This is a genomic window from Bradyrhizobium diazoefficiens (assembly GCF_016612535.1).
Taxonomy (GTDB): domain Bacteria; phylum Pseudomonadota; class Alphaproteobacteria; order Rhizobiales; family Xanthobacteraceae; genus Bradyrhizobium; species Bradyrhizobium diazoefficiens_C.
In genome coordinates this window covers 1,841,052-1,956,097 of record NZ_JAENXS010000001.1, presented here as the reverse complement: position 1 = coordinate 1,956,097, position 115,046 = coordinate 1,841,052, and the positions used below count along the sequence as shown (strand labels likewise).

At 64.0% G+C, this 115,046-nt stretch carries 98 protein-coding genes, 1 tRNA gene and 2 pseudogenes (2 of these 101 cut by a window edge); 44 read left to right on the top strand and 57 right to left on the bottom strand.

Annotated elements, in window-relative coordinates; genetic code table 11:
- Both JJE66_RS09195 and JJE66_RS09190 read right to left on the bottom strand, forming a co-directional pair.
- Positions 1 to 283: the start of an HlyD family secretion protein gene (locus JJE66_RS09195; protein WP_200513931.1), read on the bottom strand. 893 nt of this gene lie to the left of the window's left edge; only the first 283 of its 1,176 coding nucleotides appear in the window; the start codon lies at positions 281 to 283; its stop codon lies off the left edge, out of view.
- Positions 276 to 758, bottom strand: a complete 483-nt coding sequence (locus tag JJE66_RS09190; RefSeq protein ID WP_200513930.1) for a MarR family winged helix-turn-helix transcriptional regulator — start codon at positions 756 to 758, stop codon at positions 276 to 278. Before JJE66_RS09190 ends, JJE66_RS09195 begins: the two co-directional genes overlap by 8 nt.
- 156 nt (positions 759 to 914) lie before the next feature.
- Between JJE66_RS09190 and JJE66_RS09185 the strand changes: the two genes are divergently transcribed.
- The 7 genes from JJE66_RS09185 to JJE66_RS09155 all read left to right on the top strand — a co-directional run bounded on the left by JJE66_RS09185 (position 915) and on the right by JJE66_RS09155 (position 7,445).
- Positions 915 to 1,409 (top strand): Fur family transcriptional regulator, encoded by a 495-nt coding sequence (locus tag JJE66_RS09185; protein WP_200513928.1) that lies wholly within the window; start codon positions 915 to 917, stop codon positions 1,407 to 1,409.
- A 214-nt stretch (positions 1,410 to 1,623) separates the two neighbouring features.
- Complete coding sequence (locus JJE66_RS09180; protein ID WP_200513927.1) at positions 1,624 to 2,577, top strand: DMT family transporter; 954 nt, start codon at positions 1,624 to 1,626, stop codon at positions 2,575 to 2,577.
- A 12-nt stretch (positions 2,578 to 2,589) separates the two neighbouring features.
- Complete coding sequence (ispG, locus tag JJE66_RS09175) at positions 2,590 to 3,873, top strand: flavodoxin-dependent (E)-4-hydroxy-3-methylbut-2-enyl-diphosphate synthase (protein WP_200513926.1); 1,284 nt, start codon at positions 2,590 to 2,592, stop codon at positions 3,871 to 3,873.
- A 146-nt stretch (positions 3,874 to 4,019) separates the two neighbouring features.
- On the top strand, positions 4,020 to 4,916 hold the full coding sequence (locus JJE66_RS09170; protein WP_200513924.1) for a TauD/TfdA family dioxygenase: 897 nt from the start codon (positions 4,020 to 4,022) through the stop codon (positions 4,914 to 4,916).
- Entirely contained in the window at positions 4,913 to 5,227 is a 315-nt protein-coding gene (locus JJE66_RS09165; RefSeq protein ID WP_200513918.1) for an NTF2 fold immunity protein, read from the top strand. Before JJE66_RS09170 ends, JJE66_RS09165 begins: the two co-directional genes overlap by 4 nt.
- 64 nt (positions 5,228 to 5,291) lie before the next feature.
- Positions 5,292 to 6,629, top strand: coding sequence for a Rieske 2Fe-2S domain-containing protein (locus JJE66_RS09160; RefSeq protein WP_200513916.1), 1,338 nt, complete (start codon positions 5,292 to 5,294; stop codon positions 6,627 to 6,629).
- Between the two features lie 3 nt (positions 6,630 to 6,632).
- On the top strand, positions 6,633 to 7,445 hold the full coding sequence (locus JJE66_RS09155) for an N-acetylmuramoyl-L-alanine amidase (RefSeq protein WP_200513911.1): 813 nt from the start codon (positions 6,633 to 6,635) through the stop codon (positions 7,443 to 7,445).
- Positions 7,446 to 7,552: 107 nt separating this feature from the next.
- Here JJE66_RS09155 and JJE66_RS09150 read toward each other — a convergent pair whose 3' ends face one another.
- The 3 genes from JJE66_RS09150 to JJE66_RS09140 form a co-directional block, all read right to left on the bottom strand.
- Complete coding sequence (locus JJE66_RS09150) at positions 7,553 to 9,163, bottom strand: Na+/H+ antiporter (RefSeq protein ID WP_210349647.1); 1,611 nt, start codon at positions 9,161 to 9,163, stop codon at positions 7,553 to 7,555.
- A gap of 46 nt (positions 9,164 to 9,209) precedes the next feature.
- Positions 9,210 to 10,067 carry a class A beta-lactamase gene (gene bla, locus JJE66_RS09145; RefSeq protein WP_200513910.1) on the bottom strand — a complete coding sequence of 286 codons (858 nt, stop codon included), beginning with the start codon at positions 10,065 to 10,067 and terminating at the stop codon, positions 9,210 to 9,212.
- Positions 10,068 to 10,312: 245 nt separating this feature from the next.
- Positions 10,313 to 10,687 (bottom strand): nuclear transport factor 2 family protein, encoded by a 375-nt coding sequence (locus JJE66_RS09140; protein ID WP_200513909.1) that lies wholly within the window; start codon positions 10,685 to 10,687, stop codon positions 10,313 to 10,315.
- A gap of 92 nt (positions 10,688 to 10,779) precedes the next feature.
- Here JJE66_RS09140 and JJE66_RS09135 point away from each other — a divergent pair, with 92 nt between their 5' ends.
- Both JJE66_RS09135 and JJE66_RS09130 read left to right on the top strand, forming a co-directional pair.
- Positions 10,780 to 11,208 (top strand): GFA family protein, encoded by a 429-nt coding sequence (locus tag JJE66_RS09135; RefSeq protein ID WP_200513907.1) that lies wholly within the window; start codon positions 10,780 to 10,782, stop codon positions 11,206 to 11,208.
- Between the two features lie 180 nt (positions 11,209 to 11,388).
- Positions 11,389 to 13,212 (top strand): caspase family protein, encoded by a 1,824-nt coding sequence (locus JJE66_RS09130; protein ID WP_200513906.1) that lies wholly within the window; start codon positions 11,389 to 11,391, stop codon positions 13,210 to 13,212.
- A 54-nt stretch (positions 13,213 to 13,266) separates the two neighbouring features.
- Here the strand turns inward: JJE66_RS09130 and JJE66_RS09125 are convergent, their stop codons facing one another.
- Complete coding sequence (locus tag JJE66_RS09125; RefSeq protein ID WP_200513904.1) at positions 13,267 to 13,956, bottom strand: DUF1345 domain-containing protein; 690 nt, start codon at positions 13,954 to 13,956, stop codon at positions 13,267 to 13,269.
- Between the two features lie 85 nt (positions 13,957 to 14,041).
- Positions 14,042 to 14,965, bottom strand: coding sequence for a polyprenyl synthetase family protein (locus JJE66_RS09120; protein ID WP_200513903.1), 924 nt, complete (start codon positions 14,963 to 14,965; stop codon positions 14,042 to 14,044).
- Between the two features lie 161 nt (positions 14,966 to 15,126).
- On the opposite strand from JJE66_RS09120, the gene mtgA reads away from it, so the two are divergent.
- The 3 genes from mtgA to JJE66_RS09105 all read left to right on the top strand — a co-directional run bounded on the left by mtgA (position 15,127) and on the right by JJE66_RS09105 (position 16,951).
- A complete protein-coding gene (mtgA, locus tag JJE66_RS09115; RefSeq protein ID WP_200513902.1) occupies positions 15,127 to 15,801 on the top strand; it encodes a monofunctional biosynthetic peptidoglycan transglycosylase in 675 nt (224 codons plus the stop codon).
- Between the two features lie 167 nt (positions 15,802 to 15,968).
- Complete coding sequence (rpmF, locus tag JJE66_RS09110; RefSeq protein WP_007598106.1) at positions 15,969 to 16,151, top strand: 50S ribosomal protein L32; 183 nt, start codon at positions 15,969 to 15,971, stop codon at positions 16,149 to 16,151.
- A gap of 158 nt (positions 16,152 to 16,309) precedes the next feature.
- On the top strand, positions 16,310 to 16,951 hold the full coding sequence (locus tag JJE66_RS09105; RefSeq protein ID WP_200513900.1) for a hypothetical protein: 642 nt from the start codon (positions 16,310 to 16,312) through the stop codon (positions 16,949 to 16,951).
- Between the two features lie 188 nt (positions 16,952 to 17,139).
- On the opposite strand, the gene JJE66_RS09100 is transcribed toward JJE66_RS09105, so the two are convergent.
- A complete protein-coding gene (locus JJE66_RS09100; RefSeq protein WP_200515310.1) occupies positions 17,140 to 17,400 on the bottom strand; it encodes a hypothetical protein in 261 nt (86 codons plus the stop codon).
- 221 nt (positions 17,401 to 17,621) lie between these two features.
- Between JJE66_RS09100 and JJE66_RS09095 the strand changes: the two genes are divergently transcribed.
- Positions 17,622 to 19,316, top strand: a complete 1,695-nt coding sequence (locus JJE66_RS09095) for a bifunctional diguanylate cyclase/phosphodiesterase (RefSeq protein WP_200513896.1) — start codon at positions 17,622 to 17,624, stop codon at positions 19,314 to 19,316.
- Between the two features lie 105 nt (positions 19,317 to 19,421).
- On the opposite strand, the gene JJE66_RS09090 is transcribed toward JJE66_RS09095, so the two are convergent.
- The 4 genes from JJE66_RS09090 to JJE66_RS09075 all read right to left on the bottom strand — a co-directional run bounded on the left by JJE66_RS09090 (position 19,422) and on the right by JJE66_RS09075 (position 25,671).
- Complete coding sequence (locus tag JJE66_RS09090; protein WP_200513895.1) at positions 19,422 to 22,289, bottom strand: PAS-domain containing protein; 2,868 nt, start codon at positions 22,287 to 22,289, stop codon at positions 19,422 to 19,424.
- A 207-nt stretch (positions 22,290 to 22,496) separates the two neighbouring features.
- The gene (locus JJE66_RS09085) at positions 22,497 to 23,372 is read right to left on the bottom strand and encodes an acyl-CoA acyltransferase (protein WP_200513894.1); all 876 of its coding nucleotides are present in this window, start codon (positions 23,370 to 23,372) and stop codon (positions 22,497 to 22,499) included.
- 36 nt (positions 23,373 to 23,408) lie between these two features.
- On the bottom strand, positions 23,409 to 24,389 hold the full coding sequence (locus tag JJE66_RS09080; protein ID WP_200513893.1) for an amino acid--[acyl-carrier-protein] ligase: 981 nt from the start codon (positions 24,387 to 24,389) through the stop codon (positions 23,409 to 23,411).
- A 64-nt stretch (positions 24,390 to 24,453) separates the two neighbouring features.
- Positions 24,454 to 25,671, bottom strand: coding sequence for an acyl-CoA dehydrogenase family protein (locus JJE66_RS09075; protein WP_200513892.1), 1,218 nt, complete (start codon positions 25,669 to 25,671; stop codon positions 24,454 to 24,456).
- A 358-nt stretch (positions 25,672 to 26,029) separates the two neighbouring features.
- On the opposite strand from JJE66_RS09075, the gene JJE66_RS09070 reads away from it, so the two are divergent.
- The 3 genes from JJE66_RS09070 (at position 26,030) to mtnA (ending at position 28,464) form a co-directional block, all read left to right on the top strand.
- Entirely contained in the window at positions 26,030 to 26,302 is a 273-nt protein-coding gene (locus JJE66_RS09070) for a phosphopantetheine-binding protein (RefSeq protein WP_200513891.1), read from the top strand.
- A 158-nt stretch (positions 26,303 to 26,460) separates the two neighbouring features.
- On the top strand, positions 26,461 to 27,336 hold the full coding sequence (locus tag JJE66_RS09065; protein WP_200513890.1) for an S-methyl-5'-thioadenosine phosphorylase: 876 nt from the start codon (positions 26,461 to 26,463) through the stop codon (positions 27,334 to 27,336).
- Positions 27,337 to 27,354: 18 nt separating this feature from the next.
- Positions 27,355 to 28,464: an S-methyl-5-thioribose-1-phosphate isomerase gene (gene mtnA / locus JJE66_RS09060; protein WP_200513889.1), complete on the top strand. Its 1,110-nt coding sequence runs from the start codon at positions 27,355 to 27,357 to the stop codon at positions 28,462 to 28,464.
- A 6-nt stretch (positions 28,465 to 28,470) separates the two neighbouring features.
- Here mtnA and JJE66_RS09055 read toward each other — a convergent pair whose 3' ends face one another.
- A complete protein-coding gene (locus JJE66_RS09055; protein WP_200513888.1) occupies positions 28,471 to 29,106 on the bottom strand; it encodes an HAD-IA family hydrolase in 636 nt (211 codons plus the stop codon).
- A gap of 109 nt (positions 29,107 to 29,215) precedes the next feature.
- On the opposite strand from JJE66_RS09055, the gene JJE66_RS09050 reads away from it, so the two are divergent.
- Together JJE66_RS09050 and JJE66_RS09045 are read left to right on the top strand one after the other, a co-directional pair.
- Complete coding sequence (locus JJE66_RS09050) at positions 29,216 to 29,974, top strand: trypsin-like serine protease (protein ID WP_200513887.1); 759 nt, start codon at positions 29,216 to 29,218, stop codon at positions 29,972 to 29,974.
- Positions 29,975 to 30,094: 120 nt separating this feature from the next.
- On the top strand, positions 30,095 to 31,597 hold the full coding sequence (locus JJE66_RS09045) for an NAD(P)/FAD-dependent oxidoreductase (RefSeq protein WP_200513886.1): 1,503 nt from the start codon (positions 30,095 to 30,097) through the stop codon (positions 31,595 to 31,597).
- A gap of 103 nt (positions 31,598 to 31,700) precedes the next feature.
- Here the strand turns inward: JJE66_RS09045 and JJE66_RS09040 are convergent, their stop codons facing one another.
- The 5 genes from JJE66_RS09040 to JJE66_RS09020 all read right to left on the bottom strand — a co-directional run bounded on the left by JJE66_RS09040 (position 31,701) and on the right by JJE66_RS09020 (position 39,139).
- Positions 31,701 to 32,531, bottom strand: a complete 831-nt coding sequence (locus JJE66_RS09040; RefSeq protein WP_200513885.1) for an MlaD family protein — start codon at positions 32,529 to 32,531, stop codon at positions 31,701 to 31,703.
- Between the two features lie 167 nt (positions 32,532 to 32,698).
- Entirely contained in the window at positions 32,699 to 34,948 is a 2,250-nt protein-coding gene (locus tag JJE66_RS09035; RefSeq protein ID WP_200513884.1) for an acetate--CoA ligase family protein, read from the bottom strand.
- Between the two features lie 145 nt (positions 34,949 to 35,093).
- Positions 35,094 to 36,086 (bottom strand): glycosyltransferase family 2 protein, encoded by a 993-nt coding sequence (locus tag JJE66_RS09030; RefSeq protein WP_200513883.1) that lies wholly within the window; start codon positions 36,084 to 36,086, stop codon positions 35,094 to 35,096.
- 139 nt (positions 36,087 to 36,225) lie between these two features.
- Positions 36,226 to 36,795 (bottom strand): class GN sortase, encoded by a 570-nt coding sequence (locus JJE66_RS09025; protein WP_200513882.1) that lies wholly within the window; start codon positions 36,793 to 36,795, stop codon positions 36,226 to 36,228.
- Between the two features lie 88 nt (positions 36,796 to 36,883).
- The gene (locus JJE66_RS09020; protein ID WP_200513881.1) at positions 36,884 to 39,139 is read right to left on the bottom strand and encodes a marine proteobacterial sortase target protein; all 2,256 of its coding nucleotides are present in this window, start codon (positions 39,137 to 39,139) and stop codon (positions 36,884 to 36,886) included.
- A 187-nt stretch (positions 39,140 to 39,326) separates the two neighbouring features.
- Here JJE66_RS09020 and JJE66_RS09015 point away from each other — a divergent pair, with 187 nt between their 5' ends.
- Positions 39,327 to 40,097 carry a helix-turn-helix transcriptional regulator gene (locus JJE66_RS09015; protein WP_200513880.1) on the top strand — a complete coding sequence of 257 codons (771 nt, stop codon included), beginning with the start codon at positions 39,327 to 39,329 and terminating at the stop codon, positions 40,095 to 40,097.
- A gap of 75 nt (positions 40,098 to 40,172) precedes the next feature.
- On the opposite strand, the gene JJE66_RS09010 is transcribed toward JJE66_RS09015, so the two are convergent.
- On the bottom strand, positions 40,173 to 41,393 hold the full coding sequence (locus JJE66_RS09010; RefSeq protein ID WP_200513879.1) for an ABC transporter substrate-binding protein: 1,221 nt from the start codon (positions 41,391 to 41,393) through the stop codon (positions 40,173 to 40,175).
- A gap of 77 nt (positions 41,394 to 41,470) precedes the next feature.
- Positions 41,471 to 43,021 carry a long-chain fatty acid--CoA ligase gene (locus tag JJE66_RS09005; RefSeq protein WP_200513878.1) on the bottom strand — a complete coding sequence of 517 codons (1,551 nt, stop codon included), beginning with the start codon at positions 43,019 to 43,021 and terminating at the stop codon, positions 41,471 to 41,473.
- Positions 43,022 to 43,286: 265 nt separating this feature from the next.
- Here JJE66_RS09005 and JJE66_RS09000 point away from each other — a divergent pair, with 265 nt between their 5' ends.
- The 7 genes from JJE66_RS09000 to JJE66_RS08970 all read left to right on the top strand — a co-directional run bounded on the left by JJE66_RS09000 (position 43,287) and on the right by JJE66_RS08970 (position 52,103).
- A complete protein-coding gene (locus JJE66_RS09000) occupies positions 43,287 to 44,423 on the top strand; it encodes an acyl-CoA dehydrogenase family protein (protein WP_200513877.1) in 1,137 nt (378 codons plus the stop codon).
- A 134-nt stretch (positions 44,424 to 44,557) separates the two neighbouring features.
- Positions 44,558 to 45,721 (top strand): acyl-CoA dehydrogenase family protein, encoded by a 1,164-nt coding sequence (locus tag JJE66_RS08995; protein WP_200513876.1) that lies wholly within the window; start codon positions 44,558 to 44,560, stop codon positions 45,719 to 45,721.
- A complete protein-coding gene (locus JJE66_RS08990) occupies positions 45,721 to 46,377 on the top strand; it encodes a glutathione S-transferase family protein (protein ID WP_200513875.1) in 657 nt (218 codons plus the stop codon). Before JJE66_RS08995 ends, JJE66_RS08990 begins: the two co-directional genes overlap by 1 nt.
- Positions 46,378 to 46,536: 159 nt before the next feature.
- Complete coding sequence (locus JJE66_RS08985; protein WP_200513874.1) at positions 46,537 to 47,337, top strand: AraC family transcriptional regulator; 801 nt, start codon at positions 46,537 to 46,539, stop codon at positions 47,335 to 47,337.
- 194 nt (positions 47,338 to 47,531) lie between these two features.
- Positions 47,532 to 48,398 (top strand): 3-keto-5-aminohexanoate cleavage protein, encoded by an 867-nt coding sequence (locus tag JJE66_RS08980; protein ID WP_200513873.1) that lies wholly within the window; start codon positions 47,532 to 47,534, stop codon positions 48,396 to 48,398.
- A 121-nt stretch (positions 48,399 to 48,519) separates the two neighbouring features.
- On the top strand, positions 48,520 to 50,136 hold the full coding sequence (locus tag JJE66_RS08975; RefSeq protein ID WP_200513872.1) for an acyl-CoA carboxylase subunit beta: 1,617 nt from the start codon (positions 48,520 to 48,522) through the stop codon (positions 50,134 to 50,136).
- Positions 50,133 to 52,103, top strand: a complete 1,971-nt coding sequence (locus tag JJE66_RS08970; RefSeq protein WP_200513871.1) for an acetyl-CoA carboxylase biotin carboxylase subunit — start codon at positions 50,133 to 50,135, stop codon at positions 52,101 to 52,103. The genes JJE66_RS08975 and JJE66_RS08970 overlap by 4 nt, the downstream gene beginning before the upstream one ends.
- Positions 52,104 to 52,206: 103 nt before the next feature.
- On the opposite strand, the gene JJE66_RS08965 is transcribed toward JJE66_RS08970, so the two are convergent.
- From JJE66_RS08965 to JJE66_RS08935, 7 genes are all read right to left on the bottom strand, one after another.
- On the bottom strand, positions 52,207 to 53,202 hold the full coding sequence (locus tag JJE66_RS08965) for an ABC transporter ATP-binding protein (protein ID WP_200513870.1): 996 nt from the start codon (positions 53,200 to 53,202) through the stop codon (positions 52,207 to 52,209).
- Complete coding sequence (locus tag JJE66_RS08960) at positions 53,199 to 54,206, bottom strand: ABC transporter ATP-binding protein (RefSeq protein WP_200513869.1); 1,008 nt, start codon at positions 54,204 to 54,206, stop codon at positions 53,199 to 53,201. The genes JJE66_RS08965 and JJE66_RS08960 overlap by 4 nt, the downstream gene beginning before the upstream one ends.
- Positions 54,206 to 55,099: an ABC transporter permease gene (locus JJE66_RS08955; protein ID WP_200513868.1), complete on the bottom strand. Its 894-nt coding sequence runs from the start codon at positions 55,097 to 55,099 to the stop codon at positions 54,206 to 54,208. The genes JJE66_RS08960 and JJE66_RS08955 overlap by 1 nt, the downstream gene beginning before the upstream one ends.
- A gap of 9 nt (positions 55,100 to 55,108) precedes the next feature.
- A complete protein-coding gene (locus JJE66_RS08950) occupies positions 55,109 to 56,056 on the bottom strand; it encodes an ABC transporter permease (protein WP_200513867.1) in 948 nt (315 codons plus the stop codon).
- Positions 56,057 to 56,153: 97 nt separating this feature from the next.
- Complete coding sequence (locus JJE66_RS08945; RefSeq protein WP_200513866.1) at positions 56,154 to 57,752, bottom strand: ABC transporter substrate-binding protein; 1,599 nt, start codon at positions 57,750 to 57,752, stop codon at positions 56,154 to 56,156.
- Positions 57,753 to 57,924: 172 nt separating this feature from the next.
- Complete coding sequence (locus JJE66_RS08940; RefSeq protein ID WP_200513865.1) at positions 57,925 to 59,475, bottom strand: AMP-binding protein; 1,551 nt, start codon at positions 59,473 to 59,475, stop codon at positions 57,925 to 57,927.
- Positions 59,476 to 59,493: 18 nt separating this feature from the next.
- Positions 59,494 to 60,648, bottom strand: a complete 1,155-nt coding sequence (locus JJE66_RS08935; RefSeq protein ID WP_200513864.1) for an iron-containing alcohol dehydrogenase — start codon at positions 60,646 to 60,648, stop codon at positions 59,494 to 59,496.
- A 346-nt stretch (positions 60,649 to 60,994) separates the two neighbouring features.
- On the opposite strand from JJE66_RS08935, the gene JJE66_RS08930 reads away from it, so the two are divergent.
- From JJE66_RS08930 to JJE66_RS08920, 3 genes are all read left to right on the top strand, one after another.
- Positions 60,995 to 62,236 carry an efflux RND transporter periplasmic adaptor subunit gene (locus JJE66_RS08930; RefSeq protein WP_200513863.1) on the top strand — a complete coding sequence of 414 codons (1,242 nt, stop codon included), beginning with the start codon at positions 60,995 to 60,997 and terminating at the stop codon, positions 62,234 to 62,236.
- Positions 62,233 to 65,397 (top strand): efflux RND transporter permease subunit, encoded by a 3,165-nt coding sequence (locus tag JJE66_RS08925; protein ID WP_200513862.1) that lies wholly within the window; start codon positions 62,233 to 62,235, stop codon positions 65,395 to 65,397. The genes JJE66_RS08930 and JJE66_RS08925 overlap by 4 nt, the downstream gene beginning before the upstream one ends.
- 247 nt (positions 65,398 to 65,644) lie before the next feature.
- Complete coding sequence (locus JJE66_RS08920; RefSeq protein WP_200513861.1) at positions 65,645 to 66,835, top strand: ABC transporter substrate-binding protein; 1,191 nt, start codon at positions 65,645 to 65,647, stop codon at positions 66,833 to 66,835.
- Positions 66,836 to 66,915: 80 nt separating this feature from the next.
- Here the strand turns inward: JJE66_RS08920 and JJE66_RS08915 are convergent, their stop codons facing one another.
- The 4 genes from JJE66_RS08915 to JJE66_RS08900 are packed head-to-tail and all read right to left on the bottom strand — an operon-like array spanning position 66,916 to position 71,513.
- Complete coding sequence (locus JJE66_RS08915; RefSeq protein WP_200513860.1) at positions 66,916 to 67,302, bottom strand: MAPEG family protein; 387 nt, start codon at positions 67,300 to 67,302, stop codon at positions 66,916 to 66,918.
- Between the two features lie 26 nt (positions 67,303 to 67,328).
- A complete protein-coding gene (locus JJE66_RS08910) occupies positions 67,329 to 68,411 on the bottom strand; it encodes a lipocalin-like domain-containing protein (RefSeq protein ID WP_200513859.1) in 1,083 nt (360 codons plus the stop codon).
- On the bottom strand, positions 68,401 to 70,863 hold the full coding sequence (locus JJE66_RS08905; RefSeq protein WP_200513858.1) for an FtsX-like permease family protein: 2,463 nt from the start codon (positions 70,861 to 70,863) through the stop codon (positions 68,401 to 68,403). Before JJE66_RS08905 ends, JJE66_RS08910 begins: the two co-directional genes overlap by 11 nt.
- Complete coding sequence (locus tag JJE66_RS08900; protein ID WP_200513857.1) at positions 70,860 to 71,513, bottom strand: ABC transporter ATP-binding protein; 654 nt, start codon at positions 71,511 to 71,513, stop codon at positions 70,860 to 70,862. The genes JJE66_RS08905 and JJE66_RS08900 overlap by 4 nt, the downstream gene beginning before the upstream one ends.
- 143 nt (positions 71,514 to 71,656) lie before the next feature.
- On the opposite strand from JJE66_RS08900, the gene JJE66_RS08895 reads away from it, so the two are divergent.
- Complete coding sequence (locus tag JJE66_RS08895; RefSeq protein WP_200513856.1) at positions 71,657 to 72,994, top strand: MFS transporter; 1,338 nt, start codon at positions 71,657 to 71,659, stop codon at positions 72,992 to 72,994.
- 71 nt (positions 72,995 to 73,065) lie between these two features.
- Here JJE66_RS08895 and JJE66_RS08890 read toward each other — a convergent pair whose 3' ends face one another.
- The 10 genes from JJE66_RS08890 to soxX all read right to left on the bottom strand — a co-directional run bounded on the left by JJE66_RS08890 (position 73,066) and on the right by soxX (position 80,837).
- Complete coding sequence (locus JJE66_RS08890) at positions 73,066 to 74,274, bottom strand: MFS transporter (protein WP_200513855.1); 1,209 nt, start codon at positions 74,272 to 74,274, stop codon at positions 73,066 to 73,068.
- A 216-nt stretch (positions 74,275 to 74,490) separates the two neighbouring features.
- Positions 74,491 to 74,652 (bottom strand): hypothetical protein, encoded by a 162-nt coding sequence (locus tag JJE66_RS08885; protein WP_200513854.1) that lies wholly within the window; start codon positions 74,650 to 74,652, stop codon positions 74,491 to 74,493.
- A gap of 88 nt (positions 74,653 to 74,740) precedes the next feature.
- The gene (locus tag JJE66_RS08880) at positions 74,741 to 75,781 is read right to left on the bottom strand and encodes an MBL fold metallo-hydrolase (RefSeq protein ID WP_200513853.1); all 1,041 of its coding nucleotides are present in this window, start codon (positions 75,779 to 75,781) and stop codon (positions 74,741 to 74,743) included.
- Positions 75,782 to 76,109: 328 nt separating this feature from the next.
- On the bottom strand, positions 76,110 to 76,568 hold the full coding sequence (locus JJE66_RS08875; protein WP_200513852.1) for a hypothetical protein: 459 nt from the start codon (positions 76,566 to 76,568) through the stop codon (positions 76,110 to 76,112).
- A complete protein-coding gene (soxB, locus tag JJE66_RS08870; protein WP_200513851.1) occupies positions 76,565 to 78,316 on the bottom strand; it encodes a thiosulfohydrolase SoxB in 1,752 nt (583 codons plus the stop codon). Before soxB ends, JJE66_RS08875 begins: the two co-directional genes overlap by 4 nt.
- Positions 78,317 to 78,452: 136 nt before the next feature.
- Positions 78,453 to 78,758, bottom strand: a complete 306-nt coding sequence (locus JJE66_RS08865; protein ID WP_200515309.1) for a hypothetical protein — start codon at positions 78,756 to 78,758, stop codon at positions 78,453 to 78,455.
- Positions 78,759 to 78,778: 20 nt separating this feature from the next.
- Complete coding sequence (soxA, locus tag JJE66_RS08860) at positions 78,779 to 79,642, bottom strand: sulfur oxidation c-type cytochrome SoxA (RefSeq protein ID WP_200513850.1); 864 nt, start codon at positions 79,640 to 79,642, stop codon at positions 78,779 to 78,781.
- Entirely contained in the window at positions 79,642 to 79,953 is a 312-nt protein-coding gene (gene soxZ, locus JJE66_RS08855) for a thiosulfate oxidation carrier complex protein SoxZ (RefSeq protein ID WP_200513849.1), read from the bottom strand. Before soxZ ends, soxA begins: the two co-directional genes overlap by 1 nt.
- Before the next feature lie 18 nt (positions 79,954 to 79,971).
- Positions 79,972 to 80,457, bottom strand: coding sequence for a thiosulfate oxidation carrier protein SoxY (soxY, locus tag JJE66_RS08850; protein ID WP_200513848.1), 486 nt, complete (start codon positions 80,455 to 80,457; stop codon positions 79,972 to 79,974).
- A gap of 23 nt (positions 80,458 to 80,480) precedes the next feature.
- Complete coding sequence (soxX, locus tag JJE66_RS08845; RefSeq protein WP_200513847.1) at positions 80,481 to 80,837, bottom strand: sulfur oxidation c-type cytochrome SoxX; 357 nt, start codon at positions 80,835 to 80,837, stop codon at positions 80,481 to 80,483.
- Positions 80,838 to 81,061: 224 nt separating this feature from the next.
- On the opposite strand from soxX, the gene JJE66_RS08840 reads away from it, so the two are divergent.
- Positions 81,062 to 81,733: a DUF938 domain-containing protein gene (locus JJE66_RS08840; protein ID WP_200513846.1), complete on the top strand. Its 672-nt coding sequence runs from the start codon at positions 81,062 to 81,064 to the stop codon at positions 81,731 to 81,733.
- A gap of 14 nt (positions 81,734 to 81,747) precedes the next feature.
- On the opposite strand, the gene JJE66_RS08835 is transcribed toward JJE66_RS08840, so the two are convergent.
- Entirely contained in the window at positions 81,748 to 83,817 is a 2,070-nt protein-coding gene (locus tag JJE66_RS08835; RefSeq protein WP_200513845.1) for a prolyl oligopeptidase family protein, read from the bottom strand.
- Between the two features lie 202 nt (positions 83,818 to 84,019).
- On the opposite strand from JJE66_RS08835, the gene JJE66_RS08830 reads away from it, so the two are divergent.
- Together JJE66_RS08830 and JJE66_RS08825 are read left to right on the top strand one after the other, a co-directional pair.
- Positions 84,020 to 85,267, top strand: a complete 1,248-nt coding sequence (locus JJE66_RS08830; protein ID WP_200513844.1) for an MFS transporter — start codon at positions 84,020 to 84,022, stop codon at positions 85,265 to 85,267.
- 142 nt (positions 85,268 to 85,409) lie between these two features.
- Positions 85,410 to 86,648: an MFS transporter gene (locus tag JJE66_RS08825; RefSeq protein WP_200513843.1), complete on the top strand. Its 1,239-nt coding sequence runs from the start codon at positions 85,410 to 85,412 to the stop codon at positions 86,646 to 86,648.
- 104 nt (positions 86,649 to 86,752) lie between these two features.
- Here JJE66_RS08825 and JJE66_RS08820 read toward each other — a convergent pair whose 3' ends face one another.
- A complete protein-coding gene (locus JJE66_RS08820) occupies positions 86,753 to 87,247 on the bottom strand; it encodes a VOC family protein (protein ID WP_200513842.1) in 495 nt (164 codons plus the stop codon).
- 83 nt (positions 87,248 to 87,330) lie between these two features.
- Positions 87,331 to 87,876 carry a carboxymuconolactone decarboxylase family protein gene (locus tag JJE66_RS08815; protein ID WP_200513841.1) on the bottom strand — a complete coding sequence of 182 codons (546 nt, stop codon included), beginning with the start codon at positions 87,874 to 87,876 and terminating at the stop codon, positions 87,331 to 87,333.
- Between the two features lie 137 nt (positions 87,877 to 88,013).
- On the opposite strand from JJE66_RS08815, the gene JJE66_RS08810 reads away from it, so the two are divergent.
- Together JJE66_RS08810 and JJE66_RS08805 are read left to right on the top strand one after the other, a co-directional pair.
- On the top strand, positions 88,014 to 89,228 hold the full coding sequence (locus JJE66_RS08810) for an acyl-CoA dehydrogenase family protein (RefSeq protein WP_200513840.1): 1,215 nt from the start codon (positions 88,014 to 88,016) through the stop codon (positions 89,226 to 89,228).
- A 174-nt stretch (positions 89,229 to 89,402) separates the two neighbouring features.
- Positions 89,403 to 90,542 carry an acyl-CoA dehydrogenase family protein gene (locus JJE66_RS08805; RefSeq protein ID WP_200513839.1) on the top strand — a complete coding sequence of 380 codons (1,140 nt, stop codon included), beginning with the start codon at positions 89,403 to 89,405 and terminating at the stop codon, positions 90,540 to 90,542.
- A 145-nt stretch (positions 90,543 to 90,687) separates the two neighbouring features.
- On the opposite strand, the gene JJE66_RS08800 is transcribed toward JJE66_RS08805, so the two are convergent.
- The 13 genes and pseudogenes from JJE66_RS08800 to JJE66_RS08740 all read right to left on the bottom strand — a co-directional run bounded on the left by JJE66_RS08800 (position 90,688) and on the right by JJE66_RS08740 (position 104,722).
- Positions 90,688 to 91,725 (bottom strand): amino acid ABC transporter substrate-binding protein, encoded by a 1,038-nt coding sequence (locus tag JJE66_RS08800; protein WP_200515308.1) that lies wholly within the window; start codon positions 91,723 to 91,725, stop codon positions 90,688 to 90,690.
- A 131-nt stretch (positions 91,726 to 91,856) separates the two neighbouring features.
- Positions 91,857 to 92,449 (bottom strand): annotated as a pseudogene (locus JJE66_RS08795) (L,D-transpeptidase).
- Positions 92,450 to 92,812: 363 nt separating this feature from the next.
- The gene (locus tag JJE66_RS08790; protein ID WP_200513838.1) at positions 92,813 to 93,787 is read right to left on the bottom strand and encodes a hypothetical protein; all 975 of its coding nucleotides are present in this window, start codon (positions 93,785 to 93,787) and stop codon (positions 92,813 to 92,815) included.
- 159 nt (positions 93,788 to 93,946) lie between these two features.
- A complete protein-coding gene (locus JJE66_RS08785; protein WP_200513837.1) occupies positions 93,947 to 94,075 on the bottom strand; it encodes a DUF2474 domain-containing protein in 129 nt (42 codons plus the stop codon).
- Positions 94,075 to 95,085, bottom strand: coding sequence for a cytochrome d ubiquinol oxidase subunit II (cydB, locus tag JJE66_RS08780; protein WP_200513836.1), 1,011 nt, complete (start codon positions 95,083 to 95,085; stop codon positions 94,075 to 94,077). The genes JJE66_RS08785 and cydB overlap by 1 nt, the downstream gene beginning before the upstream one ends.
- On the bottom strand, positions 95,082 to 96,491 hold the full coding sequence (locus JJE66_RS08775) for a cytochrome ubiquinol oxidase subunit I (protein WP_200513835.1): 1,410 nt from the start codon (positions 96,489 to 96,491) through the stop codon (positions 95,082 to 95,084). Before JJE66_RS08775 ends, cydB begins: the two co-directional genes overlap by 4 nt.
- A 145-nt stretch (positions 96,492 to 96,636) precedes the next feature.
- Positions 96,637 to 97,194, bottom strand: a complete 558-nt coding sequence (locus JJE66_RS08770) for a thioredoxin family protein (RefSeq protein ID WP_200513834.1) — start codon at positions 97,192 to 97,194, stop codon at positions 96,637 to 96,639.
- A gap of 31 nt (positions 97,195 to 97,225) precedes the next feature.
- Positions 97,226 to 97,924 (bottom strand): cytochrome c biogenesis CcdA family protein, encoded by a 699-nt coding sequence (locus tag JJE66_RS08765; protein ID WP_200513833.1) that lies wholly within the window; start codon positions 97,922 to 97,924, stop codon positions 97,226 to 97,228.
- Positions 97,925 to 98,222: 298 nt separating this feature from the next.
- Positions 98,223 to 98,834 (bottom strand): sigma-70 family RNA polymerase sigma factor, encoded by a 612-nt coding sequence (locus tag JJE66_RS08760; RefSeq protein WP_200513832.1) that lies wholly within the window; start codon positions 98,832 to 98,834, stop codon positions 98,223 to 98,225.
- 305 nt (positions 98,835 to 99,139) lie between these two features.
- Positions 99,140 to 99,877, bottom strand: coding sequence for a response regulator (locus tag JJE66_RS08755; RefSeq protein WP_200513831.1), 738 nt, complete (start codon positions 99,875 to 99,877; stop codon positions 99,140 to 99,142).
- Between the two features lie 35 nt (positions 99,878 to 99,912).
- Positions 99,913 to 101,658, bottom strand: a complete 1,746-nt coding sequence (locus JJE66_RS08750) for a DUF3369 domain-containing protein (protein ID WP_200513830.1) — start codon at positions 101,656 to 101,658, stop codon at positions 99,913 to 99,915.
- Positions 101,628 to 103,706: a sensor histidine kinase gene (locus JJE66_RS08745; protein WP_210349768.1), complete on the bottom strand. Its 2,079-nt coding sequence runs from the start codon at positions 103,704 to 103,706 to the stop codon at positions 101,628 to 101,630. Before JJE66_RS08745 ends, JJE66_RS08750 begins: the two co-directional genes overlap by 31 nt.
- Before the next feature lie 5 nt (positions 103,707 to 103,711).
- On the bottom strand, positions 103,712 to 104,722 hold the full coding sequence (locus JJE66_RS08740) for a TRAP transporter substrate-binding protein (RefSeq protein ID WP_200513829.1): 1,011 nt from the start codon (positions 104,720 to 104,722) through the stop codon (positions 103,712 to 103,714).
- A gap of 143 nt (positions 104,723 to 104,865) precedes the next feature.
- Here JJE66_RS08740 and ugpB point away from each other — a divergent pair, with 143 nt between their 5' ends.
- The 9 genes and pseudogenes from ugpB to JJE66_RS08695 all read left to right on the top strand — a co-directional run.
- Positions 104,866 to 106,248, top strand: coding sequence for a sn-glycerol-3-phosphate ABC transporter substrate-binding protein UgpB (gene ugpB, locus JJE66_RS08735; RefSeq protein WP_200513828.1), 1,383 nt, complete (start codon positions 104,866 to 104,868; stop codon positions 106,246 to 106,248).
- Between the two features lie 186 nt (positions 106,249 to 106,434).
- Positions 106,435 to 107,385, top strand: a complete 951-nt coding sequence (locus tag JJE66_RS08730; protein ID WP_200513827.1) for a phosphotransferase — start codon at positions 106,435 to 106,437, stop codon at positions 107,383 to 107,385.
- 260 nt (positions 107,386 to 107,645) lie between these two features.
- A complete protein-coding gene (locus JJE66_RS08725) occupies positions 107,646 to 108,488 on the top strand; it encodes a hypothetical protein (RefSeq protein WP_200513826.1) in 843 nt (280 codons plus the stop codon).
- 493 nt (positions 108,489 to 108,981) lie between these two features.
- Positions 108,982 to 109,392: pseudogene (locus JJE66_RS38845) on the top strand (helix-turn-helix domain-containing protein); the annotation flags it as partial.
- Between the two features lie 66 nt (positions 109,393 to 109,458).
- Positions 109,459 to 109,567: transfer RNA gene (locus JJE66_RS08715), tRNA-OTHER, on the top strand.
- 441 nt (positions 109,568 to 110,008) lie between these two features.
- The gene (locus tag JJE66_RS08710) at positions 110,009 to 111,631 is read left to right on the top strand and encodes an ABC transporter substrate-binding protein (protein ID WP_200513825.1); all 1,623 of its coding nucleotides are present in this window, start codon (positions 110,009 to 110,011) and stop codon (positions 111,629 to 111,631) included.
- Between the two features lie 213 nt (positions 111,632 to 111,844).
- Positions 111,845 to 112,858 (top strand): ABC transporter permease, encoded by a 1,014-nt coding sequence (locus JJE66_RS08705; RefSeq protein ID WP_200513824.1) that lies wholly within the window; start codon positions 111,845 to 111,847, stop codon positions 112,856 to 112,858.
- A 3-nt stretch (positions 112,859 to 112,861) separates the two neighbouring features.
- Positions 112,862 to 113,761, top strand: coding sequence for an ABC transporter permease (locus tag JJE66_RS08700; RefSeq protein ID WP_200513823.1), 900 nt, complete (start codon positions 112,862 to 112,864; stop codon positions 113,759 to 113,761).
- Between the two features lie 94 nt (positions 113,762 to 113,855).
- On the top strand, positions 113,856 to 115,046 hold the 5' portion of the coding sequence (locus JJE66_RS08695) for an ABC transporter ATP-binding protein (protein WP_200513822.1). Its footprint extends 618 nt past the window's final position; only the first 1,191 of its 1,809 coding nucleotides appear in the window; it begins with the start codon at positions 113,856 to 113,858; its stop codon lies beyond the right edge, outside the window.

Genomic DNA, 115,046 nt, shown 5'->3' with positions numbered 1-115,046 from the left:
CTTTGACGACGACCTTCTCGATCTTGCCTGAGATGTCAGGCGTGACCAGCACCTTCTGCGCACCGACATAAGCATCGTCGGTGCCGACATAGCGGCCGCCATTGAGATAGAAGGTGAAGCCAATGACGGCGACGACGATCGGCAGCACCACCATCAGCAAGAAGCGGCGATAGCGGCGCAGGCCGGCGACGAAGCGGCGGCGCGGGTCGGTGCCGGCTTTCTTGGTCGGCTTGCCGCTGTCGATCTTCTGTTCGGGCTGGAATTTGAGAACCTGATCAGCCATAGCGCTGCTCCTTACGCGCTTGTTCCGCTCCGGACGTCGGGATCGCGTTACGCACGTTTTCTTTGATGGTTTCGAGTTGAGTGAGGAGACGGTGGGCGTCCGCCGGGCTGATCCCGTCGAGCGCGTTGGCCGTGAGTTCCGACTTCAGGCCGCTCATCTTGCCGAGCAGTGCACGGCCGGCCCGCTTAAGGTAGAGCCGCTTGACGCGCCGGTCCGAGGCGTCGCTGCGTCGCTCGATCCAATCGCTGTCGCAGAGCTTGTCGATCAGCCGCGTCAGCGTGATCGGCTGCATCTCCAGGAGTTCGGCAAGTTCCGACTGTTTCATGCCCTCGCTGCGTTCGACCTTGGCCAGCACGGCCCACTGTGCGCGGGTGATGCCGAAGCGCGAGGCCTCCTTGTCGGCATAGACGCGCAACAGGCGGTAGAGCTCACCGAGCGTGAACAGGAAGTTCTGGTCGACAGACCCGCGGGTCATGAGCTTGGTCTCCAATGAGCTTGGATATAATAAGCAAGCTTATGATTATTTCATGGCGGAATAGCGCGACGCTGTCCCGCAGCAAAAGCATGGCTGACCGCCGCCGCCACTGTCGCGCTTTGGGTTCCCCGGCCAAAATGCTAGAAGGTGGGCCGAATGACCCTCGCAAAGCCGGCATTTCCGACGCCCGACCATGATCACGGCCGCTGCACCGCGGACGCGCTGGCGCATGCGGAGGCCGTTTGCGAGCAGCGGTCGCAGAAATTCACGCCGATTCGCCGCCAGGTGCTGGGGGCATTGCTCGCCAGCCACCGCCCGCTCGGGGCTTATGAGATGATCGACGAACTGGCCAAATCGATGCCGCGGCCAGCGCCGATCACAGTCTACCGTGCTCTCGACTTCTTGATGGCGAATGGCCTCGTCCACCGCATCGAAAGCCGCAACGCCTATCTCGCCTGCGCCGCCCACGACCATGATGCGACCTCGGCGGTCGCGTTCCTGATCTGCGAGCGCTGCGGTCTCGTCGGCGAGATCCCGTCAGGATCCTTCGCCAAGGAGCTCAACGCGGCGGCGCGCGCGTCAGGCTTTGCACCAAAACTGTCTGTGGTGGAGATCACGGGCGTCTGCACCCATTGTCAGAAAGTTGCTTAGGAAAATGGAATCAACTCGCGCAGTGGCGGTGCTCACCTCTCCCGAAGGGAGAGGTCGCACCGGAGGCGCGGGTGAGGGGCTTCGCTCTCTCGTGGGGCCTGCGCCCCCTCACCCGATTTGCTTCGCAAATCGACCTCTCCCCGCCGGGGAGAGGTGAAGAGCCCGCCGTCTGATCAATCAAGCAACAACGGCGCAAAGCCGGATCCAGGAAGAAATGTCCGCACCTCAAGCCATATCGTCCGCCGGTCGCCCCCTCAGTGCCGGCGCTATCGCCCTGATGCTCATGCTGTGCCTGACCTGGGGGTTCAACCAGATCGCGGTGAAGCTGGTGCTGCCGGATATCCCGCCGATGCTGCAGGCGATGATCCGCTCGATGGGCGCGCTGCCGGTGCTGTTCATCATCGGCACCGTGCGTGGCGTCAAATTCTTCGAGAATGACGACACGTGGAAGCCTGGCCTGATCGCCGGGCTGATGTTCGGAATCGAGTTCGTCCTGATCTTCCAGGGCTTGCGCCTGACCTCGGCCTCGCGCGCGGTGGTGTTCCTCTACACCGCCCCGTTCTTCGTCGCGCTTGGCTCCTATCAGATGCTCGGCGAGCGCCTCGGCAGCACACAATGGCTGGGACTGGCCGTCAGCTTTGCCGGCGTCGCGCTCGCCATCGGCGTCCCGCAGGCCAATGTGGACACGCACGTTCTGCTCGGCGATCTCCTGATTGTGCTCGGCGCATCGCTGTGGGCCGCGACTACGCTGGTTGCCAAGGGCACGCGGCTGCGCTTCGCTGCGCCCGAGAAGGCGCTCGGCTACCAGGTCGCGACCTCGATCCCGATCCTGGGTGCAGCCGCCTTGCTGTCCGGGGAATCCATCACCCACACGCCGTCGCCGCTGTCGTTCGGCCTGATGGCCTTCCAGACGGTCTGGGTGGTCGGAACCACGTTCACGCTTTGGTTCGCGCTGGTGAAGTCGTATTCGGCCAGCAAATTGTCGGCTTTTACCTTCATCACCCCTTTGTTTGGCGTGGTGGGTAGCTATTTCATCATGCACGATCACCTGAGTCTGGCTTTCGGGGCGGCCGCCGTCCTTGTAATTGCTGGGCTTTTTCTGGTTAACCGTCCGAGCCAAGTGGCCGCGGCGCCGCCTGATGCATTGCTGAACGTCACCAAAACCTGATATTTGGACCCCATGAACAAGCTCGAAAACTCCATCGATTCCGACATCGCGGGGCCCGCGCCCCGGCACCAGACTACCCAGGTGAAGGTCGGCAATGTCGCCGTGGGCGGCGGTGCGCCGATCGTCGTACAGTCGATGACCAACACCGACACCGCCGATATCGACGGCACCATCGCCCAGGTCGCAGCGCTCGCGCGCGCCGGCTCCGAAATGGTCCGCATCACCGTGGACCGCGAGGAAGCGGCGGCCGCCGTCCCGCATATCCGCGACGGCCTCGCCAAGCGCGGCATCACCACGCCGTTGATCGGCGACTTCCACTATATCGGCCACAAGCTGCTCGCGGCCTATCCGGCCTGCGCCGAGGCGCTCGCCAAATATCGCATCAATCCCGGCAATGTCGGCTTCAAGGACAAGCGCGACACCCAGTTCGGCGACATCATCGAGATCGCGAACAAGAATGACAAGCCGGTGCGCATCGGTGCCAATTGGGGTTCGCTCGACCAGGAACTGCTCACCAGGCTGATGGACGAGAACGCGGCGTCGGCCAATCCGCGCGACGTCCGCGCGGTGACGCGTGAGGCCATGGTGCAGTCGGCGCTGCTCTCGGCCGCGCGCGCCGAACAGCTCGGCATGCCCAAGGATCGCATCATCCTGTCGGCCAAGGTTTCGGCTGTGCAGGATCTCATCGCCGTGTACCAGGATCTCGCGTCCCGCTCGGACTACGCCATCCATCTTGGCCTGACCGAGGCCGGCATGGGCACCAAGGGTATCGTGGCGTCCTCGGCTGCGCTTGGCATCCTCTTGCAGCAGGGCATCGGCGACACCATCCGCATCTCGCTGACGCCGGAGCCCGGCGGCGACCGCACTCGCGAGGTGCAGGTCGGCCAGGAACTGCTCCAGACCATGGGCTTCCGTACCTTCGTGCCGCTGGTTGCGGCCTGCCCCGGCTGCGGCCGCACCACCTCGACCACGTTCCAGGAACTGGCCAGCTCGATCCAGAGCTTCATCCGCGATGAGATGCCGAACTGGAAGTCGAAATATCCGGGGGTCGAGGAGCTCAACGTCGCGGTGATGGGCTGCATCGTCAACGGCCCCGGCGAATCCAAGCACGCCAATATCGGCATCTCGCTGCCGGGCACCGGCGAAGCGCCGGCCGCGCCCGTCTTCGTCGACGGCAAGAAGTTCCGCACCTTGCGCGGTCCGACCATCTCCGCCGATTTCAAGGCGCTGGTGATCGACTACATCGATCAGCGCTACGGCCAGGGCGCCAAGGCGCCCGTGACCGCGGCGGAGTAGTTTGCTCCAAATCAGGAATCGTAGGGCGGGTTAGCGTAAGCGTAACCCGCCTTATTTTTTTGCGCGCGCGAAGTGGCGGGTTACGCTTCGCTAACCCGCCCTACGTTGCTACCATGCTCTCAATCAAAACGATCGGGAGACACGCCATGAGCTCACTTGCCGGCAAGCAGGGCCCGCGTTATCGCCACACAGCCGAGGACGGCGCGCCTTACGAAACCATCGCGGTCGAAAAGCTTACGCCCATCATCGGTGCGGAAATCAGCGGTGTGGACATCGGCCAACTCGTCTCCGACGACGCGCGTTCCAACCGGCAGATGGACGAGATCCATCGTGCGTTCGCCGAAAACCTCGTCATCTTCTTCCGCGACCAGCAGATCACGCCACAGCAGCATCTCGCCTTCGGCCGCAAGTTCGGTGAACTGCATTTCCATCCGGCCGCGCCGCACGAGGACGAAGACCCGGCGCTGATGAAGATCTACGCGGATGCGAACTCGCCGCGCGCCAATGGCGAGGGCTGGCACTCCGACGTGTCCTGCGACCTTGAGCCGCCGATGGGCTCGATCCTCTACATCAAGCAGTGCCCGCCGCGCGGTGGCGATACGCTGTTCGCCAACATGTACGCCGCCTATGAAGCGCTATCCGATCGCATGAAGGCCTATCTCGACGGACTCACCGCGCTGCATGACGGTGAGCCGATCTACCGCGGCCTCTACGCCAATTACGGCGTCGCAGATCGTCCGGCCTATCCGAGCGCCGAGCATCCCGTGGTCCGCACCCATCCGGTCACGGGCAGGAAGGCGCTCTACGTCAACCGCGGCTTCACCCGCCACATCAACGGCATCCCGCGCGACGAAAGCGACGCGATGCTGGCCTATCTCTACCAGCACGCTGAAAATCCGCTATTCCAGTGCCGCTTCCGCTGGACCGAGAACGCCATCGCATTCTGGGACAACCGCTGCGCCCAGCACCGCGCGATGTGGGACTACTGGCCGCATACGCGGTCTGGGACGCGGGTGACGGTGAAGGGGGAGAGGCCGGTATGAGACGTTACTTCGCATGGGGCTGTGCGCTCGTCCTCGTGACGAGCAGTGCGCTCGCGGCCGAAAGCGTCGCGCCACGCGTGGAAGGCACAGCGATAGGTTCCGACACGGCTCTCGAGATTGCACGCAGGGCGGCCGTCGCTCGCTACGGCGAAACGCACATTCGGGGGGAAGAGCCCTTGACCGCGCGGCTTAACCAGCGCGGCAACTGGGTGGTGTCAGGCACGATGCCGGAAGAGGCGATGGGCGGCGTCATAGAAGTTGAAGTGGCCGGCAGCAGCGGCAAGATCCTGCAAATGGTTCACGGCCAATAGCTCAGCGTTGACGTCCCCCTTCGTCCGCGCCAATCTTCCCCAAAACAAGTCGGGAGGATCCACCATGCTGCGCTCCGAGGACAACAAATTCCTGACCGAGTCTGGCCCCGGAACGGGCATGGGCGAGCTGTTGCGCCGCTTCTGGGTTCCGGTCCTGCTTTCCGAAGAGCTGCCCGAACCCGACGGTGAGCCAAAGAAAATCACGGTCCTCGGCGAAGAGTTGCTCGCCTTCCGCGACTCACGCGGCGTCGTCGGCGTGATCGACCAATACTGCCCGCATCGCGGCGCCAATCTCTGGCTTGGGCGCAACGAGGAATGCGGCATCCGCTGCGTCTATCATGGCTGGAAGTTCGACACCGACGGCCGTTGCGTCGACATGCCGACCTCCTATCCCGATCTCAACGCCAAGGACCTCATCCGCATCAAATCCTGTCCGGTGCGCGAATGGGGCGAGATGATCTGGGCCTATATGGGCCCGGCGGACGTCATGCCCGAGCTGCCCGATCTCGAAATGGCGCTGCTGCCGGCTTCGCACCGCTATGTCAGCAAGAAATGGCAGGACTGCAACTGGGTGCAGGCGGTGGAAGGCTCGATCGACACCGCGCATTTCACCTTCGCGCATCTCTCCTTCGATAAGGAGGAGAACGAGATCCTCGACATCAAGAAGCACTTCGTGAATCCGCTTCCGCGGATGTCGAGCGATCACATGCGCTGGATCGCCGAGGACCCGCGCCCGGTGATCAAGATCAGCCCGCATGATGCCGGCCTCACCATCGCCGGTGGCCGGTTGACCGGCGGCGACAACATCTACTGGCGTATCGCGCAGTTCCTGATGCCGTTCCACGCCTATGCGCCGAGCGCGATGCCGGGCGAGAACATCTTTGGCCAGACCTTCGTGCCGGTGACGGACACCAATTGCTGGATCTACACCTATGCCTGGAATCCCGAGCGGCCGCTGACGCAGGCCGAGCGCGAGGCCTATGACCGCGGCAATGGCGTGATCTCGGAGGTCGACGACAATTACGTGCCGCTGCGCCACAAGGGCAATGACTATCTGATCGATCGCAAGCTCCAGAAGACCCGGAGCTATACCGGCATCAAGGGCGTCTCCGAGCAGGACGCCGCCGTGCAGGACAGCCAGGGCCCGATCGCCGACCGCACCCGCGAGCATCTCGGCCCGACCGATCTTGGCATCATGCATTTCCGCAAAACCGTGATGGAGCTGGCGCGCGCGCTCCAGCGGGGCGAGCCGCCGCCGCAGGCCGCGCATCAGGATCGCTACGCCGTGCGCTCCGGGGCCTGTGTCACCAGCAAGACCAAGGATCTGCCCGCAGTGATGCTGGAGCGCTTTGGCGACGTCGCAGGTTTTGTTGGCCGTCCCAAGGTCGCGGCAGCGGAGTAGGGCTTGTCGCGAACGCGAGGCATCGTCACAGCAATCCTGGTGTTGCTCCTCGCGCCATCGCTTGTGCCGATTGATGCGGGGCGCGCCGCGCCGGCCCGCAAGGCCGCGAAGACCAAGCCGAAGCCACCGGCACCGGAGGCATGCGAGCCGCGCAAGTTCAAGATCATCCTCGATGTCGGTCACACCTCGGAATCGCAGGGAGCGACCAGCGCGCGCAACGACGTGGAGTTCGGCTTCAACCTGCATCTGGCGAAGCTCATCGGCGAGCGCTTGAAGTCGGCGGGCTTTGCCGCCACCCGGGTGCTGGTGACCGAAGGCAAGGCGCGGGCGAGCCTGCTCAAGCGCGTCGGCACCGCCAATGCTGCCCATGCCGATTTCGTCCTGTCGATCCACCACGATTCCGTGCCGGACAAGCTGCTCGATGAATGGGAATTCGAAGGCGCCAAGGGTCATTTCAGCGATCGCTTCAGCGGCTATTCACTGTTTGTGTCCGAGCGCAATCCGCACTTCGGCGCGAGCCTCGCTTTCGCGCGGCTGCTCGGCAAGCAGCTGAAGGAGAAAGACCTGCAATACGCCACCCAGTACAGCCTGCCGCTGATGGGGCGTTACCGGCATCCTTTGCTGGACAAGGACGTCGGCGTCTACCGCTTCGACGGGCTCGTCGTGCTCTCGCAGACCCGAAGCGCCGCAGTGTTGCTGGAAGCCGGCTCCATCATCAACCGCGATGAGGAGATGGCGATGAACTCGCCGGAGCGGCAGGAGCTGATTGCGACCGCCGTGACCACAGCGATGCGGGCATTTTGCGAGAGGCGGTAGGTTGCCCTGCTGTCTCAACAGTCGTCATTGCGAGCGCAGCGAAGCAATCCAGTCTGCCGCCGCGGAACGATTCTGGATTGCTTCGCTGCGCTCGCAATGACGAAAAGCTACAGCGGCGCCCCCTGATACTCCCGGTTTGCCAAGCTCGCCTCTTCCAGATCGAGGTCGCGTTCGATCCGCCGTCGCGTCTCGTCGGTGATCTGTCCGTCGCGCAAGAGGTCATGGATGAATTTGCGTTCGGCTGCGATCAACTCGCGGGTCAGCGCGGTGCCGGCGGCGGAGACGTCGTGGTGGGCGGGATCGAGTGAGTCCGGAAGCTGGTTGACGCGGATGTCGTGGCGGGCGCGCAACAGCCGCATCACCTCGTCCGACACCTCTCTCTCTTCGGTCAACGCATCCAGCGATTTCAGCGCGGCGTCGAGGGCCTGGCGTCGTGCCGCGATCTCGGCCTCGTGCTCGGCGACATGCTCGTTGCAGCCGGCCTCCGCAATGCCGAGCCATCGCACCACCGGCGGCAGCGTCAGGCCGACGCCGATCAGCGTGATGAAGATGACGCCGAAGGCGACGAACAGGATCAGGTCGCGATACGGGAAGGTATCGCCATCAGGCAGCGTGAACGGCAGTGCCAGCGCGGCTGCCAGCGACACCGCGCCGCGCACTCCGGTGAACGCGAGCGCGAAAGGCCATTGCCAGGGTGGGGACGGGTCGCGTGCGCGCAGCGATTTGCTGAACATCCGCGGCAGATAGGTCGCCGGGTAGAGCCAGGCGAAGCGCGCGACAACGATGATGATCATGACCACGGCGGTCGCGATCATGATGTCGTCCAGCGGGAACGCTTTCGATTTCTCGTAGAGTGCGCGCATCTGGAAGCCGGTGAGCAGGAACAGCAGGCCCTCGATCAGATAGATGATGAGGTCCCAGAAGAAGATGCCCTGCAGGCGCGTCGAGGCCGAAATCAGCAGCGGTCCGTTCCAGCTCACATAAAGGCCGCAGGCGACGGTCGCGATCACGCCGGAGCCGCCGACATGCTCGGGCAGCCAGTAGGACACGTAGGGCGTGATCAGCGACAGCGTCAGCTCGACCTGCGGATCGCAGGACCATTTGCGAAAGCGCAGAGAGAGCCAGCCGACGCCGATGCCGAAGGCGATCTCGCCGGCGACGATGAGCGTAAATTCGCCGGCCGCCAACGGCAGCGAGAAATGCCCAACCATGATTGCGGCGAGTGCGAAGCGGTAGAGGATCAGCGCGGTGGCGTCGTTGGCGAGCCCCTCGCCCTCAAGAATGACCAGGAGCCGGCGCGGCATGTTCAGCCGGCGCGCGATCGCGAGCGGCGCCACCACGTCGGGCGGCGCGACAATGGCGCCCAACAGGAAGCCGATGCTCCAGGGCAGGCCAATCAAATAGTGGGTGGCGGTCGCCACCATTGCCGCGGTGAAGATCACCGCGCCGACCGCGAGCAGCACGATCGGGCGCAAATTGTTCCTGAACTCGCGCCAGCTCATCGCGACGCTCGCCGAGTAGATCAGCGGCGGCAGCACCATCAGCAACACCAGTTCCGGCGGCAGTTCGACCGGCGGCATGCCAGGCACGAAGGCGAGGCCGACGCCGGAAAGCATCAGCAAAATGGCAGGCGCCATGTTGAAGCGGCGGGCGACGATCGCTGTGCCTGCCAGGACAGTGAGCAGGATGAGAAAGGTCTGAAACTTCGCTGCGATCATGACCTCTCTTGGCCCGAAAGCGGGCGAGAGGTCAATGCGGCCGACCTTACGTCAGCCGCTCGGCAACCATGTGTCCGATGCGCGCGAACACCGCCTCGATCTGCGCCGCATTCGGCGTGCCACCCTGGGTGTAGGCGGCGATCAGGATCGGCGTATCCGGTTTGGGCCAAACGACCGCGATATCGCCCATTGCGTCCTTGCCGTTGTTGCCGGTCTTATCGCCGATCTTCCAGCCTGCCGGCAGGCCGCCGCGCAGCCGCTTCGCGCCGGTCTTGCAGCCCACCATCCATTCGGTGAGCTGGGCTCGTGAGGCCGGCGACAGCGCCTCGCCCGTGACTAGCCGCTTCAGGTTGCCGGCCATCGCCGCTGGCGTCGTGGTGTCATGGGGGTCGCCGGGCGGCGAGCGATTGAGCTCGGGCTCGTTGTGGTCGAGCCGCGAAACGGTATCGCCGATCGATCGCCAGAACGCCGTGAGTGCGGCGGGTCCGCCGATCCGCGCCAGCAGTAGATTGGCGCAGGTATTGTCGCTGAGCTCGACGCTCGCCTTGCACATGTCAGCGACGGACATCGCGCCCGCCGAGAGGTTTTGCCTGGCGACCGGCGCGTATTCCAGCAGATCGGTCTGGTCGTAAGGGATCATGGCGGCCAGCTTCTCCTCGCCGCGATCGACCCGCGCCAGCACGCAGGCGGCCAGCGAGGCCTTGAACGTCGAGCACATCACGAAGCGTTCGTCAGCGCGCCAGGTGAGCTTTGCGCCGGTGGCAAGATTCTCCGCGTAGACCCCGATCCGCCCGCCGCTCTCGCGCTCATAGGATTCAAGCTCAGGCGGTGCGTCTGCGGCGAGTGCGGGCGAAGCGGCCATCCAGCAGAGAGAGGCGAGCAGGGAACGGCGGTCGAGCAGCATGGGGGACTTTCGGGTGGGACAGGGGTTGGATGCAAGGGGCGCGTTATCCACCGTCGTTGCGAGCGAAGCAATCCAGAGTCTCTCCGTGGAGGGACTCTGGATTGCTTCGTCGCATCAGCGCAAAATTGCTACGCAATTTTGTCGCTAGCTCCTCGCAATGACGTGGGCGAGAGTTGGGCTCGCAATGACGGAGAATGACGGGCGAGTGCGCCCGATTTCGGGCAGTGGAGGATAATGAAAGTCCCTCACTCCTTCAGATCATACCGATACGATTTCGACACGATCTGCCAGCCATCGGCGAGCTTCATCGCCACCAGATAATCCGTGAAAAAACGCGGCGGCAGCTGGCATTTGACTTTGATGAAGGCGGTCTTGTCGTCCGAGCGGTCGATTGTGACGATGAAATCCTCGCGCGGCTTGCCTTCCGCCTTGGCAGACGGGCGCTTGCGTACCCAGGCGAGCCAGTCCGGTACAGTCAGGATCTTCAGCTCGCCCTTTTCCACCCAGCGCAGATCGGCGGATGGATGGAAGACCTCGCCGAGCTTTTCGGCGTCGCCCTCGTAAAGCGCGTCAAAATAGGATTGCACGACGGCTTCGATGCTCGATCGATTTGGGCTCATGGATCATCCCTTTGAATGATGGCTGGGCGGGAACTTAGTCGTAGACATCAAATTGCGCTATGGGTGTCTCCCGCCATTTGCGCGAGGTCACCATGACGGGTTCACCACAACCGAACGCTCGTATTCTTGCCGGTGAATGCTATTGCCGCGCGGTCCGCTACGAGGTTGCGGACGCGTTTTCCTATGCGTTGAACTGCCATTGTTCGAACTGCCGCCGGACCACCGGTTCCGCCTTCAAGCCGTTCGCGGGCATCGAGTACAGCCGGCTCCGCCTCGTCAGGGGCGAGGACCAACGAATGATTTACGGGGACGATACCACCCATGACGTGCACTGCGCCCGCTGCGGCTCGCTGCTGTATTCCCGGGTCCGCGAGGGAAAATGGGCCCACGTCGCCATGGGAACCCTGGTCGATGCGCCCTCGATCGGCCCGACTGCCCATATTTTCGTTGGCTCCAAGGCGCCATGGCACGAGATCACGGACAATCTGCCGCAGTATCGGGGGCACGTCGGAGATGTCTAGGAAAGGCGGGCCCGTGCCCATTTGGCGGCGAACCGCCAACGCACTGGCGCGACTAACAAAAGGGGTTCCTCGGCCTGTCGCCGGCGCTGTCTTCGTGACCTCCATCACAAGCTCAGACGGCGGATCTTGCTAAGGTTATCCCGAGGGTGTGAACTGCCCCGAATTTTGGGAAGTCGTGTCATGCGCAATTTTTTCAGGCTTTGCCCGTTGCTCCTCGCCGTGGTGCTGATGTTCGGCGCCGAGCCCGCCTTCGCCGGAAAGCGCGTCGCGCTGGTGCTTGCCAACTCGGCCTATCAGCACGCGCCCTCGCTCGCCAATCCCGTCAATGACGGTGCGGTGATGGCGAAGACGCTGAAGGATGCCGGCTTCGATGTCGTCGATTCCCGCCACGATCTGACCGCGCTCGATACGCGACGCGTGCTGCGCGAATTCGCCGATTCGACCCGCGATGCCGACATTGCCGTCGTCTACTATGCCGGCCACGGCATCGAGGTCGAGGGCTCCAACTATTTGATCCCGGTCGATGCCAGGCTCGAGCGCGACACCGACGTCTATGACGAGGCGCTCTCGCTCGATCGCGTTCTGGTCGCAGTCGAGCCGGCGAAGCAACTTCGCCTGGTGATCCTCGACGCCTGCCGCGACAATCCATTCGGCAGGACCATGAAGCGCACGCTTGCCTCGCGCGGCATCGGCCGCGGTCTCGCCCAGGTCGAGCCGACCAGCTCCAACACGCTGATTGCCTATTCGGCCAAGGCCGGCTTCACCGCACAGGACGGCGATGGCGCCAATAGCCCGTTCACGCTCGCGCTGTCGAAGCATCTGACGACGCCGGGCCTCGACGTCCGCCGCGCCTTCGGCTTCGTGCGCGACGACGTGCTCAAGTCCACCGGCAACAAGCAGGAGCCGTTCGTCTATGGTTCGCTCGGCGGCGAAGACGTGCCGCTGGTGCCGGTGAAGGCGACGCCCGCGACCTCGGCCGCGCCAGCGCCCGCGACGAATCCTCAAGCCGACATGCGCCGCGACTACGAGCTCGCGCTGCAGGTCGGCAACCGGCCGGCGTGGGAAGCCTTCCTGGCCCAACATCCGGACGGCTTCTATGCCAATCTCGCCAAGCTTCAGATCGACAAGATCCAGGCCGAGCAGGTTCATGCGGCGGCGATCGAGAAAGCGAGGCAGGCCGAGGCCGAACGCGATCGCCTCGCAGCACTTGGCGGGCAGAAGGACGCCCAAGCCAGGGCTGCGGCCGACGCAAAGGCGGCCGAGCAGGCCCAGCTAGTCGCGCAAAAGGCCAAGGAGCAGGCGCAACAGCAGGCTGCCGCCGCCGAGCAGCAGCGCGTCAATCTCGCCGCCGCGACGCCGAGCGCTATGCCGGCCGGCACCGCGAGCCCTGCGGGTACCGCTGTTGCCTCATTGACACCCGCGACGGCGCCAGTTGATCTCAATCGGTCGGTGCAGACCGAGCTCGGTCGTGTCGGTTGTTTCTCTGGACAAGCCGACGGCAACTGGAATGCGCCCGCGCAGCGGTCGCTGTCGCTGTTCAACCGCTATGCCGGCACCAAGCTCGACGTGAAGGTGGCGAGCACGGATGCGCTCGACACCGTCAAGGCCAAGCAGTCGCGCGTCTGCCCGCTGGTCTGCGATCACGGCTTCAAGGCCGACGGCGACAAGTGCACCAAGATCGTCTGCGGCGAGGGCTATGCGCTGAACGCCGACAATGAATGCGAGAAGCAGCGTGCCGCCAAGCCGGCCAAGCCCGCAACCGCCAGGCGCGACGATGGCAACGATCATCCGTCACGGCAGCGTCGTCAGTCCGGTGCTGGAGTGGCGGGCGGCTCGGGTGCCGCTGCCGGCATCGCTGCTGCCGCCGGCGCCAGCCGCGCCCCGAGTGGCGGGCAGTTGTTCTGCAACAGCACGGGCTGCCGTCCGGTCAACCGCGGCTGCCATCTCGAATATCGCGGCGGTGGCGGCCCCGGCAACGATGCCAATGCCGAGGTATGTTACTGAAGCCTCGTTGTCGTCCCGGCATAGTGCGCAATCGCGCACGGGGCCGGGATGACATCAGGTCGCAATCGCGCTCGCCGCGATGTTCACCGTCAGCGCCAGCAGGGCCGTGTTGTAGATGAAGGAGACGATGCCGTGCGCGGTGGCGGTGCGGCGGATGGTCTTGTCGGTGATACCGACATCGGAGACCTGCGCGGTCATGCCGATCACGAACGAGAAATAGATGAAGTCCCAATAATCGGCGTGGTCTTCCTTGTCGCCGCTTGGAAACTGCAATCCGCCCGGCGGGTGGCGGTAATAGTCATGGGCGTAGTGCAGCGCGAAAATGGTGTGCACGGCGGCCCAGGACAGCGCGATGGTGGCGATCGCGATCGTCAGCTCCATGGCACCGCGATGCGGCGTGCCGAGCTCATAGACGATCGCGGCAATGCTGGCGAACGCGCCGATTGCCGTCACCAGCAGGATCACGAAGCGGCCGTCGTCCTGCATCGCAGCGCTACGACGGATGTGCTGGTGGTCGTTGCACAGCATCATGGCATAGACCAGCACGAGATAGACCGCGATCAGCGCATCCCAGCCGAACAAGAGCCGCGTCACCAGTCGATGCGTGCCCGGCAGCAGCAGGCAGACGAGGATGCCGACGCCGAGCGAGATGAAGGTCCGCGGCCGCGCGTAGATCAGCCGCATCGGCCGCGACATCTGGCGGAAGCGGGCGAGGACGGGGTCTTCTTTTTTGTCAGCGGCCATGATGGCTCCAGCCCTCTCGGTCAACCGTCGTTGTCGCCGCAGCGGCGCCCCGCAAGCGGGGAGAGGCGAAGATCGTGCCGTCTCCTTAGTTCTTCCGCTCGGCGACGAAGCGCGCGGCGGCTTGCAGCACGGCGGCGCGATCGCCGAAGATCGAGACGGCGCTGTCGGCGCGCGCCAGCAGATCGCGCACGCGCTGCTTGGCGCCTTCGATGCCGAGCTGGGTGACGAAGGTGGTCTTGCCGAGTGCGGCATCGGCGCCGGCCGGCTTGCCGAGGGCTGCCGCATCGCCTTCGACGTCGAGCAGATCGTCGGCGATCTGAAAGGCTTCGCCGAGCGCGCGGCCGTAATCGTCGAGCGCCTGATATTCCGTTTGCGACGCCTGGCCGAGGATCGCGCCGGCGATGCAGCCATAGCGCAAGAGCGCGCCGGTCTTCATCTGCTGAATGCGCGCGACATCGACCGGTTCGCGGTCGCCAAAGCGGCCTTCGCCGGCGAGATCGAGGATCTGGCCGCCGACCATGCCGCCGATGCCGGCGCAGCGCGCCAGCGCGCGCGTCAGCAAGAGCCGGACATGGGCGTCGCGATGGATCTCGTCGCGGGTGATGATGTCGAAGGCGATCGTCAAAAGACCGTCGCCGGCGAGGATCGCGGTGGCGTCATCGGTCTGCTTGTGCAGGGTGGGGCGGCCGCGGCGCAGGTCCGAATTGTCCATCGCCGGCAGGTCGTCATGGATCAGCGAGTAGCAGTGGATGCATTCGAGCGCGGCGCCCACAAGCAGCGCCGCTTCGCGGGGAACGCCGAACACGGCTGCACTCTCGACCACCAGGAACGGCCGCAGACGCTTGCCGCCGTTCAGGCTCGAATAGCGCATTGCGTCCATCAGTCGCTTGGGGCGGGCAATTTCATCGTGCAGGATGTCGTCGGTCAGCAGGCGGCCGAGCAGGGCTTCGGTGTCATCAGCGGTCTTGTCCAGACGTTTGGCGAAATCGGACGGGGACGTGCCGGTCATCAAGAAAGGCTCCAGAACTAAAATTCGGCGGGACAATCCTTTATGCGCCCGCCCCAGTCAATCGTTTGGAAGGCCCAAAAAGTGCTGGAAAAGGCCCAAATTATCACAGACTTAATGCCGTGCCCGTGGACCGCGTTTCATTTTGCGCCGGAAAGGTCGATTTGCGCATCGTCAAAATCCTGCTGGTGGCGCTCGCGGTCGTAGCTCTCGCGCCCTATGCGGCCGCGCCGTTCTACCGCACCGGTCATCCGGTTTCGACGCTGATGGCCTGGCGCTCGCTGACGGGCGCGCCGATGCATCGGGAATGGATCGATCTCGCAGCGATGTCGCCCTATTTGCCGCGCTCGGTCGTGGCGGCCGAGGACGCCCATTTTTGCAAGCATCACGGTATCGACTGGGGCGCGCTGCGCGAGGCGATCGACGACGCCAAGGAGGACGGTACGCCGTTCCGCGGCGCCTCCACCATCACCCAGCAGGTGGCCAAGAACCTGTTCCTCTGGCAGGGGCGGGATTTCGTCCGCAAGGCGCTGGAGTTTCCGCTGGCGCTATGGATCGATTTCGTCCTGCCCAAGCACCGGATCCTGGAAATTTACCTCAACATCGCCGAGCTCGGCCCCCAAGGCCAGTTCGGGGTGGAGACGGGCAGCGCCTATGCCTTTGGCAAATCGGCCGCAAACCTCTCCCCCCGGGAGGCGGCCCTTTTGGCCTCAATCCTGCCGAATCCAGTCAAACGCAGCGCCAAGGCCCCCGGGCCGGGTGTCCGGCGGCTGGCCGGGACCTATGTGGCGCGGGCGCAGGCTTCCTGGCTTCGGACCTGCTGGCAGGAAAATCGCTGATTTTGAGCCCGTTTCGAACGCTTTTTCCGGTCCAAAACCCTAGCTTTGCGGCCAGCCTTCCTCTATAAGCCCGGCCTTGATCGGCATTCAGCTCGCCTCCTATTGCGGGTGCTGAGCCGTCCCTCGCGGACGATGCCCCGAAACACCAATCCCTAGAGGATATTGAAATGGCCGTTCCGAGAAGAAAAACCTCGCCGTCGCGCCGTGGCATGCGCCGCTCGGCAGATGCCATCAAGAAGCCGACCTACGTCGAAGACAAGGACTCCGGCGAGCTCCGTCGTCCGCATCATCTCGACCTCAAGACCGGCATGTACAAGGGCCGTCAGGTCCTGAAGAAGAAAGAGTCCTGAGACAGGACTTCTTCTCAGGCAGGATTATCCTCAATCAGGATGACGTGACCTGCCTGATTTCGGCCAATCCATGAGATATGACGGTGATGGCGGCGGAGCGAATGCTTCGCCGTTGCGTTGTCTTGCCCGGACATCTTGATCGAGAAGGCGCTTTGCCGATGGTCGGTTTCCCGCTGCTTCTGATTCCGCTCGCTGTCTACAACATCATCGCCTTCCTGATGCCCAGCGTGTCCTTCTCGGACGTGCTGTTCAAGGTACCGATGATCACGGGCGAGACCTGGCCGGTCACGCTTGCCGATCTGCTGCTTGCGCTCGGCGTGTTGCTGCTGCTGCTCGAAGTGGTCAAGGGCGCGCGGCCCGGCGCAAAATTCCTGATGGACCATCTGCTGTCGCTGATCATCTTCGGCGCGGCCGCGGCCGAATTCGTGATGTGGCCCAAATTCGGCAACTCGACCTATTTCCTGCTGGTGCTGCTGGCGATGGCCGATTTCCTCGGTGGCATCGCTCAACGCGCGCGCCGCCGCATCGCCTACGTCGCCGCCGAGACCGTGGCGGTGCCGCGCAAGGCGAAGCGCCAGGCCGAAGCGCCGCCACCGGCAACCACGTTCGAACCGAAGCTCGATCCCGTGTCCGCACCGCAGCCTGAACCGCCGCCCGCGCCCTCGGCGCAATCGGTTGCCGAATCCGTTTTGTTGGATCATCCCGCGCCGAAGCCGGGCATTGCGCCGTCGCCGGAAATTCCCTCGCCGCATTTGCAGCCGGGCAGCGGCACGCCGTCCTCGCCCGAAGAGCCGCGCTGATCTTGCCGCGACGCCGGTGCGCTCCCTCGCCCTGCTTGCGGGGAGAGGGTTGGGGTGAGGGGGAGTCTCCAGGGGGGTGGTGAGAGTTGGACTCGCGGAGAGTCCCCCTCACCCGGAATTCAAGCTGCGCTTGAATTCCGACCTCTCCCCGCAAGCGGGGCGAGGTGAGGCAGCCGCGCTGATCGGCGTTACGCCACTTGCCGGGTGCGTGAGCTGACGCTGGGAAGCGGGCGCTTGCCGCCATAGGCCATTTGCGCGTCTTCGGACGAGCCGCGGCGCAGCCGGGTTGCCTGCGGCAGGTGCTCGGCATTGGCGATCAACTGGGTGACGAAGCTCGGATCCGGGCGCGTCAGCGGCATCTTGCGAACCCACTGCAAAACCGGGGTCAGCGGTACCAGCGCCGTGCCTGTACCGGTTTCCGCCTCGTCCGATCGATCAGTACCCAACATCGCAATCACCGTTGACCCGGCGGAATTGTCGCGTTTCAGGACGCTGGCGCCGGTGCGTGTCATGTACTCGCAAGGCCTATGCCGGACGGGCCGGTTTGGTTCCCAGACGGTTTCGGAACGTGGTTTCCAAATTGTTTATCAACTTTGCCTAGGGTCGGGGGCGAATCTGGCCCTATCCTGTGCCGGCTCAGGACTCCCCGCTGTCCCGAAACGAGGCGCTTTTGACCCCTGCATTGCCGCAAGCCTCCGAGATCCTGGCCGCCCTTGGCCAAGCCGTGTTCGTCTGGGATATCGCCAGCGACGTCATCGTCTGGGGCGAGCAGGCCGGCGCCATCTTCCCTGGCATTCCCGCCGAGCGGCTCGCGACCGGTGCGGAGTTCGCCAAGCTGATCGAGCCCGCGCAAACGCTGCGGAGCGCCGCGCTGGCGCAGACGTCCGCCGTGCACGGCGCCGACGGCACGCCCTACCGGGTTGAATATGGCGTGCGCATGAGCGCGTCCGACCCTGTGGTCTGGATCGAGGAGACCGGCCGCTGGTTCGCCGGCGCCGACGGTCGCCCGGTGCGCGCGATCGGCTCAGTCCGCATCAACAATGAGCGGCACGCCCGCGACGAGGAGCTGACCAAGCTTGCCCGGCTCGATCCGCTCACCGGTGAGCTCAACCGCTCGCATCTGATCGCGGCGCTGGCGGAAGCGATCGAGGAGACAACGCGCTTCCGCTCGACCGCCGCCTTCATGCTGGTCGGGATCGATCATCTTGCCCGCGTCAACGACGCCTTCGGCTTCGACGTCGCCGATGCCGTGATCCTCGACGTCGCCAGGCGCATTCGCGCGCGCTTACGCGGCGGTGACGTTCTCGGCCGTTTCTCCGGCAACAAGTTTGGCCTGATCCTGAAGAACTGCACCGTCGACGACATGAACGTCGCCGCCGAGCGCTTTCTCACCGGCATCCGCGACGAGGTGGTGCCGACCAAATCCGGCCCGGTCTCGGTCACGGTCTCGATCGGCGCGGTCAGCCTGCCGCGCTATGCCCGCAATACCGATGAGGCGATCAACCGCGCCCACGAGACGCTGGATGCTGCAAAACGCCGTCGCGTCGGCTCGTTCGCCACCTGGCGTCCGAACGCCGAGCGCGACGCGCAGCGCCGCGTCAACATCCGTGTCACCGATGAGATCGTCACCGCGCTGAACGAGCGCCGCATCAAGCTCGCTTACGAGCCGGTGGTGGCGGCCGCGACGCGCGAGGGCGCCTTCCACGAATGCCTGGTGCGGATGGATCAGGGCGACGGCCAAGTGCTGCTCGCGCCCGACATCGTGCCGGTCGCCGAGCGGCTTGGCCTCATCCGTCTCGTCGATCACCGCGTGCTCGAGCTCGTGGTCGCCGAACTCGCGGCCGCGCCCGACATCCGCCTCAGCCTCAACATCTCGCCGGACACGACGATGGACCCCGACTGGTGGGCGGGAATCGAATCGCTGATGCGCGCCCATCCCGGCGTCGCCGAGCGGCTGATCGTCGAGATTACCGAGACGGTCGCGATCCAGGACATCGACGACGTCCGCGGCTTCGTCACGCGGCTGAAGAATTTCGGCAGCCGTATCGCCATCGACGATTTCGGCGCTGGCTACACCTCGTTCCGAAACTTGCGCAAGCTCGGCGTGGACATCGTGAAGATCGATGGCGCCTTTGTGCAGAACATCACCCATTCCGCCGACGACCGTGCCTTCGTGCAGACCCTGATCGATCTCGCCCGCCGCCTCGACATCAAGACCGTCGCCGAATGGGTGCAGGACGAGGAAGCCGCCAACATGCTGCGCGATTGGGGTTGCGACTACATCCAGGGCAGGTTGATCGGACTGGCGTCAGGCGAGCGGCCGTGGGGCGCGCCGCCGGACAGCGCGCTGCCGGCGGCGGGGTAACGCTTCGGCGTCGCCGAGCGCAGGGGACGCGGAGCGTTGCAAACGCCGTAATTTCCTCTTTGAAATCAACGCCGTTCTACTGTGCATGGGGTTGTTTTCAGGAACTCACGCCACCCGGCGGACCGCGTTCAGCGTCTCGATGGTGCGTCCGACCTCTGCCGCCGGGCACGGCTTGCCGAAATAATAGCCCTGCACCGCGGTGCAGCCGCATGCACGCACGAAATCGAGCTGCTCGATCGTCTCCACGCCCTCCGCCGTGGTCTCGACGCCGAGCACGGAGCCGAGGCTTGCGATGGTGCGGACGATCGCCACGCTCTCCGGGCTTTCGCCGAGCGTGCCGACGAAAGAGCGGTCGATCTTGATGCGATCGAACGGAAATTTGCGCAGATAGCTCAGCGAGGAATAGCCGACGCCGAAATCGTCCAGGCTGACGCGTATGCCGAGCGAACGAAGCTGGTGCAGGATCCCGATCGTGGCTTCGCTGTCATCGAGCAAGGCCGTCTCGGTGACCTCGAGCTCGAGCCGCTGCGGGGGCAGGCCAGCTTCCGCGAGCGCGCTCGTGACCATCGCCACCAGCCCGCGCGAGCGGAATTGCACGGGCGACAAATTGACGGCGACCGTGACATCCGGCCAAGACGCTGCCGTCGCGCAGGCCGTGCGCAACACCCATTCGCCGATCGGAACGATCAGCCCGTTCTCCTCGGCGATCGGAATGAATTCGGCCGGCGAGACGAAGCCGCGCGACGGATGCTTCCAGCGCAGCAGCGCCTCGAAGCCGGTCAGCTCGGTGGTGTCGAGCCGCACCTGCGGCTGGAACACCAGATGGAATTCGCTCGCCTCCAGCGCGCCGCGCAGATCGTGCTCCAGCGCGTGCCGGCTGCGCGCCTCTTCTTCCATCTCGGGCTCGAACAGCTGATAGGCGCCGCGCCCCTTGGCCTTGGCCTGGTAGAGCGCAAGGTCCGCGCATTTCATCAACTCGTCAGCGTCGAGCCCGTGGTCGGGCGCGATCGCAATGCCGACGGAGACGCCGACATGGATCGACTGGCTTTCCAGCGGCGGCGGGTGGCCGATGATCTCGACCAGCCGTCGAGCGAGCCGCTCCGCCGATTGCGGCTGCGGTCCGCGCTGGAGCACGGCGAACTCGTCGCCGCCGAGGCGGGCGACGGTGTCGTGTTCGCCGACATTCTCCTTCAGCCGCGTCGCGACCCAGCGCAGCAACCGGTCGCCGGCGGCGTGGCCGAGTCGGTCGTTGACGGTCTTGAAATTGTCGAGGTCAAAGCACAGCACGGCCATGGCGCCGCCGGCGATCGCGACCTGGTTCAAACCCTCGCCCATCTTTTCGCGGAATAGCGTGCGGTTGGGCAGGTCGGTCAGCGAATCGTGCTGCGCCATGTGCGCCACCCGGGCCTGGGCCTTGTGACGCTCGGTGACGTCCTCGTAGGTGACGACCCAGCCGCCATGCTCCATCCGCTTGTGGTTGAGCTTGATGATGCGGCCGTCGCTCAGATGGCGGTGCAGCGTGTGCTCACCCTCGCGCAGCCGCTCGACATAGTCTGCATAGAGCCGCGCAGCCGTGGTGTTCGGATGGATGCCGAGCTCGCAGCTATGCTCCATGATCTCGCGCATCGAGACGCCCGGCTTCACGATGTCGGGCGACAGTCCGTACATCTCGATGTAGCGGCGGTTGCAGACGATCACGTGCAAGCTCGAATCGAGCATGCACAGGCCCTGGCTCATGTTGTTCAGCGCCGCGTCGAAGCGGCGATACTGCTCGCTCAGCTCCTCGACCGCGTGCTCGCGCTCGGTGATGTCCTCATAGGTGGCGACGAAGCCCCCTTCGGGCAACGCGCAGTAGCGGACCGAGATGATCGTGTCGTTCGACATACGCCGGCGCATCGGCGAGGAGTCGCGGCGCGCGATCTGTTCGCGGGCGGCTTCCAGGACCTGCTGCGGGCTGTACTCGGTCGCGAAAGCGCCGTTCGCCATCGACCGCTGGATCAGCTCGGAGAGATGCGTGCCTGGGCGCGTCTCCTCTTCCGACAACAGATAGATTTGCCGGTAGGTGTTGTTGCAAACCCGAAGCCGCATGTCGCTGTCGTAGAAGGCGAGCCCGTGCGCCATGTTCTCCAGCGCGGCATCCAGCATGAGATTCTGCTGCTTCAGCGTCTCCTCATATTGCAGCCGCTCGGTGACGTCCTCGTGCACCGTGACCCAGCCGCCGTCGGGCATGAACCGGGACACCGCCTGCACCTTTCGGCCGTCATGGCGTGTCACGAGCACGGCTTTCGTGCTCCTGATGCGGACGTCGTTCATTCGCGCATCCAGGAACTCGTCGCCGGACATCTCAGCCCTGTTGCCGCGCGACAGCCAGTGCTCGATAGCCGTGCCGTGCGGGACGCCCGGTTTCACGATTCCGGGGTCGAGGTCGTAGAATTGCAGGAACCGCTCGTTGCAGACGACGACGCGGCCGTCGGCGTCATACATGATGAGGCCGTGCGACATGTGGGCGAGCGCGTGCTGGCTGCGCTCGGTCTGCAGTTGCAACTCGACCTCGAGCCGGGCGAGGCGGCTGACATCGTCGCAGATCGTCATCCAGCCGCCGTCGGGAAGCGGTTTCAGCTCAAGCGTTATGACGAGGCCGCTCGCGAGGGTCTGCCTTGTGCGAAACGGCTTGCCGGCTGCGATCAATGCGATCCGCGCAGCGTAGAGTGCGTCGAGCTCACTTGCCGGAATATTGCCGCGTGCGACGCTGTGGGCGAGTACGTCGCGGTAGCGCGTTCCGAGCCGGACGATGTCGGCCGACATGTCGAAAAGCTCGATATACCGGCGGTTGACCAGCACGATTCTGTTGTCGGCGTCATAGACGCAGACGCCCTGCTCGATGCCGTCGAGCGCAAGCTGGCTTAGCGCGAGCAGGCCGTCCTGGCCTTGTTCGCGGCGTACACCCAGCTCGTTGTCGCGGGTCGAAATCATGGGGTCTGCGGGATCTCGGCGGCAATGGACTTAACACAACGTAATTCAGCCACTGAGCGTAGCGAAGAGGCGGGAAAATTCCCTTAAGCGCCGTAGTTTACGGAGAGTGACTGACGATGCGGAGAAGGGTGCAAGAAATCCCGCTGTCGTCCCGGCCCAGGCAAGCCTCCGCCGGGACCACAGTGAATATGTTGCCGGACTGCCCTATTACGGACCGTACAGTACGAGCTCGGTATCCGTGAGATCGGCCAGCCGCGGCCGGTGCGGGCCCTTGAAATATTTGCGGCCGCGTCGCTCGGTATAAATACCGACGAGGCCGGGAATGGGCTCGTTGGAATCGACGATCACGGAAATCTTGCCGAGCCGCAGCAGCAGGCGGCCGATGCGACCGGCGCTGGCGGCATATTCAGCGGCGCTGCGGCAGTAGATCAGCTGCATCGCTGGCGGTGCGATGAAACCGCGACGGATGCGCACCGGTTGCAGGATGAAGGGGAAGGTGCCCTTCGGCGTGCGGCAGACTAGGCTGAGACAATTGTAGCGCGCATGCCGCGTCAGCAGCTCGGTCTCGGCCTCGGACAGGCCCTGGACCTGCTTGGCGTGCGGGGAGATGACCTCGATCTTGCTCCAGCGTGGGGCGCGCGACAGCGCCGGTACCGAGAAGAACAGTCCGCGGCAATAGGCGCGAAAGCCCTGCGTCTCGATGATCGGCCAGGTCCACACCGCCGGGCTGATGTTGAGATAGGTTACGTGCTTGTGACGCTGTGCGATCTTGGTCAGCAGCGGGGCATAGTTGCGGTAGGCCGGCTCGACATACCAGCTCGACAGGTTGCAGTGGATGGCGGTTTCCTCGCCATCCTTGCGCGTGGTGTAGATCAGCAGCAGCACGCCGACCGGCACGCCGTCATTGTCGAGCATGTAGCCGAAGCGCGGATAGCCTTCCGGCACTGGCCGGAAGGCCTGTCGGCGCAGCCCTTGGATCCAGTAGTTGCGCGAGCGGCCGACGAAGCCGCGCGTCAGCAGGTCCGCGACCGCATCGACGTCGACTTCGGTGATCTCGCGGCATCGGACCTTGGTGTGGATCACGCTCGTCTTACCCGTGGAAATGGTCGGCCTCTTACCTTAGCGCCAGCCTTCGCCGTGAGCGTCAGCCGCGACTTGAGGCTGCAGGCCCAGAAGGTCCCGCACCTTGGCGGGCCACGCGGAGGGATCGGTCCCGTGGGTGTGGAACATCGCGATGGCCAGGCGATCCATGCCGAAAGCGACGCAACCGGTATGAGCCGGTTCGCCATTGGCGTCCTGGATGCCCCAGGTCGTGCCGAAATGTTCGCGGTGATAGTTGAAGCTCATGCAGGCGGTCGGCTGCTCTTCCGAGCGCAGCGGGATCAGTAGCTCGAACTTGAGCTGCTGCTGCTTCTGGCTCACCGCCTTCATCTGACCGACGCGGCCGAAGAAAGGATCGCTGGCGTAGTCGACGCGGAAGGTCAGGCCGAGATCGGTCGCGATCGCCTGCGCGCGCACCATCCAGCGCTCGCGGAAATCGGCGACGTCGTCGGGCGTGCCGATGCAGACATATTCGCGCATCCGGAACGATTGCAGCCGGTCGAGATGTTTTGACGGCTCGCGGCGGAAGCAGTCGGCGGCGACGTCGAAGCGCAGGCCGCCCTTCGGCAGCTGGCCCCGGCTCGCGGCGATCGGATAGACAGGATAGCAGGCGGCGGGCGATAGCACGAGGTCGGCCGGCGACAGCGACGTGGTCCAGTCGACGCCCGCATCGAAGCGGCTCACCGCGGCGTTGATCTCGCGTTCAGTGCCATGCAGGCCGCAGACGCAGCCGAGCAGGTTCGGAAAGCTCTTGAGGTAGCCGGACTTTTCCAGCTGGGCCCGGCTCATCACCGGCGGGAAGCGCATTACTTCGGTGCCGGCTTCGCGGTTGCTGGTAATCAAAGCTGCGAGACGTTCGACAACGCCTTCATAGAGCGCGGTGCGGGCATAGACGCCGTCCGAACCCATCGGATGGAACAGCTTGTCGGCGAGATGATCGAGCGGATCTGTGGCCTGCGGGGCGGTTTCGGGCGAATCGGGAAGAACAGCAACGTTCATGTTCGAGGTCCTGCCATCTGAATTTATTATTGTTGATCGAAGGCTCGTCAGTCGCGAAGGGTTGTCAGTCACGAAGGCTTGCCGGAATGCCGCTCATCAGCGTCGCGGTCGCGGCATTGGCCAGGATGCGGTCGTTGTTGATCATGATCGGCGAGGACAGCACGTCGCGCAGGTGGCGGCCCATGGTGAACTCGCCATCGTTGCGGTAGCCGGAAAGACCCGCGGTGCGCATCGCATGCATCACGGTCTCGACCGCGAGCTCGGAAGCCTGCACTTTCAACAGCGTGATCGAGGACTGGAAGTCGAGCGAGCCGAGCGCACGCTCGTCATGCTCGGCGCGGGCGAAGGCGTCGAGATTGGCTGATATCAGCGCGCGCAGTTTGGCCAGCGACATTTTCGCGGCGGTGAAGTGCGCGGCGGCGGGCGGCATCTGACCACCGGAGGTGCGGGCGGCCTTGCGGACGAAGGCCTGCGCCCGCGTCACGGCGGCGGCGGCAATGCCGGCCCAGGCCGAGGACCAGCACAGATGCGCGAACGGCGTCATGGTCTGGGCGTGGATCTTGTCGTAGGATTCCGGGAAGACGCGGTCCGCGGGGCAATCGACCTTGAGCTCGAAGCCGGTCGAGCAGGTGCCGCGCATGCCGAGCGTTTCCCAGCCCTGCGTCTGCTTCAGCGAGTAGTCGTCCTTGGCGAGCGCCAGCAACACCTGGTCGGAGGCAGCGGCCTCGGTGGCACGGCGGGCGATGGTGACGAGACCATCAGCTTCGGCGCCGTAGGAAATCACGGTGGCGTCGCGGACCAGCGAGACGGTGTCGCCGGCTTGGTCGACCGCAGCCGCGCTGGCGCGGATGTTGCCGCCGTTCTGGCCTTCGGTGGTGGAGGACGCGAGCAGCCACTGGTCCCGGGCAACCCGACGCATCATGGTTTCCATCCAGGGAATGCCGTGGCCGTGCCTGATTACGCAGGCGACCTTGGTTGTGTGCATCGCGTAGATCATCGCGGTCGAGGCGCAGGCGCGTCCAAGCGTGTAGCAGATGTCGGTGACGTCGTAGATCGAGGCACCGAAGCCGCCATACTCGACGGGGATCATGACGCCGAGCAGCTTTTGCTCCCGCGCGGTATCAAAAGCCTTGTGGGGAAAGCGGGCGTCGCGATCGACGCCATCAGCGTCGGCAGCGGCGACGGCCGCGGTCCGGCCGGCGCGCTCTATGAGGGGTGGGCCCTGCTCGAGCAGGCTCGTCCGCGTTTCGTCGACAGTGAGGACTGCTTCACGCACGTTCATGCTTTCCCGCCTCCGCTTCGCCGTTCAGGGTCGCCGGCACCATTCGCGATGCCGCTGAAGCGATCCTCCGACCATCTTTGCTTGTGAGACGAGGCTACGGATTTTATTCAAATTCGTCGATGAAATAGAGAGTAAACGAAGTGACATTCCGAACGAACAGTTAAGGCCGAGTTGTTTGCATGGCCCGGATTTCCGCTGTTACGTTAGGGTTCTGGAAGAAGCCCGAATTCCAGACAATCTGAGTCATCGTTTACTAAGAAACGCGAAGTAATGATGCCGACCATTGCAGGATCGGCCCGCCGTGCCCATCGTACCCGTCAACCGCTCCGACTTTTTATGAACAGATGGAAATTCGCCGATGCAGGTCTTCGATACCGATTTGCGCAACCGCATCATCAAGCTGGTGAAGGACATTCTCGAGCAGAACTCGCTCGCCGCTGATGTGACGCCGCAGGCCAAGCTCGTCGATGTCGGCCTGACCTCGATGGATATGGTCAATCTGATGCTGGGGGTCGAAGCGGAGTTCGACTTCACCATTCCGCAGTCCGAGATCACGCCGGAGAATTTCCGGTCCGTCGAGACGCTGGAGCGGATGGTCGCGACCCAGTTGCAGCCTGCGACCGCGGCTTAAGTTAAGACTTTCAGTGTCGTCCCGGCCTTCGCCGGGACGACACTGAACAGGCGGCAAGCGCATACGCTCCTCGCAACGTCCCCAGCTCCCCGTTCCAAAACCGCCGCAAAACTGGCATAGCTTAACCATGTCGCGCGTGGCGAACGGGTGGAGCAGGCATGACGCAGGCGGTATTGGGCATCATCGGCGGCTCCGGCATCTACGATTTGCCGGGACTCGAGGGCGCGCACGAAGAGGTGATCCAGAGCCCCTGGGGAGAGCCGTCGGCGCCGGTGCGGCACGGCACCATCGCGGGCGTCCCTATCGTGTTCCTGCCGCGCCACGACAGGGGTCATCGGCTGTCGCCGTCCGACATCAACTATCGCGCCAATATCGACGCGCTGAAGCGCGCCGGCGTCACTGACCTGATCTCGCTCTCGGCCTGCGGTTCCTTCAAGGATGAGATGCCGCCGGGCACCTTCGTTCTCGTCGACCAGTTCGTCGACCGTACGCACAAGCGCGAGAGCTCGTTCTTCGGCAAGGGCTGCGTCGCACACGTGTCGATGGCTCATCCGGTCTCGCCGCGGCTGCGTATTCATCTTGCGGCAGCGGCGGAAGCCGAGGGCCTCGCGATTGCGCGGGGGGGCACCTATGTCTGCATGGAGGGCCCGCAATTCTCCACCTATGCGGAGAGCATGACCTACAAGACGCTGGGCTATTCCGTGATCGGCATGACCAACATGCCGGAGGCAAAACTCGCCCGCGAGGCGGAGATGTGTTACGCCACGGTCGCTATGGTGACGGATTTCGACTGCTGGCATCCCGATCATGATGCCGTCACCGTGCAGGACATCATCCGCGTGCTGACCTCGAATGCCGACAAGGCGAAGGCGCTGGTGGCGCGGCTGGCCAAGGATTTCCCGCGCGAGCACGAGCCGTGTCCGATCGGTTCGGATCGCGCGCTCGACACCGCGTTGATCACCGCGCCCGACGCGCGCGATCCCGAGCTTCTGAAGAAGCTCGATGCGGTCGCCGGGCGCATCCTGCGGGCGTGATACGAAAGGCAGAATGCCATGAAGGTCGACGGCAAGCATTTCCGCAGCATCTGGCGCGAGCGCGACGGCTGGTCGGTCGGCGCGATCGACCAGCGTAGGTTGCCGCACGAATTCGTCGTCGAGCAGTTGGGCTCTTGTTATGACGCCGCCGTTGCGATCCGCGACATGCTGGTGCGCGGCGCGCCGCTGATCGGCGCGACCGCGGCCTATGGCATGGCGCTCGCGATGCGTGCGGATCCCTCCGACGGCGGCCTGAGACGCGCGTACGAGACCTTGATTGTAACGCGGCCGACCGCGATCAACTTGAAATGGGCCCTAGACGAGATGCGCGCGGCGCTCGTGCCGATCGATCCGGTCGAAAGGGCGGAGGCGGCGTATGTCCGCGCCGACGAAATCGTCGAGCAGGACGTCGAGATCAACCGCGGCATCGCTGCCAGCGGCTTGCCGCTGATCGAGGCGATCTTGGCCAGGAAGAAGCCCGGCGAAACGGTCAACGTGCTGACCCATTGCAATGCCGGCTGGCTCGCTACCGTCGATTGGGGCACAGCGACTGCGCCGATCTATCTTGCGCACGAGCGCGGCATCAAGATCCATGTCTGGGTCGATGAGACCCGCCCGCGCAATCAGGGCGCTTCGCTGACCGCGTGGGAGCTCGGCCATCACGGCGTGCCGCACACCGTGATCCCGGACAATACCGGCGGGCATCTGATGCAGCACGGCATGGTCGATCTCGCCATCGTCGGCACCGACCGCGTGGCTGCCAATGGCGACGTCTGCAACAAGATCGGCACGTATTTGAAGGCGCTCGCCGCATACGACAACAGCGTGCCGTTCTACGTCGCCTTGCCGTCGCCGACCATCGATTTTGCGGTCAATGACGGCATCAAAGACATTCCGATCGAGCAACGCAGCGGAACGGAGGTCACGGACATGACCGGCCGCACCGCGGATGGCCGATTGGAGACGGTGCGCATCGTGCCGGAGGGCTCGCCGGTCGCAAACTATGCGTTCGACGTGACTCCGGCGCGGCTCGTCACCGGCCTCATCACCGAGCGCGGCGTGCTGAAGCCCGACCGCGCCTCGCTCGCCGCCGCCTTCCCCGAGCGGATCGCCGCTGCAGCGGAGTAGTTCGGGTTAGGAGAGCTTCAGTCCAGTCGCCGTCTCGAGCTCCCCGATCGCCTGTGCGCCGCTGGCGACCTTGATCGTAGTCATGCCCATCTCGCGTGCGGGCTTCAAATTGACGCCGAGGTCGTCGAGATAGACGCAAGCCTTCGGGTCGACCTTCAGTGTCTCGACCATCAGCTGATAAATGCGCGGATCGGGCTTGCGCAGGCCAATCTTGGCGGATTCGATGACGTGGTCGAACAGCACCATCACCTCGGCGACGTAGAGCGACCGCCCGGTCATGCTGCCGATCGCGTTGGCGGGCAGGTTGTTGGTGATGCAGCCGGTCTTGAATTGGGCCTTGATGCGCTTCAGGGCCTCGACCATCTCGGGGCGCAGATCGCCCTGGAGCAGCGGCAGCACATCTCGCCCGCGAACTTCGGCGCCGAGGGCGTGCGATTCCTCTGCAAACAGCTTGTCGAATGTGTCGACGTCAACCTCGGCGCGTTCGAACTTGGCCCAGGCGTTTTCCAGGTGATTTGCGGCATTCGTGCGCCGGATGATGTCGATGGGGAGGTCGCGTTCCCGCTCGAATCGCGCAAACGCCTCGAACGGCGAGCTCGTCAACACGCCGCCAAAATCAAAGATCACTGCGTCGATTGCCAATGTTCTGCCCTCGCCAATTCCTTTCCAAGAGGGCTAGCATGCGCTATCCGCAAGGACCAGTCCGAAGCAATCGCCCATCGCATCGCTGCCGACGCCAGAGCGTGTTCCCATGAAGAAGCTTGTCACTCTCATCGCAGCCACGCTGCTGTACGCCGCGCCCGCTCATGCCATCGTCGGCGGCGGCACGCCGCAGACGGAGGGCGTTGCGCATGCGGTCGTCACCATCGTCGGCTCGCGCGGCAATTTTTGCACCGGCAGCCTGATCGCACCAAAGCTGGTCTTGACGGTCGCTCACTGCGTGCAACCCGGCGCCGACTACAAGATCGTCGATCGCGGTGCAGACGGGCAGCCGAAATTGCTGAACGTGCGTACTGTCGCGATCCATCCCAGCTTCAACATGCAGGCGATGCAGGCGCATCGCGCCACTGCGGACGTGGCATTGCTGCAACTGGAAATTCCACTCAAGGGAAAATGGACGGTGCCGGTCGCCGCGCCGAATATCCCGATCCGGATCGGCAGCCGCTTCACCATTGCCGGCATTGGCGTCACCGTGCGCGGCGACGGCAAGAGCGGCGGCACGATTCGGGTTGCCGGGCTCGTTGCGACAGGCCAGCCCGGGACGCTTCAGATCCGCCTGGTCGATCCCGTAACCAACGGTGTTCGCGACGGAATTGGCGCCTGCACCGGCGATTCCGGCGGTCCGGTGTTCGAGGACAGGCCGAACGGCGCGGTGCTTGTCGGCGTCATCAGCTGGTCGACGGGGCCGAACGGCGCCGCCGGCTGCGGCGGATTGACTGGGGTCACGCCGCTGACGCTTTATCGCGACTGGATCTTGCAGACCGCGCGGAGCTGGGGCGCGGCGTTGTAGTTTGATCGCGACTTGATCTATGTCATTTTGCGGTCAAAGCGCGAAGGGCGACCATGTCCGTCGCGGAGGAAACGCGTCGCCATCAAGGCGGCCTGAAACAGACAAGGCATAGAAGCAACAATGAATGTCGCTGTTCGCAGTCACGCCACGACCAAACAGGCTTCAGAACATTTCGACGTGCTGATCGTCGGCGCCGGCATCTCCGGCATCGGCAGCGCCTATCACGTCACCAGACAGATGCCCGGCACGAGCTACGTCATCCTGGAGACCCAGGCGACGTTCGGCGGCACCTGGACCACGCACCGCTATCCCGGCATTCGCTCGGACAGTGATCTCCATACCTTCGGCTACAGTTTCAAGCCCTGGGTCGGGCCGCCGATCGCAACTGCCGAAGAAATCCTCGCTTACATGAATGAGGTGATCGACGACAACGATATCGCGCGCCACATCCGCTACAAGCACAGAATCAATTCCGCGAGCTGGTCGAGCGAACAGAATCTCTGGACCATCGAGGCGGTGACGGCGGACAGCGGTGAGACGAAGACCTTCACCGCCAGCTTCCTCTGGATGTGCCAGGGCTATTATCGCCATTCCGAGGGCTACACGCCGGAATGGAAGGGCACGGATCGCTTCAAGGGCCGCATCGTCCATCCGCAGACCTGGCCGGATGATATCGATCTCGCCGGCAAGAGGGTCGTCGTGATCGGCTCGGGCGCGACCGCGGCGACGCTGGTGCCGAACATCGCGGACACATGCGCGCATGTCACCATGCTGCAGCGTTCGCCGACTTATTTCCGGCTCGGCCGTAACGCCATCGAGATCGCCGAAGAGCTGCGCAGGCTCCAGGTCGACGAAGCCTGGATCCACGAGATCGTTCGTCGCAAGATTCTGTTCGAGCAGGATGCGTTCACGAAACTCTGCCTGTCCAAGCCGGAACAGGTGAAGAAGGAGCTGATCGGCCAGATCAGCGCCGTTCTCGGCCCGGACTACGACGTCGAGACGCACTTCACGCCGACCTATCGCCCGTGGCGGCAGCGCATCGCCTTCGTGCCCGATGCCGATTTGTTCAAGGGCATCGCCAGCGGCAAGGCCTCCGTCGTCACCGACGAGATCGAATGCTTCGTCGAGAATGGCATCCAGCTCAAATCGGGCAAGCTGCTCGAGGCCGATGTCGTCGTCACCGCGACCGGCTTCAATCTCGCCGCGCTCGGCGATATCGCCTTCGAGATCGACGGCAAGCCGCTCGCCTTCGGCGACACCGTCACCTATCGCGGCATGATGTTCACGGGCGTGCCGAACATGGTCTGGGTGTTCGGCTATTTCCGTGCCAGCTGGACGCTGCGCGTGGATCTCGTTGCCGATTTCGTCTGCCGATTGCTCAGCCACATGAAGGCCAAGGGCGCCAAGAAGGTCGAGGTGAGCTTGCGCGCTGAAGACCACAACATGCCGATCCTGCCCTGGATCGACCCGGAGAACTTCAATCCCGGCTACATCATGCGCGACATGAAGCTGCTGCCCAAGCGCGGCGACAAGCCGGAATGGCAGCACAGCCAGGACTATTGGACCGAGAAGGACGAGATCCCGAAGACGGATCTGGACGACAAGGCGTTTGTCTACGGGTGAGCGGGCGCGCACTGGCGCCGGACTTTCGAATCTCGTCCTCGAACGCCAGGACCATTACCCCAGGGAGATGCCGTGACGCGGGAGGGTTCGGGTCAAGAAGACGTCATCGCTTCTGCGGGGTGGGCTTGCGTGGCGGGCTCGGGGCTGCTGCGGGTGCCGGCGTTCCGCTCATCTTGTTGGCGGCGTCGCTGAGGTCGAGCAGGGTCTTGCGGCCGTCCTCGAGGAAGCTCGCTGATTTCTTCTTCATGCTGTCGGCGAGCTCGTGCAGCCCTCTCACTTTCTCGAACAGTTCGTCGGCCTTGCCGTCGACGAATCCCGGAACGACGCCTTCGATCTTCGTGACCGCCTTGTCGAAGCCTGCAAACGCACTGTCGACCTTGGCCATGATCGAGTCGATCTCAGCACCCTTGCTCCTGAGATCGGCCGTGTAGTTTTCAAACGTGCGGAGGCCGTCCTTGATCGCGGGCGCGTTGCTGACGATGGTGCGATCGACGCTGTGCAGGGTATCGACGATGGATTCGGCATCGCTGAGGTCGGCGGTCAGCACGGGAATGCCGTCCGAGTCCAGCGGCACCGGCGGCGCGGAGGGGGCGCCGCCGATCAGCGAGACCGCAGCGACGCCGGTGAGGCCCAGGAACTCGATGCCGGCCACCGTGTCCTTGCGGATCGGCGCGGTATTGTCAAGCGACACCAGCGCCACGACCTTGCGCGGACTGTCCAGCTTGACCGACAGGATCTGGCCGGCGGGCACGCCGTCGAAATTGACCGGGCCGCCGCGGCGCAGGCCGCTCGCGGAACCGCCTTCGAACACGACGCGCAACTGGCTGCGGCTTTGGATGGTGCGCCATTTCTGCACGCCAAGCACGCCGCCGAACGCCACGGCGATCACCGCCAGCGTCGCCGTTCCGATCACCAGATTGCTCGCGCGTGCCATGCGGGTGCGATTTTACGACCAAAGCGGGGAAGTTGGAAGGAGCCCGGATGGCCGCAACGGTAAGTAGGGCGGGTTAGCGAAGCGTAACCCGCCACTGTCGTCAGCGTCCGTTACGCTGATTGGCGGATTACGCTGCGCTAATCCGCGCTACGAGCCCCTACGCGACATCAATGCCCAGCGGCTCGTTCGGCGGCGGCGTTGTTCAACACGATCAGCGCATCGACTGCGACACCGGTTTTGGCATTGATCAGGAACGGATTGACGTCGATCGAGGCGATCCGGTCGCCGGCATCCGCGATCAAATTGGACAGCCCGACCAGCGCCTTCACGGCGGAAGTCTCGTGCAACGCGGGCTTGCAGCGATAGCCGCGCATCTTGACGCCGGCCTTGGTGCGGCCGATCAGGAGTCGCGCCTCGGCTTCGTCCAGCGGCGCGCCGGCCAGCGCGACGTCCTTCATCAGCTCGATATCGACGCCGCCGGTGCCGAACAGCACGACCGGTCCCATCTCGGCGTCGAGCGAGGCGCCGACCACGAGCTCGAGATCGGCCTTGACCTGCTGCGCGATCAGGATGCCCTCGAGCGTCGGCTTGCCCTTCAGCTTCTTCACTCGCGCGGTGATGTCGGCAAATGCCTTCTTCACCTCAGCCGCGCTGTTGAGGTTCAGCACCACCCCGCCGATGTCGGATTTGTGCAGGATCTCGGCGCTGACGACCTTAGCCACGACAGGGAAGCCGATTTGCTTGGCGATCTTCACGGCCTCCGCCGCCGTCTGGGCGATTCCTTCTTTCGAGACCGGGATGCCGTAGGCCTTTAGGAGCTTCTTCGAGGCGACCTCGTCGAGCGCGGCGCCGGTTGCCGATTTCAGCGCCCTCTCTAGCACGGCGCGCGCGGTAGGTTTCGAGCTCGAGAGGATGTCGGGCACTTCCTTGCGCAGCTTCGCATAGGCAAGCAGCGATTTGATCGCAGTCACCGCGCGGTCCATGCCCTGCATGATCGCGAGATGCGGCAGCGATTTGCGCAGGCCCTTGGTGAACTCGGTAAAGCCGATCGACATCGCGCTGATATAGATCACGGGCTTTGAGGCTCGGCTCGCCATCTCGTCGACGATACGCAAATTGCGCTCGCGCAGCTCGTGCGGCGCCTTCGGCAGCTCCGCGTCGACGATGACGATGTCGATGTCTGGATCGTCGATCATCAGCTTGATCGACTTCATGTAGACGGAGGGATCGACCACCGCGGCAAAGCCGGCGTCGAGCGGATTGCCGACGATCGAGCCCGGCCCGAGCATCTTGGCCAGTTCGGAGCCGACGTGCGGGCTCAGCGGCGCAAAGTTCAGGCCCTCGGCATAGAAGGCGTCAAGCAGCATGCCGCGCTTGCCGCCTGACAGCGTGACGGCGGCAAGCCGGTCACCCTTGGGTACGGCGGCGTGAACGAAGCATTCGGTGGTCTCGATCAACTCGTCGAGCCCGCCCACGCGAATGACGCCCTCGCGGGTTGCAATCGCGTCGAAAGTCTCGATCGAGCCCGCGAGCGCGCCGGTATGCGCCATCGCAGCGGCGCGGCCACCCTCCGATGATCCGAGCTTGAGCGCGATCACCGGCTTGCTCGCGGCACGCGCGGCCTTGCAGGCGTCGCGAAACGCCTTGGTGTTGCGCACGCCTTCGAGATAGACCACGATCACTTTGACGCTCGGATCCTCGGCGAAATAGCGCATCAGGTCCGACGTCTCGAGCCCGGTCTCATTGCCGGTCGTTACCATGTAGCCGACACCGACGCCGCGATCCTCCAGCGCCTGGCGGATCGCCATCACAATGGCGCCGGATTGGCCGGCGATCGCCACTGCGCCCTGCTCCATGGTGACGATGCGATCGTCGATATTGGTGAAGAGCTTTTCGCCGGCGCTCAAATTTCCAAGGCAGTTCGGGCCCGTGACGGCAAGGCCCGTTTCGCGCACGGCCAGTTGCAGCTCGGCGGCGAGCTTCTGGCTCTGCTCATCCTGCAACTCGCTGAAACCCGAGGTGACGATGGTGGCCGACCGCGCCCCGGCGGCGGCAGCATCGCGGATCACTTGCACGGCAAAGCGCGCTGGCACCAGCACCAAAACGTGATCGGGCTTTTCCGGAAGGCTCGCAAAATCCTTGTAGCAGGGCACGCCCCAGATGGTCTGGCGTTTGGCGTTGACCGGATAGAGCCCGCCCTCGAAGCCGTACTTGACCAGATTGTTCCAGATGCGCTCGGCGTAATTGCCTGGCTTGTCGGTCGCGCCCACCAGCACGATGTTGTGCGGATGCAGCATGGCGTGAATGCCTTTGATGACGTTGCTGGCATCGGGCGGCGGCGACCATGGGCGTGCAGGAACCGACGCGGCAGAGACCTGCGCTTCCGAGACCTGCGCTTCGGATATCCGGGCTTCCATGGCGTGACCTCACCTGTTGTTCTTCTTGGTGGCGCGTCACCGTGTTGTATGGCGAGTTGGGTGGAGTGGCAACCGGCGGCTGCATGCCGCATGGCGGAATGCGCAGCGCAATCGACGATTTCATTCGTCGGCTCGCGACGTCTCCTCAGTATCGCAAGACCCCCAGCTTGTAGGCATAGTGATAGGCCAGCTGCTGGAGGAGATAGGGCGCGATGGCGCGCCGGATCTGCATATGGGTCGGATCGAATCCGAGGACGCGGCGCCGCAAAATGCCCATTTCCCTGACGCCGATCGCGTAAGTGGCTGCCGTCTTTTGCGCATCATGGATACGGAAGCAGGAGAGAAACCGCGGCAGGCGGACGAACTTGAATCCGGCGGCCTGCGCCCGCAGAATGAAATCCCAGTCCATCGCATAGTGGAAGCTTTCGTCGATCGGACCGATCTTGTCCCACACGCGCTTGCGCCAGAACATCGTCTCCTGCGGAATGTAGTCGGCATATTGCAGCGCCTTGCCGTCGTGGCGGGGCAACACGGCGCGGCCGACCTCGAGCCCCTCGCGATCGATAAAGATGCGGTTGCCGTAGACGATGTCGACATCGGGATGCGACATGAAATAGTTGACGACATGCGCGAGCGTGCCGGGCAGCAGCACGTCGTCGCTATTGAGATAGGCCATGATCTCGCAGTCGACGCCGGCAAAGCCGAGATTGATGGCGTTGGACTGGCCCTCGTCTGGCTCGCTCCTCCAGCTGATACCGTTGCCGCGGCTTTTCAGGAGCTCGAGCGTGCCGTCGATCGAGGCGCCGTCCTGCACGTGATAATAAAGGTTCGGATAAGCCTGGCTCACGATGCTGTCGATCGTGGCGCCGAGATATTGCGCATGGTTGTAGCTCGGCGTGACTATCGCGATCCGCGGCGCGTCCGCAGGAATGGCGGGTGCCGGCTTGAACGCGTTCAGGTTGAGCATTCGCGCAGGATATTGCTCGAAGGTCCACATCGGCGGTCGCCGCCACAGGCTGCGAAGAGAGGAGCGTCTCTGACCGGCCGCGATGAGATCGAGATTCCGCTCCAGTAGCGCGGCGCGGCTTTCGAGCTGCTCCAATCGCTGTTCGAGACGCTGCCTGAACTCTTCGTCCATTTACCCCTCTTCCCCGCCCATTCCCGCATCAAAAATCCAAGTGCCTTCTTGTAAGTCTACGGCCAGCGGCGCCAGTTCAGTGGCTTGAGGCGACTGGCTGCGGCATTTGTGCGCGATCTGAGAAGGGGCGATGGACCGCCTAGCTGCCGGCTTCAATCAGCGTCGCATGAAGAATGTAGCGCTCGGGACCGGGCGTGACGGCATCGAATGGCCAGCAGGTTGTTAACACGAGTTCAAAATCCGGCGTTGCAAGATCGATGCCCGGTGCGTCGAAACGGACTACGCGCGAGGCGTCCGCGCGATAACGAAAATGCATGCCGTCGGCGCGTGTGACCTCGATCACGTCGCCGATGGCAACTTCACGCAAGAAGCGGAAATGCGTGTCGCGATGCGCGGCATATACAGCAATTCCGCGCTCGCCGGCATCAACCGTTCGGTTGAGGTGGCCCGGCCCAAAGGCGAGCGCCTGACCGCTCGTCCCCTCCAGCACGATAGCGCTGGCGCCGATCCGCTTCACTTCGATCCGCGCCACCGGCCAGGTATCGGCCCAGGACCACGGCTTGACCGGCTGGCCGGTCGCAATGCTCCTGTCGAACGCACGCTCCAGCAGCACCTGTGCGAGCCAGGCCTTGGCGTGGATGTAGGCGCCGTCGCCGAACAGGATCGTGCCGATGAGAGCTAGAACGAGCGGCGAGATAAGGCGGGGCATTGTGCGTCTCGAAAAAGGCGCGCGCGGCCGTTGGGACGGGACGGGCAGCCGCGCGCGCTAAGCAAGAGGAGTTCGGGGGGCTCCTCTCTCAAGCGGCGTCAGTGAGCAAGGGCTGACGCCGGTTGAACACGAACAGGATCAGGGCGAGCACGATCATGATCAGGCCTGCGATCATCTTCAGCCCGGCCGAGGTCGCGGTCTTGGGCAGGCGAATCGCATCGGACGTGACGGGCGCCGGCCGTCTTGCCGCAGGCTGACCTGCGTCGGCGCGGCGTCCGTGCAACTGGATCGGCTGCGGCCGTTCACCGAACACTTTCGCGAAATCCCAGCCGGCCGGCAGGTTGATCGGCAGTTCGCTGAGCTTGAGCGGCTCGCCTTCGCGGCGGCTCGGCGTCTTGTCGACCGCGACGAGGCTGGTCAGCCGTGTGACGATCTGATGATCGAGCGCCAGCGCCAGGATCGTCTTGTCCGTATCCTCCGGCGTCATCTCGCGGAGCGTCCGCGCCACTTCGGCATCGCCGATCTTGCGCCTGGCCCAGAGCTTCGACAGGCCTTTGCCTTCGGCTGCATTTTGCAGCGGCAGCGTCACCGACCACGGGCGGTCGCCGACGCGTCCTTTGATCTCCAGAGAGCCCGCGAGCTTGTCGAGCTTTGCCGCGAGCACCAGCGGCTCGTCGCGATAGATGTCGGGAATGATCGCGGGCGTGACGTCGGCCTTGGCTTCCGAAAATTTCGCAGTAAGGCCGGTCACCGCAGGGTTCTCCAGCTTGGCGAACAGGCCGCGCATGCGTTCCTCGACCTGCTCGACGGAGCCGATATGGGTGAAGGCGCCGCGGCCGAGCTCGGAGGCGCGCGTCATCAGGTAGGTGTTGGGCGCCGATCCAATACCGACCATGAAGATGCGCGAACGGCCGCGCATCGCGGTGATAGTCTCGAACAATTGTTGCTCGTTGCCGATCGCGCCGTCGGTCAGGAAGACGATCTGGCGAATCATGTTGGTATCGGCAAGCTTGTCGGTCAGCGCCGCACGCATCGCCGGCACCATCTCGGTGCCGCCGCGCGCCCGCAACGCGCTGACGAACGAGGTCGCCTCACGAACATGCGCGGTGTCGGCCTGCACCGATGCCGGAAACATCACGTCCATGGTGTCGTCGAAACGAATCACGTTGAAATGGTCGTTCGGCTGGAGGCGGCCGAGCGCATAGAGCAGGCTCGCCTTGGCCTGCTCGATCGAGGTGCCGCCCATCGATCCCGAATTGTCGATCACGAACACCACTTCGCGTGGCAGCGGCTTCTGCGTCGCCTGCTCGGCGGCCGGCGGCGTGACGAAAGCGAGCAGATAATCGGCGTCGCCGACATGTTCGCGGAACAGTCCGACCGACGGCGCCTTGTCGGCCACCGGTTTCCAGGTCAGTCCGAAATCGCGGTCGGCGGGCACGGTATTGTCGGCAAGCGTCACCACGCGCGTCGTGTTGTCCGGGCTCTCGATCTTGACGTTGTGGTGGTGGCTCTTCACGTCGCCGAGCGCGAAGCCGGCCTTCAGGTGCACCGTGATGCTGGTCGGATTGATCGGCGCGCTCTTGGTGGGATCGAGCACCGGCGGCGAGATGCGGTCACGGTCGGGCACCGGGTCCGAATTGGTCGTGCCCCAGCCGGAGCCGTCCTTGCGGAAGTCGACGCTCTGCACGATTGGCGCCGGATTGTAGCGCGGCCCGACCACGAGCGGCACGCGCAGCGAATATTCGTTGCCGGATTGATGCACCGGCTCCTGATATTCGATCTGCACCAGCACGGTTTCACCGGGACCGATATTGGCGACCGAGTTGGTGAAGATGTTGGGCCGCTCCTGCTCGGTGAGCGCGGCCTTCTGCCCGGCGCGGCGCGCCTGCTCGTAGATCACCCGTGCCTGCTGACGTTCCTTGATGTCGCCGACGATGACGCGGTCGCCAACCACCATCTTGAGCGTATCGACGGCGCCGTCAGTGGCCAGCGGATAGACGTAGGTTGCCTCGACCCAGTCCTTGGTCGGATTGCGAAAGATCTGCGTGACCCGGGTGCGCAGCGTCGGGCCGGACACCGTGATGTCGATGTCGATGCCGAGGCGGATGGCTTCCGTCGTGGCGCCGTCCTCCTTGATGAGGAGCGTACCGGACTTGGCGTCGCCGGGCTGGAGCAGGCTTGCCTGCTCATTTGTCGCCGACCACCCCGGCGCGAAGCTCACCAGCAGGGCCACGAAACTGACCAGGAGCACGGCAGCGCCCTGCGCCAGAAGAAACAATCCGACCTTGATCAGCCTGCCGAGCCAGGGATGTTCGTTGCTGTCTTCCGCGTCATAGGTGTCCATTTGGCCTGCTCCCGAAGGGTGTTTGACGATGCCGAGCATCCGTCGGGAGGGCGCGATTTCGCGAGCAGAATGATCGGCAATGTTCCGCCGCGGCCGGCCAGGGCGGGCCACTGCTTTGGCGGTCATGTCCGGTTTTGTGCTGACTTGTCCGCCCTGCTAGACTGGCGGCCGTGGAGCAGGGTTAACGATGCAGACGCCGGATAGACTCAACGACGGGCAGCTTTCCGACGAGCAAAGCCGCGAGGTCGCGGAGATGATCCGCGAGGAAATTGCCAGGCGCCGGATTTCGCGGCAGGCGCTGGCCGAGCAGGCCAAGCTCAGCCTGTCGACGCTGGAGAAGGCGCTCGGCGGTCGCCGCCCGTTCACGCTGGCAACGACGGTCCGGCTGGAGCAGGCGCTCGGTGTGTCCTTGCGCAAAAACATTGCCGTGGTGACGCCTCCGGCTGCAAATGATGTCGCACCTGACAGCCTCGGCTCCTATTCGCATCGCGCGGTGACCTGGCTGGAGGATGTCTACATCACGTTGCGCCCGTCCTTCGGCGACAAGGATGCCATCTTCGCCTACCGCACCGAGATCGTCTGGGAGCCGCAGGTGTCCTCGCTGGTCTTCCGCGAGGGCGAGCGGACTGATGCGGCTTATGAGCACACCGGCGAGGTCGCGGTGCCGCATCAGTCCGGCTTCATCTATCTCGTGATCAACAAGCACGGCCAGCATCGCGTGATCACGGTGTCACGGCCGACCGTGGGCGGCGTGATGTATGGCATCATTTCGACGCTTCGCGCCGGTCCCGGCTCACAGCTGACGCCGGTCGCAGCGCCGATCGCCTATGTGCCGCTCAGGAACATTCCGAAGCCGTCGCTCGGACGGGTCGGGCCTGATGACACCAACCATGCATTCTATCGCGACCACCTGCGCCGCACGGTCGACGAATCGTTCGCACTCTTCTTGCCGGGTTAGATCACCTCGGCGAGGCGTGAAAAAATAGCGGCCTTGCGGCCGCTATTTCGTTGAGGGTTGCGGCAATCGCCGGAACTAGCCGCTCGGCTCGGCGCTGATGATGGGGCCGAACAGCTCCCACTGTCCGCTCTTGAACCGCCACATCTTGAGCTGTTCGATCGGTGCGAAGTCGGTGGACGAGGTATTGATCGTGATCCCCGGGATCAGCGTGTCGGGGGTGAAGTCCTTCAGGCTGGCGGCCTGCTTCATCACGTTCTCGCGGGTGAGATTGTCGCCCGATTGCTTCAGCACCTGCACCATGGTCTGGGCTGCGGCATAGCCGTAAACCAGATTGGCGTCCGAAATGTTCGCGCCGGGCATGTACTTCTCGATGAAGGCCATGAACTTCTTCATGCCCGCATTATCTTTCCACTGCGGATCCGATGCGTCCATCAGATAGCCGGCCGACAGCACGCCTTCGGAGGCCTCGAGGCCGGCGGGCTTCATCACAGCGCCGATGGACACCGAGACGTCGGTCATCAGATGCATCGGCTTCCAGCCGAGCTCGGCGATCTTTTTGATGGCCTGTGCTGCGAATTTCGGGGTCGCGATGTTCACGAAGACATCGGCGCCGGTGTCCTTGAGCTTGACGATATGGGCGTCGATCGACGGCTCCGATGTCTCGTAGCTCTCCTCAGCCACGATCAGCTTCGAGGCCTTGTCGCCGAACACGTCCTTGATACCGGCGAGGTAGTCTTTGCCGAAATCGTCGTTGGCATAGAAGATGGCGACCTTCGCGTCCGGCTTTTCCTTCAGGATGTATTTGGCGAAGATCCGCGCTTCGACCCGGTAGCTCGGCTGGAAGCCCATGGTCCAGGGGAAGTTGTGCGGATCGTTCCACTTGCTGGCGCCGGTGGCGAGGAACAGCTGCGGTACCTTCTTCGCGTTCTGATATTTTTGCACGGCGCTCTGGGTCGGCGTGCCCAGCGCGTTGAACACCAGGAACACCTCGTCGCTCTCGATCAGCTTGCGGATCTGCTCCACCGTCTTCGGCGGCGAGTAACCGTCGTCGTAGGAGATGAAATTGATTCTGCGGCCGTTGATGCCGCCCTGATCGTTGATCATCTTGAAGTAGGCTTCCTCGGTCTTGCCTATGATGCCGTAGGCGGAAGCCGGTCCGGAGTAGGCTTCGACATTGCCGATCTTGATCTCGGTATCGGTGACGCCGGTGTCGTACGCTTTCTGGGCGTAGGCGCCCTGGGCGGTGAACAACGTCAACGCCGTTGCTGCGGCAAGCAAAGAGAGTTTCCTGTTCATGAAATTTTCCTTGGCGTTTCTTCTGGGGTGGAGCAGGCACGTCGAAAAGAAAAAGCGCCCGTGAGAGGGCGCTTTGATCAGGCGTTGGCGGCTTTCTTATCGATTTCCGAAGTGACCGAGAATTCCCGGCGCAGGGTCGGCTTGTGGATCTTGCCGGTGGCGTTGCGCGGCAGCGCATCGACGAAGCGGATTTGGCGCGGGCATTTGAAGCGCGCGAGATTGGTCGCGCAATGCGCAAAGACATCTGCCTCGGTCAGCCGCTGGCCCTGTTTGACCGCGACGATGGCGAGGCCGACCTCGCCCCATTGCGGGTCGGGGATGCCGATCACCGCGGCTTCCGCGATCGCGTCAAGCTGGTGCAGGACATTCTCGACCTCGGCCGGATAGACGTTCTCTCCGCCGGAGATGTACATGTCCTTCCAGCGGTCGACGATGTAATAAAAACCTTCCTCGTCCATGCGCGTCGCATCGCCGGTGTGCAGCCAGCCGTCCGTGAAGGAGGATCTGTTCGCTTCCGGCCTGTTCCAGTAGCCCGGCGTAATGTTCGGTCCCTTGACCCAGAGCTCTCCGAGCTCACCCACTTCGGCATCGCTGCCGTCGGGGCGCACAATGCGCACTTCCGTGTGCAGCACCGGCTTGCCGGCGGAGCCAGCCTTGCGCGCCGCGTCCTCGCGGTCGAGCACCAGCACGGCGGGCGAGGTCTCGGTCATGCCGTAGCCCTGCTGGAGCGCGACACCGCGCGCCTCCCACACTTTCAGCAGCGGCATCGGCATCGGCGCGCCGCCGACACCGCAGACGATCAGACGGGTCAGGTCAGTCGTCGCGAAGGCCGGATGCTGCGCCATGAACTGGTAGATCGCGGGCACGCCGAAGAACACGTTGATGCCCTGGGCGGGATCGTTGATCAGGCCGAGCGCGGTGCCGGGATCGAAGGCGCGCATGATCATCACGGTGCCGCCGGCATGCAGCACCGGATTGGTGTAACAATTGAGCCCGCCGGTGTGGAACAGCGGCAGCACGGTGAGCAGCACCGAGGACGGCCCGATGCAGGCCGGGCCGCCGAGATTGACGCAATTCCAGAAGGTCATGCCATGGGTGATGGTCGCGCCCTTTGGATGACCAGTGGTGCCGGACGTGTACATGATGGTCGAGACATCATCGAGCGTGACTTCTTCAGCGCGGTCGAGCGGCTTTGCAGAAGCGATGCCGGTCTCGTAGCCGCCGCCAGGACCGAGCAACAGGCTCGTCGCCACGTTGCAGAGTTTTGCGACGCTCAGCGCCGTCTCGGCGAGATCGGTGTCGTGGATCATCACCTTCGGCGCGCAATCGCCGGTGATGAACTGAAGCTCGGGAATGGTGAGGCGGGTGTTCAGCGGGACGAAGACGGCGCCGAGCCGTCCGCAGGCAAACTGCACCTCCAGCGTATCGGTGGTGTTCAACGCCAGCACCGCGACACGGTCGCCGCGCGAGACTTTCAATGTGTGGCGAAAGAACGAAGCGAGGCGCGAGACCCGCGCATCGAGCTCTGAATAGGTAAAGCGGCGCTCGCTCGCGAGATCGATCGCCGCGACCTTGAGAGGTGAGCGGCGCGCATGGTGAGCGATCCAGTCGTAGTAACGAACGGCCAACAATCCCTCCCTCGGCGGTCTTGTGCCGCCTGCCTTTATTGCCGTGCACCATGTCCGGCGTGGCCCTGGGAGGCCAGCCGGAGTTTTGTGCAGCAGTCTTTTTTGATTTGGAGTTGGCCTGCGAGGGACGAAAACCGTCTTGCGTTGAGTTGCTAGGTCGCGGCCCGCGAGGTGCGGCTCCCCCGGCCAGCCACTCCGCGCAAGTGAGGCGCCGACGTTCCAGCCATGGTGGAACGAGAAGAGAGTCGTCGAAGGCGAGAATGCAATGAAGAGCCCTTTCTATACCGCCGAGCACGACGCCTTCCGCGACGTCATGCGCCGCTTCGTCGACAAGGAGATCGCCCCGTTCGCCCATGACTGGGACGAAGCCGGCGAATTTCCCCGCAGGCTGTATCGCAAGGCGGCCGAGATCGGCCTGTTGAGGCTCGGATTCCCCGAGGAATATGGCGGGATCGCCGCCGACCAGTTCATGAAGATCGTGGCGAGCCAGGAGCTGGCGCGGGCCGGCGCCGGGGGCGTCAGCGCCAGCTTGATGAGCCATACCATCGGCTCGCCGCCGATCGCGCGTGCGGCACGCCCAGAGGTCAAGGCGCGTGTGCTGCCGCAGGTGCTCTCCGGCGAGAAGATCTCAGCACTCGCGATCACCGAACCGGGCGGCGGCTCTGACGTCGCGGGCCTGCGGACCAAGGCCCGTCGCGACGGCGATCACTACGTCGTGAGCGGCGAGAAGACCTTCATCACCTCAGGGATGCGCGCCGACTATCTGACTGTTGCGGTGCGGACCGGCGGCGAGGGCGCCGGCGGCGTCAGCCTGCTCCTGATCGAGGGCGATACGCCCGGCCTATCGCGCACCAAGCTGAAGAAGATGGGCTGGTGGGCCTCCGACACCGCGACGCTGCATTTCGACGATTGCCGCGTGCCGGCCGAAAATTTGATCGGCGAGGAGGGGCAGGGCTTCAAGATCATCATGCAGAATTTCAACAGCGAGCGCATGGGCATGGCCGCCGGCTGTATTGCCTTCGCCCGCGTCTGTCTCGACGAGGCGATCGCCTATGCCAAGGAGCGCAAGACCTTCGGCAAGCCGCTGGCGCAGCATCAGGTGATCCGCCACAAGATTGTCGACATGGCCCAGAAGGTCGCGGCGTCGCAAGCGATGCTGGAAATGCTGGCCTGGCGGCTGGAGCAGGGCGAAAGTCCGGTCGCCGAAATCTGCATGATGAAGAACCAGGCGACGCAGACCATGGCCTTCTGCGCCTCGGAAGCCGTGCAGATTTTTGGTGGCGCTGGCTTCATGCGCGGCATCAAGGCCGAGCGCATCTACCGCGAGGTCAAGGTCAACGCCATCGGCGGCGGCACCGAGGAGATCATGAAGGATCTCGCCAGCCGGCAGATGGGGCTGTGACTGCTTTCTTCGTCATGCCCGGGCTTGTCCCGGGCATCCACGTGCTTCGCTGCCGTCGCAAAAGACGTGGATGGCCGGGACAAGCCCGGCCATGACGAGCATAAATAACCGTGCCTATCGGAGCCTAAGCTCAAATGCTATTCACCGCCGACCACGACGAGATCCGTCGTTCCCTGCAAAAATTCATCGCCAACGAGATCAATCCTCATGTCGATGAATGGGAGAAGGCCGACATCTTTCCGGCGCACGAGCTGTTCAAGAAGATGGGGAGCCTCGGCTTCCTCGGATTGAACAAGCCGATCGAATTCGGCGGCTCCGGCCTCGACTACTCCTATGCGTTGATGATGGCCGAGGAGCTCGGCGCCATCACCTGCGGCGGCGTGCCGATGGCGATCGGGGTGCAGACCGACATGGCGACGCCCGCACTCGCGCGGTTCGGCGGCGACGGGGTGCGGCGCGAGTTTCTGGCGCCATCGATCTCCGGCGACTACGTCGCCTGCATCGGCGTGTCCGAGCCGGATGCAGGTTCTGACGTCGCCTCGATCAAGACCAGCGCACGCTCTGATGGCGACGACTACGTTATCACCGGCGGCAAGATGTGGATCACCAACGGCACCCAGGCCGACTGGATCTGCCTACTCGCCAACACCGGCGATGGGCCCGTTCACCGCAACAAATCGCTGATCTGCGTTCCCATGAAGAGCAAGGGCGTCACCGTTGCGCGAAAACTCGACAAGATGGGTATGCGCTCGTCGGACACCGCGCAGATCTTCTTCGACGATGTCCGCGTGCCCAAGCGCAACCGCATCGGCGAGGAGGGCAAAGGCTTCACCTACCAGATGATCCAGTTCCAGGAGGAGCGACTCTGGGGTGCGGCGGCCTGCCTGAAGGCGCATGAAAACAACATCAACGAGACCATCGAATACACAAGTAACCGCAAAGCCTTCGGAAAGTCGATCCTCGACAATCAGGTCGTCCACTTCAAGCTCGCGGAGATGCAGACCGAGGTCGAGTTGCTGCGCGCGCTGATCTATCGTGCCGCCGAGGCCCTCGTAGCGGGCGAGGACGTCACAAAACTTGCGACCATGGCCAAGCTGAAGGCTGGACGTCTCGGCCGCGAGCTCACCGACGCCTGCTTGCAATATTGGGGCGGAATGGGCTTTACCAACGAGACGCCGGTCAGCCGCGCCTATCGCGACAGCCGCCTGACCTCGATCGGCGGCGGCGCCGACGAGGTCATGCTGATGGTCCTGTGCAAGATGATGGGTACGCTGCCCGGCAGCAAAGGGAATGTCTGATGATTACGCTCTATCACTGCGACGCCGCGCGCTCGTTCCGTCCGCTCTGGATGCTGGAGGAGATGGGGCTTCCGTATGATCTGAAGATGCTGCCGTTCCCGCCGCGGGTTTTCGCCAAGGAATATCTCGCGCTCAACCCGCTCGGCACGATTCCCTTCATGGTCGACGGCGAGACCAAGATGACGGAGTCCTCCGGCATCTGCCACTATCTCGGCGTCAAGCACGGACCGACGTCGCTGATGGTAGGCCCTGAGGACCCCGCCTATGGCGCCTTCTTGAACTGGATGTATTTCAGCGACGCCACGTTAACCTTTCCGCAAACGCTGGTGCTCCGCTACACCCAACTCGAGCCGGAGGAGCGCCGCAATCCGCAGGTCGCCACCGACTACGCGAAGTGGTTCCTGGGGCGACTGCGCGCCGTTGAGGCAGCGACGGCCAATGCCGAAACCTTGTGCGCCGGCCGCTTCACCGCCGCTGACATCGTGATTGGCTATGCGCTCCGCCTCGCCGACAATATCGGGCTCGCCAAGGAGTTTGGGCCAAATGTCGCAGCCTATTGGGCCCGATTGCAGCAGCGCGACGGCTTCAAGCGCGCCGTTACTGCGGAGCAGAAGGCCGGCGCCGAGCAGAATGTTGCGCCGCGCGCGAGGGCTTAGTGGTCGTCCCGGCGAAGAGTTCCGGGGCGGTCTCACACCCTCCCGGAACGGTATCTTTTGCGCGCCATGACAGCGCTATCGCGTCGTGACAGCGCCCCAATTTCCGCTAAGGTGACCTCCGTCCGCAGCGGCCAGAGAGCCGCGCGAGGAGGATACCCAATGGAAGATAGCGGTCGCGAATCCGACCATCTGATGCTGATCACGCCAGAGCGGGTCTTCTATGCCGGCTTGCTCGGCCGGCCCCGTAAGCGGACCCCCGGCTGCTGCCATGTCTATGTCGCGGTGAAGGGCAGCTTGCATCTGACGATCGACGACGTTCTCGCCACCGGCGAACTGTTCGTCACCCTGCCGAACCAGCGACATTCCATTGCCAGCGATTACCGCACCGCCGTCAGCGTGACGCTCGAGCCGGAAAGCATGCCGGATGGCGTGATCGAAGTCTTGGCCCAGCGGCTGATGGGACTGGACCGAGCGGTCTACGCCCGAAAAATTCTCGCCGCCTACACGCTGCTGCGCGAGCGCCGCTACGGCAATATCACCACAGCCGAATTCGACGAGATGTGCTTTGGCGAGGCGCTGCCGCGCCGCGTGCTCGACCCCCGCGTCACCCGCGCGGTCGCCCGCATCGAGCGCTTCTCCGGCGAGCCGGTGACGGCGGATACGTGTGCCGCCGAAGCAGGCCTCTCTGCCTCGCGCTTCCTGCATCTGTTCAAGGAAGAGACCGGCATCTCGTTCCGCTCCTTCCGCGCCTGGAAGCGCGCGCGGCATTTGCTGCACTTCGCCAATCAGGACCTCAACCTCGCCCATCTCGCGCAGGACATCGGCTATCCCGATAGCACCCATTTCAGCCATTCGATCCGCCGCTTCTACGGCCTGAAGCCGCGCGCGATCTTCGTCGGCTCGCGCGATCTCGCGATCTATCGGAGCAGCGAAACGGTGAGGCTGGCAGAGGCGAGCTAGCACCGCACTCGTAGGGTGGGTTAGCGCAGCGTAACCCACCTCTTTAATCTCCGCGGAGATAGAAGTGGTGGGTTACGCCATCGGCTAACCCACCCTAGGGCATCTCGGTTTTCAGCTTCTCCGCGCAAGAAGCTGCATGCCGCGCACCACATGATCTCAAACGTTGAATTCTCAACGTGCGAGACATCTGTGGCATGAGCGACAAAGCCGTCATCACCTGCGCGCTGAACGGCGTGCTCACCGACCCCAAGCAGCACAACGTGCCGGTCACGCCCGAGCAGATGGCGCGCGAGGCCAAAGCCGCGTTCGATGCGGGCGCGTCCATCATGCATATCCATCTGCGCCAGCAGGCGCCGAACAAGGGACACCTGCCGTCCTGGGAGGTAGCCGTCAGCAAGGAGATCCAGCAGGCGATCCGTGAAGCCTGCCCCGGCGTCATTATCAATCACACTTCGGGCGTGTCGGGCCCGAACTACTCTGGCGCGCTTGATTGCATCCGCGAGACCAGGCCGGAGATCGCTGCCTGCAACGCCGGCTCGCTGAACTACCTGAAGGTCAAGGCCGACAATACCTGGGCCTGGCCGCCGATGATGTTCGACAACGCGGTCGAGAAGGTCAAGGACTATCTCGACGTCATGAACGCGGTCGGCACGATCCCCGAGTTCGAATGCTTCGACGTCGGCATCGTCCGCTGCGTCGGCATGTACACCCAAGTCGGCATGTATAAGGGCCCACTCGAATATAACTTCGTGATGGGCGTCGCCTCCGGCATGCCGTCGGATCCCGATCTGCTGCCGATCCTGATCAAGCTGAAGCGGCCCGAAGCCCACTTTCAAGTCACCGCGATTGGACGCGAAGAGATCTGGCCGCTGCATCAACGCTGCGCTGAGCTCGGCGGCCACTTGCGCACCGGCCTCGAGGACGCCTTCTATCTCGCCGACGGCAAGAAGGTGAATTCGAACGGCCAGCTGATCGAGGCCATCGCCGCCTGTGCGCGGCGGGCCGGCCGCGAGATCGCGAGCCCGGCGGAGGCGCGGAAGATCTTTGGGACGAACAGGTAGTGACACACTCCGTCATTCCGGGATGGCCCGAAGGGCCAGGCCCGGAATCCATAACCACGATCGGGAGTATGGATTCCGGGCTCGCGTTCCGCGCGCCCCGGAATGACGGCCAGGAGCTTTGATGTCCATTCTCGAAAACACCATTTCTCCCGGCGGCACCGCCTACCGCGCCAATCGCGACGGCATGCTTGGTCTGATCGACCGGATGCGCGCGCTGGAAGAGCGCACCCGTGCCGCGTCGGCCGCGGCAAAGGACCGCTTCCACAAACGCGGGCAGCTGCTGCCGCGCGAGCGCGTCGCGCTGGTCCTCGATCCCGGCGCGCCCTACATCGAGCTGTCGACGCTTGCCGGCTATATGTTCGACGTGCCGGATGCGAGCAAGAGCGTGCCCGGCGGCGGCGTCATCGCCGGCATCGGCTTCGTCTCGGGCATTCGCTGCATGGTCAGCGCCAATGACGCCGGCATCGACGCCGGTGCGCTCCAGCCTTACGGCATCGACAAGACGCTGCGCGTGCAGGAGCTCGCGCTGGAGAACAAGCTGCCTTACGTCCAGCTCGTCGAGAGCGCCGGCGCCAACCTTTTGCGTTATCGCGTCGAGGACTTTGTTCGTGGCGGCAACATCTTTCGCAATCTCGCGCGGCTCTCGGCGGCAGGGCTTCCGGTCGTCACCGTTACGCATGGTTCCTCCACCGCCGGCGGCGCTTACCAAACCGGTCTCTCGGACTACATCGTCATGGTGCGTGGCCGTACCCGCGCTTTCCTCGCCGGGCCGCCGCTGCTGAAGGCTGCGACCGGCGAGGTCGCAACCGAGGAGGAGCTCGGTGGCGCCGAGATGCATACACAGGTGTCCGGCCTTGGCGATTACCTCGCCGAGGACGACCGCGACGCACTGCGTATCGCGCGCGAGATCATGGCAGCGCTGGAATGGCAGCGGCTGGGTGGGGCGACGTCGGAATTCAAACCGCCGCGCTACGACCAGGACGAGCTGCTCGGCATCATGCCGATGGACCACAAACGCTCCGTGGACATGAAACAGGTGATCGCGCGCATCGTCGACGATTCCGATTTCACCGAGATGGCGCCGAACTACGGCCCGGCCACCGTCTGCGGCCATGCCCGTATCGAGGGCCAGGCGATCGGCATCATCACCAATAACGGCCCGCTTGATCCCGCCGGTGCCAACAAGGCAACGCATTTCATCCAGGCCTGCTGCCAGACCCGCACGCCGATCCTCTATCTCAACAACACCACCGGTTACATGGTAGGCCGAGCCTATGAAGAAGCCGGCATGATCAAGCACGGCTCGAAGATGATCCAGGCGGTGACCTCGGCGACGGTGCCGCAGGTCACCATCTATTGCGGCGCCTCGTTCGGTGCCGGCAATTACGGCATGTGCGGCCGCGGCTTTCATCCGCGCTTCTGCTTCTCCTGGCCCAACGCCAAGACCGCGGTGATGGGCGGCGAGCAGGCCGCCGAGACCATGGCGATCGTGACCGAGGCCGCCGCTGCGCGTCGCGGCAAGCCGGTCGAGAAGGACAAGCTCGACGCCATGAAAGCGCAGATTATCGGCGTGTTCGACGGCCAGATGGATGTGTTCTCGACCAGCGCGCGCGTGCTCGACGACGGCGTGATCGATCCGCGTGACACCCGCGCAGTGCTCTCCGAAGTTCTCGCGATCTGCCGCGAGGGCGATGCGCGCACGCCCCAGCGTATGCAGTTTTCGGTGGCCCGCCCATGAGGAACGGATCAGTGCAGCCGTTCTTCAAGGTCCTGGTTGCCAATCGCGGCGAGATCGCGCTGCGCGTGATGCGCAGTGCGCGGCAGCTCGGGCTCGGCGTCGTTGCGGTCTATTCGGACGCCGATCGCGACGCGCTGCATGTGCGGCAGGCTGACCAGGCCGTGCGCATCGGCGAAGCCTTGCCCGCGCAATCCTACCTCAACGTCCCCGCGATCATCGCCGCGGCAAAGGCGAGCGGCGCGGATGCCGTTCACCCCGGCTACGGCTTTCTCGCCGAGAACGAGGACTTCGCGCAAGCCTGCAAGGATGCCGGGCTGGTCTTCATCGGCCCGTCGCCGCAGGCCATCGAGGCGATGGGCAACAAGGCCGGCGCCAAGGAAATCATGAAGAAGGCCGGCGTTCCCTGCGTCCCCGGCTATCAGGGTGCCGAGCAGGGTGACGAGGTCATGCTCGCGGAGGCCAAAAAGATCGGCTTCCCGGTGATGATCAAGGCGGTCGCGGGTGGCGGCGGCCGCGGCATGCGGCTAGTGACTGACGCGGTTTCTTTCCCCGATGCGCTGCGCAGTGCGCGGTCGGAGGCGAAGGCGGCGTTCGGCGATTCCACGGTGATCCTCGAGCGCGCCATCCGGAACCCGCGTCACATCGAAATCCAGGTGTTCGGCGACAGCCACGGCAACGCCATCCATCTCGGCGAACGCGACTGCTCGGTGCAGCGGCGGCACCAGAAGCTGATCGAGGAGGCACCATCGCCCGCGGTGACGCCGGAACTGCGCGCGAAAATGGGCGAGGTCGCCGTCGCAGCGGTCAAGGCGCTGCGTTATGAAAGCGCCGGCACTCTGGAGTTCCTGCTCGATGCCAGCGGCGAGTTCTACTTCATGGAGATGAACACGCGCCTCCAGGTCGAGCATCCCGTGACCGAGGCGATCACCGGGCTTGATCTCGTCGAGCTGCAACTGCGTGTCGCGCGCGGCGAACCATTGCCGGTGAAGCAGCAGGACATTCGCTTCGCGGGCCACGCCATCGAGGTGCGGCTGTGCTCGGAAGATGCCGCGCAGGACTTCATGCCGCAGTCCGGCCGTATGGCGCGCTGGCAGGTGCCTGACAACATCCGCGTCGAGCACGCGCTGCAATCGGGCTCGGAGATCCCGCCGTTCTACGATTCCATGATCGCCAAGGTGATCGGCCATGGGGCCACGCGCGAAGAGGCGAGGGGCCGGCTGATCGTTGGGCTGGAGCAGCTCACGGCCTTCGGCGTGACCACCAACCAGACGTTCCTGATGTCCTGCCTGCGTCATCCCGGCTTTGCCAAAGGCGAGGCGACGACGGCGTTCATCGGCGCGCACCGTGACGAGCTGTTGGCGCCGCGGGCGGACGCCACATGCGACACTGCGCTGGCGGGCCTTCTGCTCTACGTCACCAACCCACGCGCGCCGTCCTGGCAGAGTGGCCGGAGCCTTGCGGCCACCTTCCCTCTGCCTGCGAAAATCGAAATCGCCGGCCGCGCGCACGAGCTCGAAGTCACCCGCGAGCGCGATGGCAGCTACATCGTCGTCACTGACGGCCGCGAGGACAGGTTCGAGATCGACCGGCTTGATCCTGATTCGATCCGCTTCCGCCATGATAGCTTGATGGACAGCGCAAAGTTCCTGCGCGACGGCGACCAGCTCTATCTCCAGCACCGCGGCATCCCGCTGGCGGTCGCCGATCTCACGCTCGCCGCGCCAAAGGCCGCTGCAACCAACGGCGGCGACGGCAAAGTCCGCGCCGCCATGAACGGCCGCATCGTCGCCGTCTTGGTCAAGCCGGGAGATCGTGTCACCGCCGGCCAGCCGGTGATGACGCTGGAAGCGATGAAGATGGAGCACGTCCACAAGACCGGCATCGACGGCGTCGTCGTCGCGATCGATGTCGCCGAGGGCGAGCAGGTGACCACGGGCAGGATCGTGGCGGAGATCGGAGCGGGGTAGCGAGGCGAACACCGCAATCGTAGGGTGGGTTAGCGAAGCGTAACCCACCGCTTCTGTCGCTGCGGATAATAAAGAGGTGGGTTACGCCTGCGGCTAACCCACCCTACGGGATCGCACTCGGACGCCCCGTCCCGTCATTGAGCAAACACGCCACCCGATGTCCGTCGCCCGCATCCATCAGCGCCGGGCGCTCCGTCTTGCACCGCTCCATCGCAAACCGGCAGCGCGTGTGAAACGCGCAGCCGGGCGGCGGATTGACCGGGCTCGGCACATCGCCGTCCACCAGAGGCGTGAGCTTCTTCGCGAGCGGGTTGGCGATCGGCACGGAGGCGAGCAGGGCCTGCGTGTAGGGATGGCGCGGGTTACGAAACAGCTCGTCCTTGTCGGCGATTTCGACGATGCGGCCGAGATACATTACGGCGACGCGGTGGCTGATATGGGCGACCACCGCGAGGTCGTGCGCGATGAAGAGATAGGAGAAGCCATGCTGCCGTTGCAAATCGATCAGGAGATTGATCACCTGCGCCTGGATCGAGACGTCGAGCGCGGAGACCGGCTCGTCGCAGACGATCAGGCGCGGTTCGAGCGCCAGCGCCCGGGCGATGCAGATGCGCTGGCGCTGGCCGCCGGAGAATTGATGCGGAAAATTGCGCATCTGGTCGGGCCGCAAGCCGACCTGCTCGAACAGTTTCGCGACGCGCGCTTCCAGCGCCCTGCCGGTGGCAAGACCATGCACGGCCAGAGGCTCGCCGACGATGTCGCCCGCGGTCATGCGCGGATTGAGCGAGGCGAACGGGTCCTGGAACACGATCTGCATCGAACGGCGATGTGGCCGCAGCGCCGTCTTGGAGAGATGGGTGATGTCCTCGCCTGCGATGCGGATCTGGCCCGAGGTCGGCTCGACCAGCCGCAGCACGCTGCGTGCCACCGTTGATTTGCCGCAGCCGGATTCGCCGACGAGGCCCAGCGTCTCGCCAGTGCCGACCGAAAATGAGACGCCGTCGACCGCATGCACGGTGCCGACCTGCCTGCGCAGCACGCCGGCGCGGACCGGATAATGCTTTTTGAGATCGGTGACTTCCAGCAGCGCTTCGCTCATGCCACCTCCGCGACTTCGGCCGCGCGCCAGCAAGCGGCGAGATGGCCGCCGCCCCAATCGGCGAGCGGTGGATATTCGGCCTCGCAGCGCTTCACGGCGAGCTTGCAGCGCGGCGCAAAGGCGCAGCCCTGCGGCAGCCGCACCAGTGACGGTACCGTGCCTGGAATTTCGTTCAGCCGCGCCGGAGCGGGGACGCCGGATGCGGGCACCGCCGGGATCGAGGCCATCAGCCCGCGCGTGTAGGGATGTTTTGGCGCGGCGAACAGCGCCTCGACGCTGGCTTCCTCGACCTTCCGGCCCGCATACATCACGATGACGCGCTGCGCGGTCTGCGCGACGACGCCGAGGTCGTGGGTAATCAGCACGAGGCCGGTGCCGAGCTCTTTCTGAAGATCGAGGATCAGCGCCAGGATCTGCGCCTGGATGGTGACGTCGAGCGCTGTGGTCGGCTCGTCCGCGATCAGCAGCGCCGGCCGGCACGCCAGCGCCATCGCGATCATCGCGCGTTGACGCATGCCGCCGGAGAGCTGGTGCGGATATTCGCGCGCGCGCCGTGCCGGTTCGGGAATGCGCACCAGCCGCAGCATCTCGACCGCGACGTCGCGGGCTTCCCTGGTTGACATCGCCCGATGCAGCCGCACCGCCTCGACGATCTGGTCGCCGATCCGCATCACCGGATTGAGCGAGGTCATCGGCTCCTGGAAGATCATGGAGATACGATTGCCCCTGACAGCGCGCATCTCTGCTTCATCTAGTGCCAGCAGATCGGTGCCTTCGAGCGTGACGGACCCGCCGACGATGCGGCCGGGCGGATCTGGCACCAGCCGCATCAGCGACAGTGCGGTGACACTCTTGCCGCAACCGGATTCGCCGACGATCGCCAGCGTCTCGCCGCGCTTCACGGTAAACGAGATGTCGTCGACGGCCTTGAACAGGCCGGAGTTCGTGAAGAACACCGTCTTCAGGTTCTTCACCTCGAGCACGAGATCGGATTCTTTCGTCATCAGCCGCGCTGCCGGGGATCGAGGATGTCGCGCAGGGCGTCGCCGAACAAATTGGCGCCGAACACGGCGAGGCTGATGGCGATGCCCGGGAAGATCACCAGCCACGGCGCGGTGCGGACATATTCGGCGGCGGATTCCGACAGCATGCGGCCCCAGGATGGATAGGGCTCGGGAATGCCGAGACCGAGGAAGGAGAGCGAGGCTTCGGTGAGGATGGTCGATCCGAGCTGGGCGGTCGCCAGCACGATCAGCGGCGCGAGCGTGTTCGGCAGCACGTGGCGGAGCGCGATCCGCACCTCGCTCATGCCGATCGATTTCGCCGCTTCCACAAACGGTTGCTCGCGCAGCGCCAGCGTGTTGGCGCGGACGACGCGCGAGACGGTCGGGATCAGCGGAATGGCAATGGCGAGGATGACGTTCGGCAGTGATGGACCGAGCGCGGCCGTCATGATCAGGGCCAGGACCAGCAGCGGCAGCGCCTGCAAAATGTCGGAGACGCGCTGGAACACGAGATCGACCCAGCCGGAGAGATAGCCGGACGTCAGCCCCACGACGACGCCGATCGAGCCGCCAAGCGCGGTCGATCCGATGCCCACCGCAAGCGAGATGCGTGCACCATGGATGATGCGGCTGAACACGTCGCGGCCAAAGGAGTCCGTGCCCATCCAGTGTGCCAGGCTCGGGCGAGCCAGCGCACCGGCGGAATCGATCGTCAAGGGATCATAGCGCGCGATGAAGTCGGCGAAGATCGCGGTGAACACGAACGTGATCATGATGACGAGTCCGGTCGCGCCCAGCACATGCCGCTGCGCCAGGAACAGCACGCGCCGCCAGCCGCCGGTCGCGTGCGCGCCGGCGCGTCTCAGTTCGACGTCATAGTCGATTGCGGCCAAGCGCCTCTCCTAGTCCGTATATCGGATGCGCGGATCGAACACGGCATAGAGCATGTCGACGATGAAATTCGCGCTGACCACCACGATGGCAATCAGCATGACAAGGTTCTGCACGATCGGATAATCGCGCCAGCGGATCGCCTCGACCAGGAAGCGCGCAACGCCGGGAATGTTGAACACGGTCTCGGTGACGATCAGGCCGCCGATCAGGAACGCCGCCTCGATGCCGATCACGGTGATCACGGGCAAGATCGCGTTCTTCAGCGCGTGATGATAGTTCACGGCGGCGTCGGAGGCGCCTTTGGCGCGGGCGGTGCGGATGTAATCCTGCCGCAGCACTTCCAGCATCGAGGAGCGCGTGATGCGCATGGTCAGCGCCGAGCTGCGGAAGCCGACCACCATCGCCGGGATGCAATAGGTTGCAAACGCCTCGCCAAAGCTCTGGGGGGTCGGATTGAACAGCGGTATCTCGCCGAACATCGCCACCGATGCCGTGAGGACCAGCAGTCCCAGCCAGAATGACGGCAGCGACAATCCGCTGAGGCTGACCACGCGTAGCGCATAGTCCAGCCTCGTTCCTTGCTTCACCGCGCTGATGACGCCGAGCGGAATGCCGATCGACGCCGAGAACAGCAGCGCCAGCCCGGCAAGCCGCGCCGTGATCGGAATCCGCGGCAGGATCTCCTGCAGCGCGGGCTTCTCGGACACGTAGGAATAGCCGAAGTCGCCGCGCAGAAAGCCGCTGATCCAGTGCCAGTATTGCAGGATCAGCAGCTGGTCGATGCCGAGCTCCTTCTCCAGATTGACCTTGTCGGCGGGATCGACATAGCCGGCCGCAGCGAACAGGATGTCGACGATGTTGCCGGGCACGATGCGCAACAGGAAGAAGATGACGATCGAGATCCCGAACAGGGTCACGACCATCAGGAACAGGCGCCGCACCAGATAGGCAAACATCTTTCGCCCTCCGCGAGCCGCTAGAGCATGATCCGGAAAAGTGCGTGGCGGTTTTCCGACAAGATCATGCTCAAAAAAATCTCCTCAGCCTGGCATGCTACTTGTCGAGCCACACGTCCTCGTCGCGAAAGCCATTATAGGAGCTGTTCGACATGATCGTGATTCCCTTGACATAGGGCTGCCAGCACGTGCCGGCCCGCGCATGGAAAATAATCGGACGGGCGACATCCTCCTGCAGCTTCTTGTCGATGTCCCAGACCAGTTGCTTGCGCTTGTTGGTGTCGATCTCCTGCGATTGTACGTCGAACAGCTTCTCGATCTCCTTGTTGCAATAGTTGGTGTAGTTCCGTTCCGAGCCGCAGGAATAGTTCTCGTAGAAAGACTGGTCGGGATCGTCGACCGAATTGCCAGTCAAATTGAGGCCGAGCATGTAGTCCTTGCGCGCGACTTTCGGGAACCAGTTCGCGGTTTCCACCACGTCGAGTGCGCCATCGATATAGATGCTTTTGAGCTGGTCGATCAGGATCACGGCGGGATCGCGATATTCCGCGAGATTGCGCGTCGAAATCTTCACCGCGAGATGCTTGTCGGGGCCGTAGCCCGCCTTCTGCATCAGCTTCTTTGCTTCCTCCCGGTTTGCGTTCACGTCCGGGCCGTAGCCCGGAATGGTTTCAAGTTTGTCCTTGGGCATGCCCCAGATACCCTGTGGCGGCGGCAGCATCGTGCCACCGATATCTGCCTGGCCTTCGAACAGGATGTCGACGAAGGCCTTGCGGTCGAGCGCCATTGCCATCGCCCGGCGAATATCGATGTTGTCGAACGGCGGGGAGGCCGAATTGACGATGATATTGGTCGAGACGTTGGTCGGCTCGACGACGCAGACCGCGTTCGGCGCCTGCGATTTGATGTCCTTCAGGAGTGGAATGGTGATGTGCGTCGGGAACGTCATGTCGAACTTGCCGGCGACAAAGGCGAGGATCGCGGTCGAGCGGTTCGGGATGATCGTGTACTCGATGCCGTCGAGATAGGGCCGGCCCTTCCGCCAATAGTCAGGATTGCGGGTCAGCTTGATCGACTCATTGGCCTTGAACTCGACGAATTTGAACGGGCCGGTCCCGATCGGATGGGTGCGCATGTCCGCCGGAGAGACGTGACAAGGATAGATCGGCGTATAGCCGGAGGCGAGCATCGCCAGCAGCGAGGGTTGCGGCCGCTTCAGGTCGAAGGAGACTTCGAAATCGCCGTTGGGCGTGACGTCGTTGACTTCGCTGTACCAGGACTTGCGCGGATTCTGTCGCAGTTTCTGCTGCGATTTGCCCATCAGGAGATCGAACGTGCACTTCACGTCGGCTGACGTGAACGGCTTGCCGTCATGCCATTTGACGCCTTGGCGGAGTTTGAACGTCAGTTTCTTATTGTCGCTGCTCCACGACCAGCTCTCGGCCAGCTCAGGCCTGAGGGTGTCAGGACTGTTCTGCGCGATGTGTTGATCGTAAATGACGAGATTGTTGAACACCCCCATGAAGGGCACGTTGACCGAGTAGGTCGCTCCCTCGAGGATCGACGCGTTCGCCGGGCTGTCGCGGTGATACATCCGCAGGATTCCGCCCTGCTTGGGCTCACCGGCGAATGAAACGGTCGAAAACGCCAGCAAAGATAGCGCCACCATCGCGGCGAGCGCTCGTACGCTCCGCATCCTCGGTCCTCCCTGGACATCGGCCTTTGTGGCCTGTTTGTCAGGACGATAGCGACGCAGGGGGAGGGAGGCAACCGGCAAGGCCGGCAACGCTCTCGACAATTCGGATGACGAAAGGCCGCAGGGTTTTCTCTCACAATGTGAGAGAAGTTCGCCAGGACGACAGTGGGGCTCACACAATCCTCGACGTCTTATTCCCCCAATACCGGTCCCGCAGCAGTCGCTTGTACAGCTTCCCCGTTGGCAACCTCGGCAATTCCTTCTCGAAGTCGACCGAGCGCGGGACCTTTTGCCGCGATAGCGACGCCCGGCAGAACGCGATCAGCTCTTCGGCAAGTGCCTCGCCGGGCATCACGCCCGGCATCGGCTGCACCACCGCCTTGACCTCTTCGCCGAGATCGGGATTGGGCACGCCGAATACCGCGGCGTCAGCGACTTTCGGGTGGGTGATCAGCAAATTCTCGCATTCCTGCGGGTAGATGTTCACACCACCAGAGATAATCATGAAGGTGGCGCGGTCGGTGAGATAGAGGAAGCGGTCCTCGTCGACATAGCCGACATCGCCGACCGTGCTCATGCTGCCGTCGGCCGAGCGGGCTTCCTTGGTCTTCTCCGGATCGTTGAAATATTCGAACGGCGATCCCGTCTTGAACCAGACCTGGCCCGGCGTGCCGGTCGGGCATGGTTTCATGTCTTCGTCGAGAATGTGGAGATCGCCGAGCAGCACCTTGCCGACGGTGCCGCGGTGGCTAAGCCATTCCTCGCTGTTGCAGGCGGTGAAGCCGAGGCCTTCGGTGGCGCCGTAATATTCGTGGATGATCGGGCCCCACCATTTGATGATGTCGTCCTTGACCAGCGCGGGGCAGGGCGCGGCGGCGTGGACCGCGATCTCGAGCGAGGACAAATCGTAGCGCTTGCGCACCTCCTCTGGCAGCTTCAGCATCCGCGAGAACATCGTCGGCACGAGTTGGCTATGGGTGATGCCCCATTGCTGCACGAGCTGGAGATAGCGCTCGGGATCGAACGTTTCCATGATGACCACGGTGCCGCCTGTGCGGATCGTGAGATTGACCGCGGCTTGCGGTGCCGAATGATAGAGCGGGGCTGGCGACAGATAGACCATGCCTTCGCGGTAGTGCCAAAGCTTTGCGAGGAAATCGAACAGCGGCAGATTGTGCGTTGGCGGTTCCTCCGGAAGCGGCCGGATAATGCCCTTGGGGCGTCCTGTCGTGCCCGACGAATAGAGCATGGAGGTGCCGAGCCACTCATCCGCAATTGGGGTCTTCGGCAGATTAGCGGTCACCTCGGCAAGCCCGACGATGCGGTCACTCTCGCCGGGGCCGTCGGCGACGATGCAGAGCTTGACGTCCGGACAGGCCTGGATCGCCTCGCGGGCAATGTCAAGCTTGGCCACCGACGTGATCAAGATCTTCGACTGGCTGTTGACGAGGAGGTAGGCGAGTTCGCCCGCGGTGAGGAAGGAGTTGATGCAGGTGTAGTATAGCCCCGAGCGCTCGCCCGCGCCGCAGGCTTCGAGATAGCGGGAATTGTTTTCCATGAAGATCGAATAATGGTCGAACCGCTTGAGGCCCTGCTTGCGAAACAGATGCGCCAGCCGGTTGCTGCGCGCATCGAGCTCGCGATAGGTGATGGTCTCGCCTGTCGCCGCCATGATGAAGGCGGGTTGCAGCGGGCGTAGACGGGCATGCTGACCTGGATACATCAGTCCTCCGGCTTTGGATTATGCGGCGAGAAGCAGGATTTCGCGCAACTGCGCTGGGCTCTCGATCTTGCGTGGATTGTGCGGCACCCAGGGCGTGCACATCGCCTGTTCGGCGATGGCGTCGAAATGCTCGGGCGACACGCGCACCTCAGCGAGGCTGCGCGGCATGCCGAGCGAGCGGATGAAGGCATCGAGCACGTCGGCCGCGTCATGGCCGGGAAAACCCATCGCGGCTGCGACGATCATCTGCCGCTCGGGATTGTCGCGCGCGTTCCAGCGCATCACCGCCGGCAGCATGACGCAGGAGGTGTAGCCATGCGGTACCTCGAAGGCCGCCCCCAGCACATAGCCGATGCCGTGGCTCGCCCCCATCGGCACGCCGGCCGCGAGCGCACCCATCGACAGCCAGGTGCCGATCTGCGCATCCATGCGGGCGTCGAGATCGGTTGGATCAGCCTTCACCCGCGGCAACGCGTCGGCGAGCATGGCGAGGCCCTTCACCGATTGCGCGTCGGCGTAAGGGTGCGTCTCCCGCGAGCAGATTGCCTCGACGCAATGGTCGATGGCGCGGATGCCGGTGGACAGAAACAGCCATTCCGGCGTGTGCACGGTGATGGCGGGATCAAGGATGGTCGCACGCGGCACCGTCAGCGGATGCCGCAGCATCTGCTTCACATGCGTGCTGCGGTCGGTCACGCCCGCGATCGATGAGAACTCGCCGCCGGCAATCGTGGTCGGCACGCTGATCTGGCGCACCGTCGGCGGCGTCATCTCCGGCGCGACGCCCTTGTGCACGCGGATGCGTTCGATGCCGTCGATCTCGTCGATGCCGTTGGCAAGACAAAGCTGCACCGCCTTGGCGCCGTCCGTGATCGAGCCGCCGCCGACCGTGACGATCAGATCGGCGCCGGACTTGCGCGCGGCATTGGTGGCCGCGATCACCGCCTCGCGCGGCGTGTGTGCCGGCATCGCATCGAACAGGCCGGCGCAGCGCGGGCCCAGCGCCTGGACGATCTTCGCGATTTCGTCGGTCTGGCGGTTGAGCGTGCCTGATACCATCAGGAAGGCGCGCCGGGTCCCCAGCCGGTCCATCTGCGCGACGATGGCGTCGGCCGCCGGATGGCCGAACACGACCTCCTCGATCGCGCCGTAAACGACACGTCCCTGATGCACGCCTGTCCTCCCCGGACAATTCGTCTTGTTTTGTAAGGGGTAATCTAGCCGAGCCGGCCGTATCAGTCATGTGCGAAGACGCTGGGTGCACGCTCTCTCCTCTCCCTCTCCCCGTTCTTACGGGGAGAGGGTTGGGGTGAGGGGCTCTATCCGCGAGCACGTCGGCCTCTCCCCGCTTGCGGGAAGAGGCGAAGAGAGCGCTGTCAACCCGCCATCCGGCCAGGGCATCGTTCGAGGCATTGCGTGCGCTTTGGTCTTGAAGAGTTCATCATCTCGACCCATCTTGTGGCGCCCGCGGGTATGCGCGTACCCTGCTTTTTCCGCGGCTTTGATGCGAGGACCTGGGATGACTGGACCGGACGGAAACGAGCAATTTGTCAAAACGCGCGATTTCGTTCAGCCCAGGCCTTATGCCAAGCCTTACACCATAGCCGGCATGCTCGTAGCCGCCTTCGCTCTCACCGGTTGCGGCCAACCGACCTCGCAAGCGGCCGCGCCGCCGCCCCCGCCGGTGACCGTTGCCCAGCCGGTCAAGCGCACAGTCACCGATTGGGACGAGTTCACTGGCCGCTTCGAGGCTGTCGAGGAGGTCCAGGTGCGTCCCCGCGTCGGCGGCTTCGTCAACTCCGTCGAGTTCCAGGACGGTGCGATCGTGCATCAGGGCGATCTGCTCTACGTGATCGACCCGCGCCCGTTCGAGGCGGTGGCCGAGCAGGCGGACGGCCAGCTCTCCGACGCCCGGGCCAAGGTGGAGCTTGCCAAGCGCGAGCTCGATCGCGGCCTGAACCTGGTCCAGACCAGTGCGGTGTCCGAACAGGTTGTCGACCAGCGCCGTCAGGCCTTGCAGGCCGCGCACGCCGCCGAGACTCAGGCTGAGGGCGCGCTGAAGGCCGCCCGGCTCAACATCGAGTTCACCCATGTCACCGCGCCGCTCACCGGCCGCGTCAGCCGCCATCTCGTCAGCCCCGGCAATCTCGTGCAGGGCAGCGACACCGGCACGTCGACGTTGCTCACCTCGATCGTCTCGCTCGATCCGATCTACGTCTATTTCGACATGGATGAGACCACCTTCATCAAATACAGCAAGCTGTGGTTCGAGGGTAAGCGCCCGAGTTCGCGCGACACCGCGAACCCGGTGCAGGTGACGCTGGCCGGCGAGACAAAACCGTCGCATGACGGCGCCATCAACTTCCTCGACAACCGTCTCGATGTCTCCACGGGCACGCTGCGCAGCCGCGCCGTCGTCAAGAACACCGATCTCTCAATCCTGCCTGGCCAGTTCGGCCGCGTCCGTCTGATCGGCAGTGCGCCGTACGAGGCGCTCTTGATCCCCGACGTTGCCGTCGCGACCGACCAGTCACGCAAGATCGTCTTCGTGGTGAAACCTGACAACACTGTGGAGGCGCGGCCCGTCGTGCTCGGGCCGCTCGACGACGGCCTGCGCGTGATCCGCGAAGGGCTGAAGGCCGAGGACCGCGTCATCGTCAACGGCATCCAGCGCGCCCGCGTCGGCGCGAAGGTCGCCCCGTCTCCTGCGCAAGCGCCGGCCGGCGCCAAGGTCGGTGCCAAGCCTGGTGACAAGTCATGAATCTTGGCCGCTTGTCCATCAACCAGCCCATCCTGGCGATGGTGCTGTCGATCGTGCTCCTGATCGTCGGGACGCTCGCCTATTCGACGCTGCCGATCTCCGAATATCCGCAAGTGGTGCCGCCGACCGTCGTCGTCACCACGCAATATCCGGGCGCCTCGGCGCAAACCGTGTCCGATACCGTTGCCGCTCCGATCGAGCAGCAGATCAACGGCGTCGAGGACATGCTCTATCTCTACAGTCAGGCGACCTCGAACGGCCAGCTCACCATCACCGTTACCTTCAAGCTGGGCACCGATCTCGACAAGGCCCAGGTGCTGGTGCAGAACCGCGTCGCGATCGCGCAACCGCAGCTGCCCGACGAAGTGCAGCGCAACGGCGTCGTCACCCGCAAGAACTCGCCTGACATTTTGATGGTCGTGTTCATGCTGTCGCCGGACGATACGTTCGACCAGCTCTATATCTCCAACTATGCGCTGCTTCAGGTGCGCGACCAGCTGCTGCGCATCGACGGCGTCGGCGACATCCAGATCTTTGGCGCGCGCGACTATTCGATGCGGCTGTGGCTCGATCCCGACCGTATCGCCAATCTCGGCCTGACCTCGACCGAGGTGCTGGCCGCGATCCGTGCCCAGAACGTGCAGATCGCGGGCGGCCAGATCGCCGAGCCGCCGATTGCCGACCGCGCCTTCCAGCCGAACCTGGTTTTCACGGGGCGGTTGAAAGACCAGAAGCAGTTCGAGGACATCCTGATCAAGGCCGGCTCCGACGGCCGCACGGTGCGGCTGCGTGACGTCGCCCGCATCGAGCTCGGCGCGCTGGCCTACACGACCAACAGCTTCCTGTTGCGCAAATCCGCGGTCGCCATGCTGGTGACGCAGCGGCCGGGATCGAATGCGCTCGCGACGGCAAAACACATCTCCGACACGATGACGAAGCTCAAGGAGAGCTTTCCGAAGGGCCTCGACTACAACATCGGCTACAACCCGACCGAATTCATCGCGCAGTCCGTTCACGAGCTGATCAAGACCATCTACGAGGCCATGCTGCTCGTGGTCGTCGTGGTGCTGGTGTTCCTGCAGGGGTGGCGGCCTGCGATCATCCCGATCATCGCGATCCCGGTCTCCCTGGTCGGCACCTTCGCGGTGATGGCTGCGCTCGGCTTCTCCATCAACAATCTGACGCTGTTCGGGCTCGTGCTCGCGGTCGGCATCGTGGTCGACGACGCCATCGTCGTGGTCGAGAATGTCGAGCGGCATCTCGAGCACGGCTTGAGCCGGCGCGATGCCGCGCTGAAGACCATGGAGGAGGTCGGCGGCGCGCTGGTCTCGATTGCGCTCGTGCTCTGTGCGGTGTTCGTGCCGACGGCGTTCCTGGGTGGCATATCCGGGCAGTTCTTCCAGCAATTCGCGGTCACGATTGCGGTCGCGACCGCGATCTCCTGCTTCTGCTCGCTGACCTTGTCGCCGGCGCTGGCCTCGCAGATCCTGGTGCCGCATGAAGAGAAGCGGCCGCCTGCCGCCTGGAATCTTCTTGCACGTGGTTGGAACGCCTTCACCGGCGCCTTCAACCGTGTGTTCGACCGGCTGGCGCACGGCTATGCCGGGGTCGCCAATTTCGTGATCCGGCATTCGGTGCTGATGATCCTGATCTATGTCGTGCTGATCGGCAGCGCCGGCTGGCTGATCGGGACCACGTCGCAAGGCTTCATTCCGGCACAGGACCGCGGCTACGTCATCATCTCCGTGCAATTGCCGGGTGCCGCATCGCTGGCGCGGACCACCGAAATCGTGCGCGAGATCGAGCGAATCTCGCTGGATACGCCGGGCATCGTCCGCGTCGCGGCCTTCGCCGGTTTCTCGGGCGCCACACGCACGCAGGCCGGCAATGCGGCGGCGCTGTTTCCGGTGTTCGACGAACCCGAGGCGCGACTGAAGAAGGGGCTGACCGCCAACGCCATCACGGCCGAGCTGCGCAAGCGCCTCGCCGCTATCCAGGGCGCCTTCATCATCGTGATTCCGCCGCCCGCCGTGCCCGGCATCGGCACGGGCGGCGGCTTCACCATCCGCATCCAGGACCGCCAGGGCCGAGGGCCCGAGCTGCTCGCGGCGGCCACGGACGAGCTCGTCGCCGCCGCGCGCAAATCGCCCTCGCTCCTTGGCCCCACGGTGTTCTCGCCGTTCTCGGCCAACACGCCGCAGCTGTTCGTCGACGTCGACCGCACCAAGGCGCAGAAGCTCGGCGTGCCCATTGCCAATATCAACGACACGATCCAGACCTATTTCGGATCGACCTATGTCAACGACTTCAACCTGTTCGGCCGTACCTATCACGTCACCGCACAGGCTGATTTCCCGTTCCGCAAGGAGCCTGCCGATCTCGCGCGGCTGCGCACGCGCAACGCCTCCGGCGACATGGTGATGCTCGGCAGCGTGGTCGACTTCAAGGACGTCTCGGGTCCGGACCGCGTCGCGCGCTACAATCTCTACGCGGCGTCCGAGCTTCAGGGCGAGCCGGCGCCGGGCACGAGCTCGACCACCGCGCTCAACGCCATCAAGAAGCTCGCCGACGACACCTTGCCGAGCGGCTTCACCTTCGAGTGGACGGACTTGTCCTATCAGCAGGTCACCGGCGGCAATGCCGGTCTCTACGTGTTCCCGATCTGCGTGCTGTTCGTCTATCTCGTGCTCGCCGCGCAATACGGCAGCTGGACGCTGCCGTTCGCGGTGATCCTGATCGTGCCGATGTGCCTGCTCGCTGCCACCATCGGCGTGCGCATCATGGGCCAGGACGTCAACATCCTCACCCAGATCGGCTTCGTCGTGCTGGTGGGATTGGCGGCGAAAAATGCGATCCTCATCGTCGAGTTCGCGCGCGACATCGAGAAGGAAGGCAAGCCGCGGCTGGAGGCCGTGATCGATGCCTGTCGATTGCGCCTGCGGCCGATCCTGATGACGTCCTTCGCCTTCATCCTCGGCGTGCTGCCGCTGGTGATCTCGTCCGGCTCCGGCTCCGAGATGCGTCAGGCCGTCGGCGTCGCCGTGTTCTTCGGCATGATCGGCGTCACGCTGTTCGGCCTGCTGTTCACGCCGATCTTCTATGTGGTGGTGCGGAACCTGGCGGAAGGCCGGAACGAGAAGGGGACGATTTCGTCATCTTGACCGCTGGCTTATCCACAATCTCGATGTCGTCCCGGCGAAGGCCGGGACCCATAACCCCAGGGAGTAGTTTGGGGCTAGCTGGTAACTACCAATCTTCGTCAAATACAATCCTGTGGCTATGGGTCCCGGCCTTCGCCGGGACGACAGCTTTGCTTGGCGCCGGCCAACACGAAACCGATGGGCAGGCGCGCCGTTCTTCACTACACTCCGCGCGATTTCAAAACAGAACACTGCCGGGAGATAACAGATGAAATCAGCACTTTTGGTCGTTGCCGCAATTTCGGCTTTGTTGCTGGCCGCGCCGGCTTCCGCGCAAGGCGTCAAGATCGGTGTCCTCAACGATCAGTCCGGCGTCTATGCCGACTACGGCGGAAAATATTCGGTCGAGGCGGCCAAGATGGCGATCGAGGATTTCGGCGGCGAGGTGCTCGGCCAGAAGATCGAGATGGTCACCGCCGATCACCAGAACAAGCCCGATCTCGCGACCTCGATCGCGCGGCGCTGGTATGATGCCGACAATGTCGACATGATCACGGAGCTGACGACGTCGTCGGTGGCGCTCGCCGTGCAGGACCTGTCGAAGGAAAGGAAGAAGATCGACATCGTGGTCGGCGCAGCCACGTCGAGCATCACCGGTGCTGCGTGTTCGCCCTATGGCTTCCACTGGGCGTTCGACACCCATGCGCTCGCGGTCGGCACCGGCGGTGCACTGACCAAGGCCGGCGGCGACAGCTGGTTCTTCCTCACCGCCGACTATGCCTTCGGCTACGCGCTGGAGAAGGACACCAGTGAGATCGTCACCCACAATGGCGGTAAGGTGCTCGGTTCGGTTCGGGTGCCCCTCAACTCGTCGGACTTCTCCTCCTTCCTGCTGCAGGCGCAGAGCTCGAAGGCGAAGATCGTCGGCCTCGCCAATGCCGGCCAGGACACCACCAATTCGATCAAGCAGGCGGCGGAATTCGGCATCGTCCAGGGCGGCCAGAAGCTCGCCGGCCTGCTGATGACGCTCGCCGAAGTGAACGGCCTCGGCTTGCAGGCGGCGCAGGGCCTGGTGCTGACCGAAGGCTTCTATTGGGATCAGAACGACACCACGCGCGCGTTCTCCGAGCGCTTCTTCAAGCGCACCGGGAGGATGCCGAGCATGATCCACGCCGGCACCTATTCGGCGACCCTGAGCTACCTGAAGGCGGTCAAGGCCGCCGGCACCAAGGATAGCGATGCGGTCGCCAAGAAGCTGAAGGAGCTGCCGGTCGACGACGCCTTCGCCAAGGGCAAGGTGCTCGCGAACGGCCGCATGGTCCACGACATGTATCTGTTCGAGGTCAAGAAGCCCTCTGAATCCAAGAAGCCGTGGGATTACTATAAGCAGCTCGCGGTGGTCCCTGGCGACCAGGCGTTCTTCACCGCGAAGGAAAGCGGCTGCCCGCTGACGAAGTGAGGCGAAGGCTGCGCCACAACTTCAGCGTCGTCCCGGCGAAGGCCGGGACGACGCCGGCATGTGTGGCGGCGGACTGCCTCTCACACCAACCTTAGCACCACAGCCCCCAGCGCCCCCGCCCACAGTGCAATCGCGGCGATGCCCTGGATCGCAAAACCTGGGCCGCGCTTGGCGGCGGCTTGCGAATAGCCGATGAAATAGACGATGCGGCCGACGATCCAGACCGCGCCGATGCCGGCCGCGATGGCGTCGCTGATATAGATCGCAAACAACCACAGCGACGGCAGGAAGATCGGCATCCATTCCAGCGTGTTCATCTGGATGCGGAAGGCACGCTCGAAATCTGGATGCCCCGACATCGCCGGCACCTTGACGCCGGTCCTGGTCCGCGACCGCGAGACGTTCATGCATGTGAAGAAGAAGAACAGGATGGCGAGCAGCGTGACGAGTGCGGTCAAATGGTACATCGAAGCCTCCGGCGGTCAGATGCAGCTCAATAGCCGGTCAGCTCGAGATAGCCAACGCCGTCATGCGTGCCGGCAAAGCTGATCGGTCCTTCCCAGTAGGAGAAGCCGGTCCCCATCCACGCACTGGGATTGAGCGGCTTGCAGGCAATCGAGAATGATCGCGACGGAATCGCGATCTGCCATTCCACCGGAAGCTTGCGGCCTGCCACGTCCACCGTAGCCTTCGGAATCATCTGGATCTCGCTGCCTGCAATCATCTGCGTGTCGCCGGCGGCGCTGATCCAGTTGCCGAACGGGTAATCCCTGCCGTCCTTCTGGCGCAGCCGGTACAGCATCAGCTTGTCGCCGGACGCCAGATGCAGCGACAGCCAGTCCCAGCCGGTCTGGTCGGCGTCGAGGGGCTGGCTGCTCCATTCCCGGTCCATCCAGGCTTGGCCTGTCACATCGACCGGCTTGTCGTCGATGGTGAGCGTGCCGCGCGCGCGGTAGAACGGCTGGCTGTAATAGTAGGAGGCTTGGCCGCGCTCGGACTTGCGGCTGTAGCCGCCGTCGCCTTGCAGCACGACGCGGCGATCAGCCTCCAGCGTCAGCGAATAGCTGAAATCCGTGCCTGACGCTTTCAGCGTCACCGGCGACAAGGTGCGATCGTCGGTGCGCTCAGAACCTTTCATCTCCCAATCGTCGATCCAGGCCGCGAACGGCTTTGCCTCGACGCCGGCCTGCCCGATGCCGCCGCGCGAAAATCGCTCGTTGAAGCGATGGGTGTCGGCGCGCGTCACCGCGGCATGCGCCATCCAGATCTGTTGATTGGCCCAGCCTTCGGCTTGCGGCCCCGGCTGCGTCGCCTGGCGGAACAGCGTCCATTGCAGGCCGCAGGGTGCGCCGCTGCCATCGACGAGGTTCGCCGTCAGATACCACCATTCGATACGAAACTCCGGATGCGGTCCATGATCGGCGGGGAAGACGAACGTCTTTCCCGGCGTGACCTTCGCAAAGCCATCCGCGGTCTCGCCGAGCCCGGCATAGCCTTGCGCGCGGGCGCGGCGGGCAGCCGCGAGCGCAGCGATGCCGCCGGCAAAGGCGCGTCGCGATATGCCGTCAGCGCTCATTGGCAAATACCTTGACGAGGCTTGCCGGCTGCATCCGCGCCAGCCGCAACACCGGCAGCAGCGCGGCCAGCAGCGAGGCGACCAATGCGACCGCGACCAGCTCGACCAGTTGCAGCGGGAAGACATGGAACGGCAGCCGCCAACCGAACGCCTTCACGTTGACGATCGCGATCAGGCACCACGCCACCAGCAGCCCGAGCGGTACGGCCAGCAGTGACGTGAACAGCGCAACCGACAACGTCTTGGTCAATTCGATCGCAGCAAGCCGCGGCCGCGTGATGCCGATGGCCCAGAGCGGCGCCAGCTGCGGCAGGCGCGAATTCGCCAGCGTCAGCAGGCTGGTGAGGAGCGCGATGCCGGCGACGCCGAGCGTGAAGGCATTGAGCGCCGACGTCACCGCAAAGGTGCGGTTGAAGATGTGGATCGATTCTGCCTTCACGGTCGCTTGATCGGCGACGCTGCGGTCGTCGAGCGCGAACTGCGTTCGCAACGCTGCGATCAATCCCGGAATCTTGTCGCGCGCGACGATCAATCCGATCCGTGTCTGCGGTGTCTGCGGAAACTGCCGGATCAGCGCCGCGACATTGACGGCGAGCTGTCCCTTGGGGTTGCCGTAATCGGCATAGATGCCGACGATGTCGAGCTCCCAGGTCCCGCCCGGCGCCGGCACCTCGATGACGTCGCCGACGCGGACGTTCAACCGTCTGCTCAGTTGCTCGCTCATGAAGGCGGCATTGCCCGGCACCAGCTGGGTCCAGGCGCGCGGCGCGGTCTCCAACAGCGGCCAGCGCTCGCGATAAAGCGCGTGATCGGGCAGGCCGAGCAATTCCACCGGCTGGCCCTGCACTTGCGTTTCCGCGCGCCCGCCCGACAGGATCGCCTGAACCTCGCTGCGGTCTTTCAGCCAGTTGCGGATCGCAACCGCTTGCGCATTGTCGGGTGCGCTGATGTAGACGTCGGCGGCCAGCCGTCCATCGAGCCAGCCGATAAAGGTGCGGCTGAAGGTTTCCACCATGGTGGACACCCCGACATTGACGGCGAGTGCGAGTAGCAGGGCCATCAGCGCCAGCGACAATCCCGAAAGCTGTTGCCGGCTGTCTGCCCAGAACCACAGCGCCAGCGGGCCGCGCGCAAGACGCTGGCCGGCGAGCAGGAGGATCTCGAGGAAGGCCGGCAGGATCAGCGCTGCGCCGAGCATCAGCGCGGCCAGCAGGCCAAAGCCCGCGATCAGCGATTGGCCGTAGTACAGCAACAACAGCGCGACCGCGAACACGGCGCAGGCGGCAAGACTTTGCAGGATCAGCCAGCGGCGCTGTCGCTGTTGCCAGGCCTGTGGCTGCGCGGTCGCCAGCACCGGCATCCTGATAGCCTTGATCAGGCTGGTCGCCGCCGCCACGATCGCGCCGGCAACGCTGATGCCGATTCCGGCCAGCCACCATTCGGGCTTCAGCGAAAGCTGCCCCGGAATTTGTGCGCCATAGAGTCCGCGCAGCGACGCGGCGACGTCGGGCAACAACGCAGCCGCAATGAAATAGCCGCAGACGAGCCCGATCAGGCCCGCGACCAGCGCCAGCGCCACCAGCTCGACCACCATCACGCTGTTGACAAGGCGTGCCGAGGCACCGCAAGCCCGCAACGTCCGCAGCATCGGCAGCCGCTGCTCGAAGGCGAGGCCGACGGCCGAGTTGACAATGAAGAGGCCGACGAAGAACGACAGCAGGCCGAAGGCCGTCAAGTTCAGATGGAAACTGTCGGTCAGCCGTTCCAGCTCGGTCTCGGCGGTCGGCTCTATCAGCTGTAATTGGTCGCCGACGACACTCGCGAGCGGCACGGGCTTGCCCTTCGCCTTGCCAATCAAGAGGCGCGACAGCTGATCCGGCTTGTTCAGCAGTCGCTGCGCGACACCGATGTCGACCACCAGCACGTCGGGCACGAGCTGCGGCTGCACATGCAGCGGCGGCAGCTTTGCGCCGCTGCTGATCGGCGGCGTCGCGCCGTCTTGCTCGTGCAAATCGTCCAGCGTTTCCCGCGCCACCAGCGTCTGGCCGGGTGCCGCGACGAAACTGCTGAGATCCGCAGCACCGAGCCGCGGCGCGTTGCCGACATCCGTCGGCAGCGTCACCGGCTCGATCCCGAGCAGCCGCATCGACCGCCCGTTGATCTGGACGCGGCCTTCCAGCACCGGCGAGACGGGCCAGCCTGCGCGGCGGAGTTGTATAAACAGGGCCTGCGGAAACGTCGCTGTATTGGGCGAGACCAGCGTGGCCGTGCGGACCCCGCCAAACGTCGCGGCCGCGCGATCATAGGCGCTGCGGGCCTGCTGGTTGATCGCCTGCACGCCGCTCCACAGCGCGGTCGCCGCAATCAGTCCGATCAGCAGCGTCGCGAACTGCATCCTGTGCCGTCGCCAATGGCTGAGCAGCACTGCCAGCACCCACAGTGCGCGCCTCATGCGATCCGCCCCGCATGGAGGACGATGTGACGGTCGAGCGTGCCGGCCAGATGCAGGCTGTGCGTCACCATCAGGAAGCCGCAGCCGGTGCGCGCGACGAGGTCGCGCGTCAGCGCCAGCACGTCGTCGGCGGTGGCTTCGTCGAGATTGCCGGTCGGCTCGTCCGCGAGCAGCAGCGATGGCTTTATCGCCAATGCCCGACCGATCGCGACTCTCTGCTGCTGGCCGCCAGACAATTGCTCCGGATAACGCCTGAGTAAATCGCCGAGCCCGAGCCGCTCGACCAGCTCCCTGGTCCAGGCCGCATCATGCCGGCCGGCGATACGTGCCTGGAAGGCGAGGTTGTCGGCGACCGACAGGCTCGGGATCAAATTGAACTGCTGAAACACCAGGCCGATGCGGTCGCGCCGCAGCTCGGCGCGTCCCGCATCCGACAGCTTGGTGACCTCAGCATCCTCCAGCCGAATCGTGCCGCCATCGGCCGCATCGAGCCCGGCGATCAGGTGCAGCAGTGTGCTCTTGCCGCTGCCGGATTCGCCGGTCAGCGCGACGCGTTCACCGGCTCTGAGGTCGAGATCGACGCCGCGCAGCACATGGACCGGCTCGCCGGCCGAGGCGAAGGTTTTGGAGAGGTTTCGGATGCTCAGCAAGATCAATGCGCCGGACGGAATTAACGGAATTGCTGCGTAGCACACTTGCCGTGGAAATGCCGGGGTTGCGTTGCCGTTCAAGCCGTTGTTAGCTTCCAAGACGGCCAAATCAAAAGTGCCGAAAAGAACACACGGGGAGAACGATGAGCGCTCAGGGAACGCCGTCCGAGGCGGGTAAGACGGCAGGGATATCTAAGGAAACGCCAAAGGGCGCCTGGACGGTCACGTTTCTCCTCTTTCTCTTCATGGTCGTGAACTTCGCCGACAAGATCGTCGTCGGCCTCGCCGCCGTGCCGATCATGACCGATTTGAAGCTCCAGCCGGAGCAGTTCGGCCTGCTCGGGTCGTCGTTCTTCTTCCTGTTCTCGATCTCGGCCATCGTGGTCGGCTTCATCGTCAACAAGGTCGCGACGCGCTGGGTGCTGCTGGCCCTGGCGGTGATCTGGGCGCTGGCGCAGTTTCCGATGGTCGGCACCGTCTCGTTCACCACGCTGCTGATCTGCCGCGTCGTGCTGGGCGCGGGCGAAGGCCCGGCTTTCTCGGTCGCGGCGCACGCGATCTACAAATGGTTCCCGGATGAGAAGCGTACGCTGCCGACTGCGCTCCTCTCGCAGGGCTCGGCCTTCGGCGTGATCCTGGCCGTGCCGGCGTTGAACTGGGTCATCGTCAATCACTCCTGGCATTACGCCTTCGGCGCGCTCGGAATCGTCGGCCTGATCTGGGTCTGTGCCTGGCTGACGCTCGGCAAGGAAGGCCCGCTCGAGGACACGAAGGCGCTGGCTGCCAATGAGCCGAAAATTCCCTACATCCGGCTTCTGACCTCGCGCACCTTCCTGGGCTGCGTGATCGCAACCTTCGGCGCCTATTGGGCGCTCTCGCTCGGGCTGACTTGGTTCACTGCGTTCATCATCACGGGTCTCGGCTTCTCGCAGCAGCAGGCCGGCTACATCTCGATCCTGCCTTGGGTGTTCGGCGCCACCATCGTCATCCTCACCGGCTGGATCTCGCAGGTGATGATGGCGCGCGGCTACACCACGCGCATCTCGCGTGGTGTGCTCGGCTCGGTGCCGTTGATCATCGGCGGTCTGATCCTCGCGACGATGCCGCATGTCGCAGGCGCCGGTCTCCAGATCGCGCTGCTCGTGGTCGGCTCCGGCCTGTGCGGTGCGATCTATGTCGTCTGCCCGCCGATGCTCGGCGAGTTCACGCCGGCCTCACAGCGCGGCGCGGTCATCGCGATCTACGGCGCACTCTACACGCTCTCGGGCGTCATCGCGCCGAACGTGATGGGCACCGTGATCCAGCGCGCCGGCAGCATGCTCAACGGCTACATGACCGGCTTCACCATCAACGCAGTGGTGATGATTGGGTCCGGCGTGATCGGCCTGCTGCTGCTCTGGCCGAATACGGAGAAGGCCAGGCTGACGCGTGGTGCGGCTCCGCGGTCGGCTGAGCTGAAGGGCGTAGTGTCGCCGACGTAAGCGGGGCTGCCGTTCGCCACAACCACAAGTGTCGTCCCGGCCTTCGCCGGGACGACGGTTGGATTCGCTGCTCAAACCTTGGCTCGCGGCTTCCGTTCCGTGAACGGCGACAGCACCACCGTAGCCACCATGAAGATCACGGAGGCGCCGAACACCCAGTGCGGTGCGCTCTGGTCCATGATCCAGCCGAACAGCAGCGGGCTGACGATGCCGCCGAGATTGAAGCCGGTGGAGACGATGCCGAAGGCGCGCCCCGCTGCACCGGGAGGCGCCGCGTTGCGCACCAGCATGTCCCGCGACGGCGCAATCACGCCGGAGAGGAAGCCCGCGGTCGCCATCGTCGCAGTCAAGGCCCAGCCCGGCAGCGTGACCAGCGCGATCAGCAGCACGATCGCGGCATTCGCCGCAAAGCAGGCGGCGGCGACATAGCCGTGGCGCTCGGTGTGGTCGGCGAGGAAGCCGCCCGCGAGGACGCCGGCGGCGCTGCAACCAAGGAACGCGGTCAGCGCGACGTTCGCGGCCGAGTAGGTCGCGCCGTAGCCGCTCATCAGGGCCACCACGCCGAAATTGTTGATGCCGGCAACCGACAGACTGAGCAGCATGAACAGCGCGGTCAGCGTGATCAGGGCGGGAGTGATGACGGCTTGCTTTGGCATGCTTGCGTTGCCCGGCTTCGTCTTGTGCGCGCCGGCATCGGGAATGTTCATCATCACCAGCAGCAGCGCCACCAGCACGCCGATCGCGCCCGATGCGAGCATCGCGCCGACGCCGCCGGACACGGTGACGAGCGCGGCCACGATCGCGGGCGCCACGGCGCCACCGAGATAGCCGGCGAAGGTGTGGATCGAGAACGCGCGGCCCATCCGCGCTTCATCCATGTGCTCGGCCAGGATGGCGTAATCGGCAGGATGATAGACGCTGTTGGCGAGCCCGAGCAGCACGGCGCAGGCGATCAGCGAGGTGTAGCTCAGATGCAGGCCGAGCAGGATCAGCGCGAGCCCGCCGAGCGTCAGTCCGCCCAGCAGGATTTTGCGCGCGCCAAAATGGTCGACGAGATAGCCGGTCGGCGCCTGCGTCAGCCCGGACACGACGGCAGAGACGGTCAGCGCGAATCCGAGCTCGACATAACCGACACCAAGCTGGCTCTTCAGGAACGGAAACAGCATCGGCAGCACCAGCAGATGGAAATGGCTGACCCAATGCGCGATCGAAATCCCGGTCAGCGTGCGCAGCGCACTGTCCGCCTTGCCTTGTTGCGGTGCGGCGAGAACGTCGACCATGGCTTCCGTTTCACTCTCCTGAGGGAGCGCAAACTATCGGGGAGGGCGGTTATTTGTCCATGAACGCGGGCGCATGGCAGGTAGCGTTTCCGTCGTCCCGGCGAAGGGGCCGGCCTTGTGGAAGCAGGCTGTATCCCTCATCGTCGTCCTGGCTTTCGCCAGGACGACGCTGGAGAGATCGTGTGCGAGCACGCGGTCAAAGCTGTCGCGCTCGCCTCACAGCGGCTCGTCATCCTCGCCATGCCGATCGCGCTTCGGCGTGGCGATGTCGCCGTCTTCGTAATCGTCGTCCGTGTCGCGCGGAGGCTTGGGCTTCTTCGTCTTGTCGTCCGCAGTCTTTGTCTGCGGCGGTTCGCTTGGCTTGGTGATCTTTGCCATGGCTGGTCCCGGATGATGGTGTTGGAACCGAGTCTAGCCGCAAAACATGTGCAGTTCCTGACTTATCTCAAAGCCTGAGACGACGACGTCAGCCGTGTACGATCGGCCCGCCCGCCTTTTTCCAGGCATCGATGCCGCCGGCGATATGGGCGGTGTTGGCTAGGCCGGCTTCCTTCGCGGCGGCGACGGCCATCGCCGAGCGTTCGCCGAAGGCGCAGAAGAACACGATGCGACGGCCGGTAGCGCCGGCGACCTCGCGCAGCATGCCGCCGGGCTTGAGGCTCTCCTCGACGCTCGGATAGGGCGTGTGCAGCGCGCCTTCGAGCATGCCATGCTTCATCCGCTCGTTGCTCTCGCGCAGATCAACCAGCAGCATGTCCGGTCGTCCGAGCGAGCGGATCGCCTCGGCCGCGCTGAGCGCGCGACCCTCTTTCTCCAGCTCTTCCTGATGCAGGCCGACATGCATGTTGGCCGGCACCGCCACGTCCATCATCTTCGGATTGGGCAGCTTCAAATTCGCCATCAGCTCGATATAATCATCAACCGAGCGCACCTGGAGCCGCGGATTATAGCGCTTCTCCTCGCCGATGGTGGAGACGGTGTCGCCCTTGTAGTCATGTGCCGGGAATACCATGGTCTCGTCCGGCAGCTTGAGCAGGCGGTTGAAGATCGATTCGTACTGCGCGCGCGACGAGCCGTTCTGGAAATCGGTGCGGCCGGTGCCGCGGATCAGCAGCGTGTCGCCGGTGAAGACGCGGTCGCCCATCAGATAGGAATAGGAATCGTCGGTGTGGCCGGGCGTGTACATCACGTCGAGCGAGAGGCCCTCGATCGTCACCTTGTCGCCGTCGGCAACCCGCATCGCCACCACGTCGGCCTTGGTCTGGTCGCCCATCACGGTCATGCAATGGGTGCGGTCGCGCAACTCACCGAGGCCGGTGACATGGTCGGCATGCAGATGGGTGTCGATGGCCTTGACCAGCTTGAGGTCGAGCTCGCGCAGCAGCTGACAGTAGCGGTCGACCTTCTCCAGCACGGGATCGAGGATGAGCGCCTCGCCGCCGGCGCGGCTGGCGAGGACGTAGCTATAGGTGCCCGAAACGCTGTCGAACAATTGGCGGAAGATCATGGCAAGACCCGGCGTGAACTGATTTCGAGAATTCTACTACGCCCGAGACCATAAAGAGAAGCAATCCACTGTGAAGACAAGAAAATTTAGAAAATTTTTATTGCGGGGTGAGGGCTTTTGGCTACCTAAGCTCGCGCTGCAAACCCGGTGTCATCCCGGCCTAGTGCGCAATTGCGCACGGGGGGCCGGGACCCATAACCCCAGGGAGGAGTTTGGCGAAGATTCGCCGTTTGGTACGCCTGCTTTCCACAACCGAGAGATCACGCGGTATGGATCCCGGCCCCCCGTGCGCAATTGCGCACTCGGCCGGGACGACTGAGGGAAAGTGCTACGGCCGCACCACCGTGTACCCATTCTCCGCCAGAAACAGGATCTGCCCGACGCCCACCTGCACCGGCGTGGCCGCCGGAATGAATTCCGGCCGCTTCCCCGTCTCCCGCTCGATCGTATCGACGGTGTTGAGACAGATGTCGAAGCGCACGCCTTGCGCGATCAGGCTCTCGACCTGCTTGCGGCGCTCGCTGCCGGACAGCAGCAGATCGATGCCGGGACCGAAGGCGACGACCTCCACGGCGATCTTGTCGGGGTCGTAGGCCTTCAGAAGGTTGTTGGCGACGCTCAGCACCAGCGCCTGCTTCTTCACGTCGCCGTCGGAGAGCTGCAGTACGATCTTGTGCTCGGCGAACGGCTTGTCCTGGAGCGGCACCTGCTGCGCAAATGCGAGCGGCGTCGCAACTCCGACGAGCAGCGCCAGCAGTATCGCGCGACCTGTTTGCGACCGCATCATCCCTGTCCTGCAATGCCTGGATTGCCGTCGATGCCTTTCAGGGTGACGCCGGTGCCGAGCCGCTCCTGAAACATCCGGCCCGAGCGCAGATATTTGCCGACGACCTCCCACACCGGCGCGCCCTGCTGGCTATTGACGGAGGCCCAGCCCGCGACCTTGTAGCGGTGGTTTGCATTCAACGCCTTGCCATTGTCGAGCTTCAGTTCGGAGATGCGGCTGCCGACCGCACCTATCGGCGTGCAGGTGTAGCTGAGACCGCCGGCCCTCACCATATCGCCGCCCTGCTGGTAATAGGGATCGGGGTTGAAGAGATTGTCGCAGATGTCCTCGAGCACGTCCTTGATCTGGCTGCCGGTCATTTCCTGCACATAGGTCTCGGGATAGGTGATTGCGGTCTCCGCAAGCACATCCTCCATGGTCAGCGGCTGGCCGGACAACGCGGTGACGCCCCAGCGAAAGCCCGGCGACAGCGCGATCTCGGCATCGAGCTCGGTGCGCAGCGCAGTGCAGATCAGCTTGTCGAGGGGGCCGCCGAAATTGTCGCGGCGATAGAGCAGCCGGTCGGGCGTCGCGATCTTCTCCGACCAGTCGGTGACGTGCGGCGCGCGCAGCTTTCCGATCAGCTCGGCCATGGCGGGATCGGGCTTCAGCAGCTCGGAATAGATCGGCAACAGATGATATTTGATGTCGCTGACCTTGCCCTTGTCGAGCGCGAGATCGAGCACGGCCAGAAATTTTCCGTTGGACCCGGCGTTGGTGACGAGCGTCGTGCCGTTCGCATTCCTCACCGCGACCGGCTGCGGCACGGCGTCATGGGTGTGGCCGCCGAGAATGACGTCGATGCCGGTGACGCGGCTTGCGAGCTTGAGGTCGACATCCATGCCGTTGTGCGACAGCAGGATGACCGCATCGACCTTGTCGCTGCCGCGCAAGCTGTCGACATGCTTCTGAAGCTCTTCCTCGCGAATGCCAAAAGTCCAGTCCGGCGTGAGCCGCTTGGGATGCGCGATCGGCACGTAAGGAAAGGCCTGGCCGACAATCGCGACGCGATGGCCGCCGAGCTCCCGGATGGTCGATGGCTTGAACACGCGCCCGCTCGCCTTGTCGAAGGCGAGCGCATCGTTGAACGCGGCTTCCTCTGTCAGGAAGACGTTCTGCGCCAGAAATTCGCCCTTGAAGTGCTCCAGATTGTCGCGCAGCGCCTGCTCGCCATAGGTGAACTCCCAGTGCCCCGTCATCGCTTCGATGCCGAGCAGATTGGCGACCTCGACCATGTCACGGCCCTGCATGATGTTGGCGAGGCCAGTGCCCTGCCAGAGGTCTCCGCCGTCGACCAGCATGGCATGCTTTTCGCCGACATCGCCGCGGAGACGGTCGATCAACGTCTTCAGATAGGCGAAGCCGCCGAGCTTGCCGAAGCGGCCGGCGGCCTTCTCGAACTCGACACAGGTGAAGGCATAGGCGTCCGCGCTGTCGGGCCGGATGCCGAAGCGCTCCAGGAAGGCACGGCCGACCAGATGCGGCGGCCGCCCCGCCATGTCACCGAGGCCGATATTGACGCTGGGCTCTCGGAAATAAACCGGATTGAGCTGCGCATGCGTATCGGTGAGGTGCAGGATCCGCGCATTGCCGAACCGCTCGATATCGTAAATGCTCGCGGTCTCGGCGCCGCGCGCGAACCGCGGCAGGCTGAGCGAGGTGGCGACAGCGGCCGTGCTCTTCAGGAAATCGCGGCGGCGGATCGCCATCACAAAATTCTCCGCGCCTGTTCTCGGCAATTCAACGGTTCCATAAGCATGATCCGGAAAAGTGTGTAGCGGTTTTCCGACGAGATCATGCTCAAACAATAACTTGGAGCGCACTTTTGTCGCGCGCCAGCTTACTCTAGCGGATTTCCATTGCCTTCCAGGCCTCTTTTTCGGAATTGGCCTGGACAATCGACGCCTTCGCCAGCGCTTCGGCCTCCTTGGCAGCAGCCACGGCGCGGTCGAAATCGCCGCCATCGCCCGCCTTCCTGGCGGCCGCCAGCGTCGAGACGGTCGTGGTCCACTGGTTGCGCATCTCGGCTGCCTTCTTGGAAGCAGCCTCCGCAGCAGCATAGGCCGCCTTGTAATCCGCTTCATTTGCCGCGCGCGCCGTTGGCGCGAGGCTCAACACCAGCAGCATGGCGAGAGGAAGTGACCGCTTCATGGCCGCGCTCATGGTCGTGCTCATGGCCGCGCTCCCGGGCCGGATATCGGCAAGCCGTTGGCGACGTAGGAGAGGAAATATTCGACGTCGCGATATTCGTCCGCCTGCGGCTCCAGCGGAACCGCACGGGTCTGGCTGTTGCAGGTGATGAAGCGGCGGCTGATCGTGCCCATGCCGCTCCATTCGGAGCGATAGATCGGCATCGCGTTCAAAATGCCGAGTGCCGGCGCCAAAATCTCGGCACGGATACGCTCGCCCGGGCTCTGCACATGGCAGCTCGCGCAGGAAAAATTCATCTGGCCGCGGCGGGTGTAGAAATAGCGCTTGCCGTTCTCGAACGCTGCGAGCGCGCGCGGATCATCGGGAATCCTGATGTCAAAAGGCTTGCCGCGCGAGGTGAAGGCCATGTACGCGGTCAGCGAAGCCATCTCGTCCTTGACGTAGGAATAGGGCGCCTCGCCATTGGCTTCGCGGCAGCGGTTGAGCGCGAGCTCCAGCGTGACGACCTTGCCCTCCTTCTCGTCAAAGTAGGGGTAGTTCTGGCGAATGCCGATGCCGCCGTTCGGGAAACAGTCCGCGTAGGTCTTGCCGTTCTTGAACGGCGTCGAAAACATTTCCTTGCCGGCATCGAGCGAGAATTCGTAGGGCGGAAATTCTTCCTTCTCCTGCCACTGCCGCCTCATGTCCTCGTTCATGGAATAAGGACCGTTGACGAAATCCTCGTGCTTCACGTTCGGAAATTTCTGGAAGAAGAAGTTCTGGAACGCCTTGGCGTCAGCCGCGGGATCGACCTTGTCGGCCGCGACCACGCGCGGAGAGGTGAGTGCGAACGCGACGAGCGCGGCACTCAACGAGCCAAGCAGGAGGGCCGTGCGGGTCTTCATCACGCGATCTTCGCGGTGGTCTCGTCGGACGCACCCTTGTTGTCGGTCCAGGAGATCTTGAGGTCGTCGCCCTTCTTGGCGCCCTTGAAGCTGAACTTGACGTAGGGGTCCTTGGACACGGCCGGTCCCCAATCGGCGACGAAGACGTCCTTGCCGTTACACGCGAATTTCAGCTCCTGGATGAAGTGCGGCGGGATCAGCTCGCCCTTGGCGTTCTTGACGAAGCCGGAATCCATGGGGTGCTGGATCAGCGCCTGCACCTCGGTGATGTCGCCGTTGGCGGTGGCGCGGACGCGAATGCTGGATGTCATCTCGATTCTCCTTCGCCGCTAGCCGCCGCAGCCGCCGACAGTGACCTTGACCTCTTTGCTCGCGCTGAAAAGCTTGCCGTCGGCCTCGACGATCGCGACCACGTTGGTGGTCTTGGCCATCTTCAGGCGATTGGCGATGCTCGGCAACGTGCCGTCGGGAATCTTATAGGAGGCCGCGAGCGCGTTCGGGTTCTCGGCCACGAAGAACGAGATCGAGGTGACCTTGTCGAGCGTCGTCGTCACCGAGATCGGCACCACGGCGCCGTTCTCGGCGATCTCGGGCGCATCGAGCTTGACCTTGTCCGACGGCTCCGCGGCCTTGCCGTAGAGCGCCTTGATCGCGTCGGCCTCGCTCTTCTGCTTGAACGCCTCTTCCGGATATTTGTCGTTGGCCGCGGCGCGCGCGGGCGCAAATGCGAGATTGCCGAGGCCGATCAGCGCGACCGAAGCCGCGCCCTGAAGGATCAGGCGCCGCGTCGGATGAGGGCCGGTGGTCGTGGTCATCTAAACGTCTCCTGGGCCGGCCGTTACAGCGTCTGCAGGAAATCAACGATCGCGTTGATCTCCTGTTCGGTCAGAATGCGATTCCGGCCGAACGGCGGCATCATGGTCTGCGGGTTGCGCTTGGTCTCGTCGAACAGGATCGCGACCAGCTCGTTGCGATTGGGATATTTGGCCTTGAGGTCCTTCAGCTCCGGCCCGATCGTGCCCGGCAAATCGCCGCCCTTGATGACATGGCAGGTCAGGCAATTGCCCTTGCCGCGGTCGAAAGCGAGCTTTTGGCCCTCGGCGATTGCGGACTGCGCCCACGCCGGGTGCACAGTGAGGCCCGTGAGGACGACCAGGGCGAGGAGCAGGGCGGGCTTGCGAGGAAGGGCGGTCAAGGCGTCGTTCCGAGGCTGATGATGTCTGCAAAAGATAGTGTTCAAAAGCACAAAGGGCATGCCCTGACAATCAAGACTATGCAGGCCGCAAAATGGCGTTAATATCTGCCGCATTGCAACTGAAGAGATAGATCGTTCATCAAGCCGGCTTTAACCGGCACTTATCTGGGGCGTTTGGCCCTTGTCGCGTTTTCGTCTGCTTTCTCGTTTTCCGGGGACATCAATTGGCTGAATATGTCGTTGAATTTGGCAGGGACGGCGGGAGGGTCGAACCTGACGGCCGTCTCGATGCGCCAGCCTTCCATCGCAATCACGAGGCGCTGTGGGCGGCGCTCGAAAAGCATCTCGCCGGGCGGGCGGGCGACGTGGTCGAGGTCGGCAGCGGAACCGGCCAGCACGTGGTCCATTTCGCCCGCCATACGCCCGATCTCGTCTGGTGGCCGAGCGACCTCAACCAGCGCCATGTGAAGAGCATCGAGGCCTGGCGCGTGCATTCGGGCCTGAAAAACATCCGCTCACCCCTGCGGATCGATCTCTCCGATCCCGGCTGGTGCCCGGAGATGAAGAGCGGGCAGGGGCCGAATAATCTCGCGGCCGTGTTCTGCGCCAACGTGATCCACATTGCGCCCTGGGCCGTGGCCGAGGGCCTGTTCGCCGGCGCCGGCCGTTACTTGCAGGCCGACGGCAAGCTGTTCCTCTACGGCCCGTTCAAGCGCGACGGCAAGCACACCGCACTCAGCAACGCCGTGTTCGACACGTCGTTGCGCGAGGGCAACCCCGATTGGGGCGTCCGCGATGTCAGCGATGTCGAGACACTCGCGCGAGGTGCGGGCCTTCGTCTCGTCGATGCCATCGACATGCCCGCGAACAATCTCACGCTGGTGTTTGCGCGTTAGGAGACGCGAGGCCGTCAGGCCTCCCCGTCGCGCCAGCCGATCTTGTCCTTCAGGAACTGATAGCCCAGCACCTCGAAGCCGGCGCGCTCCTTGTTGTCCTTGCCGTAGCCGTGGCCGCCGGCGGCCGGCTCGTAGAACCAGGCCTCATAACCCATCGCCTGCAGCTTTGCCGCCATCTTGCGCGCGTGGCCGGGATGGACGCGATCGTCGCGCCGTGTCGTGGCGATCAGGATCGGCGGATAGGACTGGCCGGGCTTGGCGTTGTGATAGGCGGAATAGGTCTTGAGCCACTCCCATTCGTCCGGCTTGTCGGGGTCGCCATATTCCGCGATCCAGCTCGCGCCCGCGAGCAGCTTGGTGTAGCGGCGCATGTCGATCAGCGGGATGGTGCAGAACAGTGCGCCGAAGCGCTCGGGGTAGCGCACCAGCATGTTGGTGATGAGGATGCCGCCGTTCGATCCGCCTTGGGCGGCAATGCGCTTCGCGCGCGTCACGCCGCGCCGGACGAGATCGGCGGCGACCGCCGCGAAATCATCATGCGACAGTTTCTTGCCGGCGAATCGCCCCGCATCGTGCCAGCGCGTGCCGAACTCGCCGCCGCCGCGCAAATTCGCCTGCACCGTGGTGCCGCCGCGCTCCAGCCACAGCTTGCCGAGCGAGGAATTGTAGTGCGGCTTCACGGCAAGTCCGAAGCCGCCATAGGCGTTCATATAGACCGGCGCATCGCCGGTCTCGCCTGCAGGGCCGGTCTGCACATAGGGGATGCGTTCGCCGTCAATCGAGATCGCCTCGTGTTGCGTCACCACGAGGCCATCCGCGTTGAAGGTCTTCGGCGCCTGCTTCAGGACAGTCGGACTTTCGACGCCGCGCTCGATCAGCAGCAGCGAGGGCGGTGTGAGCGGGTCCTGCACATTGGCGAGCAGGTCGCCGTTGCTTTCGGACGAATGGCGATCGAGCGGCCAGACATCGACGACGCCGATCTCGGGGAGGCCGCCGAGCGTCTCGCGGCTCCAGCCCGTGGTGGATGGCGTGCAAATCTCAAATCGCGGCTTGAGCTCGTCGAGGATCGACAGCACCAATCTGCCGGCGGTCCAAAAGAATCCCTGCAACGCGCGTCGAGGTCCGGGCTCGAACAGGATCGAGAAATCGCGGCTGCCGGCGAGGAACGCCGAGAGCGAAATGCCGAGCACGGCGTCGGCCGCGTAGGTTCGCGCTTCGATCGACCAATCCTTGCGCAGCTTCATGGCGAACCAGTCGCCATGCGCCTGCATCCAGATTCCGGTCGGCAGGTCGAGTTTCGTCGTGGTGCCGGCTTCGTCGTGCAGCCAGATGCCGTGATTGAAGAAGTCGATCTGGTCGATGATCCAGGCGCGCGGTTTCGCTCCGGTGTCGTCGGCGCTGCCATGGATCCCCATATGATCGGCCGTCGTCTCGAGCAGCACTTGCGCCTGATCCACGTTCTCGCCGCGCCGCCAAAGGCGGACGGTCCTCGCATATCCGGAGCTGGTCACCATGCCAGCGCCATAGGCGCTGGAGAGCAGCAAATTGTCCGGATCGAGCCAGTCGCTGCCGCCCTTGGCTTCCGGCAGCGTGAAGCCATCCGCAACGAAGCTCTTCGTCTCTGCGTCGAACTCCCGCAAGGTGACCGCGTCGCTGCCGCCGCGTGAGAAGCTCAGGATGGTCCGCGAACTGCCCGGTAGCGAACTGATCGAGCTCAGCAGCCAGTCTTCGCCCTCGCTCGCCGCAAGCATGTCGATATCAAGCACGATCTCCCAGGCCGGATTGGGCTTTCGAAACTCCGCCAGCGTGGTGCGCCGCCACAGGCCGCGCGGGTTGGTCGCATCCTTCCAGAGATTGTGGAGATAGCCGCCGCGACGTCCGACGTAGGGAATGTTGTCCGGACGGTCGTAGATCGCTGCGAGCGCGTCGCGGTCGCGCGCGAACGCCGCCCCGCCGAATGCATTGAGCGTCAGCCGATTCTGCCGTTCGACGAAATCGAGCGCGCGGGTGCCTTCGATCTCCTCCAGCCAGAGCCAGGGATCATCATCGGGAGCGCTGAGCGTAGGCCGGTCGTCGATGGACATGAACGAAACTCCGGAAGATCTCGGCGCGATAGGATTTGATCGAGCGCAAGCCGTCAAGGGCGCGGCCCGCTATCATCGGCCCGATTGCGTCAGAGGCATGGCCTGCGCCCGTTTGCGCCGGTTGCCCGCCCTCCCGCGTCCCTCCATAGTGCCGGAAATCACCAAGGCTTTTACTTAAAAGACCCTGCGGGCGGAAATGCCGATGCTAGACGTGACTTCAGCCAATGAGATCGCCGACGATGCCCGCGTGCATGGCAATGTGGTGCGCCTCGCCGCAGCGCAGGCGCTGACCGGCGCCAATTCGGCGGTGATCTTTGCCACCGGCTCGATCGTCGGCGCGACACTTGCGCCCGACATGTCGTTCGCGACGGTGCCGATCTCGATGTATGTGCTCGGGCTCGCCGCCGGCACGCTGCCGACCGGCGCGATCTCGCGCCGCTTCGGCCGCCGCGCGGCCTTCATCGTCGGCACGGGTCTCGGCACGCTCACTGGCCTGACCGGCTCGTTCGCGATCCTGCACGGCTCGTTCGCGCTGTTTTGTTTCGCGACCTTCCTCGGTGGCCTCTACGGCTCCGTGGCGCAATCCTATCGTTTCGCGGCGGCCGACGGCGCCAGCGCGGCCTACCGGCCCAAAGCGGTGTCCTGGGTGATGGCCGGCGGCGTGTTCGCCGGCGTGCTCGGTCCGCAGCTCGTGCAGTGGACCATGGACGTCTGGTCGCCTTATCTGTTCGCCTTCAGCTTCCTGGTGCAGGCGGCCGTCGCGCTGATCGCGATGGGCATCGTCGCCGGGGTCGACATGCCGAAGCCGGCGCCGGCGGATCTCCATGGCGGCCGACCGCTGCTCGACATCGTGACCCAGCCGCGCTTCATCGCGGCCGCATTGTGCGGCGTCATCGCCTATCCCATGATGAACCTGGTGATGACGTCGGCGCCGCTCGCCATGAAGATGTGCGGCCTCAGTCTCAGCGATTCCAATTTCGGCATTCAATGGCACATCGTCGCCATGTACGGGCCGAGCTTCTTCACCGGCGCGCTGATTGCCCGCTTCGGCGCCCCCCGAATCGTTGCCGCCGGTTTGCTGCTCGAGGCCGGTGCCGCCACCATCGGTCTCTCCGGCGTCACCGCGATGCATTTCTGGGCCACGCTGATCGTGCTGGGCACCGGCTGGAATTTCTCCTTCATCGGCGCCTCCGCGCTGGTGCTGGAGACGCACCGCCCGCAGGAGCGCAACAAGGTGCAGGCCTTCAACGACTTCCTGGTGTTCGGGATGATGGCGATCGGCTCGTTCTCCTCCGGCCAGCTGCTTGCGAATTACGGCTGGTCCGCGGTGAACATGGTGGTGTTCCCGCCTGTTACGATCGGCCTGGTCGCGCTCTCGCTGGCGTCCTGGGCCCGCCGCCGCAAGGCGCGGCTCGACGCGGCCATGGGCGAGTTCCCCGACGCGATCTGAATTGGCAGGAGACTGTCAGCAACGGCGATACTTCGATCCAGGTCGAAGTGATTTTCGGCACGTGGATTGTTACATGATGCTCGTCATGGACAGGCGAGCGTGAGGCGAAGCGCTCGCGGGGGATAGCTCAGGAAAAGCGCAAATGCTCGACAATCCCCGCCCCACCACCCTGATCGACGAATCCTCCCTCCGCTACGAAGGCTGGCGCATCGTCGCGGTCTGCTTCCTGCTCGCGACCTTCGGCTGGGGGCTCGGCTTCTACGGCCAGAGCGTCTACGTCGCCGAGCTGCAGCGCGCGCGGGGCTGGCCGACCTCGCTGATCTCCTCGGGCACGACGTTTTTCTATCTGTTCGGCGCGCTGTTGGTGGTTTTCGTCGGCGAGGCCGTCCGGAAATATGGCCCACGGCTCTGCCTGATCGCCGGCACGCTGGCGATGGCGGCCGCCGCGGTCGCGATCGGCGCGGTGCGCGAGCCCTGGCAGCTTTATCTGGCCAATGCCGTGCTCGCCTTCGGCTGGGCCGGCACCAGTCTCGCCATGATCACCAACACCATCAGCCTGTGGTTCGACCACAAGCGCGGCATGGCGATCAGCCTGGCGCTGAACGGCGCAAGCTTTGGCGGCATCGTCGGCGTGCCGCTGCTGGTGACGATGATCAGCCATGTCGGCTTCGCGAGCGCGATGTATGCCACGTCAGGCGCCATGCTGGTGCTGCTGCTGCCGGTGATTTTGCTGGTCGTCGGCCGTCCGCCCGATCTTCATGCCTGGCATGGCGCGGCCAAAGCCAGGCCGCAGTCATCGGCGGAGATCCGCTCGCGCGCGCTGCGCGATGTCGGCTTCCTCACCGTGACGATTGCGTTCGCGCTGGTGCTGTTCGCGCAAGTGGGCTTCATCGTGCACCTGATCTCGTTCCTCGATCCCGTGATCGGCCGTGAGCGCGCCGCTGTTGCAGTTGCAGTGCTGACCGCGATGGCTGTAATCGGCCGGGTGCTGTTCTCGATGGTGATAGATCGCCTCAATCAGCGGCTCGCCTCGGCGCTGTCGTTCCTCAGCCAGGCGGCGGCGTTGTGCGTCGTGATCAACATCCACAACGACTACGTGTTGATCGCAGCCTGCGCAGTATTCGGCTTCTCGGTCGGCAACCTCATCACGCTGCCGTCACTGATCGTGCAGCAGGAGTTCGACTCCGCCTCGTTCGGCGTGCTGATCAGCCTGAACACCGCGATCAACCAGGTGACGTATGCATTCGGCCCCGGAATCGTCGGCGCCTTGCGCGATTGGTCCGGCGGATATTCGCTACCGTTCTATCTCTGCATCGCGCTGGAGGTGATTGCTGCGGCGCTGATCATGGTGCGGGGAAATAGGTTTCGTAGGGTGGGTTAGCGAAGCGTAACCCACCAACTTCGTCCCGCATTCGCCTGATGCATGGTGGGTTACGCCCTGCAGATGCCCTTCGTGCATCTGCAGGGCTAACCCACCCTACGAAACTACGCCTCCCGCTGCCTCAGCAATCCCTCCACATCCAGCCGCTTGGTAAACATCGCGAGCTTCCCATCGGGTCCGAACGGCCATTGCTCCCTCGGCTTGTCCCAATACAGCTCGACGCCATTCTCGTCGGGATCGCGCAGATACAGCGCCTCGCTGACGCCGTGGTCGCTGGCGCCGTCCAGCGCAATACCGGCCGAGAGCACGCGATGCAGTGCGTCCGCGAGCGCCGGCCGCGTCGGATAGAGGATCGCGGTGTGGAACAGCCCGGTCGTGCCCGGCGGCGGCGGCGAGCCGCCCTTGCTTTCCCAGGTGTTGAGCCCGATGTGGTGATGATAGCCGCCGGCCGCGATGAAGGCTGCGCCCGAGCCCATGCGCTGCATCAGCTCGAAGCCGAGCACGCCGCAATAGAAGCCGAGCGCACGATCGAGATCGGCGACCTTGAGGTGGACGTGGCCGATCCTTGTGCCGGCGGCGACGGCTGCGGTTTGCGACATGTGTTGCTCCATTGACGGACTCCAGATAGGCCCCGTTTCGGGACTGCGCTACGGCCCTGTCCCGAAACCCATCGTTTCCGAAACTATGACAGCTCCCGCACCTCGCCCTCCGGCAGCTCGAACTCAAAGGTGTTCAGCGTCATCGACACCATCGTGTAATAGCCGCACAGGCCGATCACCTCGACGACGCCGCGTTCGCTGAGAAGCTTGACCGCCTCGTCATAGAGACCCTTCTCGACGCCGTGGCCTTCGTGCAGCGACTTCGCGAGGTCGTAGATCATCTTGCCCTTGGGGTCGTCGAAGTCAGGCGTGCGGCGGTCGCGGATCGCGTCGATGATCTCCACCTTCATGCCGCCCGCAAGTGCGAGGCGTTTATGCGCATACCATTCGTAATGCGCCGTCCAGTGTCGCGCCGTCACCAGGATCGCAATCTCCGAGAGCTTTGCCGGGAATATCGTGTCGTAGCGCAGGACCTCGCCGAGCCGCGTGGCGTGACAGGCCATGTCGGGGCTGTTGAGCCAGGCCATCATCGGCGCCGGCGGCTTGCCGCGTTTGCCGGCAATCGACTCGTCATAGGTCTGCCGCTGGCTCTCGCTCATTTCGCCAGGCGAAAGAAGTTTCAGGCGCATTCTCGTTTCCTCTTTGTTTTCAAGCACCGCCGTGCTGGCGACTATAGCGGAAGCGCGGCTCGGAAGTGGTTGAATTCCACGGTGCAATGGCCCAGAGTCGCACCCAACAAGTCGATTGTGATTGATGGAAACGACCCATGACTGATTCCAAAACCAGTGAATCTGAAACCGCCGATCTCGAGCAATTCCGCAACGAGACCCGCGCCTGGCTGGAAGCCAACTGCCCGCCGGAAATGCGCAAGCCTGCAACGTCGGATGCCGACGTGTTCTGGGGCGGACGCAACGCCAAATTCTCCTCCGAGCCGCAGCGCATCTGGTTCGAGCGCATGCGCGACAAGGGCTGGACCGTGCCGGATTGGCCCAGGGAATATGGCGGCGGTGGTCTCAGCGCTGCCGAGCTCAAGGTGCTGCGCTCCGAGATGGTCAGGATGGGCGCGCGCCCGCCGCTGTCGAGCTTCGGCATCTGGATGCTCGGGCCGGCGCTGCTGAAATACGGCAACGAGGCGCAGAAAAAAGAGCACCTGCCGAAGATTGCAGCGGGCCTGATCCGCTGGTGCCAGGGCTATTCCGAGCCGAACGCCGGCTCCGATCTCGCCTCGCTCCAGACCCGCGCCGAAAGCGACGGCGACGATTTCGTCATCACGGGGTCGAAGATCTGGACGTCCTACGCCAACTACGCCGACTGGATCTTCTGTCTCGTCCGCACCGATTCCGCGGCGAAGAAGCACGACGGCATCAGCTTCATCCTGTTCGACATGACCTCGAAGGGCGTGACGACCAAGCCGATCCTGCTGATCTCCGGCTACTCGCCGTTCTGCGAGACTTTCTTCGACGGCGTCCGCGTGCCGAAATCGCATGTGGTCGGCACTGTCAATCGTGGCTGGGACGTCGCAAAATATCTGCTCCAGCATGAGCGCGCGATGATCTCCGGCATGGGCGAGCGCGGCGTCGGCCGTCCGCTCGGCCAGATCGCGGCTGACTCCGTCGGCGCCGATGCGCTGGGGCGGCTCGATGATTCGATGCTACGTGGCCGGATTGCGAGCTTCGACGTCGATGAAGCAGCGCTTGCGGCCTGCGCCGAGCGCGCGGTCGATCTCGCCAAGGCAGGGCAGGCGCATCCGGCGTTCTCGTCGGCGATGAAATATTACGGCACCGAGCTCAACAAGCGCCGCTACGAGATCCTGATGTCGGCGGGCGGCGTCGATGCGCTCGAATGGGAGAGCGAGCGCTCCAGGCAAGGCGCTCGTCCGCGCGCATGGCTGCGCACCAAGGCCAACTCGATCGAAGGCGGCACCAGCGAGGTGATGCTCGGCATCGTCGCCAAGCGCATCCTCGATCTGCCGGGGGCGTGAGGCTGCTCTAACCACACGTCATTCCGGGCGCGCGGAGCGCGAGCCCGGATTCCATTTCACTGCAAGTTTGTGGCCCAATGGATTCCGGGCCTGGCCCTTCGGGCCATCCCCATTGTGCAATTGCACAATGGGGATGACAAAGACAAATAGATTCTCGAATCGGAAACACCAACCATGGCCCTCGTCCTCACCGAAGAACAATCATTGCTCCGCGACAGCGCGCGCGGGCTGATCAGCGACAAGGCGCCGGTGTCGCACCTGCGCGGCTTGCGCGACACCAAGGATCCCACCGGCTTCTCCAAGGAGCTGTGGCACTCTTTTGCCGAGATGGGCTTTGCCGGCCTCCTGGTGCCGGAAGAATTCGGCGGCAGCGGCCTCGGCTTCATGGAAGCCGGAATCGTCATGGAGGAGATCGGCCGCACCTTGATGCCGTCGCCGTTCCTCGCCACCAGCGTGGTCGCGGCGTCGGCCCTGAACCGCGGCGGCAACGCCGCGCAGAAGGCGGAATATCTGCCGAAGATTTCCAGCGGCTCGCTGCTCGCGACGCTTGCGATCGACGAGGGCGCAAAACATCGTCCGCTCCAGACCAATCTCCAGGCCGTGCGCGCCGGCAACGGTTTCAAGCTCTCCGGTGCCAAGGCACTGGTCGTCGACGGTCACGTCGCCGACCTCTTCATCGTCGCCGCGCGCACCGCCGGCTCCACCGGCGAGCGCGAGGGGCTGACGCTGTTCCTGGTCAACCCCAAGGCCAAAGGCGTCGCGATCGAGCGCACCATCATGGTCGACGCGCACAATGCGGCGCGGATCGAGTTGGCCAATGTCGAGGTCAATGCCGACAGCGTGCTCGGCGAAGTGGACCAGGGCGCGGCTTTGCTCGAGGGCGTGCTCGATATCGGTCGCGGCGCCGTCGCCGCCGAAATGGTGGGATTGAGCGACGAAGTCTTTAACCGCACCGTCGAGTATCTCAAGAACAGAAAACAGTTCGGCAAGCTGATCGGCGAATTCCAGGCGCTGCAGCACCGCGCCGCCGAACTCTATGTCGACATTGAGATCACCCGTGCCGCGACGATGAAGGCGCTCCAGGCGCTTGACGTTGATATCGCCAAGGCTGCCTCAGTCGTCGCCGTCGCCAAGGCCCGCGCCGGCACCACCGCCACCCGCGCGGTGCAGGAAGGCGTGCAGATGCATGGCGGCATGGGCATGACCGACCAGTTCGACATCGGCTTCTTCATGAAGCGCGCGCGGGTGTGCGAGGAATTGTTCGGGGATGCCAATTACCACACCGAGCAGCTGGCGCGGGCGCGGGGATATTGAGCCGCTCTTGTAGGGTGGGTTAGCCCTGCAGAAGCGCGAAGCGCATCTGGAGGGCGTAACCCACCAACTTTGTTCGGCGAACGCGGAAACATGGTGGGTTACGCTTCGCTAACCCACCCTACGAGGTCTCGCCGGGGAGCCGCCGTTACCGCATCGGCGGCGCGTATTGCACGCCACCGGCGTTCCACAGCTGGTTCATGCCGCGCGGGATCTTCAGCTTGGACTTCTCGCCGATATTGCGCTCGTACACCTCGCCGTAATTGCCGACGTGGCGGATGATGCGGACGACCCAGTCCTTGGTCAGGCCGAGCTGCTCGCCGTAATTGCCCTCGGTGCCGACCAGCCGCATCACTTCCGGCTTCTTCGACTTCAGGGCTTCGTCGATGTTCTCCGAGGTGACGCCGAGCTCTTCGGCGTTGATCATCGCGTAAAGCGTCCACTTCACGATCATCATCCAGTCGTCGTCGCGCTGGCGCACCACGGGGGCGAGCGGCTCCTTGGAGATCACGTCGGGCAGGATCATGTGGTCGCCGGGCTTCGACATGTTCAGCCGCAGTGCATAGAGCTGCGAGACGTCGGCGGTCAGCGTGTCGCACTTGCCGGCGTCGTAAGCCTTCACCACGTCGTCCAGCTTGTCGAACTTCACCAACTCATACTTCATGTTGTTGGCGCGGAAGTAGTCGGCGAGGTTGAGCAGCGTAGTGGTGCCGGCCTGCACGCAGACCTTGCTGTCAGCAAGATCCAGCGAAGTCTCCTTGTTGCGGGAGCGCGGCACCATGAAACCTTCGCCGTCGTAATAGGCGACGGCAGGGAAGTAGAGATCGTAGTCGAGCTCACGCGACATGCTCCAGGTCGAATTGCGCGAGAGGATGTCGACCTTGCGGCTCTGCAATTCCTTGAAGCGCTCGCTGGCGTCGAGTGGAATGAATTTGGCCTTGCCCGGATCGTCGAAGATGGCGGAGGCCACTGCGCGGCAGAAATCGACGTCGAAGCCGGTCCAGTTGCCCTTGTCGTCGGGGATCGAGAAGCCCGGCAGGCCCTTGTTGACGCCGCACAGCACTTCGCCGCGGCGAACCGTGCGCTTCAGCGTGCGGGTGTCGTAGAACTCGTAAGTGATGGCCAAGGCGGCGACCAGCACGGCGACCGCGAGCCCGATCAGCAGGCCGCCTCGAAATGTGCGCATCATGTTGCTCTCTCGAAAAATCGGGAAAAGGAATTCAGGCGAGGGCGGAAGGCACGATCCGGACCCGGAGGGCCGTGGTAGCGCAAAGTGCGAAGCGGGTTTCCGAGAAGATCGTACCCAGAAGATAAATCTTAAAGTTCAGGCTTCTGCCGGATGACCACCTTGGTGCCAACAGGGACGCGATCGTAGAGGTCGGCAACGTCATTGTTGACGAGACGGAAGCAGCCCGACGACACCTTGGTGCCGATCGTGTCGGGCCGGTTGGTGCCGTGGATGCGGTAGACCGTGGTGCCCAGATACATGGCGCGGGCGCCGAGCGGGTTGCCGGGCCGCCGGCCATGAAGCGCGGCAGATAGGGCTGGCGCTGGATCATCTCCGCCGGCGGCGTCCAGTCCGGCCATTCCTTCTTGTTGGTGATGTTCACCAGCCCCTGCCACTGAAAACCGTCGCGGCCGACGCCGATGCCGTAGCGGATCGCGCGCCCGCCGGGCTGCACCAGATAGAGGTGGCGCTCGGTGGTGGAGATGATGATGGTGCCCGGCGCTTCGGTCGTGCGGTAGTACACGACCTGCTTCTGCCATTCCGGATCGAGCTCGTAGCTGTCATCGGCGATCAGACCAGGCTCGTCGCCGCGGTCGGGCTGCTGCGCGAAGGCCTGCGGCGCGGACAGGATCAGGCCGATCGCAGCCACAAACGCCCCGGTCAGCCGACGAAAATCCGTCATTTCAAGCTCTCCCCGCTGCCACAGCGCAAATCGTCAGGAACCATCTGAATTCAGGGGCAGCTTCGTGGCAAGTTGATGGCGCGCCCGCCTGGTATGTCACGAGAATGCTTTGGTTTTTTGACGGGGCCCGGCAATGCCATGAACGGGGGATGGCGCGAAAAGCACAGATTGCGTCGTGAGACCGGTGCGCTCCCTCCCCCGCGTGCGGGGGAGGGCTGGGGAGAGGGTGTTTCCGCGATGGGGCACTCCCGATGTGGAGAGAGCCCTCACCCGCGCCTTCGGCGCGACCTCTCCCGCAAGCGGGAGAGGCACAGACCGAATTCGCGGGTGAGACCAACTTCGACAATTGGCACTAGATGCCAGCTAAATCTGGCTGGCCTCAGGCCCAATCCCGAGCCGCCGGACGATCTCGGTGCCCACGGCCCGCGCTTCGTTGCGCGATCCGATGCGGGGGCTGCGAAACTTGCGTCCGGACTGCAACCGGATCACGACGATGCAGTGCTCGTCCTCGGACCGGCCGCGGCGCTCGACCGTGATCGCTTTGACGTCGCGCCCTTCAATATGGTCCGCGCGCGGCTGGCCGTTGCCCCAGAGGCGTTCGACGCGGATATCCTCTTGCCGGATGATCCAGAAGGCCCCGGTGACCAGATTGGCGAATCTGTAAACCGCGAACCCGGCGATGACGCCAAGCGGCAGCAGCATGATGTCGATCGAATTGGGCGGCAAACCCCGCCACAGCCTGTAGGCGTAGGGTGCACCACTCAGCGCGACGACGATCAAGGCTGCGATCCGGATGTCCCTCTGGGGAAACGGCTCGACGGGTTCGCCGAGACGCATCTCGGGATTGCTGGCATCGAGCGGATTGACCGGCGCCTCGACGTCGGGAACATCGAATTGCGTGGCGATGCGGGCCACGGTGTCACGAACATGCGTGACGTCGGCGAGGGACGGGCTTGTCAGGCGTTCGCCCGAGGTCAGCGTAAAGGCCAGCTGGAAGCGGGCCTTGGCGGTTTTGCTGCCAGGAACCTGAAGCCCCCTGATGTCGTCTTTCGTGACGATCCTGGTCTGAAGCTTGCCGAACGGACGCTGCCGCCCGATCAGGATTTCTTCGGGCGTGATGATCCACACCACCGCCGGGGTCAGCATGACGGCACCGACGAACGCGGCGCCCGCCAGCATCGCGACCACGGAGATGATCACCTCGAGCGCATCGTGTGTGAACAGGCCCGGCGTGAAACAAAGCGCAACGGCCGCCGCAGACCCGGCCATGACCAGGCGCTGCGCGATCGAGGAGCCTTCACGAAGGCGAATGTCGTTGCTGGTGGTCGCGTCGTCCATTACGAGCGGCTTGTTGCAGGGCTGCGAAACTCTACGGGCGGGTCCGCGGAGTCAAGCCGCCTCGGACGTCCCCGATGCGACCGCGGCGTTCAGCAGCCGCGCCACGGTGCGGTCGTCGTTAGCGGCCGTGGCGCACGATTCCTTCGGTGGCCCGGCCGATCATTTCGGCGCAAGCCACAGTCTGAGACCGAACGAAATCGCGGTGACGGCGCCCACGCCGCCGAGCCAGAGAACGGCGAACCACATCAGTCGCTGCCACAGCGGCTTCGGCTCCGCTTCGCGCGGCATCAGTGGTAACCGCTCGCGGCCCTGACCTTGCCGCGGAAGACCCAATAGGCCCAGCCGGTATAGCCGAGAATCAGTGGCACCAGTCCGGCCACGCCGACGAGCATGAAGAGCTGGCTGTTTTGCGGCGCAGCCGCCTGCCAGATCGTGATGCTCTGCGGCACGATATAGGGATACATGCTGATGCCGAGCCCGGCATAGGACAGCGCGAACAGAACCAGCGTCAGGACAAACGGCCTGGAGTCCTGCTTCTGCGAGAGGCTTCGCATCAGGAGCGCGGTCACGGCCGCGACAGCGACCGGAACCGGCGTGACCAGGATGATGTTCGGCCAAGTGAACCAGCGCTGCGCATATTGGATGCTGAGAAACGGCGTGGCGATGCTGACCGTTGCGATTGCCGCAAGCATCGCGAACAGCAGATACCAACTCAGCCTGTAGGCCTTGTCGCGCAGGGCGCCCTCGGTTTTCAGAACGAGCCAGGTGGCGCCCAGCAGGGAGTAGCCGATCATCAGGGCAATTCCCGTCAGGAGGCTGAACGGCGTCAGCCAGTCCCACCAGCCGCCGGCGTATTGCCGCGCCTCTACATGCACGCCTTGCAGGATAGCGCCGAGCGCGACGCCCTGCGCCAGCGTCGCCAGCAGCGATCCCAAGGCAAAGGCAATGTCCCAGCGGTTTCGCGCCGCCGTGGTGCGCCAGCGAAATTCGAAGGCGACGCCGCGGAAGACCAGCCCAATCAACATCGCGATCATGGGTGTGTAGAGCGCTGGCATCAGCACTGCGTAGGCGAGCGGAAAGGCGGCCATCAGGCCGCCGCCGCCCAGCACGAGCCAGGTCTCGTTGCCGTCCCAGACCGGCGCCACGCTGTTCATCATGACGTCGCGGTCGGCCTTGGCGGGAAACAGGGGAAACAGGATGCCGAGGCCCAGATCGAAGCCGTCCATCACGACGTAGACGAATACCGCGAACGCGATGATGAACGCCCAGACGGTGGCGAGGTCGATGGCGGCGGTCATGACAGCACCCCCTGTCCCGCAACGCCCGAGGCCGGAGTGATGCCGGCGGCGCGCGCCGGCAGGTCGCCGCGCGGCCCCTGCTCTCCGTGATGCGGCGATGATCCCATCAAGCGCAGGATGTAGACGACGCCCGCCGCGAACACGACGAAGTAGACGACGATGAAGGCCAGCAATGACGACCCCACCGCCGGCGCGGCCAGCGGCGAGGCTGCGTCCGCCGTTCGCAACAGGCCGTAGACCGTGAAAGGCTGCCGGCCTGTCTCGGTGGTGATCCAGCCCGCAAGCACCGCAATGAACCCCGCGGGCCCCATCGTCAGCGCGAACATGTGCAGTGGCCGGGAGTCGAACAGGGTGCCGCGCCAGCGGGCCCACAGGCTCGAAAGCCCCAGCCCGAACATCAGGAAGCCCAGCGCGACCATGATGCGGAACGACCAGAATGTGATCGGCACCGGTGGCCAGTTTTCGCGGGGCACGGTGTCCAGCCCCGCGAGCGGCGCATCGAGCGAGTGTTTCAGGATCAAAGAGGACAGTTTCGGGATTGCGATCTCATAGTCGATCCTGCCGGCGGCCTGATCGGGCAGTCCGAACAGGACGAGTGGTGCGCCGTTGCCGTGGCTCTGGTAGTGCCCTTCCATCGCCATGACCTTGGCTGGTTGATGCGCCAGCGTGTTGAGGCCGTGCTGGTCGCCGGCCAGGATCTGGACCGGCGCGACCAGTGCCGCCATCCACATCGCCATCGAGAACATGACCCGGGGGCCGGCAAGATGCGGGTCGCGCAGCAGATGATACGCGCCGACGGCGCCGACCACGAGCGACGTGGTCAGGTAGGCGGCGAGCACCATATGGACGAGCCGATAGGGGAAGGACGGATTGAAGATGACCTCGAGCCAGTCGGCGACCACGAACTGGCCATCGGAATTGACGGCGTAGCCCGCCGGGGTTTGCATCCACGAATTGGCCGATAGGATCCAGAACGCCGAGATCAGCGTGCCGATCGCAACCATCAACGTCGCGACGAAGTGCAGCCTCGGGCCGACGCGATCAAGACCGAACAGCATCACGCCGAGGAACCCGGCTTCGAGGAAGAACGCGGTCAGCACCTCGTAAGCCATCAAGGGACCGATGACCGGTCCCGTCTTGTCGGCAAAGCCCGACCAATTGGTTCCGAACTGGTAGGACATCACGATGCCCGACACCACGCCCATGCCGAAGGCAATCGCGAAGATCTTCAGCCAATAGTGGAACAGGTTGAGAAAGACCTCCCGGCCGGTCCACAGCCAGATGGCTTCCAGCACGGCAAGATAGCTGGCAAGCCCGATCGAGAATGCCGGAAACACGATGTGGAACGACATCGTGAATGCGAACTGCGCACGTGCAAGCACGATGGGATCAAGGTTCGATAGCATCGGCGCTCCCGTCACAACGCAACGTGTTGTGGTTATAGGGGGCGCCGATCTGGCTGCTCAGCTACGCCATCGCGCCCGGCTTAGGCATATGATGACCAATGCCGTCCTCCCATCCTATAGGACTCTTTGTCTAACCCGTACGACATCAGCTATTGGCGTTCAGCAGCCTGGCCACGGCGCGGTCGATCTCGTCGTAACGGCCTTCGCCTTCGTGCTGAAACACGATCTTGCCGTTCTGGTCGATAAGGTATTGCGCCGGCCAATATTGGTTGCGATAGGCGTTCCAGGTGCCGGAATCATTGTCCTGCGCCACCGGATAGGTGATGCCGTGGCGCTTCAGCGCGGCCTGCACGTTGGAGGCGGAACGCTCGAACGGGAATTCCGGCGTGTGCACGCCGACCACGACGAGGCCCTTGTCCCTGTACTTGGCGTAAAGCTCGGTGACGTGCGGCAGCGTGTTGACGCAGTTGACGCAGCCATAGGTCCAGAAGTCGACCAGCACGACCTTGCCGCGCAGGCCGGCGATGCTCAGTGGCTTCGAGTTGAACCAGTTGCTGATGCCGGTGAAGTCGGGCGCGGACCCTTGCGTCGCGGCGGCGACCTTGATCGGCGCTGCGGCCTCGTCGCAGATGCCGGGAATGGCGGCGCCGGTCAGGGCGAAGCCGATCAGCGAGGCAGACACAGCGAGTAGTTTGAGAGTCATGGAAGCGTCCTCCGGTTGAGATGCTGGGTGATCACAGGCCGATCTGGCCGGTGGGGTAGAATCCGGTGAGCCACGCCACGATCAGCGTGTCGTATTGGAAGTAGGCGGCGATCGCGAAGGCGATCACGACCACGCCAAAACCCTGCTGCAGCCGCGGCGAGATGCGTGCGAGGCCGCGCACGCGCGTGGTCGCGGCCTGTCCGCCATAGGCGATCGCCAGCATCGGGATTGCCGCGCCGATCGCGTAGGCGATCAGCAGCGTGCCGGCCCAGGCCAGATTCCGGGAGGTCGCGACCAGCGTCAGGATCGAGCCGAGCACGGGACCGGCGCAGGGCGTCCAGACCAGGCCGAGCGTGGTGCCGAGCACGAGGCCGCCGAGCGCGCCCTCGCGTTGTGTGGCGCTGCCAGAACCGAGGTCGAGCCAGCCATTGAGCCGGATCGACAGCCATTCGAACGGCGCCGGCCACAGCATCAGCAGGCCGAATCCGAGCAGCAGGATCGCGGCGGCCTCGCGCAGCACGTTCGGATCGAAATCGAACAGCCGCGTCAGCGCGCCGAGCAGCAGTGCGACCGCGGAGAAGGAGATGACGAAGCCGAGCGCGATCATGGCGGGGCGCAGCTGCGACGTGCGCCCGATCGAGGCGCCAAGCAGGATCGGCAGCATCGGCAGCGTGCAGGGCGCTGCGATGGTGAGGATGCCGGCAAGGACGGCGAAGAGAAGTTCGAGCATCGGGGCACTCGTGAAGGAGGTCACGAGGGCAGTTCGGGATGGAGGCTGCGATCGTTACGCGGCGTCACACGTTCGTGACGGAGGGGGGCCCCCAAATACAAAGCGACCCGGAGGGGGGCATCCCGTCCGGGTCGCTGGAGGTCTTGGGAGGTTTAACGAAACCGTATGTGAGCTTTATAGGGACGAAGTTTTTCCGCCTGATGTTGTGGTTTGTTTCAATTGTTTCGTTGGCGGTAACGCTTTCGTGTCCCGGGACGGGGTCGCAGAAACGGCCCTATCTCTTTGAAATCATTCGATGTCAGGCCGCGAAACGGTCGACGCCGCAATGCTTAAGCAGATCGGCGAGCTGCTTGCGGGCATAGAACATCCGGGTCTTCACCGTGCTCTGGGGGATGCCGATGATCTGTCCGACCTCCTCCACCGACTTCTCATGGTAGTAGACGAGCGTGATAATCTCGCGATGTGCGGGCGACAACTTGGCGACGCAGGCGCGCAGGATGGCGCTGGTGTCGCTGCGGTCGAGCGACGTCTCCGGCGTGTCGCAGCTGTCCGGGATCTGGCGCACGTCTTCCTGGTCGATGTCCTCGAAGCGGCGCTGGCGCATCGCGGTCAGCGCCTTGAAGCGGGCGATCGACAGCAGCCAGGTCGAGACCTGCGAGCGGCCCTGGAACTGGCCGGCGGTCCGCCACACGTCCAAAAACACCTGGCTGACCAGGTCTTCCGCCGTGGTGGCGTCGCGGACGATGCGCAGAATGAAGCGGTACACACGCACATTATGACGGCAGTAAAGGATGTGCATGGACGTCCGGTTGCCGTCGGCAATGCTTTCCAGAAGCATATCGTCCGAGGTTGCCTGAGCGGCAATGATGCTCTGGCTGGCCTGGGCGTTGATGGCGATGACGTTCGGCATTGACTTAGCTCCCCGGTGCGCCGCAACCGAGCGGCGTTTCCTTGGACCAAAGTGTTAATGAGCCAACGTTTCGGGACGTCTGCACGAAAAGGGGAAAATGGTTTCGTGCGCCGTCAAATTGTTTCGTCGTAACGGCCGCGACGAAACATTCGCGGTAAAAAAGCGTGCAATTTCAATGTACGGAAAATACGGGTGGGTTACTTTGAGGCGTTCGAGGCAGCGGGGAACGTATTTCCACGTCTTGCGTTCAATGTTGCCTCAACCCATGCCTTCGCCGGGACGACAGCGGTGAGTGCTGCCGGCCCCTACGCCTTCTCGCCTGCCGGCGAGAACAGATAGCCGCCGCCGCGGATGGTGCGGATCACGGCGGGCTTGGTCGGGTCGGGCTCGATCTTGCGGCGGATGCGCATGATGCGGAGGTCGACGGCGCGGTCGAAGGCTTCGGCGTCGCGCGCGTTGGCGAGTTCGAGCAGGCGCTCGCGCGACAGCACGCGCTTTGGATTGGCCGCGAACACCTTCAATAGTCCGAACTCGGACGCGGTCAGCGGATGCTCGTTGCCCTCGTCGTCACGCAGCGCCTGGGCTTCGAGATCGAGCCATTTGGTGCCGAAGCGCACCAGCTGGTCCTTGTCGGATTTCGCCGCCGCCGTCTCAGCGGCGACGTTCTTCACCGGCGCGCTCCGCCGCAGCACCGAGCGGATGCGTGCCATCAGCTCGCGCAGCTCGCAGGGCTTGGCCACGTAATCGTCGGCGCCGAGCTCGAGACCGACGACGCGGTCGATCGGGCTCGCGGTCGCCGTCAGCATGATCACGGGAACGTTGATGCGGCTCTTGAGGTCGCGGATGATCGAGAGGCCGTCTTCCTCGGGCATGTTGAGGTCGAGCACGACGAGGTCGGGCATGCCGCCGTCGATGGCGGCGCGCAAGGACCTGCCGCCGTCGCACAGCGTCACGGTGAAGCCGTGCATCTTGAGGTAATCGCCGACCATCTCCCGGGCCGGGGCCTCGTCGTCGACGATCATGATGTGCTGGCTCTGTGTCATGTCACTTCAGCATCCCGCAGATATCGATCCTCAAATCACGGCAGTTCGGTCGCGGGCAGGCTGATGGTGAAGGTCGATCCCTTGCCCGGGCCGTCGCTGTCGGCGGTCACCTCGCCGCCATGCATGTCGATAATACGCTTGACGATGGACAACCCAAGCCCCGTCGAACTCTCGCCTGCCGTCGGTTTTGCGGATAACCGCTGGAACCGGCCGAACAGGCGGCCGAGATCCTCCGGCGACAGGCCGGCGCCCTCGTCGCTGACGCGGATGATGGTGTCATGGCCCTCATGGGTCACTACAACGGTGATCTTGCCGCCGATCGGCGAGTATTTGATGGCGTTGCTGATGAGGTTGTCGATGGCTTCGCGGATGCGGTCGGTGTCGCACATGGTGACGATGTTGGCCGGCGCGGTGACGTGGATGGCCTGCTGCTTGTTGACCGCGAGCGGCTGGTTGGCCTCGGCGACCTCCTTGACCAGCGCTGCGACGTCGACCGGCTCGCGGCGGATGGTGATGTCGAAGGCATCCGCCATCGCGTCCGAGATCAGATGATCGACCATCGTGGTCAGGCGCTTGGTGGCGTCGCGGATATGATCGACCTGGGCGACCACGCCGCTCGCCGAGGCGCCGGTCGAGATCAGCTCCTTCAGCATCTCGGTGCGGCCGAGGATGACGCCGAGCGGGTTCTTGAGGTCGTGCGCGACGGTGCCGAGAATCTCGTTCTTGAAGCCGTTGGCGCGCTGCAGCCGCAACCATTGCGCCGACAGCCGGCGGTTGGCCTGCATCAGCGCGCGGGTGCGTTGGGCGACGCGGTCTTCCAGCTGGGTGTTGGCGTCCTGGAGCTGCTGGTACAGGATCACGTTGTCGAAGGCGATCGAGAGCCGGCTGGAGAAGATCTCGACCAGCGAGCGATCGGTTTGCGACAGCTCGCGCTCGGCCTGCAGCAGCACCACGACCTCGCGACCAGAGCCGGTGCGCAAGTAAATCACGCTGCGGTGGTCGGCGAATTCGTTCTTGCGGCCCTGGAAGGCGGCCTCCACCATCGCGCGCAAATCGGGGTCGAGCGCCTTCGACGAGGTCGTGCCGATGAAGCGGCTGTAGCAGCCGCTGCCTGCGAGCACCGAGAGCTCGGGATCGACGCCGCCATTGTCGCGCAAAACCAGGATGCCGGCGCAATCGACATTGAGCAGCGAGGCGAGCTGGGTCAGCACGCCCTCGGCGAGCCGCTGCATCGACTTGAAGTCGTACAGCGTGGAAGCGGCATCGATGATGATCTCGAGCCCGCGCCGCGTCTGCACCATGCGCTCGAGCTGCTGGTAGGAGCGCAGCGCCGCGGTCAGCGAGGTGAACAGCTTGTCGGCGGTGAGCTCGGTCTTGGCCTTGTAGTCGTTGATGTCGTACTGAACGATCACGCGCCGCTCGGGCGCCTGGCCGGGCTGGCCCGTGCGCAGGATGATGCGCACGGTCTCGTTCTTGAGCTCGTTGCGGATATATTCGACCAGATCGAGGCCGGCGACGTCGGTCTCCATGATGACGTCGAGCAGCACCGCGGCGATGTCGCCGTGCTCCGCCATCAGTTTGCGACCTTCCGCCGCGGAATGGGCGGTGAGGATTTCCAGGCCCTGCCCGTTGAGGGTGTAGTCGGAGAGCGCGAAGCGGGTGCCGTCATGCACGGCCGGATCGTCGTCAATGACAGCGATCTTCCATTTCCGGGCGTTAATATCCTCCGACGCGGTACCGGTATCGTCGATCAGGTGGAGGACATCGTCCTGTTCGGCCATTGCGAAGTCCCGTCGCTTTCTGTGCTTGGCGCGCCGCCCTTGGCGATCCGCGGCATGATAATCCGAAAAGTGGTGCCTTGTCCCAGCTTGGATTCCAGCATCATCCGCCCGCCGAGCTGCTGGGTGACGAGGTTATAGACGATATGCAGCCCGAGTCCCGTGCCACCTTCATTGCGCCTTGTGGTAAAGAACGGGTCAAAGGCTTGGCGTTGCACGTCGGGGGTCATGCCGGCCCCGTCATCGGCAAAGATGATCTCGATGTCCTCGGCGCCGCGCGGCCGCGCCGAAATCGTGATGGTGCCGGCGCGCCCGTCGGCGAAGGCGTGGTTGGCGGCATTGAGGAACAGATTGGTCAGGATCTGGCCATAGGAGCCGGGATAGCCGTCGAGCAGCAGCCCCTCGGGCACGTCGACCTGAAGCGTGGTCGGCGAGCGCTTCAGCACGGGCCGCAGGCTCGCGATGATCTGGTCGGTGGCTTCGCTCAACGAGAATTGCCGCCGCTCGGCGTGGGACCGATCGACCGCGACCTGCTTGAACGACTGGATCAGCTCGCCGGCGCGGGTGAGGTTGGCAACGAGCTGCTGCGAGGCGTCGCGCGAGGAGGCCACGAATTCTTCGAGCTGCGAGCGGCGCAAGCCCCCGTCGCCCTTGATCTGGGCCTCGAAGATTTCGCTGCGCCGGGCGAAGCTGGAAGCAACGGTCAGGCTGATGCCGATCGGGTTGTTGACCTCATGCGCGACGCCGGCGACGAGGCCGCCGAGCGCGGCGAGCCGCTCGGCGTCGATCAGATTCTGCTGCGCGGCATTGAGCTCGAGCAGCGCGCTCTCGGCCTTCTCCTTGGACGCGCGCAACTCGTCCTCGGTCTCGCGCTTCGCGATCGCATTCTCGCGGAACACTTCGACCGCGCGCGCCATGGCCCCGACCTCGTCGCGCGCTTGCGTGCCCTGCACCTCGCGGCCGAGATCGCCGAGCGTGATCGCGCGCATCGCAGCCATGATCTGCTGCAGCGGCAGTCGGATCGACAGCGCGATCAGCACGCCGGCGCTGAGGATGATGCCGAGGAAGATCACCGCGATCGACAGCACCCGCCGTGAAATGTCGGCCAGCGTGCGGTCGAACGTCTCCTGCGCCTTCTGCTCGCGCTGGCGCATTTTTGTCGAGAGGTCGTCGATGGCGCCGATCGCCTCGGCCTGGCTGGCGTCGATGGTGTTGCGCAGCAATTCGGTGCGGTTGGTCAGCTGCTCCGACAGCTTTGCAAAGCCCACGCGCAGCGCCATCGTGCGGGCGCCGAGCTTTTGCAGCGCCATGCGCTGGAGGTCGTTGTCGGCAAGGTCGATCATGACCGGGATGGTGGTCTCGATCGTCTCGGTGTTGCGACGGGCATCGTCGGCTGCCCCCGGCGACAGCGACAGATAATAGGAATTGGCCGCCACCAGCATCGCGGTGAAGGCCTCGCGCGACTTGCCGAGCGACGGCCAGATCAGCGCGTCGCGATGGCCGGTGGCGCCCTCGATGATGGAGTAGAGGCCCGCCATGTCCTTGGCCGGGCCCTGCACCTGCTCCTCATAGGTCTTGGCGATCGTCGCCTGCACGCTGCGCAGTTCGCCAAAACCGTTGAGGAAGCGGTCGGTGGTGCGCTCGAGCTCCTCGACCGAGCCCGACAGCATCGGATCCTTGGCGGCGCGGTCGGTCAGCGTGCCCAGCACGGCCTCGCGCAGCAGCAGGATCTCGGCGAACAGGTCCGGGCTCGGCTGGTTGATGTAGCGGTGGATCAGGTTCTGGAGCCGCCCGGTCTCGCTTTCGAGCAGTGCCAAAATTCGATCAGACTCTCGCACCTGGCGCACGTCGTCCCAGGCCGAGCCCAGCACCTGCGCGCCGTTCCAGATCATCGCGACCAGCACGATCACGACGGCCGAGTTCAGCGCCGCGATCGACAGGATGCGCCAGCGGATCGGCACCGCCCGCAGCACGCCGACGAGGCGCACGCGTAGCCGCCCGATCGGGCCGGGCGGCCGGTCTGCGACCTCGCTGTGTCCGGGTGCAGCCAGTGACGTCACTCCACCTTGCGAATGCGTTCGATCAGCGCGGCCGCGGGCGGGTCCCGCGCGGCCCTGGTGTAGATCGGAACCATCGCGTCCTCGAACGGCTTGCGGTCAATCTCCCTGACGATGGTGACGCCAGCGGCCTCGGCCTTGCGCTGCGACTGCTCCTCGAGGTCGCGCCACTTCTCGCGCATGAAGAGGCTCGAGCGCGCCGCGGCCTCGCGGAAAATTTGCTGGTCGTCGGCCGAAAGGCTTCGCCACGCCTTGAGCGAGATCACCAGCACCTCCGGGCTCATCGTGTGCTCGGTCAGGGTGTAAAAGCTGGCATATTTGTAATGATCTGTCGTCACGAAGGATGGCCAGTTATTTTCGGCGCCGTCGATCAGGCCGGTCGCGAGCCCCGTGAGTACCTGCCCATAGGGCAATTCGACCGGCTCGGCGCCGAGCGAACGGATCATCTCGCTCATCAACTCCGATTGCTGCACCCGGATCCGCAGGCCGTTGAGGTCGGCGATGCCCTTCACGGGACGGACAGCATTGTAGATCGACCGCGCCCCGGAATCGTAGAAGGCGAGCCCGACGAAGCCGTAGGGCTCGAAGCTGCCGAGGATTTCGTTGCCGATCGGCCCGTCCAGCACCTTCTGCATGTGCTCGATGGACCGGAACAGGAACGGCATCGCGAGCACGTTCATCGCCGGAACGAAATTGCCGATCAGGGCCACGTTGGTCCGGTTGAGGTCGATCGCGCCGGCGCGGGTCTGCTCGATCGTCTCCTTCTCCTCGCCGAGCTGGCGGGAGTGAAACACCTTGATCTCGTGCCGGCCGCCGGTGCGCTCGGCAATGAGCGCGCCCATATAGCGCAGCGCCTGGACGGTCGGGTAATCCTCGGTCTGGGTGTCGGCGGCGCGGAATTCGCGCGCAACGGCGCCCGTCGCGCACACGCCGAACGCGAACGTGGCGAGCAGAAGCGCGACGAAGATCATCCCGGTCCGCGAGAGTTCGGCACGGTTTAGCACTGGCACACTCAACCCCTCAGAGAGGGAGTCTATGGCGAAGCAAAAAGGTTCAATGCAATCTAGCAGATGGTCAAGGGAAGGCTATCCCGCTCGGGGCGACCCAGCGATTGTGCGCCGCGTGCCGCCTTCATTCCCGGTTGAATCCGCCAATGCCGCGCCTTAAGCAGGGTATAGTCGCCTTTTTGCCGCGCAAGACGGGAAGAGCCATCGTGACTTTAGCATTGCGCCTTTTGCAGGCCGCCGCCACCTTGGCCCTCATCCTGGGTTCGCAGGCGCATGCCGCCACCGACATCGCGCTGTGGCACGCCATGTCGGGCGAGCTCGGCAAGCAGCTCGAGAAGCTCGCCTCCGACTTCAACGCCTCGCAGTCCGATTACCGGATCGTGCCTGCTTACAAGGGCAATTATACCGAGACGGTGACGGCTGCGATCTTCGCCTTCCGCTCGCGCAGCCAGCCCGCGATCGTCCAGGTCAACGAGGTCGCCACCGCCACCATGACCGCGGCCAAGGGCGCGATCTATCCGGTGTACAGCCTGATGCGCGACATGGGCGAGCCGTTCTCGCTCAACGACTATCTGCCGGCGGTCTCCGGCTATTACACCGATGCGAGCGGCAATCTGCTGTCGTTCCCGTTCAACTCGTCGACGCCGATCCTCTATTACAACAAGACCATGTTCCGCGACGCCGGCCTCGATCCGGAGACGCCGCCGAAGACCTGGCCCGAGCTCGGGCTTACCGCAAAGCGCCTGCGCGAGCGCGGTGCGGTGTGCGGTTTCACCACGTCCTGGCCGTCCTGGATCCATATCGAGAATTTATCGGCGTTTCACAATCTGCCGCTGGCCACGCGCGCGAATGGCTTTGCCGGCCTCGATGCGGAATTGACCATCAACAATCCGGTCGTGGTCAAACACGTCGCTCAGCTCGCCGAATGGCAAAAGACAAAACTGTTCGACTACAGCGGCCGGGGACAAGCGGCCGAGCCGCGTTTCCAGAACGGCGAATGCGGCATCTTCATCGGCTCCTCGGCGACGCGCGCCGACATCAAGGCGAATTCGAAGTTCGAGATCGGCTACGGCATGATGCCGTACTGGCCCGACGTGAAGGGCGCGCCGCAGAATTCGATCATCGGCGGCGCCACGCTGTGGGTGCTGCGCGACCGGCCGCGCGAGGAGTACAGAGGCGTGGCGCGGTTCTTCGCCTATCTGTCGCAGCCCGGCGTGCAGGCCGCTTGGCACCAGAACACCGGGTACTTGCCGATCACCCGTGCCGCCTTCGAGCTGACGCGCGCGCAAGGCTTTTACGAGCGCAATCCGGGCTCGGCGATCTCGTTCGAGGAGATCACGCTGCACCCGCCGACCGAGAACTCGAAGGGCATTAGGCTCGGCTCCTTCAACCTGATCCGCGGCGCGATCGAGGAGGAGCTGGAGCAGGCCTTCGCCGGCCACAAGAGCGCGCAAGCCGCGCTCGATGCCGCGGTCGAACGCGGCAACAAGCTGCTGCGCCAGTTCGAGCGCGCCAGCCCGGAGCGGTAGCATGTTGCGATCAGATATCGCTGCAACCGCGAGCGAGGTGCGCTCCCTCCCCCGCCTGCGGGGGAGGGCTGGGGAGAGGGTGCCTCCGCAATCGAGAACCCTCAAGAGGAGAGAACCCTCACCCGCGCCTTCGGCGCGACCTCTCCCGCAGGCGGGAGAGGTGCACCGTTTGCTGGGCTTGCGCCGATGACCATCGCTCCATTGCCGGCTTTCGCCGACGCGCAAGCCTTCCGCGCCTTTCGCTCCGATCCGCCGCAATGGCTGCCGATCGCGATCGACATCGCGCGCAGCCATGGCGTCGATATCGGCGCGCCGCATGTATTCGCGACCGGCACCAATCTCGTCGTCGGCTTCGGCGATCGCTTGATCCTGAAGATCTTCCCGCCGCTGCTGCGCGCGCAATTCGTCTCTGAGCGCGGCTCGCTGACGCAGCTCAAGGGCCGCCTGCATCTGCCGATGCCCGAGATCGTCGCGGAAGGGATGTGCGACGGCTGGCCTTATCTGATCATCACGCGGCTCGCCGGCACGCTCGGCTCGGAGGTCTGGCCGTCATTGCCGGAAGCGCAGAAGGAGCGCCTGCTGCGCCAGATCGGCGAGACCATTGCCGCCGTGCAACGCGCGCCGCTCGGTCCGCTCGAAACAATCGAGCCACGCTGGGATGCGTTCATGCGCACGCAGATGCAGGGCTGCAAGGCGCGGCATGAACGTCTCGGCCTCGCGCCGAAATTCCTCGCTGGCCTCGACGACCTCCTGCGCGACGCCGCAAAACTCATTCCGATGGACGCGCCGCCGGTGATCCTGATCGGCGAATACATTCCCGAGAACTTCTTGCTCGCCTGCCACGATGATGACTGGTCGCTCGCCGGCCTGTTCGATTTCGGCGACGTCAGGGCGGGATGGCGCGACTACGATCTGCTCGGCCCCAGCGCCTTCATGGCGGCCGGCCGGCCGGGGAGGGTGCGCAGCCTGCTCGAAGGCTTTGGCTATGCGAAGCCGGACTATGCGCTCAAGCGGCGGCTGATGGCTTTGATGTTGTTGCACTCTGCCAGCGACCTCAACAGCCACGTCTGCATCGAGGGCTGGCAGGACAAGGCGAATGATCTGGTCGAGCTTCAGGAACTGATCTGGGCGGACTAGTTCAGCGTGGATCGACGGCCGAGCCACGGTCGTCGTCCTGGACAAGCGCAGCTTCGATCCAGGACCCGTTGCCCCAGGGAGGAATGATGGCGCGAGCTGGCGGCCACCAATCTTCGCAAAGCTTCTTCCTGGGGCAATGGCCTCTGGCTTCTACCAGGACGACGATTGGTGAAATTCGGCTTTGTGGTTTCAAGTCGGGGGGTTATTCAATATCAAGCAATCTAAGGTTTCGACCGTAAGCCCGTAATCCGGCCTGCTCAATGTCCAATGAAGATTATGAGTGGGAGGCCTACATCGACGACGAGGTGGAATCTCGACCGCGAGATTCCAAGGTTGATCAGGTCAAAGAGGTATTGCTGAAGGAATTTTTGGGAAAGGATGCAGGTGAGGTCGTGTACTACGGCCGCCAGCTCGAGGTGGCGCTCGAGCGGTCTTATTTTCATTGGATAACGAAACGAGGCTTGAACGAGCTGAAGGCAGAGGGGGCAGTTGCCTTTTCGCAGAAAAAGCTCGACGACGTGACCGCTCATTTCTACCGGCCTCGCCGCCACCGTTACCCCAATCGCCAGATGAACGAATCTATGGGATTAATCCGAGAGTTCAGTGCATCGGATTTCACTAGGGCGCTCGGTCATAATGGCGAACAGCTGGCCGACGCTGGTTTCGCGCGCGCCGGGTTTCGGATTTTGAGCGATAATTTGCGAGAAGTGAGCGGGAAAAAATGGACGGAAACCCGGCACAATCTCGATCGCCTGGTTGAGCGTGACGGCATCCAATATGGCGTCGAAATTAAGAACCAGCTCGGCTACATCGACCAGTCGGAATTTGAGATCAAACTGCGGATGATGCAGTTCTTTGGTGTGCGGCCGATGTTCATCGTCAGGATGATGCCTAAGAACTACATCAACGACGTTTACAGGGCGGGTGGCTTTTGCTTGCTCCTCGGCGATCAGCATTACCCGCTTTTGGCGTCAGATCTTGCGAAGCGGGTACGGGAGAAGTTGGGCCTGCCTGTGAACGTTGTAAGAGCGCTCCCGGACACGGCTTTAAAGCGATTTGAGGACTTTCATCTGAAGCTGGTGAAGGGTGGCAAACAGGCCTGAGACTCAGAAAACGTGTGAATTGGAGATCGCAATTCACACAGGCGTGTTGCTAACCTTATGAACAAGCAAGGGAATTCAGTTCCCCCTTGAATACAAGATTGCTGGTTGCGATCGATCGTGGTGACGCTCTGCTGTCATAGCCAACCTGCCGATTTTGCTAGAGCGATCAGAGCTCCTAAGAACCCGGCAAATTGGGTCAGTAGGACTATCGCCTTGTTGGCGGTCTCCCAGCGGTCGGGTCGCTTCTTAGACATGGTCATGCCCCGAGTTCAGCGAACGTCGCGGCTCTCTATTCATCACCTGAATCGGCAAACCGCAACGCACCTGGATGCAGTTTGCATCCACCCCTTCCGGGTTAAGTCAGGGGAGGCGCCGTCAACGGCTCCGGACGAAGGAGAAAAAGCGTCATATCTGTCACCGTTAAACAGACCGCGCTTGTTCTCCGTATCAAAGCTGATAAATCAGCCGACATCAACTGCCGCCGAGCTTTTCTATGGCTGATATTGTGGAGATCGATTTCGACCAGGATCCTGCCGTCCCTACAGAGGCGGGACGTGAGAATTTGCCTCAGCGTGCCGAGGACAGCCGTGTGACGGCACGCTACGGCGAGGCGGGCAAGTCGGGATGGTCGCCCATCCCCGACGTGCTCCTGTTCAATCAACACCAACTCGGCACGAAGCGAACGAAGCTGAAGGGCGACGATATGGTAGTGCTGCTGAATTTGATGGCGCACTACTACGTCAAAGACGAAATGCCGTTTATCCGGCCGACGACGATCGCTAAGCGTATGGGTGTTAGCCAGCGCACGGTTCAGCGGTCATTGGCCAAACTGTTCAAATTGGGTCTGCTCGCCAAGGGCAAGCACAAGGAGTTGGGGCACATCACCTACGACCTGACGCCGCTGGTCACGCGGTTGCAGCCGTTGGGGGAGGCGCGGCTTGCCGAGAAAAAATACCGGCAAGAACTAAAACGCAGCGTAGCTCAATTGGATAGAGCGCCCGGTTTCGACAGCCGCCTCTGATTCGCGGTCTGGACGGCTGACTGGGGAGATGGAGGTTCGAGTCCTCCCGCTGCGCCCATCAAAACAGCGGCTGCTATAGGGGCGGCTCCGCTTATACGGCAAGAATCTGGCGACCGCCGAGGCGGCGTAGGCTTTGCCGGGGCAGGCCGCCGCACGCCCAGATGACAATCAAGCGCCATCCGCTTTGACTGGCTTAGGGGTGGCCACGGCAGCAGCTGCATTTCAAACTCGTGTTGGAGAGCGGGCGGGCGTTCAGCGTCCAACGGGCAGGGATGTTCGCCTACCAAATAGGCGGGTCCTCCACAAAGCTAATATTATAAGCAAGATATCCGTTTTTGTATGCAATGCTCCTAGGTTGGGCTTTCGGTTTGCCTCTCCAAAAAGCAGGAATTCCGGCGCGATCTCAGTTAATTGGTGCACATGTCAGGCGCCATTAAGCCTTGGCACGAACCTTGCGAATCCAGTTCCAACCAGAAACTTCTGAGTTGGAGCATCCCCCATGAAGCGCCGCGATTTCCTCAAGTCCGTTTCCGGATTGGCCGCAGGCGCGGCGCTTCCGGCCGTGCCACAGGTCGTTTCCTCAGCCCAGGCCGACGCGCGTTCGGAGACGCTGCTGATCGTCTCGGAAGGCGGCCCCAACAATCTCGACATTCATGGCGTCGGCACCAACGTACCCGGCTATGAGGTGTCCTGGAATTGTTACGACCGGCTGATCAGCCACGAGATGAAGAGCGGCCCCGGCGGCGTGCCCTATTACGACCGTGACAAGTTCAAGGGCGAGCTCGCCGAGGAGTTCAAGATCGACGACATGTCGGTCACCTTCAAGCTGAAGAAGAACGCCAAATTCCATGACGGCGCGCCGGTGACCGCGAAGGACGTGAAATGGTCGCTCGATCGTGCGGTCAGCGTCGGCGGCTTCCCGACCTTCCAGATGAGCGCGGGCTCGCTGACCAAGCCGGAGCAGTTCGTCGTCATCGACGACTACACCGTGCGCGTCGACTTCCTGAAGAAGGACAGGCTGACGATCCCCGATCTCGCCGTGATCGTGCCTTGTATCGTCAACTCCGAACTGGTGAAGAAGCACGCCAACGAGAAGGATCCCTGGGGCCTCGAATTCACGAAGCAGCAGACCGCAGGCTCCGGCGCCTACAAGGTGACGAAGTGGACCGCCGGCACCGAAGTGATCATGGAGCGCAACGAGGATTGGGTCGGCGGTCCGCTGCCGAAGATCAAGCGCGTGATCTGGCGCATGGTGCCGCAGGCCGGCAACCGCCGCGCGTTGCTCGAGCGCGGTGACGCCGATATCTCCTACGAACTCCCGAACAAGGATTTCCAGGAGATGAAGGCGAGCGGCAAGCTCAACGTGGTGTCGCTGCCGTTCTCCAACGGCATCCAGTATATCGGCATGAATGTCACCAAGCCGCCGTTCGACAATCCGAAGGTCCGCCAGGCGGTCGCCTACGCGCTGCCCTATCAGAAGATCATGGATGCCGTGATGTTCGGGCTCGCGAACCCGATGTTCGGGGCGGCAAAGGACAAGCCGACCGAAGTCGCCTGGCCGCAGCCGCACAAATACAACACCGACATCGAGAAGGCGAAGGCGCTGATGGCGGAGGCAGGCCTCGGGGGCGGCTTCGAGACCACGATCTCGTTCGACCTCAACTTCGCCGGCGTCAACGAGCCGCTCTGCGTACTGGTGCAGGAGAGCCTCGCGCAGATCGGCATCAAGACCACCATCAACAAGGTGCCCGGCGCCAACTGGCGCACCGAATTGAACAAGAAGGAAATGCCGCTCTTCACCAACGTGTTCTCGGGCTGGCTCGATTACCCCGAATACTTCTTCTACTGGTGCTATCACGGCAACAATTCCGTCTTCAACACCATGAGCTACAAGTCGCCCGAGATGGACAAGTTCATCGACGGCGCCCGCACTGCGGCGGCTGTCGGCGACAAGGCGACCTACGACACCGACGTGAAGGGTTTTGTCGATCTCGCCTACACCGACATCCCGCGCATCCCGCTATACCAGCCCTTCGTCAACGTCGCGATGCAGAAGAACATCTCAGGCTACCAATACTGGTTCCACCGCCGTCTCGATTATCGCGCGATGGCGAAGGGGTGAGCCGATGCTGATCGTCGGCGACGCATCGGCATCGGCGCTGCGCTCCCTCTCCCGCTTGCGGGAGAGGGTTGGGGAGAGGGTGTCTCCGCGTCGGGATTGTCAGGGCGTGCGGAGGATGTCCCTGGGTGGAGAGAGCCCTCACCCACCGCGCTCTACGAGCGCGTCGGCCTCTCCCGCAAGCGGGAGAGGCGAAGCAAGCCCGCGGAGCATCCCATGCTCACCATGATCGGCAAGCGCCTGATGTTCGCGATTCCCTCGCTCATCGCCGTCGTCATCGTCACGTTCCTGCTCACGCGTGCGCTGCCGGGTGATCCCGCCGCGTACTTCGCCGGCCCTGCCGCAACCAAGGAAGCCGTCGAGCAGATCCGCAAAAAGCTCGGCCTCGACAAGCCGCTGATCGAGCAGTTCTTCCGCTACACCAATGATCTCGCCCATGGCGATTTCGGCAACTCGCTCACGACGGGACAGCCGGTCGCCGCCGAAATCCGCAACCGCCTGCCGGCCTCCGCCGAGCTGACGCTGCTCGGCCTCGTCGTCTCGATCGTGATCGCCATTCCGCTTGGTGTGCTGGCGGCGACGCGGCCGGGATCATGGGTCGATCATCTCTGTCGGGTGACGACGACAGCCGGCGTGTCGCTGCCGGTGTTCTTCACCGGCCTGGTGCTGGTCTATTTCTTCTATTTCCGGCTCGGCTGGTCGCCGGCGCCACTCGGCCGGTTGGACGTGTTTTACACCGCGCCACCGACGATCACCGGCTTCTATCTGATCGACACGCTGATCGCGCGCGACTTCGAGGCGTTCCGATCGGCGTTGAGCCAGCTCATCCTGCCGGCGACGACGCTCGCGATCTTCTCGCTGGCGCCGATCGCGCGCATGACGCGGGCCTCGATGCTGGCGGTGCTGTCGTCGGAGTTTGTGCGCACCGCACGCGCCAGCGGCCTGTCGCCCTCGACCGTCATTGTCACCTACGCCTTCCGCAACGCGATGCTGCCGGTGATCACCACGCTCAGCATGGTGTTCTCGTTCCTGCTCGGCGCCAACGTGCTGGTGGAGAAAGTCTTCGCCTGGCCCGGCATCGGCTCCTACGCGGTGGAAGCGTTGATCTCGTCCGACTTCGCGCCGGTGCAGGGCTTCGTGCTGACCATGGCCGTGATGTACGTGCTGCTCAATCTCGTGATCGACATTCTCTATGGCGTGATCGATCCGCGCGTGCGGCTGGAGGGCTAAGCCATGAGCTCTGTTGCACCGGCCGTTGAACCCGCCGGTCCCGCGCGAACCTCGGGACTCGTCGCGATCCTCGAACAGACCCGCTATGTGCTCGGCGAGAACAAGGTCACGGGCTTTTCCTTTGCCCTGCTGATCGTCATTCTCCTTGCTGCGGTTTTCGGCCCCTATGTGGTGCCGTATGATCCGCTCGCCTCCGACACCGCGGCGGCATTGAAAGCACCCTCGGCTGCGCACTGGTTCGGCACCGATCAATTGGGCCGCGACATCTTCAGCCGCGTCGTCGTGGCGACGCGGCTTGATACCTTCATCGCGGTCGCCTCCGTGGTGCTGGTGTTCTTGATGGGCGGGCTTGCCGGCATCGCGGCGGGTTACTTTGGCGGCTGGACCGACCGGATCGTCGGCCGCATCGCCGACACCATCATGGCCTTCCCGCTGTTCGTGCTGGCAATGGGCATCGTCGCGGCGCTGGGCAATACCGTGCAGAACATCATCCTGGCCACGGCCATCGTGAACTTCCCGCTCTATGCCCGCGTCGCGCGCGCCGAAGCCAATGTCCGCCGCAATGCCGGCTTCGTGCAGGCCGCGCGTCTCTCCGGCAACGGCGAATTCCGTATCCTGCTGGTGCATATTCTGCCGAACATCATGCCGATCATGATCGTGCAGATGTCGCTGACCATGGGCTACGCCATCCTCAATGCTGCCGGCCTCTCCTTCATCGGCCTCGGCGTCCGGCCGCCGACCGCCGAATGGGGCATCATGGTCGCGGAAGGCGCGGGCTTCATGGTCTCCGGCGAATGGTGGATCGCGCTGTTTCCGGGCCTCGCGCTGATGATCGCGGTGTTCTGCTTCAACCTCCTCGGCGACGGCCTGCGCGACATCGTCGATCCCCAGCGGAGGACGTGATGGCCGCCTCACGCCTGCCAAAATTCATCAATGATTCCAACCCCTGTTCTACTGTGCATGGGGTTGTTTTCGCCATGATGGGGGGGAGTCGGCCATGACCGCCCAGCCGCTGCTCGACGTCCAGGACCTCACGGTCGAATTCATCACCCGCCGCGGCATCGTGAAAGCCGTGCAGCACGTCAGCATCTCCGTCGCCAAGGGCGAGACGCTTGCCATCGTCGGCGAGTCCGGCTCCGGCAAGTCGGTGACGTCCTATGCGGTGATGCGCATCCTCGACCGGGCGGGGCGGATCGCCGAGGGTTCGGTGATGTTCTCCGGGATCGACGTCAAGGCCGCGACCGAAGGCCAGATGCGCGATTTGCGCGGCCGCGAAGTCTCGATGATCTTCCAGAACCCGCGCGCCGCGCTCAATCCGATCCGGAAAGTGGGCGACCAGATCGAGGACGTCCTGCGTACCCATGTGCAGCAGGCCCAGGTCGGCGACCGTGGCGAGAAGGCGATCGAGGCGCTGGAGCAGGTCAAGATCGCCCGCCCGCGCGAGCGCTATCACGCCTATCCGTTCGAATTGTCCGGCGGCATGTGCCAGCGCGTCGTCATCGCGCTCGCGCTCGCCTGCAATCCGCAGCTGCTGATCGCGGACGAGCCGACGACGGGTCTTGACGTCACCACCCAGAAGGCGGTGATGGATCTGATCGTCGAGCTGACCAAGCGCAAGGCGATGTCGACCATCCTGATCACCCACGATCTCGGCCTCGCCGCCGCCTATTGCGACCGCGTCGTGGTGATGGAAAAGGGCCGCGTGGTCGAGACCGCAAAAGCCGCCGACATCTTCGCCAACCCGCAGCACCCCTACACCAAGAAGCTGATGCGCGCGACGCCGCGGCTCGGCGTGTCCTTGCGCGATCTGTTGCCGGAGGAGGAAGGGGCTTCCTTCGCCTCTCCCCGCACGCGGGGAGAGGCCGGCACGCGAAGCGTGGCGGGTGAGGGGGACTCTCCACGTGTCGTGCTCGCGGATACAGCCCCTCACCCCAACCCTCTCCCCGTGAAGGACGGGGAGAGGGAGAAGACGCCTCTCCTCCTCATCGAAAAGCTCGTCAAGGAATACCCCCGCCAGGGCGCCACCGCGACGCTCGGAAAACTGTTCGGCCGCAAGCCGCCCGTGGAGCCGGACGTGTTCCGCGCCGTCGACGGCATCAGCTTCTCGATCGGCCACGGCGAGTGCGTTGGCCTCGTCGGCGAATCCGGCTGCGGCAAATCGACCACGTCCATGATGGTGATGCGGTTG

Bases quoted from the DNA above. Each gene is read 5' to 3' on its own strand.
- JJE66_RS09190 (WP_200513930.1), bottom strand. From the start codon at position 758: ATGACCCGCGGGTCTGTCGACCAGAACTTCCTGTTCACGCTCGGTGAG.
- JJE66_RS09185 (WP_200513928.1), top strand. From the start codon at position 915: ATGACCCTCGCAAAGCCGGCATTTCCGACGCCCGACCATGATCACGGC.
- JJE66_RS09180 (WP_200513927.1), top strand. From the start codon at position 1,624: ATGTCCGCACCTCAAGCCATATCGTCCGCCGGTCGCCCCCTCAGTGCC.
- ispG (WP_200513926.1), top strand. From the start codon at position 2,590: ATGAACAAGCTCGAAAACTCCATCGATTCCGACATCGCGGGGCCCGCG.
- JJE66_RS09170 (WP_200513924.1), top strand. From the start codon at position 4,020: ATGAGCTCACTTGCCGGCAAGCAGGGCCCGCGTTATCGCCACACAGCC.
- JJE66_RS09165 (WP_200513918.1), top strand. From the start codon at position 4,913: ATGAGACGTTACTTCGCATGGGGCTGTGCGCTCGTCCTCGTGACGAGC.
- JJE66_RS09160 (WP_200513916.1), top strand. From the start codon at position 5,292: ATGCTGCGCTCCGAGGACAACAAATTCCTGACCGAGTCTGGCCCCGGA.
- JJE66_RS09150 (WP_210349647.1), bottom strand. From the start codon at position 9,163: ATGATCGCAGCGAAGTTTCAGACCTTTCTCATCCTGCTCACTGTCCTG.
- bla (WP_200513910.1), bottom strand. From the start codon at position 10,067: ATGCTGCTCGACCGCCGTTCCCTGCTCGCCTCTCTCTGCTGGATGGCC.
- JJE66_RS09140 (WP_200513909.1), bottom strand. From the start codon at position 10,687: ATGAGCCCAAATCGATCGAGCATCGAAGCCGTCGTGCAATCCTATTTT.
- JJE66_RS09135 (WP_200513907.1), top strand. From the start codon at position 10,780: ATGACGGGTTCACCACAACCGAACGCTCGTATTCTTGCCGGTGAATGC.
- JJE66_RS09130 (WP_200513906.1), top strand. From the start codon at position 11,389: ATGCGCAATTTTTTCAGGCTTTGCCCGTTGCTCCTCGCCGTGGTGCTG.
- JJE66_RS09125 (WP_200513904.1), bottom strand. From the start codon at position 13,956: ATGGCCGCTGACAAAAAAGAAGACCCCGTCCTCGCCCGCTTCCGCCAG.
- JJE66_RS09120 (WP_200513903.1), bottom strand. From the start codon at position 14,965: ATGACCGGCACGTCCCCGTCCGATTTCGCCAAACGTCTGGACAAGACC.
- rpmF (WP_007598106.1), top strand. From the start codon at position 15,969: ATGGCCGTTCCGAGAAGAAAAACCTCGCCGTCGCGCCGTGGCATGCGC.
- JJE66_RS09105 (WP_200513900.1), top strand. From the start codon at position 16,310: ATGGTCGGTTTCCCGCTGCTTCTGATTCCGCTCGCTGTCTACAACATC.
- JJE66_RS09100 (WP_200515310.1), bottom strand. From the start codon at position 17,400: ATGTTGGGTACTGATCGATCGGACGAGGCGGAAACCGGTACAGGCACG.
- JJE66_RS09090 (WP_200513895.1), bottom strand. From the start codon at position 22,289: ATGATTTCGACCCGCGACAACGAGCTGGGTGTACGCCGCGAACAAGGC.
- JJE66_RS09080 (WP_200513893.1), bottom strand. From the start codon at position 24,389: ATGAACGTTGCTGTTCTTCCCGATTCGCCCGAAACCGCCCCGCAGGCC.
- JJE66_RS09075 (WP_200513892.1), bottom strand. From the start codon at position 25,671: ATGAACGTGCGTGAAGCAGTCCTCACTGTCGACGAAACGCGGACGAGC.
- JJE66_RS09070 (WP_200513891.1), top strand. From the start codon at position 26,030: ATGCAGGTCTTCGATACCGATTTGCGCAACCGCATCATCAAGCTGGTG.
- JJE66_RS09065 (WP_200513890.1), top strand. From the start codon at position 26,461: ATGACGCAGGCGGTATTGGGCATCATCGGCGGCTCCGGCATCTACGAT.
- mtnA (WP_200513889.1), top strand. From the start codon at position 27,355: ATGAAGGTCGACGGCAAGCATTTCCGCAGCATCTGGCGCGAGCGCGAC.
- JJE66_RS09050 (WP_200513887.1), top strand. From the start codon at position 29,216: ATGAAGAAGCTTGTCACTCTCATCGCAGCCACGCTGCTGTACGCCGCG.
- JJE66_RS09045 (WP_200513886.1), top strand. From the start codon at position 30,095: ATGAATGTCGCTGTTCGCAGTCACGCCACGACCAAACAGGCTTCAGAA.
- JJE66_RS09040 (WP_200513885.1), bottom strand. From the start codon at position 32,531: ATGGCACGCGCGAGCAATCTGGTGATCGGAACGGCGACGCTGGCGGTG.
- JJE66_RS09035 (WP_200513884.1), bottom strand. From the start codon at position 34,948: ATGGAAGCCCGGATATCCGAAGCGCAGGTCTCGGAAGCGCAGGTCTCT.
- JJE66_RS09030 (WP_200513883.1), bottom strand. From the start codon at position 36,086: ATGGACGAAGAGTTCAGGCAGCGTCTCGAACAGCGATTGGAGCAGCTC.
- JJE66_RS09025 (WP_200513882.1), bottom strand. From the start codon at position 36,795: ATGCCCCGCCTTATCTCGCCGCTCGTTCTAGCTCTCATCGGCACGATC.
- JJE66_RS09020 (WP_200513881.1), bottom strand. From the start codon at position 39,139: ATGGACACCTATGACGCGGAAGACAGCAACGAACATCCCTGGCTCGGC.
- JJE66_RS09015 (WP_200513880.1), top strand. From the start codon at position 39,327: ATGCAGACGCCGGATAGACTCAACGACGGGCAGCTTTCCGACGAGCAA.
- JJE66_RS09010 (WP_200513879.1), bottom strand. From the start codon at position 41,393: ATGAACAGGAAACTCTCTTTGCTTGCCGCAGCAACGGCGTTGACGTTG.
- JJE66_RS09000 (WP_200513877.1), top strand. From the start codon at position 43,287: ATGAAGAGCCCTTTCTATACCGCCGAGCACGACGCCTTCCGCGACGTC.
- JJE66_RS08995 (WP_200513876.1), top strand. From the start codon at position 44,558: ATGCTATTCACCGCCGACCACGACGAGATCCGTCGTTCCCTGCAAAAA.
- JJE66_RS08990 (WP_200513875.1), top strand. From the start codon at position 45,721: ATGATTACGCTCTATCACTGCGACGCCGCGCGCTCGTTCCGTCCGCTC.
- JJE66_RS08985 (WP_200513874.1), top strand. From the start codon at position 46,537: ATGGAAGATAGCGGTCGCGAATCCGACCATCTGATGCTGATCACGCCA.
- JJE66_RS08980 (WP_200513873.1), top strand. From the start codon at position 47,532: ATGAGCGACAAAGCCGTCATCACCTGCGCGCTGAACGGCGTGCTCACC.
- JJE66_RS08975 (WP_200513872.1), top strand. From the start codon at position 48,520: ATGTCCATTCTCGAAAACACCATTTCTCCCGGCGGCACCGCCTACCGC.
- JJE66_RS08970 (WP_200513871.1), top strand. From the start codon at position 50,133: ATGAGGAACGGATCAGTGCAGCCGTTCTTCAAGGTCCTGGTTGCCAAT.
- JJE66_RS08965 (WP_200513870.1), bottom strand. From the start codon at position 53,202: ATGAGCGAAGCGCTGCTGGAAGTCACCGATCTCAAAAAGCATTATCCG.
- JJE66_RS08960 (WP_200513869.1), bottom strand. From the start codon at position 54,206: ATGACGAAAGAATCCGATCTCGTGCTCGAGGTGAAGAACCTGAAGACG.
- JJE66_RS08950 (WP_200513867.1), bottom strand. From the start codon at position 56,056: ATGTTTGCCTATCTGGTGCGGCGCCTGTTCCTGATGGTCGTGACCCTG.
- JJE66_RS08945 (WP_200513866.1), bottom strand. From the start codon at position 57,752: ATGCGGAGCGTACGAGCGCTCGCCGCGATGGTGGCGCTATCTTTGCTG.
- JJE66_RS08940 (WP_200513865.1), bottom strand. From the start codon at position 59,475: ATGTATCCAGGTCAGCATGCCCGTCTACGCCCGCTGCAACCCGCCTTC.
- JJE66_RS08930 (WP_200513863.1), top strand. From the start codon at position 60,995: ATGACTGGACCGGACGGAAACGAGCAATTTGTCAAAACGCGCGATTTC.
- JJE66_RS08925 (WP_200513862.1), top strand. From the start codon at position 62,233: ATGAATCTTGGCCGCTTGTCCATCAACCAGCCCATCCTGGCGATGGTG.
- JJE66_RS08920 (WP_200513861.1), top strand. From the start codon at position 65,645: ATGAAATCAGCACTTTTGGTCGTTGCCGCAATTTCGGCTTTGTTGCTG.
- JJE66_RS08915 (WP_200513860.1), bottom strand. From the start codon at position 67,302: ATGTACCATTTGACCGCACTCGTCACGCTGCTCGCCATCCTGTTCTTC.
- JJE66_RS08910 (WP_200513859.1), bottom strand. From the start codon at position 68,411: ATGAGCGCTGACGGCATATCGCGACGCGCCTTTGCCGGCGGCATCGCT.
- JJE66_RS08905 (WP_200513858.1), bottom strand. From the start codon at position 70,863: ATGAGGCGCGCACTGTGGGTGCTGGCAGTGCTGCTCAGCCATTGGCGA.
- JJE66_RS08895 (WP_200513856.1), top strand. From the start codon at position 71,657: ATGAGCGCTCAGGGAACGCCGTCCGAGGCGGGTAAGACGGCAGGGATA.
- JJE66_RS08890 (WP_200513855.1), bottom strand. From the start codon at position 74,274: ATGGTCGACGTTCTCGCCGCACCGCAACAAGGCAAGGCGGACAGTGCG.
- JJE66_RS08885 (WP_200513854.1), bottom strand. From the start codon at position 74,652: ATGGCAAAGATCACCAAGCCAAGCGAACCGCCGCAGACAAAGACTGCG.
- JJE66_RS08880 (WP_200513853.1), bottom strand. From the start codon at position 75,781: ATGATCTTCCGCCAATTGTTCGACAGCGTTTCGGGCACCTATAGCTAC.
- JJE66_RS08875 (WP_200513852.1), bottom strand. From the start codon at position 76,568: ATGATGCGGTCGCAAACAGGTCGCGCGATACTGCTGGCGCTGCTCGTC.
- soxB (WP_200513851.1), bottom strand. From the start codon at position 78,316: ATGGCGATCCGCCGCCGCGATTTCCTGAAGAGCACGGCCGCTGTCGCC.
- JJE66_RS08865 (WP_200515309.1), bottom strand. From the start codon at position 78,758: ATGAAGCGGTCACTTCCTCTCGCCATGCTGCTGGTGTTGAGCCTCGCG.
- soxA (WP_200513850.1), bottom strand. From the start codon at position 79,642: ATGAAGACCCGCACGGCCCTCCTGCTTGGCTCGTTGAGTGCCGCGCTC.
- soxZ (WP_200513849.1), bottom strand. From the start codon at position 79,953: ATGACATCCAGCATTCGCGTCCGCGCCACCGCCAACGGCGACATCACC.
- soxY (WP_200513848.1), bottom strand. From the start codon at position 80,457: ATGACCACGACCACCGGCCCTCATCCGACGCGGCGCCTGATCCTTCAG.
- JJE66_RS08835 (WP_200513845.1), bottom strand. From the start codon at position 83,817: ATGTCCATCGACGACCGGCCTACGCTCAGCGCTCCCGATGATGATCCC.
- JJE66_RS08830 (WP_200513844.1), top strand. From the start codon at position 84,020: ATGCTAGACGTGACTTCAGCCAATGAGATCGCCGACGATGCCCGCGTG.
- JJE66_RS08825 (WP_200513843.1), top strand. From the start codon at position 85,410: ATGCTCGACAATCCCCGCCCCACCACCCTGATCGACGAATCCTCCCTC.
- JJE66_RS08820 (WP_200513842.1), bottom strand. From the start codon at position 87,247: ATGTCGCAAACCGCAGCCGTCGCCGCCGGCACAAGGATCGGCCACGTC.
- JJE66_RS08815 (WP_200513841.1), bottom strand. From the start codon at position 87,876: ATGCGCCTGAAACTTCTTTCGCCTGGCGAAATGAGCGAGAGCCAGCGG.
- JJE66_RS08810 (WP_200513840.1), top strand. From the start codon at position 88,014: ATGACTGATTCCAAAACCAGTGAATCTGAAACCGCCGATCTCGAGCAA.
- JJE66_RS08805 (WP_200513839.1), top strand. From the start codon at position 89,403: ATGGCCCTCGTCCTCACCGAAGAACAATCATTGCTCCGCGACAGCGCG.
- JJE66_RS08800 (WP_200515308.1), bottom strand. From the start codon at position 91,725: ATGCGCACATTTCGAGGCGGCCTGCTGATCGGGCTCGCGGTCGCCGTG.
- JJE66_RS08790 (WP_200513838.1), bottom strand. From the start codon at position 93,787: ATGGACGACGCGACCACCAGCAACGACATTCGCCTTCGTGAAGGCTCC.
- JJE66_RS08785 (WP_200513837.1), bottom strand. From the start codon at position 94,075: ATGCCGCGCGAAGCGGAGCCGAAGCCGCTGTGGCAGCGACTGATGTGG.
- cydB (WP_200513836.1), bottom strand. From the start codon at position 95,085: ATGACCGCCGCCATCGACCTCGCCACCGTCTGGGCGTTCATCATCGCG.
- JJE66_RS08775 (WP_200513835.1), bottom strand. From the start codon at position 96,491: ATGCTATCGAACCTTGATCCCATCGTGCTTGCACGTGCGCAGTTCGCA.
- JJE66_RS08770 (WP_200513834.1), bottom strand. From the start codon at position 97,194: ATGACTCTCAAACTACTCGCTGTGTCTGCCTCGCTGATCGGCTTCGCC.
- JJE66_RS08765 (WP_200513833.1), bottom strand. From the start codon at position 97,924: ATGCTCGAACTTCTCTTCGCCGTCCTTGCCGGCATCCTCACCATCGCA.
- JJE66_RS08760 (WP_200513832.1), bottom strand. From the start codon at position 98,834: ATGCCGAACGTCATCGCCATCAACGCCCAGGCCAGCCAGAGCATCATT.
- JJE66_RS08755 (WP_200513831.1), bottom strand. From the start codon at position 99,877: ATGACACAGAGCCAGCACATCATGATCGTCGACGACGAGGCCCCGGCC.
- JJE66_RS08750 (WP_200513830.1), bottom strand. From the start codon at position 101,658: ATGGCCGAACAGGACGATGTCCTCCACCTGATCGACGATACCGGTACC.
- ugpB (WP_200513828.1), top strand. From the start codon at position 104,866: ATGCCGCGCCTTAAGCAGGGTATAGTCGCCTTTTTGCCGCGCAAGACG.
- JJE66_RS08730 (WP_200513827.1), top strand. From the start codon at position 106,435: ATGACCATCGCTCCATTGCCGGCTTTCGCCGACGCGCAAGCCTTCCGC.
- JJE66_RS08725 (WP_200513826.1), top strand. From the start codon at position 107,646: ATGTCCAATGAAGATTATGAGTGGGAGGCCTACATCGACGACGAGGTG.
- JJE66_RS08710 (WP_200513825.1), top strand. From the start codon at position 110,009: ATGAAGCGCCGCGATTTCCTCAAGTCCGTTTCCGGATTGGCCGCAGGC.
- JJE66_RS08705 (WP_200513824.1), top strand. From the start codon at position 111,845: ATGCTCACCATGATCGGCAAGCGCCTGATGTTCGCGATTCCCTCGCTC.
- JJE66_RS08700 (WP_200513823.1), top strand. From the start codon at position 112,862: ATGAGCTCTGTTGCACCGGCCGTTGAACCCGCCGGTCCCGCGCGAACC.